The 115,343-nt window shown below is 28.8% G+C and carries 104 protein-coding genes (2 of these 104 running past the window's edge); 10 read left to right on the top strand and 94 right to left on the bottom strand.

Translation table 11 applies throughout. From position 1 onward, the window contains the following. Both ACZJV1_RS07450 and ACZJV1_RS07445 read left to right on the top strand, forming a co-directional pair. On the top strand, window positions 1-1,187 hold the 3' portion of the coding sequence (locus ACZJV1_RS07450; RefSeq protein ID WP_463651888.1) for a cation:proton antiporter. The gene continues 1 nt to the left of window position 1, outside the view; 1,187 of the gene's 1,188 nt are visible here — the last part of the coding sequence; its start codon straddles the left edge of the window (only 2 of its three bases are visible, at window positions 1-2); the stop codon is at window positions 1,185-1,187. Between the two features lie 328 nt (window positions 1,188-1,515). After that, window positions 1,516-3,873 carry a family 10 glycosylhydrolase gene (locus ACZJV1_RS07445; RefSeq protein WP_463651887.1) on the top strand — a complete coding sequence of 786 codons (2,358 nt, stop codon included), beginning with the start codon at window positions 1,516-1,518 and terminating at the stop codon, window positions 3,871-3,873. A 109-nt stretch (window positions 3,874-3,982) separates the two neighbouring features. Here the strand turns inward: ACZJV1_RS07445 and ACZJV1_RS07440 are convergent, their stop codons facing one another. The 24 genes from ACZJV1_RS07440 to ACZJV1_RS07325 form a co-directional block, all read right to left on the bottom strand. Further along, window positions 3,983-4,996: a sensor histidine kinase gene (locus tag ACZJV1_RS07440; RefSeq protein WP_460287727.1), complete on the bottom strand. Its 1,014-nt coding sequence runs from the start codon at window positions 4,994-4,996 to the stop codon at window positions 3,983-3,985. Beyond that, window positions 4,993-5,664: a response regulator transcription factor gene (locus tag ACZJV1_RS07435; protein WP_460287728.1), complete on the bottom strand. Its 672-nt coding sequence runs from the start codon at window positions 5,662-5,664 to the stop codon at window positions 4,993-4,995. Before ACZJV1_RS07435 ends, ACZJV1_RS07440 begins: the two co-directional genes overlap by 4 nt. A 149-nt stretch (window positions 5,665-5,813) precedes the next feature. Next, entirely contained in the window at window positions 5,814-7,805 is a 1,992-nt protein-coding gene (locus ACZJV1_RS07430; protein WP_460287730.1) for an ABC transporter permease, read from the bottom strand. Next, window positions 7,795-8,562, bottom strand: a complete 768-nt coding sequence (locus ACZJV1_RS07425; protein ID WP_463651886.1) for an ABC transporter ATP-binding protein — start codon at window positions 8,560-8,562, stop codon at window positions 7,795-7,797. The genes ACZJV1_RS07430 and ACZJV1_RS07425 overlap by 11 nt, the downstream gene beginning before the upstream one ends. A 200-nt stretch (window positions 8,563-8,762) precedes the next feature. Continuing rightward, window positions 8,763-9,779: a lysylphosphatidylglycerol synthase domain-containing protein gene (locus ACZJV1_RS07420; protein WP_411170587.1), complete on the bottom strand. Its 1,017-nt coding sequence runs from the start codon at window positions 9,777-9,779 to the stop codon at window positions 8,763-8,765. A 480-nt stretch (window positions 9,780-10,259) separates the two neighbouring features. Then, on the bottom strand, window positions 10,260-12,785 hold the full coding sequence (gene mprF, locus ACZJV1_RS07415; RefSeq protein ID WP_460287732.1) for a bifunctional lysylphosphatidylglycerol flippase/synthetase MprF: 2,526 nt from the start codon (window positions 12,783-12,785) through the stop codon (window positions 10,260-10,262). A gap of 459 nt (window positions 12,786-13,244) precedes the next feature. Then, a complete protein-coding gene (gene xdh / locus ACZJV1_RS07410; protein ID WP_463651885.1) occupies window positions 13,245-15,806 on the bottom strand; it encodes a selenium-dependent xanthine dehydrogenase in 2,562 nt (853 codons plus the stop codon). Window positions 15,807-15,880: 74 nt separating this feature from the next. After that, a complete protein-coding gene (locus ACZJV1_RS07405; RefSeq protein WP_463651884.1) occupies window positions 15,881-17,617 on the bottom strand; it encodes a hypothetical protein in 1,737 nt (578 codons plus the stop codon). Window positions 17,618-17,715: 98 nt separating this feature from the next. Continuing rightward, complete coding sequence (ssnA, locus tag ACZJV1_RS07400; RefSeq protein WP_463651883.1) at window positions 17,716-19,044, bottom strand: putative aminohydrolase SsnA; 1,329 nt, start codon at window positions 19,042-19,044, stop codon at window positions 17,716-17,718. Between the two features lie 307 nt (window positions 19,045-19,351). After that, window positions 19,352-20,005, bottom strand: a complete 654-nt coding sequence (locus ACZJV1_RS07395; protein WP_463651882.1) for an HAD family hydrolase — start codon at window positions 20,003-20,005, stop codon at window positions 19,352-19,354. Between the two features lie 106 nt (window positions 20,006-20,111). Next, complete coding sequence (locus ACZJV1_RS07390) at window positions 20,112-21,395, bottom strand: sigma-54 interaction domain-containing protein (protein ID WP_411170581.1); 1,284 nt, start codon at window positions 21,393-21,395, stop codon at window positions 20,112-20,114. A 156-nt stretch (window positions 21,396-21,551) separates the two neighbouring features. Then, window positions 21,552-22,772 carry a YgeY family selenium metabolism-linked hydrolase gene (locus ACZJV1_RS07385; protein ID WP_463651881.1) on the bottom strand — a complete coding sequence of 407 codons (1,221 nt, stop codon included), beginning with the start codon at window positions 22,770-22,772 and terminating at the stop codon, window positions 21,552-21,554. 312 nt (window positions 22,773-23,084) lie between these two features. Next, a complete protein-coding gene (locus ACZJV1_RS07380) occupies window positions 23,085-23,663 on the bottom strand; it encodes an NTP transferase domain-containing protein (protein ID WP_463651880.1) in 579 nt (192 codons plus the stop codon). Between the two features lie 80 nt (window positions 23,664-23,743). Next, on the bottom strand, window positions 23,744-25,105 hold the full coding sequence (locus tag ACZJV1_RS07375; RefSeq protein ID WP_463651879.1) for an 8-oxoguanine deaminase: 1,362 nt from the start codon (window positions 25,103-25,105) through the stop codon (window positions 23,744-23,746). Between the two features lie 68 nt (window positions 25,106-25,173). Beyond that, a complete protein-coding gene (gene xdhC, locus ACZJV1_RS07370; RefSeq protein ID WP_411170577.1) occupies window positions 25,174-25,647 on the bottom strand; it encodes a xanthine dehydrogenase subunit XdhC in 474 nt (157 codons plus the stop codon). Further along, window positions 25,640-26,521 (bottom strand): xanthine dehydrogenase FAD-binding subunit XdhB, encoded by an 882-nt coding sequence (gene xdhB / locus ACZJV1_RS07365; protein ID WP_463651878.1) that lies wholly within the window; start codon window positions 26,519-26,521, stop codon window positions 25,640-25,642. The genes xdhC and xdhB overlap by 8 nt, the downstream gene beginning before the upstream one ends. A 12-nt stretch (window positions 26,522-26,533) precedes the next feature. Next, window positions 26,534-28,825 carry a xanthine dehydrogenase molybdenum-binding subunit XdhA gene (gene xdhA / locus ACZJV1_RS07360; RefSeq protein WP_463651877.1) on the bottom strand — a complete coding sequence of 764 codons (2,292 nt, stop codon included), beginning with the start codon at window positions 28,823-28,825 and terminating at the stop codon, window positions 26,534-26,536. A gap of 197 nt (window positions 28,826-29,022) precedes the next feature. Then, complete coding sequence (locus tag ACZJV1_RS07355; RefSeq protein WP_463651876.1) at window positions 29,023-30,783, bottom strand: sigma 54-interacting transcriptional regulator; 1,761 nt, start codon at window positions 30,781-30,783, stop codon at window positions 29,023-29,025. A 203-nt stretch (window positions 30,784-30,986) separates the two neighbouring features. Continuing rightward, on the bottom strand, window positions 30,987-32,342 hold the full coding sequence (locus ACZJV1_RS07350) for a uracil-xanthine permease family protein (RefSeq protein WP_411170573.1): 1,356 nt from the start codon (window positions 32,340-32,342) through the stop codon (window positions 30,987-30,989). Window positions 32,343-32,671: 329 nt separating this feature from the next. Next, window positions 32,672-34,027 (bottom strand): uracil-xanthine permease family protein, encoded by a 1,356-nt coding sequence (locus tag ACZJV1_RS07345; RefSeq protein ID WP_463651874.1) that lies wholly within the window; start codon window positions 34,025-34,027, stop codon window positions 32,672-32,674. A 423-nt stretch (window positions 34,028-34,450) separates the two neighbouring features. Further along, the gene (locus tag ACZJV1_RS07340; RefSeq protein ID WP_463651873.1) at window positions 34,451-34,795 is read right to left on the bottom strand and encodes a hypothetical protein; all 345 of its coding nucleotides are present in this window, start codon (window positions 34,793-34,795) and stop codon (window positions 34,451-34,453) included. 29 nt (window positions 34,796-34,824) lie between these two features. Then, complete coding sequence (locus tag ACZJV1_RS07335) at window positions 34,825-35,049, bottom strand: hypothetical protein (protein ID WP_463651872.1); 225 nt, start codon at window positions 35,047-35,049, stop codon at window positions 34,825-34,827. Between the two features lie 492 nt (window positions 35,050-35,541). Beyond that, entirely contained in the window at window positions 35,542-35,955 is a 414-nt protein-coding gene (locus ACZJV1_RS07330) for a hypothetical protein (RefSeq protein ID WP_463651871.1), read from the bottom strand. Window positions 35,956-35,976: 21 nt separating this feature from the next. Continuing rightward, window positions 35,977-36,315 (bottom strand): arsenate reductase family protein, encoded by a 339-nt coding sequence (locus ACZJV1_RS07325; RefSeq protein WP_411170568.1) that lies wholly within the window; start codon window positions 36,313-36,315, stop codon window positions 35,977-35,979. 381 nt (window positions 36,316-36,696) lie between these two features. Here ACZJV1_RS07325 and ACZJV1_RS07320 point away from each other — a divergent pair, with 381 nt between their 5' ends. Beyond that, window positions 36,697-37,704, top strand: coding sequence for a hypothetical protein (locus ACZJV1_RS07320; protein WP_463651870.1), 1,008 nt, complete (start codon window positions 36,697-36,699; stop codon window positions 37,702-37,704). Window positions 37,705-37,759: 55 nt separating this feature from the next. Here ACZJV1_RS07320 and ACZJV1_RS07315 read toward each other — a convergent pair whose 3' ends face one another. The 3 genes from ACZJV1_RS07315 to ACZJV1_RS07305 form a co-directional block, all read right to left on the bottom strand. Next, the gene (locus ACZJV1_RS07315) at window positions 37,760-38,488 is read right to left on the bottom strand and encodes a flagellar motor protein MotB (RefSeq protein ID WP_463651869.1); all 729 of its coding nucleotides are present in this window, start codon (window positions 38,486-38,488) and stop codon (window positions 37,760-37,762) included. Between the two features lies 1 nt (window position 38,489). Further along, on the bottom strand, window positions 38,490-39,272 hold the full coding sequence (locus ACZJV1_RS07310) for a flagellar motor protein (protein ID WP_463651868.1): 783 nt from the start codon (window positions 39,270-39,272) through the stop codon (window positions 38,490-38,492). A gap of 169 nt (window positions 39,273-39,441) precedes the next feature. Then, window positions 39,442-40,650 (bottom strand): DUF6398 domain-containing protein, encoded by a 1,209-nt coding sequence (locus ACZJV1_RS07305; protein ID WP_463651867.1) that lies wholly within the window; start codon window positions 40,648-40,650, stop codon window positions 39,442-39,444. Between the two features lie 238 nt (window positions 40,651-40,888). On the opposite strand from ACZJV1_RS07305, the gene ACZJV1_RS07300 reads away from it, so the two are divergent. Both ACZJV1_RS07300 and ACZJV1_RS07295 read left to right on the top strand, forming a co-directional pair. Beyond that, window positions 40,889-41,524 (top strand): GerMN domain-containing protein, encoded by a 636-nt coding sequence (locus tag ACZJV1_RS07300; protein ID WP_463651866.1) that lies wholly within the window; start codon window positions 40,889-40,891, stop codon window positions 41,522-41,524. 37 nt (window positions 41,525-41,561) lie between these two features. Then, window positions 41,562-41,741, top strand: a complete 180-nt coding sequence (locus tag ACZJV1_RS07295; protein ID WP_463651865.1) for a hypothetical protein — start codon at window positions 41,562-41,564, stop codon at window positions 41,739-41,741. A gap of 66 nt (window positions 41,742-41,807) precedes the next feature. Here the strand turns inward: ACZJV1_RS07295 and ACZJV1_RS07290 are convergent, their stop codons facing one another. From ACZJV1_RS07290 to purB, 3 genes are all read right to left on the bottom strand, one after another. Further along, window positions 41,808-43,100 carry a hypothetical protein gene (locus tag ACZJV1_RS07290; protein ID WP_463651864.1) on the bottom strand — a complete coding sequence of 431 codons (1,293 nt, stop codon included), beginning with the start codon at window positions 43,098-43,100 and terminating at the stop codon, window positions 41,808-41,810. Window positions 43,101-43,259: 159 nt separating this feature from the next. Continuing rightward, on the bottom strand, window positions 43,260-43,427 hold the full coding sequence (locus ACZJV1_RS07285) for a DnaJ-like cysteine-rich domain-containing protein (protein WP_411170560.1): 168 nt from the start codon (window positions 43,425-43,427) through the stop codon (window positions 43,260-43,262). A 151-nt stretch (window positions 43,428-43,578) separates the two neighbouring features. After that, a complete protein-coding gene (purB, locus tag ACZJV1_RS07280; RefSeq protein WP_463651863.1) occupies window positions 43,579-45,009 on the bottom strand; it encodes an adenylosuccinate lyase in 1,431 nt (476 codons plus the stop codon). Between the two features lie 158 nt (window positions 45,010-45,167). Here purB and ACZJV1_RS07275 point away from each other — a divergent pair, with 158 nt between their 5' ends. Then, complete coding sequence (locus tag ACZJV1_RS07275; protein WP_463651862.1) at window positions 45,168-45,386, top strand: DUF378 domain-containing protein; 219 nt, start codon at window positions 45,168-45,170, stop codon at window positions 45,384-45,386. A 58-nt stretch (window positions 45,387-45,444) separates the two neighbouring features. On the opposite strand, the gene ACZJV1_RS07270 is transcribed toward ACZJV1_RS07275, so the two are convergent. From ACZJV1_RS07270 to ACZJV1_RS07090, 37 genes are all read right to left on the bottom strand, one after another. Further along, entirely contained in the window at window positions 45,445-45,705 is a 261-nt protein-coding gene (locus ACZJV1_RS07270) for an HPr family phosphocarrier protein (protein ID WP_411170557.1), read from the bottom strand. Between the two features lie 190 nt (window positions 45,706-45,895). After that, a complete protein-coding gene (locus ACZJV1_RS07265) occupies window positions 45,896-46,156 on the bottom strand; it encodes a stage V sporulation protein S (protein ID WP_016206312.1) in 261 nt (86 codons plus the stop codon). A 183-nt stretch (window positions 46,157-46,339) separates the two neighbouring features. Continuing rightward, window positions 46,340-47,884 carry a ribonuclease Y gene (gene rny, locus ACZJV1_RS07260; protein ID WP_460287760.1) on the bottom strand — a complete coding sequence of 515 codons (1,545 nt, stop codon included), beginning with the start codon at window positions 47,882-47,884 and terminating at the stop codon, window positions 46,340-46,342. A 316-nt stretch (window positions 47,885-48,200) separates the two neighbouring features. Further along, complete coding sequence (recA, locus tag ACZJV1_RS07255) at window positions 48,201-49,241, bottom strand: recombinase RecA (RefSeq protein ID WP_463651861.1); 1,041 nt, start codon at window positions 49,239-49,241, stop codon at window positions 48,201-48,203. A gap of 177 nt (window positions 49,242-49,418) precedes the next feature. Continuing rightward, complete coding sequence (gene pgsA, locus ACZJV1_RS07250) at window positions 49,419-50,009, bottom strand: CDP-diacylglycerol--glycerol-3-phosphate 3-phosphatidyltransferase (RefSeq protein WP_460287765.1); 591 nt, start codon at window positions 50,007-50,009, stop codon at window positions 49,419-49,421. Beyond that, the gene (gene rimO / locus ACZJV1_RS07245) at window positions 49,993-51,330 is read right to left on the bottom strand and encodes a 30S ribosomal protein S12 methylthiotransferase RimO (RefSeq protein WP_463651860.1); all 1,338 of its coding nucleotides are present in this window, start codon (window positions 51,328-51,330) and stop codon (window positions 49,993-49,995) included. The genes pgsA and rimO overlap by 17 nt, the downstream gene beginning before the upstream one ends. An 85-nt stretch (window positions 51,331-51,415) precedes the next feature. Then, window positions 51,416-53,821 (bottom strand): FtsK/SpoIIIE family DNA translocase, encoded by a 2,406-nt coding sequence (locus tag ACZJV1_RS07240; RefSeq protein WP_463651859.1) that lies wholly within the window; start codon window positions 53,819-53,821, stop codon window positions 51,416-51,418. A 167-nt stretch (window positions 53,822-53,988) separates the two neighbouring features. Further along, window positions 53,989-54,738, bottom strand: coding sequence for a ClpP family protease (locus ACZJV1_RS07235; RefSeq protein ID WP_411170552.1), 750 nt, complete (start codon window positions 54,736-54,738; stop codon window positions 53,989-53,991). A 46-nt stretch (window positions 54,739-54,784) separates the two neighbouring features. Beyond that, on the bottom strand, window positions 54,785-55,987 hold the full coding sequence (gene dapG / locus ACZJV1_RS07230) for an aspartate kinase (RefSeq protein WP_460287768.1): 1,203 nt from the start codon (window positions 55,985-55,987) through the stop codon (window positions 54,785-54,787). A 17-nt stretch (window positions 55,988-56,004) separates the two neighbouring features. After that, on the bottom strand, window positions 56,005-56,331 hold the full coding sequence (locus tag ACZJV1_RS07225) for a YlmC/YmxH family sporulation protein (protein ID WP_411170550.1): 327 nt from the start codon (window positions 56,329-56,331) through the stop codon (window positions 56,005-56,007). Window positions 56,332-56,407: 76 nt separating this feature from the next. Next, window positions 56,408-57,715, bottom strand: coding sequence for a M16 family metallopeptidase (locus ACZJV1_RS07220; RefSeq protein ID WP_460287770.1), 1,308 nt, complete (start codon window positions 57,713-57,715; stop codon window positions 56,408-56,410). 151 nt (window positions 57,716-57,866) lie between these two features. Further along, the gene (locus tag ACZJV1_RS07215; protein WP_463651858.1) at window positions 57,867-59,981 is read right to left on the bottom strand and encodes a polyribonucleotide nucleotidyltransferase; all 2,115 of its coding nucleotides are present in this window, start codon (window positions 59,979-59,981) and stop codon (window positions 57,867-57,869) included. Between the two features lie 80 nt (window positions 59,982-60,061). After that, on the bottom strand, window positions 60,062-60,325 hold the full coding sequence (gene rpsO, locus ACZJV1_RS07210) for a 30S ribosomal protein S15 (protein ID WP_411170547.1): 264 nt from the start codon (window positions 60,323-60,325) through the stop codon (window positions 60,062-60,064). Between the two features lie 129 nt (window positions 60,326-60,454). Further along, entirely contained in the window at window positions 60,455-61,378 is a 924-nt protein-coding gene (locus ACZJV1_RS07205) for a bifunctional riboflavin kinase/FAD synthetase (RefSeq protein ID WP_463651857.1), read from the bottom strand. A gap of 11 nt (window positions 61,379-61,389) precedes the next feature. Beyond that, a complete protein-coding gene (truB, locus tag ACZJV1_RS07200) occupies window positions 61,390-62,268 on the bottom strand; it encodes a tRNA pseudouridine(55) synthase TruB (RefSeq protein ID WP_463651856.1) in 879 nt (292 codons plus the stop codon). Beyond that, a complete protein-coding gene (locus ACZJV1_RS07195) occupies window positions 62,268-63,245 on the bottom strand; it encodes a DHH family phosphoesterase (protein WP_463651855.1) in 978 nt (325 codons plus the stop codon). The genes truB and ACZJV1_RS07195 overlap by 1 nt, the downstream gene beginning before the upstream one ends. After that, window positions 63,246-63,596 (bottom strand): 30S ribosome-binding factor RbfA, encoded by a 351-nt coding sequence (gene rbfA, locus ACZJV1_RS07190; protein WP_411170543.1) that lies wholly within the window; start codon window positions 63,594-63,596, stop codon window positions 63,246-63,248. A gap of 18 nt (window positions 63,597-63,614) precedes the next feature. Further along, window positions 63,615-65,660 (bottom strand): translation initiation factor IF-2, encoded by a 2,046-nt coding sequence (gene infB / locus ACZJV1_RS07185; RefSeq protein WP_463651854.1) that lies wholly within the window; start codon window positions 65,658-65,660, stop codon window positions 63,615-63,617. A gap of 15 nt (window positions 65,661-65,675) precedes the next feature. Continuing rightward, window positions 65,676-65,990, bottom strand: coding sequence for a ribosomal L7Ae/L30e/S12e/Gadd45 family protein (locus tag ACZJV1_RS07180; protein ID WP_411170541.1), 315 nt, complete (start codon window positions 65,988-65,990; stop codon window positions 65,676-65,678). After that, the gene (rnpM, locus tag ACZJV1_RS07175) at window positions 65,983-66,249 is read right to left on the bottom strand and encodes an RNase P modulator RnpM (protein ID WP_463651853.1); all 267 of its coding nucleotides are present in this window, start codon (window positions 66,247-66,249) and stop codon (window positions 65,983-65,985) included. The genes ACZJV1_RS07180 and rnpM overlap by 8 nt, the downstream gene beginning before the upstream one ends. A gap of 12 nt (window positions 66,250-66,261) precedes the next feature. Beyond that, window positions 66,262-67,341, bottom strand: coding sequence for a transcription termination factor NusA (gene nusA, locus ACZJV1_RS07170; protein ID WP_411170539.1), 1,080 nt, complete (start codon window positions 67,339-67,341; stop codon window positions 66,262-66,264). Between the two features lie 16 nt (window positions 67,342-67,357). After that, window positions 67,358-67,819 (bottom strand): ribosome maturation factor RimP, encoded by a 462-nt coding sequence (gene rimP, locus ACZJV1_RS07165; RefSeq protein WP_460287779.1) that lies wholly within the window; start codon window positions 67,817-67,819, stop codon window positions 67,358-67,360. Between the two features lie 260 nt (window positions 67,820-68,079). After that, window positions 68,080-72,408 (bottom strand): PolC-type DNA polymerase III, encoded by a 4,329-nt coding sequence (locus tag ACZJV1_RS07160; RefSeq protein ID WP_463651852.1) that lies wholly within the window; start codon window positions 72,406-72,408, stop codon window positions 68,080-68,082. Between the two features lie 165 nt (window positions 72,409-72,573). Beyond that, window positions 72,574-73,623 carry a flavodoxin-dependent (E)-4-hydroxy-3-methylbut-2-enyl-diphosphate synthase gene (gene ispG / locus ACZJV1_RS07155; protein ID WP_463651851.1) on the bottom strand — a complete coding sequence of 350 codons (1,050 nt, stop codon included), beginning with the start codon at window positions 73,621-73,623 and terminating at the stop codon, window positions 72,574-72,576. A gap of 13 nt (window positions 73,624-73,636) precedes the next feature. Next, window positions 73,637-74,656, bottom strand: a complete 1,020-nt coding sequence (gene rseP, locus ACZJV1_RS07150; protein WP_463651850.1) for an RIP metalloprotease RseP — start codon at window positions 74,654-74,656, stop codon at window positions 73,637-73,639. An 11-nt stretch (window positions 74,657-74,667) separates the two neighbouring features. Beyond that, window positions 74,668-75,828 carry a 1-deoxy-D-xylulose-5-phosphate reductoisomerase gene (gene dxr, locus ACZJV1_RS07145; RefSeq protein WP_463651849.1) on the bottom strand — a complete coding sequence of 387 codons (1,161 nt, stop codon included), beginning with the start codon at window positions 75,826-75,828 and terminating at the stop codon, window positions 74,668-74,670. A 22-nt stretch (window positions 75,829-75,850) separates the two neighbouring features. Further along, a complete protein-coding gene (locus ACZJV1_RS07140; RefSeq protein WP_463651848.1) occupies window positions 75,851-76,807 on the bottom strand; it encodes an AI-2E family transporter in 957 nt (318 codons plus the stop codon). Between the two features lie 164 nt (window positions 76,808-76,971). Next, the gene (locus tag ACZJV1_RS07135; RefSeq protein ID WP_463651847.1) at window positions 76,972-77,766 is read right to left on the bottom strand and encodes a phosphatidate cytidylyltransferase; all 795 of its coding nucleotides are present in this window, start codon (window positions 77,764-77,766) and stop codon (window positions 76,972-76,974) included. Window positions 77,767-77,782: 16 nt separating this feature from the next. Continuing rightward, on the bottom strand, window positions 77,783-78,544 hold the full coding sequence (locus ACZJV1_RS07130) for an isoprenyl transferase (RefSeq protein ID WP_460287790.1): 762 nt from the start codon (window positions 78,542-78,544) through the stop codon (window positions 77,783-77,785). Between the two features lie 58 nt (window positions 78,545-78,602). Then, on the bottom strand, window positions 78,603-79,160 hold the full coding sequence (frr, locus tag ACZJV1_RS07125) for a ribosome recycling factor (RefSeq protein WP_411170530.1): 558 nt from the start codon (window positions 79,158-79,160) through the stop codon (window positions 78,603-78,605). 9 nt (window positions 79,161-79,169) lie between these two features. Next, on the bottom strand, window positions 79,170-79,886 hold the full coding sequence (gene pyrH / locus ACZJV1_RS07120) for a UMP kinase (protein WP_411170529.1): 717 nt from the start codon (window positions 79,884-79,886) through the stop codon (window positions 79,170-79,172). Between the two features lie 69 nt (window positions 79,887-79,955). Further along, window positions 79,956-80,867, bottom strand: a complete 912-nt coding sequence (tsf, locus tag ACZJV1_RS07115; RefSeq protein ID WP_460287794.1) for a translation elongation factor Ts — start codon at window positions 80,865-80,867, stop codon at window positions 79,956-79,958. A gap of 84 nt (window positions 80,868-80,951) precedes the next feature. Next, complete coding sequence (rpsB, locus tag ACZJV1_RS07110; protein ID WP_411170527.1) at window positions 80,952-81,653, bottom strand: 30S ribosomal protein S2; 702 nt, start codon at window positions 81,651-81,653, stop codon at window positions 80,952-80,954. 351 nt (window positions 81,654-82,004) lie between these two features. Further along, complete coding sequence (codY, locus tag ACZJV1_RS07105; RefSeq protein WP_411170526.1) at window positions 82,005-82,781, bottom strand: GTP-sensing pleiotropic transcriptional regulator CodY; 777 nt, start codon at window positions 82,779-82,781, stop codon at window positions 82,005-82,007. Window positions 82,782-82,980: 199 nt separating this feature from the next. After that, window positions 82,981-85,071, bottom strand: a complete 2,091-nt coding sequence (gene topA / locus ACZJV1_RS07100) for a type I DNA topoisomerase (RefSeq protein WP_463651846.1) — start codon at window positions 85,069-85,071, stop codon at window positions 82,981-82,983. Window positions 85,072-85,116: 45 nt separating this feature from the next. Continuing rightward, on the bottom strand, window positions 85,117-86,154 hold the full coding sequence (dprA, locus tag ACZJV1_RS07095; RefSeq protein ID WP_463651844.1) for a DNA-processing protein DprA: 1,038 nt from the start codon (window positions 86,152-86,154) through the stop codon (window positions 85,117-85,119). A gap of 16 nt (window positions 86,155-86,170) precedes the next feature. Further along, the gene (locus ACZJV1_RS07090; protein WP_463651843.1) at window positions 86,171-87,694 is read right to left on the bottom strand and encodes a YifB family Mg chelatase-like AAA ATPase; all 1,524 of its coding nucleotides are present in this window, start codon (window positions 87,692-87,694) and stop codon (window positions 86,171-86,173) included. Window positions 87,695-87,846: 152 nt separating this feature from the next. On the opposite strand from ACZJV1_RS07090, the gene ACZJV1_RS07085 reads away from it, so the two are divergent. Continuing rightward, entirely contained in the window at window positions 87,847-88,218 is a 372-nt protein-coding gene (locus tag ACZJV1_RS07085) for a YraN family protein (protein WP_460287801.1), read from the top strand. Here the strand turns inward: ACZJV1_RS07085 and ACZJV1_RS07080 are convergent. The 19 genes from ACZJV1_RS07080 to pta form a co-directional block, all read right to left on the bottom strand. Next, a complete protein-coding gene (locus tag ACZJV1_RS07080; protein ID WP_463651842.1) occupies window positions 88,205-89,032 on the bottom strand; it encodes a ribonuclease HII in 828 nt (275 codons plus the stop codon). The genes ACZJV1_RS07085 and ACZJV1_RS07080 overlap by 14 nt on opposite strands. 4 nt (window positions 89,033-89,036) lie before the next feature. Continuing rightward, the gene (gene ylqF / locus ACZJV1_RS07075) at window positions 89,037-89,906 is read right to left on the bottom strand and encodes a ribosome biogenesis GTPase YlqF (protein WP_460287804.1); all 870 of its coding nucleotides are present in this window, start codon (window positions 89,904-89,906) and stop codon (window positions 89,037-89,039) included. Window positions 89,907-90,088: 182 nt separating this feature from the next. Beyond that, entirely contained in the window at window positions 90,089-90,439 is a 351-nt protein-coding gene (rplS, locus tag ACZJV1_RS07070; RefSeq protein ID WP_411170519.1) for a 50S ribosomal protein L19, read from the bottom strand. A 114-nt stretch (window positions 90,440-90,553) separates the two neighbouring features. Next, a complete protein-coding gene (gene trmD, locus ACZJV1_RS07065) occupies window positions 90,554-91,267 on the bottom strand; it encodes a tRNA (guanosine(37)-N1)-methyltransferase TrmD (protein ID WP_460287806.1) in 714 nt (237 codons plus the stop codon). Continuing rightward, complete coding sequence (rimM, locus tag ACZJV1_RS07060) at window positions 91,257-91,754, bottom strand: ribosome maturation factor RimM (RefSeq protein ID WP_411170517.1); 498 nt, start codon at window positions 91,752-91,754, stop codon at window positions 91,257-91,259. Before rimM ends, trmD begins: the two co-directional genes overlap by 11 nt. A 232-nt stretch (window positions 91,755-91,986) precedes the next feature. Further along, a complete protein-coding gene (locus ACZJV1_RS07055) occupies window positions 91,987-92,226 on the bottom strand; it encodes a KH domain-containing protein (RefSeq protein ID WP_411170516.1) in 240 nt (79 codons plus the stop codon). A gap of 44 nt (window positions 92,227-92,270) precedes the next feature. Next, window positions 92,271-92,516, bottom strand: a complete 246-nt coding sequence (gene rpsP, locus ACZJV1_RS07050; RefSeq protein WP_008678375.1) for a 30S ribosomal protein S16 — start codon at window positions 92,514-92,516, stop codon at window positions 92,271-92,273. A 34-nt stretch (window positions 92,517-92,550) separates the two neighbouring features. Then, complete coding sequence (gene ffh / locus ACZJV1_RS07045; RefSeq protein ID WP_460287808.1) at window positions 92,551-93,903, bottom strand: signal recognition particle protein; 1,353 nt, start codon at window positions 93,901-93,903, stop codon at window positions 92,551-92,553. A 19-nt stretch (window positions 93,904-93,922) separates the two neighbouring features. After that, window positions 93,923-94,252 (bottom strand): putative DNA-binding protein, encoded by a 330-nt coding sequence (locus ACZJV1_RS07040; protein WP_411170514.1) that lies wholly within the window; start codon window positions 94,250-94,252, stop codon window positions 93,923-93,925. A 183-nt stretch (window positions 94,253-94,435) separates the two neighbouring features. Beyond that, on the bottom strand, window positions 94,436-95,347 hold the full coding sequence (ftsY, locus tag ACZJV1_RS07035) for a signal recognition particle-docking protein FtsY (RefSeq protein WP_411170513.1): 912 nt from the start codon (window positions 95,345-95,347) through the stop codon (window positions 94,436-94,438). A gap of 10 nt (window positions 95,348-95,357) precedes the next feature. Continuing rightward, window positions 95,358-98,921 (bottom strand): chromosome segregation protein SMC, encoded by a 3,564-nt coding sequence (gene smc, locus ACZJV1_RS07030; protein WP_463651841.1) that lies wholly within the window; start codon window positions 98,919-98,921, stop codon window positions 95,358-95,360. A gap of 189 nt (window positions 98,922-99,110) precedes the next feature. Next, window positions 99,111-100,145 carry an elongator complex protein 3 gene (locus ACZJV1_RS07025; protein ID WP_463651840.1) on the bottom strand — a complete coding sequence of 345 codons (1,035 nt, stop codon included), beginning with the start codon at window positions 100,143-100,145 and terminating at the stop codon, window positions 99,111-99,113. Beyond that, on the bottom strand, window positions 100,138-100,836 hold the full coding sequence (rnc, locus tag ACZJV1_RS07020; protein ID WP_460287812.1) for a ribonuclease III: 699 nt from the start codon (window positions 100,834-100,836) through the stop codon (window positions 100,138-100,140). The genes ACZJV1_RS07025 and rnc overlap by 8 nt, the downstream gene beginning before the upstream one ends. 130 nt (window positions 100,837-100,966) lie before the next feature. Further along, on the bottom strand, window positions 100,967-101,197 hold the full coding sequence (acpP, locus tag ACZJV1_RS07015) for an acyl carrier protein (RefSeq protein WP_322545591.1): 231 nt from the start codon (window positions 101,195-101,197) through the stop codon (window positions 100,967-100,969). Between the two features lie 76 nt (window positions 101,198-101,273). Further along, the gene (gene plsX, locus ACZJV1_RS07010; protein ID WP_460287813.1) at window positions 101,274-102,275 is read right to left on the bottom strand and encodes a phosphate acyltransferase PlsX; all 1,002 of its coding nucleotides are present in this window, start codon (window positions 102,273-102,275) and stop codon (window positions 101,274-101,276) included. Between the two features lie 57 nt (window positions 102,276-102,332). Further along, window positions 102,333-102,518 (bottom strand): 50S ribosomal protein L32, encoded by a 186-nt coding sequence (rpmF, locus tag ACZJV1_RS07005; protein ID WP_008678357.1) that lies wholly within the window; start codon window positions 102,516-102,518, stop codon window positions 102,333-102,335. Window positions 102,519-102,520: 2 nt separating this feature from the next. Beyond that, on the bottom strand, window positions 102,521-103,030 hold the full coding sequence (locus tag ACZJV1_RS07000; RefSeq protein ID WP_460287814.1) for a YceD family protein: 510 nt from the start codon (window positions 103,028-103,030) through the stop codon (window positions 102,521-102,523). 195 nt (window positions 103,031-103,225) lie between these two features. Next, window positions 103,226-104,425, bottom strand: a complete 1,200-nt coding sequence (locus ACZJV1_RS06995; RefSeq protein ID WP_460287815.1) for an acetate kinase — start codon at window positions 104,423-104,425, stop codon at window positions 103,226-103,228. Window positions 104,426-104,451: 26 nt separating this feature from the next. After that, window positions 104,452-105,453, bottom strand: coding sequence for a phosphate acetyltransferase (gene pta / locus ACZJV1_RS06990; RefSeq protein WP_460287816.1), 1,002 nt, complete (start codon window positions 105,451-105,453; stop codon window positions 104,452-104,454). 225 nt (window positions 105,454-105,678) lie between these two features. Between pta and ACZJV1_RS06985 the strand changes: the two genes are divergently transcribed. Next, window positions 105,679-106,884 carry a nucleotidyltransferase gene (locus ACZJV1_RS06985; RefSeq protein WP_463651839.1) on the top strand — a complete coding sequence of 402 codons (1,206 nt, stop codon included), beginning with the start codon at window positions 105,679-105,681 and terminating at the stop codon, window positions 106,882-106,884. A gap of 47 nt (window positions 106,885-106,931) precedes the next feature. Then, entirely contained in the window at window positions 106,932-108,119 is a 1,188-nt protein-coding gene (ylbJ, locus tag ACZJV1_RS06980) for a sporulation integral membrane protein YlbJ (RefSeq protein WP_460287819.1), read from the top strand. Here ylbJ and ACZJV1_RS06975 read toward each other — a convergent pair. From ACZJV1_RS06975 to ACZJV1_RS06950, 6 genes are all read right to left on the bottom strand, one after another. After that, the gene (locus tag ACZJV1_RS06975) at window positions 108,105-108,641 is read right to left on the bottom strand and encodes an ATPase (protein WP_322458768.1); all 537 of its coding nucleotides are present in this window, start codon (window positions 108,639-108,641) and stop codon (window positions 108,105-108,107) included. The genes ylbJ and ACZJV1_RS06975 overlap by 15 nt on opposite strands. Window positions 108,642-108,663: 22 nt before the next feature. Beyond that, window positions 108,664-109,140 (bottom strand): pantetheine-phosphate adenylyltransferase, encoded by a 477-nt coding sequence (gene coaD, locus ACZJV1_RS06970; protein WP_460288190.1) that lies wholly within the window; start codon window positions 109,138-109,140, stop codon window positions 108,664-108,666. 17 nt (window positions 109,141-109,157) lie between these two features. Then, window positions 109,158-109,712: a 16S rRNA (guanine(966)-N(2))-methyltransferase RsmD gene (gene rsmD / locus ACZJV1_RS06965; RefSeq protein ID WP_463651838.1), complete on the bottom strand. Its 555-nt coding sequence runs from the start codon at window positions 109,710-109,712 to the stop codon at window positions 109,158-109,160. 64 nt (window positions 109,713-109,776) lie between these two features. Further along, window positions 109,777-111,807 carry an ATP-dependent DNA helicase RecG gene (gene recG / locus ACZJV1_RS06960; RefSeq protein ID WP_460287821.1) on the bottom strand — a complete coding sequence of 677 codons (2,031 nt, stop codon included), beginning with the start codon at window positions 111,805-111,807 and terminating at the stop codon, window positions 109,777-109,779. Between the two features lie 84 nt (window positions 111,808-111,891). Next, window positions 111,892-113,526, bottom strand: a complete 1,635-nt coding sequence (locus ACZJV1_RS06955) for a DAK2 domain-containing protein (protein WP_463651837.1) — start codon at window positions 113,524-113,526, stop codon at window positions 111,892-111,894. An 11-nt stretch (window positions 113,527-113,537) separates the two neighbouring features. Further along, window positions 113,538-113,885 carry an Asp23/Gls24 family envelope stress response protein gene (locus tag ACZJV1_RS06950; RefSeq protein WP_411170500.1) on the bottom strand — a complete coding sequence of 116 codons (348 nt, stop codon included), beginning with the start codon at window positions 113,883-113,885 and terminating at the stop codon, window positions 113,538-113,540. 239 nt (window positions 113,886-114,124) lie between these two features. On the opposite strand from ACZJV1_RS06950, the gene rpmB reads away from it, so the two are divergent. After that, entirely contained in the window at window positions 114,125-114,316 is a 192-nt protein-coding gene (gene rpmB / locus ACZJV1_RS06945; RefSeq protein ID WP_008678335.1) for a 50S ribosomal protein L28, read from the top strand. A gap of 252 nt (window positions 114,317-114,568) precedes the next feature. On the opposite strand, the gene ACZJV1_RS06940 is transcribed toward rpmB, so the two are convergent. Beyond that, a complete protein-coding gene (locus ACZJV1_RS06940; protein ID WP_463651836.1) occupies window positions 114,569-115,204 on the bottom strand; it encodes a thiamine diphosphokinase in 636 nt (211 codons plus the stop codon). A gap of 1 nt (window position 115,205) precedes the next feature. Further along, on the bottom strand, window positions 115,206-115,343 hold the final stretch of the coding sequence (gene rpe, locus ACZJV1_RS06935) for a ribulose-phosphate 3-epimerase (protein ID WP_460287824.1). 510 nt of this gene lie beyond the right edge of the window; 138 of the gene's 648 nt are visible here — the last part of the coding sequence; the start codon falls outside the window, past its right edge; its stop codon occupies window positions 115,206-115,208.

Genomic DNA, 115,343 nt, shown 5'->3' with positions numbered 1-115,343 from the left:
TGTTAACTAGTTTAGCTCTTATTATTTTATCTGGTATATTTATGGGTTCTATTTTTTCTAAATTAAAATTGCCAAGTCTTGTAGGTATGATATTGACAGGAATTATATTAGGACCTCATATGCTTAATTTAATAGATGGAAGTATTTTAGGAATTTCATCTGAACTTCGACAGATAGCTCTTGTAATAATTTTAACTCGTGCAGGTCTAGCATTAGATATTAAAGATTTAAAAAAGGTTGGTAGACCTGCTATTTTAATGTGCTTCGTTCCTGCTACCTTTGAAATACTGGGATTTATATTGCTTGGACCTAAACTTTTAGGATTATCTTCACTTGACTCTGCAATAATGGGCACTGTTATTGCTGCTGTTTCTCCAGCTGTTATAGTTCCTAGGATGCTAAAACTTATGAATGAAGGTTATGGAGTTAAAAAAAGTATTCCTCAATTGATTTTAGCTGGAGCCTCTGTAGATGATATATTTGTAATAGTGTTATTCACTTCATTTACAGGCATTGCTACAGGTAGTAGTAGCTTTTCTTATATGTCTTTATTAGAAATTCCAATTTCTATAGTACTTGGAATAATATTAGGCATTATGGGTGGCTTAGCTCTTGTCTACCTATTTAAAGAGATTCATATGCGCGACTCTATTAAAATTCTTATAATATTAAGTGTATCGTTTTTATTTATAACTATTGAAAACTTATTAAAGAACGTTATTCCTATTTCTGGATTACTTGCTATTATGAGCCTTGGCGCAACTATATTAAAAACTTACCCTAAATTAGCTACTAGGATATCTCTTAAATATTCAAAGCTTTGGGTTGCTGCCGAAATATTTTTGTTTGTTTTAGTTGGAGCAACTGTAAATATTAAGTATGCATTAAATTCCGGGATAGTAGCTATTCTGTTAATCTTAGGCTCATTATTATTTAGAATGATTGGGGTTTTAATTTGTTTAATTAATACTGAATTAACTTTTAAAGAAAGAATATTTTCCGTTATAGCATATATGCCAAAAGCTACAGTTCAAGCTGCTATTGGTGCCCTACCACTTTCAATGGGTCTGGCCTCTGGTGAGATTATACTAACAGTTGCAGTGCTTTCTATAATAATCACTGCTCCACTAGGTGCATTTTTAATTGATAGAAACTATAAAAAATTATTAATTACTTCAGAAAAATAAATTCTATAGATTCTAAAAAAACTATATAATAACCAAGTAATTTAAAAAGCTAAGTCTAAATTAAATTTTCAGGCTTAGCTTTTATTATGGAATTCTTTCTATATTGACTTTGGCAAACATATGCTATATTAAGTTATTTATTTTTAAAATTAAAGATGATTTTTTTATTTTCCTAAGTTATAAGAGCTTTTTTACTTCCCATTTTTGAAAATATATTTCAATTTTTAAAAAATATGTTGAAATATTAAATCTTATAGGTTACAATAGGAATAACATGTAAACATTTCCATGTTATATATTTACATTTTATTTATTAGGAGGGGTATTGATGAATAAGAAAAAGACTTTAGCTTTGCTTTTACTTGCTAGCATAACTAGTCAAACACTAATTTCAACTAAGGCATTCGCTTTAGAAAATGAATCACCACTATTTAACTTTAAGGAGTACAATTTCCAAACTGGAGAAATTACTTATGATGAGACTAAACCTGTTTCTCTTTATAAGGATGGACCTCAAGTCACTATTCCAAATGAATTTGTAAATCCAAAAGAGCAATTTAGAACAGCTTGGCTTTCAACTGTAGTTAATATTGATGTTAATCCAATTAATCTTGATGCAAACCTTTCTGCTGAAGAAGAGTTTAAAAATCAATTTACATCTTATTTAGATAAGTTTGAAGAGTTAAACTTTAATGCAGTTACATTCCAAGTAAGTCCAATGCTTGATGCTTGGTATCCATCAGATATTGCACCTTGGTCTCAATATCTTCATAAAGGTGGAAGTAGCTACACATATCAGGGTAAAGATCCTGGATTTAATGGATTTGATCCTTTAGAATGGATGGTTTCAGAAACTCATAAAAGAGGTATGGAATTCCATGCTTGGTTTAACCCATATAGAGTTACTAATAATACTCTTGATACAAGACCTGCTACTGAAAAGTTAAATGAGCTTGCAGAAAACAACTTTGCAAGATTGCATTCAGATTTAGTTTATGAATTCCAAAATAAACTATTTTTAGATCCTGGTAAACCTGAAGTTATTGATTATGTTGTTGCTAGAGTTAATGAAGTTGCAACTAAGTATGACGTAGATGCTATTCACTTTGATGATTACTTTTATCCATATAAGTACACTGAAAATAAAAAAGACATATATTTCTATGAACAAGACATCGATAAACAAACCTTTATAGATAATAATAGAGGCTTTGGAGAATATAATGTTGAAAATGCTGCTAAATGGAGAGAAGATAATATAAGTCTTCTTATAGAAGCTATTAAAAATGAAATAGATACAATAAATACAGCTAATGATAGGTCAATACAATTTGGCGTTTCTCCATTTGGTATTTGGGGACATGCTGAGGTTTATCCAGATGGATCTAATACTCCAACTGGTTCAACTTCAAGTCTTAGAGACCAATTTGCTAATACTAGAAAATGGGTTCAAGATGGATTAGTAGATTATTTAACACCGCAAATATACTGGGCATTTAATACTCCTGCTGCTCCATATGGTGAACTATTAAAGTGGTGGGATGCTCAATTTGAAGGAGTTAACAATTCTCATCTTTATATTGGACATCCAAACTATAAATATATAGATGCTTCTTGGGATGCTAACTTTAAAAATCCATATGAAATAGCTAATCAATTAAGATTTAATCAAAAATTTAAAAATGTTAAAGGTAGTGGTTTCTTCTCTTATAATAAGCTATTACCTCAAACTGTTAGTGGAGCTGGAGATAAATATGATGTATTAAATCATGCAAATGCTATTTTAAAGAAGGATTACTTTAATCTGCCATCTAATGTACCAGGTAAGCCTTGGTTAGATAAAGTAGCAACTGTACCTGTGTCAGCTGCTAAGTATGAAATAAATGAAAATCAAATTAAAATTAGTTGGAATGATACTAATACTGATAGCAAATTCTACTGCGTATATAGACAAGAAGGTAATTTAGATTCAGTTGATATAACTAATCCAGCTAATTTAATTAGCCGTTTTGGAGTTGAAGCCGGAAAAGAATTTGTTGATAAAAATATAGATGCTAACAAGACATATACTTATGCTGTTACTGTAATAGATAATGCTTCAGTAGAAAACGAATCTAAAGTATTTAATAAAGAAATTTTAGATAAAGAAGCTGCTGCACTTCCTGTTATTGAAGCAATTAATAAGATTCCTTCATTAGATAAATTGACATTAGAAGATGAAGCTATTGTTGTTTCAGCTAGGACTTTAGTTAAAGCTTTAAATAATGACTCTTATGTTACTAACCTAGATATTTTAGTTGCTGCTGAAAATAGAATAGCAGAGCTTAAAGCTGGGAAGGTTAAGGAAGATGAACAAAAAGCTAAAGAAAATACTGCTATTGATGCAATAGACAAGCTTCCTGCTTTAGAAAATATAACTTTAAAGAATGAAGAAGCTATAAAGGCTGCTAGAGAATTAGTTACTATTGCAAACAATGACTCAGCTATAACTAATTTAGACAAACTTGTAAAAGCTGAAGCAAAAATTAAAGAATTAAAAGAAAATAAAAATGAAAATAATGAAAATGAACAAGGTAAGAATGAACAAGGTAAACTTCCTACTACTGGTGGAAGAAATTCATCACTTTTATTGAGCTTTGCTTCAATTCTAACTATAGCTGGAGCTGCTTTATTTAAGAAAAAATAGCCTATAAATAAAATATTTAAAATAAAAAGCACCCTAGTAAGAATTAAGTAATATACTATTCTTACTAGGGTAACTTTATTTTAGTTTTATATTTAATGGTTACTCTATTCTATCTAAACATGGTGAATTTACCTAAAGGAAATACTATTTCTACTTTTGTTCCTTCATTTTTTTTAGAATCTAATTTAAGTCCCAATCCTAATTTATCACAAAGGCTTTTACATAAATATAATCCTATTCCTGTTGACTTACCAAAAAGCCTTCCATTTTCCCCTGTAAATCCCTTTTCAAATACTCTATCTACGTCTCTTTCATTAATTCCTACTCCATTATCTTCTATAATTAATGAATTGCTATTTTCATTTGATTTTGAATATACTTTTACTTTTCCATTTCCCTTTTCACTATACTTAATAGCATTTCCAATTAGTTGATTAATAATAAAGCTTACCCATTTTATATCACTAAATATCATTAAGTCTATTTCACTGAGCTCTAATTTTATTCTTTTATTTATAAAATCTCTAGAATTATTTCTTATTGAAATTTTAACTGCCTCTGATAAATTAAACTCTTTAATTATATAATCTTTACTAACATCTTCACTCTTAGAATAATATAATACTTGTTCTATAAAGCCTTCTATTTTCTTTATTTCATAAGATACTTTTGAAGCAATTTCGCTCTCATTATTTTCTAATATTAACTTTGTTGAAGCAATTGGGGTTTTAATTTCATGAACCCATGTTTCTATATATTCTCTATACTCTATTTGTTTATTTTTAAAGTATTTAACATTTTCATTCATATTTTTATTTGTTTCTTTTAATACATCATAAACTATTTTGCCTTCTAAAAAATTTGGCTCTTCAATCACTTCTGGTAAAAGATATTTTTTATCTAGCTTTTCTGATATAGAAATCATATCATTATAAAATTTATTCTGTTTAAAATATTCAACTAAAATATTAGCTATTAAGGGTAATATCCATGTTGAGAAAATCAATACAGTCAACCATATATTTCTATTTGCAACTATTAAAGTTATTGCTACAAGTATAAATAAAAAAATATTTATTATTATTATAGCTTTTCTTTCCTTTATATACTCTAATATACTCATGGCATTATGTACCCTAATCCTCTTCTTGTCTCTATAATATTATCTAGTCCTATTTCTTCTATCTTCTTTCTTAATCTAGTTACATTTACTGATAATGTATTATCATCTAAAAATAAATCAGATTGCCAAAGAGCATCCATTAAAGCATCTCTAGAAACTATTTTCCCCCTATTTTTTATTAGATGAGCTAAAATTTTAAGCTCATTTTTAGTAAGCTCTACGGTTTTAGTTTCATATGTAATGCTTCCATTTGCCAAATTTAACTTTAAATCTCCATAAGATATAACTTCTTCATTACTATTTTTTCCATAACTTCTTTTTAGTAAAGCAGAAACCCTAGCAACTAATATTTCTGTATTATATGGTTTTGTTATAAAGTCATCTGCTCCCAAATTCATACTCATAAGCTCATCAACTTGACTATCTCTACTTGTAACTATAATTATAGGCACATCTGACTTCTTTCTTACTTCTCTACAAATATAGTAACCATCATAAAGTGGAAGGTTTATATCTAATAATATTAAATTTGCATTACTATTATTTATATGCTCTATAATATTTTCAAAGGAATCGGGTGCTTCTACTTCATATCCATACCTTTCTAAATACGTCTTTAATTCTTCTCTTATAGATTCTGAATCTTCAACTATAACGATTTTATACATTTTTCACCTCTACATAAATCAAATTTATCATTAAAATATAATTTGCAATTATAAATTTTATATCAAAATTAATTATATTTATTATTATATACTAAAATTTATAATTTAGCATCTAAATAAAGTAGCAGCCCCATTAGACTGCTACTTTATTATTTAACTATATTTTTATATCCTGTATATGTTGCGTAGAAATATCCCGCATAAACTCCTACTAATGTAAATAATGTAATAAATGATGATGCACCTATACTTGGTTGATTAAATAGTTCAATAAAGTCATTTATAACACTAATTCCAACTATTGAATGAACTATTGCTAAAACTAATGGAACCATAAAGTATATAAGAGTTTGTTTAAATATAGTTTTATTTATCATCTTTTTAGAAGCACCTATTCTTTTTAATGATTTATATCTATCTTTGCTATCAGCTGCTTCTGATAATTGTTGTAATGATAACACTGCAGCACTAGAAATTAAGAATACTATTCCTAAATATATTGTAATAAATACTACTATAGTTGTCATTCCTTTACTTGAATCATATATTTGATCTCTTGTGTATCCTATAACAAAACCTGTCTCAGCATCTGAATATTCTCCATCCATAAAGTTTTTAAATATCTTTGCGTATTTTTCTTCATATTTTTCTGGATAATTAACATTAAATCTTGATGTTGAAAGTTTTAATTCTCCACTAAAGTTATCCGGTACTATAACTGTAAATATATTAGTAGAAATTTGATCTGTGTAAAGTGATTCTGTTATTATGTCAGGACTAGCTATTTTATACTCTTTACTACTTAGCTTAATTGTCTTATCACTTTTAACTAACTCATTTATTTCTTTAATTTTATTTGCAAATGATGAAGATATTAAAACTTCATCTTCCTTTAAACTTTTTTCTTCTTTTCCTTTTAAATTCATTACTTTATTATAATCTGATATTTTTATTGCATTAATATAATTGTCGCCAAATCCACTCATTGGTTTTGAACCTTTGCTATACTTTCCTAGAACATCTTCTAATTTATCATTTAAGTAGTATTCATTATATTCTACATATTTTTCTTCATCTGTAAATGTTATATTTAATTCATCAAAAACTTCTTTTATACTTTTCACTTTTGATTCTTCATCTACATACATTGCTCCTGATGCTGAGAATGGTGTTGAGTCTTCTAAACCACTTTCTAAAGCATTTTTAAAACTAAGCCCTGTTGAAAGAGTTGTTATTGTTAAAAATAGCATTAATGAAATTACTGTCATAGATACAAAGTTAGTATTTATTTTGCTGCTTATTTGTCTTAAAACAAATATATTAAGTTCTTTAAAGTAAGTTTTTTTGCTTCTTTGTACTAAAGATATACTAAATCCACCTAAGCTTATAAAAAATAATAAAGTTCCTACTATTCCTAATATTAAAGACATAACAAACTTAATATCCTCTGGTCTTAATCCTGCTTTTATTACTAAATAATATGCAGCTGATAATATTAAAATTGAAACTATAAAAATTATAATATTTACAATCGGATTTTTAAGTTTTACATTTTCACTTTTTCTTGAAGCTGTTAGCATATCAATTAATTTATATTTTGAAACTACAATAGTATTAAATATCATAACTAATAAAAATATTATTCCAAAGTAAATTGTACTTTTAATAATTGCTTCAAATGATATAACAAACTTATATTCTCCCATAGCTACCTCAAATAATTTAGCTGTAAACACTGATAGTCCTTGAGAAAATACAATACCTACTATTAGCCCTGCCACTAAAGATGCAGCACCTATTATTAAAGTTTCACCAAGTAATATCTTAGAAATTTTATTTTTTCCCATTCCTAATGTCATATAAATTCCCAGCTCTTTTTTACGCTTTTTAATTAAAAAGTTATTTGCGTATATTATTAAGCTTCCAAGAATAAATGATACAAATATTGATACCACTCCTAAGGCTTTACTCAACCCTGCTATTGTTTCTGATTGACTGCTATTCATTTCAAATAATACTTTTTGAGATTCTATAGAATTAAAACTATAAAATATACAAACTGCAAATGTTAATGTTAAGAAATATATTGCGTAATCTTTTAAACTCTTTTTTACGTTGTTAAATGCTATCTTAGAATACATCGCCTGCATCACCTCCTAAAAGAGTAACTACTTCTATAATTCTATTGAAGAATTCTTTTCTAGAATTCCCTCCCCTTACAAGTTCGTTAAATATCTTTCCATCTTTGATAAATAAGATTCTATGTGCATAACTTGCTGTAAAGGCATCATGAGTAACCATTAATATTGTCGCTTCTAATTCTTTATTAAGAGTTTCAAAAGAATCTAAAAGTAATCTTGATGATTTAGAATCTAAAGCTCCTGTAGGTTCATCTGCTAATATTAATGATGGGTTAGTAACAATTGCTCTTGCCGACGCTACTCTCTGCTTTTGTCCTCCTGATATTTGGTAAGGATATTTACTTAATACTTGTGTAATACCAAGGTTATCTGCAACACCCTTAATAAGTCCATCAATTTTATTGTGACTTCTACCTTGAATAGTCAATGCTAATGCTATATTTTCATAAGCAGTTAGCGTATCTAAAAGATTAAAATCTTGGAATATAAAGCCTAATTCATCTCTTCTAAATTTTTCAAGTTCTTTTGATTTTAATTTTGTAATATCTTTATCATTTATTATTATATTTCCTGTTGTTACAGTATCTATTGTTGAAATACAATTAAGTAACGTTGTTTTCCCACTACCTGATGGTCCCATTATTCCAACGAACTCACCTTTTTCAACTTTAAAGCTAATATTGTCTATAGCCTTAGTTACATTTTCTTTATTACCATAATATTTTTCGATTTTTTCTACACTTAAAATGTTTTTCATATTTCTCCTCCAATAATGTACTATATGTTTTATTTAATATTTATTATTTCTGTTTACAAATATAGTTTAACCTACGATTAAGTAATTACATATTTATCTAACTTTCATTAACCTTTCATTTTTGTAAGATAAGTATAATTAAGTAAAAAAAACAAACCTTCTTAATTAAAGGTTTGCCGTATATTTATTATAATAACTTTTTAAACTTCTTTACTTTTATTAGAGCTACTTATCTTATTTTGACTATATAATTTTATTTTATTAATAAGTTTTTTAACAATAATCTTAAATACATCAATATAATTTTTATTTATTTTCTTTTTAGTTTCATATACTAAAAGTACTATTCCAACAGTTAATGGTATAATATAATAACTTACCCTATATAAAACTAAAGCTAGTAATGCTTCTTCTTTATTTATTCCTAATGCTCCTACCCCTAAAATAAATGAAAGATCAAAACCTCCAAGCCCTCCAGGCATCATGCTTACAATCCCTATAGCTGAGGACACTACATATATTGGAAATATTCTTGATATTGTTAACTTAGTTCCTAGCAATTTAAGAATACTATATAATAATAAAGCCATTGCTGTCCATTCTAAAATTGAAATTATCATTATTTTAATAGTCTTTATAGCATTTTCACGTTTATCTTTATTTACATATCTATATAAATTATATATTAGAAGAATTGGTGCGTAAAGCCCTGCTAAAAATATACCTAATTTCACTAATTCCATTTTTTTTAAATCATCTATGTTTAATACTGAATAAATAAAGCAAAGTAGTGAGAATCCAGTAAAATTTAATAATACTACCTTTGAAACCTCTTTTACCAAAGCTGCTTTATCTTTAATATAAGGTGAATAAAAATAGCTTTTAAGAGCTATTGCAGCTGCACCTCCAAAGCCTATTATACTTGAAATTGAACTTGCAATCCAAGAAGACTTATAAAGACTTTTATTGTCTAATGATATATTGCATGTGTCTTTAATTATAAAATCATATAACGATAATGGTAAATATGATAGTATTCCCAAAATTATAATAATACTTAAGCTTATAAATGAAAGCTTGTCTCTATAAGAGTAAAATGTATTTATATCAAAATCTGAAAATAATCTTTTAAACTGAATAAGTATAATCATTGATATACCAAGCATAAAAATTACTTTCATCCATACTTTTACTTTGTCTTCAACCTTAACTAACATATAAATTCTCCCTGCTAAATTAATTTATATAATAAAAAATATTTACCCAACCTTTATCAGTATATATTAATAACAATATAAATTCAAAAGTTTTTATATCATTTATATATAAATTAAGGAAAATTATTTTATTTACTACTATTTAAATAATTAATATGTTTATTTCTAGTCTATTAATTATAAATTAAATTTCTCTTCATCATATCCTGCAAATAATACTAATGCTACAACAGTTAATACATCTTTAATTTTTTTCATAAAAATCATCTCCTTGCTTAACTTTATATATTTATTATATTGTTTATCTATACTTTATAGTATTTATGTATATTACTTTAAACTTTCATTTATGTAATGTAACACTAAAAATTTTTATAAAAAATCACCTTCCTAAGTGAATGATAAAATAGTTTTTATCTAAATTACTTAAAAAGGTGATTTTAATTACAAAATTTAATTTTATTTTATAAACTACAAACTCTAACTTGCTTTAACTTTTCTATGACATAAATATATTATCTGAATCATAGTAAATGGTAATGAGCTTTTTTTTCTATATGCCAAATATTTTGGTACCCATTGTTTTGTATATTTTTCTTTAAAGCTTCTTAATCCTGTAAAGGAATAAAACGATTGTCCATGAATGCATATTTGAGCTGCAATCTTCTCACTTATAAAGGAGTATTTTGATGTCCCTACATTAGCTAATGGAGCCATTCCAATATCAAAATTCTTATAATCATTCTCTTTACCATAAGCTATAAGATTTATCATAAGGAAATCCATTGTACCAATTATTGCATCATTTGAATACCTCATTAAATCTATAGAAAAACTTCTTTCCGAATCATACATAGGCATTAAATTAGCAAAACACTTAATTTTTCCATTTTCATCTTTAACTACTGCCATTTTATCTAATGATAAATATTCTTCATTAAAAAAGCCAATTGAAAAACCCTTTTCGTATCTCTCTCCAAGCCATTCATTAGAAACTTCTCTTAACTCAGCTATAAAATCCTTGTTAAAGGGTGGCTCTATAATCTCAAAGGTATATCCAGCTCTTTCTATTTTATTATAAGTTGCTCTTAACCCTCTTGTCTTTTTCCCTGATACAGAAAAATTGGATAAGTCTACAATACCTTCTTGTCCTAGCTTCATAAATTCATAACCATATTCATGAAGCATAGGTATCATTTCTTTATCTACCTGATAAAATATAGGAGTGTATCCGTATCTATCTGCTAAATCATAAAATTCTTCTATTGCACTTAATATACTATTTCTATCTCCTATTGGATTTCCTAAAACAACTAATTTATCTGATTGTTTTTGATATTGAATAAGAACTGTATTGTCTTCATTAATGAATACATATTTATCTTTTAAATATATTAAATGTGTTAATGGATTACCTTTATAATTACTTAAAATATTTTTTATTTTATCTTTATTATCTTCAAAGGTTTCAAATGGATATCTATTTCTTTTATTAATTAAATAAATTACCCCTATGAATATTATTGAAATTATAAATCCTATTATGCTACTAATAAATAAGTAATTATAACTATTTTCTACCATTTCTTTAGTGTAAGCACTAAATTTATGCAACCTATTAGAAAATCTAGGAAAATACATTATTAGATATACTAATAAAAATCCAAATAATGCAATTGAATCCTTAAGTAGTTTTTCCCATGAAAATACAAAACTTTTCCTATAAAAGTTATGTCTACTTAAAAACAAGAAAATTATCACAAAGGTCAAAAATCCAGTTTGCCAATAACGATATACTCCAATTATTGAGCCTGTCCAAGCAATTGATACTAAAACCATAACAATTTTAAAAGTTTGCTTTGATTTATATAAAAGCATAGTTGAAATTGCAATAAGTAAAAATCCCATAACTATTTCCATAGTAATAGATAAATTATTTATTGGTTCTCTCATTACATACATCCTTCTAAAAGTAGACTTCATATGCGGCATTACTCTAAATAATAAAATCATTACTCCAGTTAAAAATATTAAAATTGATGATACTGTATATGAAAGATTAGTTAAAATTGAAGTAAATATATTATTATATTTTTTATCTATTCCCTTTTTCATTTCATTTATAAATAAGATTAATCCTATAAATAAAGGTACCATATAATAGCTTACTCTATACAAAACTAGAGCTAATAATGCTTCTTCCTTTGGAACACCTAAAGCCCCTACTCCTAAAATAAATGATAAATCAAATGTTCCAAGACCTCCTGGAACCATGCTTATTATTCCTATTGCACATGCAACTACATATATAGGGAATATTTGAGATAATCTTAATTCAGTTCCTAATAAAGTTAATATTCCAAATATTAAAATTACTGATGTTATCCACTCTAGTATAGATGTGCACATTATTTTAATTGTTTTAATTGCATCTTTACGTTTCTCTATATTTCTATATCTAAATAAATTATAAATTAAAAGACTTGGCGTATAAAATGAAGCTATTATTATTGCTAATTGAACTAATTGAAAATCTCTTAATTTTGAAATATTAAAAATAGAATAAACAAAACATACCATAGAAAATCCAGTAAAATTTAATGCTACAACTTTAGATACTTCTTTCACTAATTTGCTTTTATCCTTTATGTATGGTGAATAAAAGTAACTCTTCAAAGCTATTGCTGAGGTGCCTCCAAAACCTACAATACTTGAAATAGAACTTGCAATCCAAGAAAATCTATAAAGACTCTTATTATCTAAATCTATTTCACAAGTATCTTTTATGATTAAATCGTATAATGATAAAGGAAAATAAGATACAATTCCTAATATCCCAATAATCACCAAACTAAATATAGATAGCTTATCCTTATAAAAGTAAAATACACTGGCATTAAAGTCTAAAAATAGTTTCTTAAACTCCATAAATATTATTGTAAAAATAGCTAATATAAAAGCTACTTTTATTAACATTTTTAGTTTCTTCTCGAGTTTTAATTTCATATAAATTCTCCCTACAAACTTATTTTATACTTTTAAAATAATTAAATTAATAATGATACGCTTATAAGTATATATTAATCAACTAACTAATTTCAAAAGAAAACTTAATATTTATGTTTATTTTAAGGTTATCTTAAGATTATTTTAATATATCATTATTTCTTTTAATCTTTTATTTATATTTAATAATTCTCTCTATTATAGATTGAATTTTTCTTCATTATATCCTGCAAATAATACTAATGCTACTACTGATAAAACATCCTTAACTTTTTTCAAAATAATCATCTCCTCATTTACTTTATCTTATGTTTCTATTATAGTATCTCTTAATAATTTATGATATTTATTTACCTTACTTAATCCTTTCATTTTTGTAATATAAATATTTTTTATTTTAAAAGTATATAAAATAAAAAACAGCATTAATAATCTAATGCTGTTTTTATATAATTATATTTAAACTTTTTTTAATTTTTTATAAAAAGTATTTTGTAATGGTAATTTAGTTCTAAATTCTCCATCTAGCTTAAAGTAAGCTCCTTGCATAGCTGGTGCTGCTGGAACAACAACAATTTCTCCAACGCCCTTTGCTCCATAAGCTAAACTAGCTTTATTTTTTTCAACTAATATAGTTTCAATTTCTGGAATCCCTGTTGATCTAAATAATCCTAGTGTACCAAACTTAGCTAAAGGAACTCCATCTTTTAATGGATAGTCTTCTGTTAATGCATAACCAAGTCCCATAACTACTCCACCTTCTATTTGTCCTTCTACTGCTACAGGATTAACAGCTCTTCCAATATCATGAGCAGCTATAACTTTAATTACTTTTCCATTATCATCTAAAACTACTACTTGAGTTGCATATCCATAAGCAACATGGCTTACAGGATTAGGCTTTGTACTTCCCATTGGATCTGTATCTGAAACATATTCTCCATAAAACTCTTGACCTTCAAGATCTTCTAGTGATTTACTTTTTAATGCCTCTTTTAACTTTAAAGATGCTACTCTTGTTGCTTCTCCTGTAAATACAGTTTGCCTTGAAGCTGTTGTAGTTCCTGAATTTGGAGTTGTAAAGGTATCTGGATTATCTACTGAAACATTTTCTGGATTTATTCCTGTAGTCTCACATAAAATTTGTGTTGCTATAGTTCCGAGCCCTTGTCCTATACAAGCTGCAGAAGTTCTAATAACTGCTTTACTATCTTTAATCACTATTCTACATCTACCTGTATCTGGAATACCAACTCCTAACCCTGCATTTTTAAAAGCACAAGCTATTCCAACATGCTCATTATTTTCGTAAGCATCCTTCACTGCTTCTAAAGTTTCTACTAAAGCAGTTCCTTCATCAGCAATTTGTCCGTTTGGTAATACTTGTCCTGGTCTAATTGCATTTCTATATCTAAACTCCCATGGAGAAAGTCCTACCATGTCTGCAAGCTTATTTATATTACATTCATTTGCAAAAGCTGATTGAGTAACCCCAAACCCTCTAAATGCTCCTGCTGGTGGATTATTAGTATATACTGCTATACCTTCAATTTCTATATTTTGATAATTATAAGGTCCAGCTGCATGAGTACATGCTCTTTGTAGTACAGGTCCACCTAATGATGCATAAGCACCTGTATCTGATATTATTCTTCCTTTCATTCCTGTTAGAATTCCATTTTCATCACAAGCTGTAGTAAATTCCATTTCCATAGCATGTCTCTTTGGATGAATAATTAAGCTTTCTTTTCTACTTAAAGCAACTTTAACTGGCTTCTTTGTGAAGTAAGTCAAAAGTGCAGCATGGTGTTGAACACTCATATCTTCCTTTCCACCAAAGCCTCCACCCACAAGCATACTTTTAATTCTTAGCTTGCTTGGGTCTAGATTTAAAAGCTTTCCTATTTCACGAAGCTCATCATAAACTCCTTGACCACCTGTATAAACTGTTAAAACTTCATCTTCATAATTTGCAACTGCACATTCTGGTTCTAAAAATGCATGCTCTGTTGGAGGAGTACTATACCTTTCAGTCACAACATACTTGGAGTTTTTTATAGCCTCATCTGCATCTCCTCTTTTTAAATATTGCCTACTTAATATATTCCCACTTGAATGAACTTTTGGAGCATCATCTTTCATACCTATTTCAGGACTTGTTACAGGTGGAAGTTCTTCATAGTCTACTTCTATAAGAGTTAATGCTTCTTTTAATATTTTCTTATTCTTAGCTGCTACTAAGGCAACTGCATCTCCTAAGTATCTAGTTTCTTCTCCGATATCTATCATTGCTGGCCAATCTTGAACTAAATGTCCAATAAATCTATCTCCAGGAATATCCTTTGCTGTTATTACTGCATAAACGCCTTCTAAAGCTTTTGCTTTTGATGTATCTATATTTTTAACTAAAGCTCTTGGATATTTTGCTCTTAAAGCTGAACCATAAAGCATTCCATCAAAATGTAAATCATCTGCGTATTTACCTATTCCTAATGTTTTAATCTCGGCATCAATTCTAGGTAAATTTTCTCCAACTAATCCTTTACAATAAACCTTAGGTACCTCTTCATTATTTCTTAAAAGCTCTGCAACTAAATTAATTGCTTTTATGATTTTTACATATCCTGTACATCTACATATATTACCTTTAAGTGAATTTTTTATTTCATCTTCAGTAGGATTTAAATTTTTATCAAGTAATCCCTTTGCACTTATAACCATTCCTGGAATACAGAATCCACATTGGACTGCTCCACATTTACCAAAGGCATAAGCAAAAGCATCTCTTTCTTTTTCACTAATTCCTTCAACTGTAATTACTTCTTTATTTTCAAGTCTACTTAATTTTTGAATACATGCTCTTTGTGCTACCCCATCTACTAGGACCATACAAGCACCACAAGCACCCTCTGCACAACCATTTTTTACAGATGTTAATTGTGCTATATCTCTTAAATAATCAAGAAGACTCATATCCTCATCTACTGTTATACTTCTGCCATTGAGCTTGAAACTATACATTTAATCTGCTCCTTCCAATTATCAAATTGATAATTCCAATACTTTATTGATAAATCATCTTTTGGATATCTTATTTATACATATTTTTTTAATTCTTCTTCCTTTAAAACATCTATTTTGTCAATATAATAAGGATAATCTTTCAAAATTGTTTCAACAGTAATTTCTAATTTACTCTTATCTTCTTTTGAATTAACTACATAGATAAATTCTTTTCCATCTTCTCTTAATAAGAATTTATCTTCTCCAATTCTTAATAATCCAGTATTCTTTGAATTCTTATACTCTTCTAAATCTTGATAAATAGTTGTTTTCTTAAGGTATGGGAATCCACCCTTTGGACAGAACATATGACAGTTACCACATTCATTACACATATTTTCAACGTGAGCTATTTGATAATTAGCTGAAAGTTCTTCAACAGCCACCTTCATATTGGCTCTATTTGGACATACATCAACGCAAATTCCACAGCTCTTTAAGCAATCAAAAGTCTCTAGTTTATCTTCTAGAACCTTGCCGTTGCCTTTATTCTTGTAATTAGTATCATTCTTTGCCTTATTAGCTAATTCATTTAAAGCTTCAAGATTTAATCCTTTAGGCGCATGTCCTGCTTTTTTCATTTCACTTAATACAGCATTATTATTTGTATATCCCTTTGGTTGTAAATATAATGTTGCTATAGTAATAGGTGCAATTCCAGTATTAAATACATCTAATGCATTGTTTTTATCTATTCCACCTGATATAGATATGTTTATGTCATTAAACTCACTAGCAATATTTTTAGCAACATTTATCGCTATTGGGTAAAGTGGTTTTCCAGACATATACATAGCATCCCCTGGCATAATATTTCTAGTATTAACTACAGGTAATGTATTTGTTAACTTAACTGCGAATGTTACATTATTTTCTTTAGCTGTTTGTAATAGCTTAGTTATTATTTCTTTAGCCACGTCAAACTGTAAGTCATGCTCAAAGTCTTCTCTTTTTAATTCTATGTCATTGTAACCTAAATTATCTAAAATTTGTCTTACAGCATCATATCCTAATAATGTAGAATTACATTTTAATAATGTATTTATTTTCTTATTAGATATTAAATGAGTTGCTATGTCTAAAATTTCACTTGCTTTACATCCATGCATTGTAGAAAGTGTAATTATATTTGTAACCTTTGAGGTAATCTTATCTATATCTTCTAGTTTAAATCTTTTAAATTTATTTATATTTTTCTTTAATACTTCTATGCACTCTTTAAATGCTTTTGTATCTTTTGAATCTTTAAGGTCATCAATAAAGTCAGAAATCTTCTTTGATTGAATTCCTTTAAGGTCATATCCTACACTTATATTAAGTATAAAATCTTTTACATCTGATAATCCAAGTTCAACACCTACAACCTGTAATAATACTGAGGCTTTAATGTACTCATCTCTTGCTTCCTCAACTGTTAACTCTGTAGACCATTCTACATTGTATCCTACATTTTTAACATCAATACAAGGCCTTGCTATCATTTCTTGCATTTCTTTTCCATCTACTATTTGAACAGTCTTAGGTTCAAAATATCTGCATCCTGTTAGATAAGCTGCTAAAAAGTTTTGAGTTAATTGTGTATGAGGACCAGCTGCAGGACCTACTGGGAATCTTAAGTATTCTCCACAAAAATTCATTTCTATACTATTATCAATATCTCTATAAAAATCTTTTTCTTCTATTCCGAATATTTTTCCTTTTGTATAATAATCTTTAAGCGTTAGCTCAAGAATTTTTTCAAAAGACATTACTTTCATTACATCACTCATGGTTGTTCCACCTTTCTTAAAACAAATTTAATATGAATTCATATTGCTATAAATTTTCACTATAAATAAAAAATTTTAAAATATATAATTAAGGACTATTACATTTGATCCCATAATTTTTGTGCTATTTTTCTTGAATTTGCAAATATTTTTTCTTCATCTATATTTACTAATTCTCTATTTTTCATCACAACTTTTCCATTAATTATAGTTGTTAAGACAGATCTACCTGTAAATCCAAAAAGCATGTGACCATTTATATTATTTGCATTCATTGGAGTCAAAGGATTGTAATCAACTATAATCACATCTCCATAAGCACCTTCCTTTAATATCTCAAGTTCCCTCTTAAAGAATCTATTTGCTATATTTCTATTATTTTCAAATAATAATTTAAATGTTTCATTAAAAGCTACACTTGGATTACATCTATTATGTCTTTGTATTATAGGGAAGACCTTCATTGATTCAAACATATCGCTAGTATATCCATCTGTTCCCATCCCTATATTTATTCCTTTATTAACCATTTCTAGTACTGGAGAGCATCCAACTGCATTTCCCATATTAGATTCTGGATTGTTAACTACATTTGTATTAGTATATTTTAGTAAATCCATTTCTCTATTATTTATATGAACACAATGAACGGCTAAAGTTTTTTCTCCTAATATATTAAAATCATAAAGTCTTTCAATTACTCTCTTCCCACCATTCTTTAAAGCCTCATGTAAATCAGATATTCCTTCTGCCGCATGAATATGAAATCCTGAGTTTAGTCCTTGTATTTCCTTTGCACACTTTTCTAAAGTTTTATCACTTAAAGTAAAGGAAGCATGAAGTCCAAATAAACCTTTTATTAAATCATCCTCTTCTTTATTTGCATATTTTATAAAGTTTACGTTTTCATTTATACCTTCATCAGTTATATTAAATCCATCTCTATCTGATACTTCATAACATAAAGATGTTCTAATACCAAGCTCTTTAGCCACATCCCCTATAGTAAATAGACTATCAGTTATGCTCATAGGACTTGCATGATGATCAAAAACAGTAGTAACACCATTCTTAATACAATCAATATATGTTGTATATGCACTATATTTTGTATCCTCAAGTGTTAGTTTTTTATCTAGCTTCCACCAAAGTCTTTCTAATATTTCATTAAAATTTTGTGCTGGATCTTCCTTTGCATCCATTCCTCTTGCAAAAGCACTATAAATATGATGATGTGTGTTAATAAGCCCTGGCATTATTACTTTGCCTTTAGCATCAATAAATTCAAAATCCTTATATTTAATTTTTAAGCTTTCAAAATCTCCAACTTCAACTATTACCTTATCTTTTATAGCAACAGCTCCATTATTTATAATGAGGTTATTAATATCCTGAGTTATAACTATACCATTACCTATTAAAATCATTTATTTTCCCTCCAGTATAATATAATCAAAATTATATAAAGCATTATTCATGCCAAAATTGTAATAATTGAATTATTATATTCTATTTTTTTCTACTTAGTTATATAAAAGTATTAGTGATGATTAAAATTTTTATTTTAAATCAATATGCTTTTATAGAGTGACTTTAAAATTAATAAAATTTAAATTTATTATCAATTTAGTAAATGTAATTATCATTTTAAGAATAAAAATAGCCTCTGAAATTTATACTATTAAAGCATAATTTTCAGAGGCATTTTAAATTTCCAGTAACTTCAAACCAATTCTATAATACCAAATCTCTTAATTCACTAACACTTGATAAATAGTAATTCGAGTTATCTTTCATGAAATCAATTATTTCCGGTATTAAATGTGACCATCCTGCACTAGCAAAATCAACATCACAACTTTTCGCCATATCTAATCCTGGTTTTAAATCATCAACAACTAAGATATCTTTACTACTTAAATTAAGGATCCTCATAACTTCTTCAATCGGATATGGGTTTGGTTTTCTCTTATCCACTTCAAGATCCCAACCAAATATTTTATCTGGTACTATACCACAATTAATCATATAATCTCTTTTAATTTGTTCACTTTCTGAATGTGAGGCAACACAAATTATTCCACCTGCATTTTTAAAATCTTTTATTAACTCTGCGAAGCCAGGATAAAACTCTGGAATTTTTGACTTCGTATAGCTAGTCCATACTTTATATTGATATTCCTGCTCTTCTTTATTAAATTTCAAAATATCTTTGCATAGTTCTGAAAATCCTGGGCTAAAACAATTTGAAACAAAGTCTTCAAGTGTTAATATCTCTGTATTTGGCCTTAATACTTTAAGTGCCTCTACAAATGATGGATAATGTATATTAGGTGTACTCATTGTAACTGTATCATCATGATCTAAAATTAAGCATTTGTATTTCATTTATAAAACCTTCCTTAACATAGTTTATCTATATATGATTTTATATAAAATTCTACTATATTTAGTTTATATTTTAAATAAAATAAGTATTTTATTTTATATTAAATTAACTTTTTCTATATAAAGTAGCTAGTCCTATTCCAAGCTTCTTTGCAGCTTTAGATTTTCCTTTAGTATCATGTCCATATTTTTCTAATGCATAATTTATATATCTCTTTTCTAGCTCCTCTAATGTTATAAAATCTCCATCTATAATATTATCCAAAGTACTTTCTTCATGAGAGCTATAATATTCTAAAATGTAATCAGGTAATATACTACAAGTTATTCTGTTATCATCATCTACAAGATTTATCATAAACTCTACTGCATTTTGTAATTCTCTTATATTACCTTGCCATGGATAATTTTTAAGTTTTTCTATAACATCGTCTTCTATATCTATTTTTTCTAAATTATACGTTGTACAGTATTTATCTATAAAACTTAATACCAATTGTCTTATATCCTCTTTTCTCTCTGAAAGATTAGGTACTTCTATTGGTATTACATTTATTCTATAATAAAGATCTTCTCTAAATTTCTTTTCTTTTATCATTTCTTTTATATCTTTATTAGTTGCAGCTATAACTCTTATATCTAAGTTTATCATTTTATTTGAGCCTATTTTAGAAAATTTTCTTTCTTGAAGAACTCTAAGTAATTTTACTTGAAGAGAAAGAGGCATATCTCCAATTTCATCTAAAAATATTATTCCTCCATTTGCAAGCTCAAACTTTCCAACTCTACCATTATTATTTGCTCCACTAAAAGCACCTTTGGAATATCCAAATAACTCACTTTCAAGAAGTGCTTCTGGTATAGCAGCACAATTTATAGCAATAAAAGGTTTATTTCTTCTATTACTTTGTGAATGTATAGCTCTTGCTACTACCTCTTTTCCTGTTCCACTTTCCCCTGTTATAAGTATAGATGAAGTTGAATTAGCTATTTTAATAATCTTTCTTTTTATATTTTTCATAGCTTCAGACTCTCCAATTACGGATTCTAATTTTATTTCTCCCCAAGCATTACTTTCTGTTATATTATTACACTTATTCTTTTTGCATATCTTATTTAATATAACTATGCTTTTATAATTATAAGAGTCTAGATTAGTTTCTAAAAATTCCCCTATTCCATCATATTCAATACCCTTTGCCTTTAATCCTATTGTATTTTTATCTGCATCCTCTGATGTGGATATTTCTACCTTTTCTAAATCAATACTTTCAATACTTAAGGCTTTTCTTACGTAATTGTTTGCATAAATTACTTTGTTGTTAGAATTTAAAATTATAATTCCATCACTTATTCGACTAGCTATGTCCTTAATAAACTTTTCTTCCATGCTATCACCTTTTGTTTTATATTATTGATTATAATCCTCTCATATATTATCTTACCATTTTTTCCTTACCCTTACAATTATTATAATGATAAAAAAGTGAAGGTAAGAAAAGTATAAAAAAAGAAGCTTTAGAAATTCTAATACTTCTTTTTTCCTTTATTTATTTTTTATTTTATTTATATATATTGTAGGAATTAATGCATACATAGCAGCTGATTTTACTATTTCACTTTTCCATGTTCTTTCATTCGGAGCATGAGCTTGATCTTCATGCCCTGGCCCAAAACCTATACATGGAATTCCGTATCTTCCCATTATAGATACTCCATTAGTTGAAAAGGTCCACTTATCTACTATAGGCTCTACATTAAATAGGTTTCTATAAGCCTCTATAAAAGTTTGGCAAACCTCATGCTCTTCTGGAATAACCCATGTTGGAAAGTATGAATCTGTTTTATATGAAAGTCCAGTATAAGATTCTTTATCATAATTATATATTGACACATCTGCCTTTGCTTTCTTTACTGAAGGTAAATTTTTAATTTGATTTATTGCAAATTCATAGCTCTCACCATCTGTTAACCTTCTATCTACTGAAATGCTACATCCATCTGCTACTGCACATCTTGAAGGAGATGAGTAAAATATTTCTGATACTGTTAATGTTCCTTTTCCTAAAAAGTCATTATCCATTAGCTCTTTATCTAAATCTTTTAATTCATTTAATATAGGAGCCATCTTAAATATAGCGTTTTCTCCTCTTTCTGGTGCAGATCCATGGCAACTTATTCCACTAGCGCTAACCCTTATTTCTACCCTTCCTCTATGACCTCTATATATATTACAAGAAGTTGGTTCTGTAATAACTACAAACTCAGGTCTTATATTATCCTCATTAATTATATATTGCCAGCATAAGCCATCACAATCTTCTTCTTGTATAGTACATGTTACTAATAAAGTATAATCATCTTCTAAATTTAGTTCCTTTATTATTTTCCCAGCATATACCATAGCAGCTATTCCACCACCTTGATCACTGGATCCTCTTCCTATGATTATTTCTTCATCTTCGTCGCCTTCATAAGGATTATAATTCCAAAGACTAGGATCTCCCACACCAACAGTATCTACATGTCCATCTAATGCAATTAAATGACTTCCTCTTCCTATATAAGCCAATATGTTTCCCATGGGATCTATCTCTACTTTATCAAAACCTACCTTTTCCATTTCTTTTTTTATTCTTAATATCTTAAGCTCCTCATTGCAACTTTCACAAGGTATGGCTATTATTTCTCTTAAAAAGTTACTCATATCATCTTTATACTTTTCTGCACACTTTACAATTTCTTCATAGATATATTTATAATCCATATTGGACCCCTCCATTTTAATTTATGTACTATATATATAACTAAATTTATATTCAGCATAATTTGTGCCAAATCTATATTTAAATCTTTATTTATAGGTTAATTTTCAAAATAACGTTTTTAATCTTATATACTTTTATATTAATTAATTTTTTAAGAGCTAAATCTATGGAATAAAATTGCTATTTAAGCAGTGTCTTTAAAATATAAGATAAAAAATTCTATATATTTATAATAATTATAAATAATCCCTATTATAAGAAATAAAGCAGTTATCAAAATAATAATTTATATCATTTTGATAACTGTTTCTTTATTTTTTTATAACTTCAATAAACTCCTTATAATCCTCTATAGTATCTATGTCCTGTAAGAATAAGCAATTATCTATATCTACATATTTTACTAGATCTTTATTATTCCTAATTACTTCTTTTCCTCCAACATCTCCTTCTAAATTTTCTAAGTTCTGTTTTAAGCTTTTAGGAAAAATTACAGGACTTCCTATTTTATCAATAAATCTAGGAATTATTATATTTTCTTTATACAAATTAGAAGCATCTATTAATTTATTTATGGATTCTGTATCTATAAATGGCTGATCTCCACAAAAAAACATAAAGTTATAATCTAAATTTGCTTCTTTTAATCCTAGCTTTATGGATTGACTTTGTCCATAACCTGGAGATTCATTTTTTATAGGCTTTATTCCATAATTAATAGCAAGTTCTATAACTTTTTTATCATTTCCAACTAAAATTATATTTGAAAAATTACTTAACTTTATTGTTTTTATTACTTTTTCAATTATTAATTCTTTACCGATTTTCATTAAAAGCTTATTTTTCCCCATTCTTTTACTGAAACCAGATGCTAAAATTATTGCATTCATTCTTACACCTACTTCCTTATTTTCAAGTAACCGCTTTCATATATAGTTGAAAATTCACAAAATTATACTATTACAATTTATTATATTTTGCTAAATAAAGTTTCTACTGCTTTTCTTGCTTCAAAAGTAGTCTTTTCTTCATCTATGGTAGTAAGTTTACCATCTTTTACGACTATTTTTCCTGCTACTATTGTATAATCAACTGGTGATTTACAACCTACAGTACCTAATATTGATTTTGGATCATATTCAGCCCCTATAAACTCTATTCTATTAGAGTTTATCATAAATAAATCTGCTGCTTTTCCAACTGAAAGTTCACCTATATCTTTTCTTCCAAGAACTCTTGCACTTCCCTTTGTTGCTATTTTTAGTATATCATAACCTGTTGGTGCTTTATTACTCCAATTTAATCTATGAAGTAAATAGCAAACTCTAAGCTCTTCTAAAAGATTAGATCCATCATTGCTTGCACTTCCATCTACAGCTAATCCAACTGGAACATCTAAATTTATCATTTCTGGAATTCTTGCAATACCTGACGATAATTTCATATTTGATATAGGGCAATGCGCTACTCCTGTTTGTGTTTTTGCTAAAACCTTAAGCTCATCATCATTAAAATGAATTCCATGAGCATACCATACATCACTACCGATCCAATCAAGGGTTTCCATATATTCAAGTGGTCTCATATTAAATCTTTCAAGAGTATACCTTTCTTCATCCAATGTTTCTGCTAAATGTGTATGAAGTCTTACGTTATATTTTCTAGCAAGTTTTGCACTTTCCTTCATTAACTCTGCAGTTACATTAAATGGAGCACAAGGTGCTAAGACTACTTGCCTCATAGAAAAATCATTCGCATCATGATATTTTTTTATTACTCTTTCTGAGTCATATAATATCTTATCCATCTTTTGAACAACTGAATCTGGTGGTAAACCTCCATCTTTTTTACTTAAATTCATACTTCCTCTTGAAGCATGAAATCTAATTCCTAAATCTTTAGCTGAATTAAATTGTGCATCTATAAGAGTTTCTTCAGCTTTCTCTGGGAAAAGATAATGATGATCAAAGCAAGTTGTGCAACCATATTTCATTAGTTCTCCCATTCCAACTAAAGCACTATATCTTACAGATTCTGAAACTACTCCCTTCCAAATTTCATACAAAGTAGTTAACCAATCAAAAAGTTCCATATTTTGAACTTGTGGTAAATTTCTAGTGAAGGTTTGGAAAAGATGATGATGACTATTTACAAGTCCTGGATACACATACATATCCTTAGCATCAATTACTTCTTCTGCTTCAAAAATATCATTACCTATATATTTTATAATTCCATCTTCTATATATATATTTACGTTTTCAAAGAGATTATCTTTTTCGTCACAGGTTACTAAAGCTTTAATATTTTTTATAAATAAGGTTTTTTTCATATTGACCCCTCCAAATTTTATAACTTTAATAGTCACAAGCCCTTTTATATTTAACTTTATAGAGTTCTTTAATCTTCTAAAGATTTCTTAGTTGCATTAAATATCTTTTGATATCCTGTGCAACGGCATAAATGTCCTGATATTTCTCTTTTTATCTCTTCATCTGTATATTTTTTTCCACTATTTACAAGAGAAGTAGTTGTAAGAACTAATCCTGGAGTACAAAAACCACATTGTACTGCTCCTTCATCTATATATGCTTTTTGCACCTTTGAAAGTTCTCCATTTCTCTCTAATCCTTCTACAGTTAGTATCTCTTTCCCCTCTGCCCATACAGCCATATATATACATGAATCTATAGGTGTTCCATCAACTAAAACTGTACATGCACCACATTCACCAACAGAGCAACCTCTTTTTACTCCTGTATAGTGTAATCTTTCTCTTAATACTTCTAGCAGTGTTTCTCTTATATCTACTTCTAAAGTATGTTTTTTTCCATTTACTATAAGAGTTATTTTCTTCATAAAGTCGCTACTCATTAACTTCGCCTCCTGCTCTTTTAATAACTTCTAATATTCCTCTCTTAGTTAACTCTTTAATTAGGTGAGTCCTAAAATCCTTAGATCCTCTCCATGAATTTCTTGGTTTTGCATCTAACATAGCTTTTTCTGATATTTTTTCTATATTATCTATGCTTATATCTAAGTTTTTAGAAAAATCTTCAGCTTGTACACATCTTATAGGAGTTGGTGCTGCTACCCCTAAAGCTATTCTCAAATCTTTAAATTTATTCTCTTCTATATGTGCAACTACTGAAACTCCAAGCATTGCAATATCCATTGCCTTTCTATTGCTAAATTTTATATAATTTCCTTTGTAGCCTTTATAATCTTCTTTTTTTATTATTATTTTTGTTAATATTTCATTTGGAAGAATGCTAACTTTACCAGGTCCAAGATAAAAATCTTTTATAGGAACAAGCCTTTCTCCTTTCTTACTCCTTAGTAAAAGAGTTGCATTTAAAGCAAAAAGAGTTGTTGCACTGTCCGCTGAAACTGCTCCATTGCATACATTTCCACCTATAGTCGCCATATTCCTTACTTGAGGTCCCCCCATGGAAACACCTGCTTCAGATAACACATATATATTTTCATTTATTATTTCATTTCTAAATATATCAGTAAATGTTGCCATAGATCCTATTTCTATCTCTTCTTTATCATTTAGTTTTATATCTTTTAGCTCTTCTATGTCTCTTAAGCTTAAAAGTTCCACTCCCTGCATGCTTCCATGATGCAACTTTATTAATACATCTGTTCCACCAGCTATTATTTTTACATTTTCTCTATTCTCTAAAATGTCTAAGGCTCCCTCTATGGTCTTAGGTACATGAATATTCTCTATATCAAACATCTCTATTCCCCCTTATATTAGTCCAACTTCCTTAAATCTTTCAAAAACTGACTGAGGATTCATTGGAATTTTGTTAAAGGCAACTCCAGTTGCATCTAATACTGCATTACGTATTGCTGGTGCTGGAGAAATTGTTGTATTTTCGCCTAGTGATTTTTGACCAAAACCAGCTGCTGGTTCAAATTTCTCTATAAAGGCTGACCCTATATTAGGAGTGTCCATTATTGTTTGTAACTTATAATCAAGCAAATTATTATTTAATGGTTTTCCAGTTTTCTCATCAAATAACATTTGTTCTGATAAAGCATATCCCAATGACATACTAACTCCACCATGAACCTGTCCTTCTGCCAACTTATGGTTCATAATTATACCTGAATCGTGAACATTGTATATTTCTAGAACTTCTATTTGTCCTGTTTTTATATCTACTTCGACCTCTGTAAAAGTAACTCCATAGGCTATTGCATTACTTCTAACATTAACAGATGTATCACTTGTGATAGGGCAGGATTTTATTCTGTCATAATAGGACTCCATAGCAATTTCTTCTAATGAACATACAATTCTACCTAATTCTTTCTCTATTATATTGCAATTTTCAAGGTCTAAAGCCTCTTTTTCTAACCCGCACTTAGAGCTTGCAAAGGTTAAAACCTTATCTCTTACTTCTAATGCAGACTTTTTTACTGCTGCTCCTGAAACAAAAGTTTGTCTAGATGCATAAGAACCTGTATCAAAAGGAGTTACATCAGTATCTTGAGTACTTATAACATGTACCATATCCATAGGCAATCCTAAAGTTTCTGCTACCATTTGACCAAAAACCGTATCACTACCTTGTCCTATTTCAGTTGCTCCGATTTGTAACTGAACTGAACCATCTTGATTCATAACTATTCTTGCTCCTGCTGCCTCTAAAGCAACTGGATGTGTTCCACTAAAGTAGCTAAAGCAAGCCATTCCTATTCCTTTTCTTTTGTCTCCACTTTGATTTTTATATAAGTTTTTCTTTTCATCCCATTTTATTAGCTCTTTTCCTTTTTTAATACATTCAGGCAAAGCAAAAGCTCTTGCTATATTCTTACTAACTGGTTCTACATAGCCTTCACTTATTAAATTATTTAATCTAAATTCTATAGGATCTATATTTAATTCTCTTGCTATATCTTCAACATGGCTTTCTATGGCAAAAAACATTTGAGGTGCACCATATCCTCTCATAGCTCCTGCAACTGGTAGATTTGTATAAACTGTTTTGGGATTATATTTAATTGAATTAAAATCATATAATGGTCTAAATTTTCCTCCTGCACTCATGGTAACTGAATGACCATGTGAAGCATAGGCTCCATTATTAACTAAGTTTTCTATATATATTCCAAGTAATTTTCCTTCTTTTGATACTGCAGTCTTAAATTTTAATTTCATAGCATGTCTAGTTCTTGTATCTATAAAACATTCTTCTCTACTTAATCCATATCTTACTGGTCTTCCATGCACAGCCAAACTCATTGCTACTGTTAGTGGTTCAAGAACTACGTCTTGTTTGTTACCAAATCCACCTCCAATATATGGTTTAATTACTCTTATTTTTCCCCAAGGTATCCCAAAAGCTTGCCCAACTATTCTTCTAACTATATGAGGGATTTGAGTTGATGATACAACAACTATTCTTCCTTCTCCATCAACATAAGCATATGCACTGTGGTTTTCCATTTGACAGTGTTGAACCATGCTAGTTTCAAAGGTGTCTTCAAAAATTTTATCCGCATTCTTAAAGTCTTCTTCTACCCTTCCTGATTCTGATCCCATTTGGCTCAAAATATTATTAGGTATTTCTTCATGTATTGCTGGAGCTCCTTCTTTTATAGCATCTTCCGGCTTTATAATATGAGGTAAAACTTCATATTCAACCTTTATAAGTTTTAAAGCTCTTTCGGCTATTATTTCATCAGTTGCTACAACTGCTGCTACTGCATCACCAACAAACCTTGCCTTATCAGTAAGTATTAACCTATCTTCAATATCTCTATGACTTTCCTCTAAAGACCATGGATGTCCTGCTGTTCCAAACTTAATATTTGGTAAATCCTTATAAGTTATTACAGCTTCTACTCCTTCTAATAATTTAGCCTCTTCAACATCTATACTTTTTATTTTAGCATGTGCATAAGGACTTCTTAGAACTTTTCCAACTAGCATATCTCTTTCAAAAAAATCGTCTACATACTTAGCTTTACCTGTTACTTTAGCAACTGCATCTAATCTATTTACGCTACTCCCTATTACTTTGTAAGTCATTTTACACCTCCACAAATTTTTTGTAATTATTTACATAACTAGAATATATAAAATTTTATTGCTATATATATCCTGTCAATGCTTGCGTATTGTGTTTATTACTTATATTTATTTTATAAAAAGCCAACACCTCTAAATAATTTTATTAGCTTTTTATTTACTAATTTGCTGTAATTTCTTTATGATAAAATTATCTTCTACTTTAATAATTTATACTCTTCTATTTTTCTATATAAAGTTGCTATTCCTATTCCTAATTTTTGTGCTATCTTCTTTTTGTTTTCAGTGGTAGTACCATATAAATCTAGTGCTTTTTTTATTTCTATTTCTTCTAATTCCTTTAATGGTATAATATCCTCTCTATCTATAAATAATTGTGCTTTTTCTACAGATAAAATATTCTTTGGTATAACTTCTTTATCTATTATTCCATCTACACCTATCATATTAACTATAAATTCTATAGTATTTTCCAACTCTCTAACATTTCCTGGCCAAGAATAACTATAAAAAGCTTTTTTTACTTCTTCAGTAATTGTTATAGATTTAAAACTCTTATCTAAAAGATTTGTGTACTTTTCTATAAAAAAGCTTATTAATATCTCTATATCATCTATTCTGTCTCTTAATGCTGGAATTTCAAATGGAATAACATTTAATCTATAATATAAATCTTCTCTAAACTTATTTTCTTTTATAAGTTCCTTTAGATTTTTATTTGTTGCTGCAATTACTCTAACATCTATATCTATTTCTTTATTTGATCCTACTCTTGTTATCTTTCTTTCTTGTAAAACTCTTAAAATCTTTGTTTGAAGATAAATTGGCATATCTCCTATTTCATCTAAAAATATTGTTCCTTTATTAGCAAGCTCAAACTTACCTATTTTCCCCATAGGGTCTGCTCCAGTAAATGCTCCCTTAACGTAACCAAATAATTCGCTTTCTAATAGTGTATCTGGAATTGCTCCACAGTTTATGGCTACAAAAGCCTTAGTTTTTCTATTTCCTTCGTTATGTATAGCTCTAGCAAAAACCTCTTTTCCTGTACCACTTTCCCCTGTAACTAATACTGTAGAAGTTGAAAGTGCTATTTTCTTCACTTTATTCTTTAGCTCTTTCATAATTTTGGTTTGTCCTAATATATTTTCTGTCTTAATAACCTTTTTTATATTAGTATATTCTGAGATATCATCTCTAAAACCTTTATAATCTCTAAAAATAAATATCTTATCAAATTGTTTATCATTTATCCCCATAGAAAAAATATTGCCTATAAATTGAAAGCTTTGATTTCCTATAGAAACTTTGTAAATTTCCATTTGAAATAAACTATCACCAGTTGATTCTATAACTACCTTTGATGCAAAAAAATTATCTACATGCTTTATAAGTTCAACACCTTTTGAATTTATATGAGTAACTTTATCATTTTTATTTAACACCATTACCCCTTGATCCATTTTATCTATTATTAGATTTAAAGATTTTACCACTACATCTTCTCTTTTTCGTTGTATATTTTCATAGGCTGCAGTACTTATAAATTCTGCTATTTGTTCCATAAAAGCTCTATAGTTTTCAAATCTTTCCATTATATGATGTTTTTGTTCTTTACTAAAACAAACTAAGCCTATAACTCCTATTATCCTACCCTGTAATTTTATTGGAGTACTCATTTCAAAAACTTCTTCACACTTTCCTCTTTTTATGCAATTTCTGCAAATGCTATCTTTACCAGGTTCAGTTATAGCTTTAAATTCTCCTGTTTTTAATACTTCTCTATAAGCATATCCTTGCTTCGATATATCTTTATCTATTCTATTTCTATATGCGCCTGTAGCTGCAATTCTTATTAAGTTTTCATCTACTACTTCTACATCTACCATAAGTATTTTTTCTACTATATTGATGTATTTCATTACAGCACCTTGAATTTCTTTCAATATAGATGACATATCTAAACACCTCTTTAAGTTTTATAATATAAGTTAAATATTTTAATATTTTAATATTTTACTTATATATAATTAATAGCAATTCCCATGCCATTAATTACCTTTTTGTAAATTTTATAATTATCATATGCATTTAATTTATAATATATTAAAGGCTATACATAAAGCCTTAATTTATGCTTATGTGTAGCCTTTTTATAATACTATCCTTCTATTTTGCTTCTTTCATTTTCTTCTTCTTCTATAGTTTTCTTTGGTAATATTAAATTTAATAATATTACTGATATAGTTGTTATTACCACCGGTGAAGTTCCAAAAACCATGTTCACCCCACTTGGAAATGCATCTAAAACTCCAGGAACTTGTGTTACTCCCATTCCAAGAGCAACTGAAAGTCCTACAATGCTCATGTTTCTACTTGACAATTCATCTTTAATTATTATCTTAATACCTGTCATTGTAATCATAGCAAACACTATTATAGTTGCTCCTCCTAAGACACTTTGAGGTATTGTTGTAATTAATGCTCCAAATTTAGGTATAAAACCTGCAATTAACATAAATAAAGCCGCTATCATAACTACAAATTTACTAATAACTTTTGTCATTGCAACTATTCCAACGTTTTGACTATAAGTAGCTGTTGGAAGTCCTCCAAAAAGCACACCAAGTACACTGGCTACACCGCTTCCTATGATTCCTCCTGATATCTCAGTATCTTTAGCATCTCTACTAAGTCCTCCTTCTGTTATAGCTGAAAGATCTCCTACAGCTTCTACAGAATTAACTATATATATTACACTAATAGATGCTATAGCTGAAGGTATAAACTTAATTCCAAAATGAAACGGAGTAGGAACTTGAATCCATGCTGCAGTTGAAATTGCTGTAAAATCAACTCTTCCCATAATCATGGAAATTATATAACCTACAATTATCCCTATTAATATTGAAGCTAGTTTAACATATCCTTTTGTAAAATGATTACAAAACAAAACTACAACTAATGTAATTATAGCTATTGCCCAATTAATAGGAGATCCAAAATCACTTACATCTGTTCCTCCAGCCATATATCTTATAGCTGTTGGATATAAAGATAATCCTATAGAAAATACAACAGTACCTGCAACTAGTGGCGGAAATAATTTTCTCATAGGTTTTAAGAAAGCGCCAAATAATATAGCTACAAATCCACCAGCCAGCTGAGCTCCAAATATAGCTTCTATTCCATAGGTTGATCCTATAGCAATTAATGTCGGTACATAAGTAAAGCTTACTCCTATTACCATTGGTAATCCTGATCCTATCTTCCATACAGGATATAATTGCATCAACGTTGCAATTCCTGCAATGAAAAATGAACATTGAACTAAAAGAGTTTTATCACTTAAATCCAATCCAGTTGCCCCTGCAACTATAAGAGCTGGTGTTACATTTCCAACTATCATAGCTAGTAAATGTTGTAATGATAAGGGCATTGCTTTTTTTAGCGAAGGAACTCCATCTAAATCAAAGACTGAAGTACTCCTCTTTTTCCTTTTACTCATTTCTAACATAATAATATATTCCCCCTCATGTAAGATTTATAATTTAATACATCACTCGAGAATATATCATCATTATCAACTGAAGAACTTTCTTCTCATTTTGATAATAACGCTATTCTTTTATATTATTTTTGTATTTCATAACCTTTTAAATTCCTTTTAATATTATTTTTCTTACATAGATATGTTTGAAATTTCTATAATTCAAAAGGATTTTTAAAGCTTGCTTCACTTAAGTTAAAAATAGTAAATACTATAACTTTAAAATATTCTTATATTTATTTATAAACTATTAAAGACTATACATAAAATTTTAGTTCTATATATAGTCTTTTATTTTATATCTCTATTTTGCTTCTTTCTTTATCTTCTTCTTCTATAGTTTGTTTTGGTAGTATTAAATTTAATAGTATTACTGATAAAGTTGTTATTACTACTGGTGAACTTCCAAAAACCATATTAACCCAGCTTGGGAAAGTATCTAAAGCACCTGGAACTTGTGTTATACCCATTCCAAGAGCAACAGAAAGACCTACAACGCTCATATTTCTACTTGAAAGTTCGTCTTTAATAATTACTTTAATTCCTGTCATAGTAATCATAGCAAATACTATTATGGTAGCTCCACCTAAAACACTTTGTGGTATTGTTGTGATTAACGCTCCAAATTTAGGTATAAAACCTGCAATTAGCATGAATACAGCTGCTATCATGATTATAAATTTACTAACAACCTTTGTCATTGCAACTATTCCAACATTTTGGCTATAAGTAGCAGTTGGAAGACCTCCAAAAAATGCACCTATTATACTTGATACTCCATTTGCCATTATTCCTCCTGATAATTCAGTATCCTTAGGTTCTCTATTAAGTCCCCCTTCTGTTGTAGCTGAATAATCTCCTACAGCTTGTACAGAATTAACTATATATATTATAACCATAGATATTATTGCAGAAGGCATAAATTTCATCCCAAAATGCAATGGGGTAGGAACCTGAATCCATCCCGCTTCAGTAATTGCTGTAAAATCAACTTTGCCAATAACTATAGAAAAAATGTATCCTACAACTATCCCTATTAATATTGATGCTAGCTTAACATATCCTTTTGTAAAATGATTACAAATTAAAACTACAACTAATGTAACTATAGCTATAGTCCAATTAATAGGCGATCCAAAATCCTTTGCAGTAGCTCCTCCAGCCATATATTTTATAGCTGTTGGATATAGAGATAACCCTATTGTAAATACAACAGTTCCAGCTACCAAAGGAGGAAATAACTTTCTTAAAGGCTTTATAAATGCTCCAACTAATATAGCTGCAAATCCTCCAATTAACTGTGCTCCAAATATAGCTTCTATTCCATAGGCTGAACCTATAGCTGTTAGTGTTGGCACATATGCAAAGCTTATTCCCATTACTACTGGTAATCCTGAACCTAGCTTCCATACAGGATATAATTGCATTAATGTTGCAATCCCTGCCATAAATAGTGAGCATTGAACTAAAAGAGTCTTATCGCTTAAACTTAACCCAGTTACTCCTGAAACTATAATAGCAGGTGTTACGTTTCCAACTATCATAGCTAATAAATGTTGTAACGATAATGGCATTGCTTTTTTTAATGAAGGTGTTCCATTTACCTCAAAAATAGAAGTGCTCTTAGCTTTTCTTTTACCCATTTCTAACATAATAATATATTCCCCCTCATGTAAACTTATTAATTTAAACTTAATACATCACTCGAGAATATAATAACTATTATCAAAACGAGAATGGATTCTCGGATTGATAATAGACTTATTCTTTTATACCACTTTTGTAACCGTTTAAATTTTTTTGACATTATTTTTTCACATAGCTATATGTTTTAAATTTCTATAACTTAAAAGAGCCTTTAAAGTTTCACTTATTACAAAAGCAATAAGTATGCCAAACTTTAAAAGCCCTTTAAAATTTACTTAATATTCAGTCTTTTCAGCCACTTCTACTATTTTCAATAGATTACATAAAGTATTAAAATGATAATTAAATTAACTTATAAATAGCGAGTTTCCTTACATTTATTTATTAATTTATCTATATCAAATTAATAATTTTTTATCATATTGATATTACCAAATAATTTCATGCTTTATATTAAGCTTAACTAGCAACCTATATATAAAACTAACTACATCCCACATATTATCTATTTCATCTTCACAATCTATTATTAAATATGAATTTTTATCTTCTGTATAGCATTCAACTATTATATCATAACCTTCTTCAACAAAATAATTTTCTAATGCCTGGGCTAGATTATCTCCCTTTTCATATAAATAGTTTTCTCCTAATTTTATCTCTATTACATAATTTAATTTCATTAAATTATATAAATCTAAAGCGTTCTTACAAAACTCAATAAGGATTTTAAATTTTTTTATTATGTACTTTCTTTCAATTCGTTGTCTCAAATTTCCCCTTACCCTCTATCTTAATATATTTAATGTTTAATCTTCTTTTTTAATTTTGTATCTTCTATATAAGATACAATTATAGATAATATCATAAAGAAAATGCCTACATATAATATAGGTCTATTGTCTTCAATCGGACATGCTCCAACAGGTAAATGTTGTCTTGCTTCATATATTTTATAAAAACCATATAAACTTATAACTATTGCTATAGTAATTAGTATGTTTGATAGTTTAATTAAATTCTTCATAATTACTTTTGCCTTTCGTAAAAATATATCTATATTATAGCACATTTATATAATTATATATATTTTTTAATTTATTGAAAATCATATATATAGGTTCTATTAAAGTTTCTACATTTAATATAGTATTTCAATTATTGTAAGTTATATGGTTATAAGATGACTTTAAAGAACCTATATATGTAAAATTTAAAAATATATCTGATTCTAATTCGCTATTAAACTTATATTTTGACTTTTAACTATTAATTTTAATTTAACCGTAGATGATTCGGAATGTTAATTAGAACATATATATATACCATAAAAATTAATTCAAATAAAAGTTTATAACTTAAATCAAAATTATTAGAAATACTATTTTTATATGTAACAATTATATATTTATATTCATATAATTAAAGATAGCTATTAGCTTTATGGCTAATCCATATAAATTCATCTCCTTCATTAATTATATAAAAAAGAATCAAAGCATATAGCATTGATTCTTTTTTATATTTCTCCAAATCTAATATTTATTTTCTTAAATGCAATTTCCTTACTTAAAGTCAGATTTTCCATATCTATTTTAATTTTAAATATATTAGGGCATTTTTCCTCTCTCCATAATTTCATAAACTTAGGAGTCGCAGTTAAACTTGCATAATATTTTTCTTCAAAATCGTCCCAAAACTCAAAAAACTCTAGTTTGCTATCTTTATCTATACATAAGCTTTCCTTATTTATATTGTTTACTAAAGGCACAAAATACCTAAGTGGAACTTGATAATTATACCTTCCTTTTATCTCTTTAGCTTCAATTATAGCTCTCTTTAAAAAAGGATAATTAACTAACTCTTTATCCTTTATCCTTATTTTAAAAATAGGCTCATCATTTTTACCTTTTTGTATTTTAAATTTAATCATTTGTTTCACCCTTAGTTTATTTTATTTCCATGTATCCCAAACTTCTTTTTTATATCCAATAGTAGCCATATTACCATTTCTTACTATTGGAGACTTAAATAGTTTAGGATTTTCTAATAAAATTTCTTCTTTCATTTCACTACTTCTAATTTTATCTAAATTTAAGCCTTTATATTCTTTTGCTAGTTGATTTATTAATTCATTTATGGAAACTTGCTTTTTTACAGAATTTAGCTCTCCCCTACTTAATCCCTTTAAATCTATATCAATGAATTGAAAGCTTATTTTTCTCTCTTTAAAATATCTTTCTGCCTTTTTAGTATCAAAGCATTTTTTTCTTCCAAATATTTGTATATTCATATTCTTCATCTCCTTTTAAACTTCAATCTATTATACCATAAAATTATTTTTTATATAAAATAGGAATAATACATTAATATACTTAATATTATTTTATAGTACTGAATTATTATTTGTATTATTTAAATCCTTGCTTAAAAAGCTTGGTTATAAGGTTTAATAGCAAATATCTATTATCTCACAGCTTTTTAAATTATATCTTGGACATTTTACTATTCTTAATATTTAATTAGCTAGAGAGTAGATTTTCTATACAGCATTAAGAAAGCTACTACATACTTTTTATGCTTTCTTAATGCTGATTTATTTTCCTAAAAACTATCACTTTTTTTATATAATACTCTATATTAATAATTAAGATGAATTTTAAGGGTGATGATTTTGCAGTATCTTATTATAACTTTAAAAATTTTTATTATAGAATATATAATTCTTTTTCTACATGAACTTAGTCACTATGTAGTATCTCTAATTTTAGGTTTTAAGTGCTCTTTTTATTATATGATTCCTTTTACCATATACAGAAAAGATTCTAAAATAAAACTTAAATTAAGACCATCAATACAGAGTGATATAACTAGTAGATTGCATTTTGATTCAATAAAAATTTCTTCTAAATTAGAGTATAATATACTTTTAAAAAGATTAAAAATCTTTCTTTGGATTGGTCCTATATTTGATTTTATAGCTTTTATAGTATTATTTTGTATAGGAGTTACTTATGTAAACCTATCATACTTAGCTTTAATTTCTTTAATTCATCTTTCTATAAGCACAATTAATTTCTTTAATAGTGATGGAAAATATGCAATTGGATCTAAAGAAGATAATAGAATTGCTTTTGATTTAATTAGAAATGCTACTATTTGTGGAAATGCTGAAGTTTCTTGTGAAAGTAAAAGAATTCTTACTGACATTCATATGGAAATTTCTGAAAATATAACTCTAGAAAGCTTTGATGTTAATAATTTATGGGAATTCTTAAACAATATATCTTTCTACACTAATTCCCTATTAAGTTTTTTGAATAAAGATCTTTTAACTATTCATTCGTCTTCCTTTGCTTTTTTTGAAGGCTTAATAAATGATTTTGATAATATAAAAAAATATGATTATAGACAAATACAAAAAACTTCTATTTCTATAACTTATTATTTAATATATAAAAAGCTTAATGATATATCTTTTTATCCTAGTTCATTAATCATGGCTAAGATTTATGATGGGTGTAACTCCATTTATTTTAGAAAACTATTAGATTTATATTTCAAAAATGATTCTGGAAATATAGATTATCTAATTAATGAAGATAATATGCCTATTTCTATATCTTATTGTCAGGGATATAATAAATTACTATTTAATATTATAGAGTTATATAATTTATAGAATTTGTTAAAAGCACTGTAAAATCATAATATTTTACAGTGCTTTTAATTAAATTTTAATTTACCTCTGTTCCATCAAATTTATTATTTAAAATAAGTATATCAACCCTTCTATTTTTTGCTTTTCCTTCTTCTGTATTATTATCAGCAATACTTCTATATTCGCCATAACCTACGGCAGATAATCTATTTGGAGAAATTTCTCCATAATTTATTAAAAATTCAACTACATTAGAGGCCCTAACAGATGAAAGTTGCCAATTTGAATGGAAATCACTATTATTTATAGGTATATTATCTGTATGTCCTTCCACTCTTACATAGTTCTCAATTTTATTTAAAATCTTTGATACAGAAATAAGCTTAGGTTTTAATTCGTCTTTTATATCTGCTTTTCCACTATCGAAAAACACACTATCTGTAAAGCTTATAATAAGACCTCTTTCTTCAATACTAGTTGATACGCTTCCTTCTAACTGTAAATTTTTTACTATATCATTAATTTGATTTTCTATTCCCTTTAATTTTTCTTCTTCTGTTTGAACTAACGGTTTTAACTCACCAGCATTATCACTTGAACTTCCAGAATTCTCCTCACTCCCTAACACCGTTGATCCACCAGTAAAAACTGCTCCCATTGAAGTAGCTAATTGTTTATATTTTGTTTCATTTACAGTTGAAGCTGAATATAGTACCACAAAAAATATCATAAGTAACGTTATAAGATCTGAATATGTAAGTAGCCATCTTTCATGATTTTCTGGTTTTTCTACTCTTTTTTTCATATTATTTTTCCTCACCAGCTTTAAGCTTTTTCAATTCTTCTTCTGTTAAAAAACCTTCTAATTTACTTGTTATAGAACTTGGACTAGCTCCAGCTTGTACAAGTAATAGTGCTTCTATACACATCTCTTTTTCTATTATTTCTTCACTATTTAATATTTTTAGTTTATTAGCTATTGGAAGCCACAATAAATTTGCTGTCCCTATACCATAAAGCGTTGCTATAAATGCTACTGCAATTTTAGGCCCCAAAGTGCTTGGATCATCTAAATTACCCAAAACTTGAACTAGTCCCATTACTGTTCCTATAATCCCCATAGTCGGAGCATATCCTCCTGCTGCTTCAAAAATAGAAATTCCTTGATGATGTCTTTCTGATATTTGCTCTAACATAGTTTCCAATGATCCTTTCATTATTTCTGGATCAATTCCATCTACGATCATTTGTAAGCCCTTTCTTATAAAAGTGTCTATGTTAGGATTGTTTAAATCTACTTCCAAGCTAAGTAATCCATTCTTTCTTGTTTTAATTGCAATCTCCTTAAAAAATTCTACATTTTTTACAATACTATTTTCTCTCTTCTTAAATGCAATTGCGATAACTTTAGGAAATCTTTTTAATATTTTTCCTGGAAAAGCAACTCCAATAGCCCCTATCGTTCCTCCTACAACTATTAATAAAGCTGTAAATTGATATAAAGCCCCTAAGGCTCCTCCTTCTAATATAAATCCTAAAATGATACAAGCAAATGCAAATATTATACTAATTATTATTGTAATGTCCATATTTCACCATCCATATAAATTTATCTACTAAATTATATATTCTTTATTTTCATATATCAATTTCATTTTTTTGTTGTTTTTTATCCATTTGAGTCTATTTTAGTGCATAAAAAAAAACTATTATGCACTAACTAATTTTATCGTTATAATACACAATAGCTTAAAATTTTTATAGATTTTTCTTAACTGCCTTAACCCATTCCTTTGCTCCATGAACTGAATCCCAAGCTGTTTCTGCATTTTTCATATAGTATATTGCATCTTCTTCTGAACCTAGACTTTTTAGTTCTGGTGGATTTTTAGGAATTCTTTTTTGTTTTATAATATAATCTATAACAAATGGATTAGAAGCATTTGCGATTCTTAATGCCCTCTCTGCCTCATCTTTTTTACCAACTTTAAATAAATAAAGTGCCTTTGAAAACTTTGTAGATGGTAAATAATCACCCTTATACTTTTCTAATAACTTCTCTGCTTCCTTATCTAAACTCTCTGAGATGAGCCAAGAAAGCAATATGCCTCTTATTAATAGCCTATCCTCTGGACATAACTCTATTAAATCATTAAATTCTTTTATAGCCTCTAATTTTTCATTTATACTCCAAAGTAAATTTCCAAGTCTATATTTTGCACTATAATAAGGCCTAGTAATTTCTAAATCTAAGAATTTTCCAATATAATCTTTTAGATTTTCTTTTCCTATAACATTCTCAGCAGCTTCTATTCCCTTAATTACTAAAGCTTTTTGTTCTTTTATATTTAATGAGTTATCATATGAAAGTATTATATACGCCTCTGCACAATTTTTACTTATTTCTAATGCTTCTCTAGCTAACTTAACTTTCTTATTATAATTCTTTTGGTTCCATGCTTCATTAGCTAATTTATTAGCTTTTTTTAAGTCTTCATCCTCTTTAACATTAACTTCCATTTTGGAAACACAGACTTCATCTAATGCTAACTTTTTTACAATTTCTTTACTTTCTTCTTTATCTTCTATTTCACCAACTTCACTCTTTAAAGAAGTTAATAACCATTTTTCATCTTCTATATCTATTAATGATCTTACTTCCTTCGATTTTGAAAGCCCTGTACTACTACTTACATTAAATATTTTATATAAATCCCTAGCTTTAATATTAATTTCTGTTTTATTTGTAAATAGTCCATTTTTTAATCCCAAAGCATGTACAATTCCACAAGCCCATGAATTTGCTTTTCCTTTATTTATAGAAGTTGTCTCTAATTTGCATATTTCTTTACATAAGTTCTCTGCAAGAAACAAATATTTTTTATTTAAGCTTTTTTTACAAACCTCTTCAATAGCACTCATTATCTCTAAATATCTTTCATTATTTACCCTAGATGTTTTTTGCATTACTTATTTTCTCCTCTTTCCTTTATGGTATTTGGAATCCCGTAAATTAATTCTCATCTTTAATGATTATTACTTAATTAATAATTTAAGCCAACGTTTTATATTATATTCTATATTAATACTTTTTTCAAATAATAGAATTTTTAGCTATTAGTTATAATTAAAATTTTGTAAATTTGTAACAATTGCCGAATTATGCTATAATATAAGAAAGATAATTTCAAAGGGGGAATTTTGAATGAAAAAGAACATTATAGCTACATTACTATTATTATTTATACCTTTTTCAATAATTTCTTGTACTCCTAAAACTCCAGCTAAAAACGATACAACCTCTAATATTAATGTAAATGAAAATAATTCATCTAAAATTAATGTCAATGAGAATAATTTAGCTGAAAATGATACAATTAATAAAGAGAATAATAATACTCCTCCAGAAATAATAAATGATAATGCTAAAATATATTATTACGATGCTGTTAATGATAAGATAGTTTATATAAATAAAACTATTGAAATAAAAAATAAAGCAGTTGCAACAGCTTTGGTCAATGAGTTAAAAAAGGCTCCTAATGACGAGGTTGCATCATCAATATCTACAGACATTTCACTTATATCAGCTAATGTTGACGAAGATAAGGATTGTATAACATTGAATTTTTCTTCTAACTTTGTAAAAGCTCAAAACCTAGGTGGTGGAGCTGAGTCAAGTACCCTTAATGCTATATGTAATACATTTGGTAATTATTTCAATGTAAAAAACGTTATAATAACATTAGAAGGTGAACCTTATAGCTCAGGTCATATTTTGATGAAAGATGGAGAAGCATTTAAGGTTGATTTAAGCAATACTGTTGAACTAAGTAAATAATATCTAATAAGTAAATACTAACTAAGGAGATTTTAAAATGAGATATGATGAAAGCAAATGTCCTAATTGTGGTAATACAACTAAAGGCGATATAGTTTATAAATGTACTCATTGTTATGATATTTATTGTGAAGCTTGTGCGGAAGATGGTCCTTTAGATACCACTTGTCCTCATTGTGGAGATCTATCTGCTGAAAGACTTTATGACATTAAGTAACTCTATAATAAATATAATACTAAAAATAAGTTTATATCATTAATTTAATGATATAAACTTATTTTTTTATTTATACTCAATTCCTCTTGTATAAAATAGATCATCTGATATAGCTGCAATTCCCTTTATCTTTTTACCTTTTTTTATTCTTTCTTCTTTTATAGGATCTAATGGATATGCATTTCCATTAAACTTTAATACTCTAAAATCCTCTCTCTCATTATCTAGTACTTTTAGTATTAAGTTTCTATATTCATTAGTTTTGTCTTCCGAAATAATTATAGGGCTTGTTGCATTACTTATTTTCGATATTACTTTATACTCATTATTTATTTTATCTAATATAGCTAAAGTTGCCCCTCTTTCAGTACAAAATCTAGGTCCTTCTAAATAAACTAAAACCTGATAACTATCACTATCCTTTAAATTTACTTTATTATATAAATAAGTAACTTTATCTTCTTCTGGATTTAATAAAAATTCTTTCTCTATTGTTCTCTCTATTAAGTTGTCCTTTATAACTTCTGATTCTATAAATTCAACTTTTGAAAAATCTATATACTCTTTTCCACCTATATTACTTAATACTTTTTCCTCACATCTAAGTAATGAATTAGGCCTTTTCTCTCCTAATATAGTAACAAAAGAATTTATTTTTTCAAATTTTGTATCTTTGAAGCTTAAAATGCAATTTAAATTTCCTAAGATATCATTTTCATTTATTCCTATTATCTTTTGTATTGATAAAATATCTATTTTATCATTCCTACTTAAATTTATAGGACTTATTTCAGATACAGGCAAAACCTTTCCAAATATCTCCTTTTTCAACTTTCCATTAGAGTCATAAATGTTATTTAAATAAGCTTTATCTTTTTTACTTATATCTATTAAGTAATTTATATTAGTATTTATATCTACTAAATTAACTTTATAATTATCTTGATATAATACTTGATAAATTTCTCCTCTCTTATAGTAGCCTGTATCAAATATTTTCACTTCTTTATCACTATCTAATGAATACATTTCTCCTATTATATAGCCATTATTCTCTTTATCTTCTATTGTAAATAGTATTTCCTTATTCTTATCAATTTTAAAGTTTTCTAAAGTTATTTTAGGATTATACCCTCTTATTTCTCTTAAGTTTATATCAATCATACTTCCATTTTCTCCGTCAGAAACTATAATTTGCATATTACTATAAACTGCATTCTTCCCCTTTCCCTCTACATTACCTAATAAATAAATAATATCTTCTTCTCTCTTTCCCTTTACGTTACCGATTTTAGTTATTATTACACTCTTTTGATTGGGTACTTCTAATTCAGTTCTTAATAAATCTTTTATATACATTAATATAGCAACCTCTTTTTAATTATTATTACAATACATACTATTACACTATAATAAATTTTGTTATTTTAAATAAAAAAATAAGGTAGGAGTACCCTACCTATAATATAACTTGCAACTAATTGTTAGACATATTTTTTTATTTTCTTTAGGTTTAAATTAAAATGCTCCTTCTCCATCACAAACTGGGCATTTAAAACTACCTTCTCCACTACATGTTACGCATCTTAGATTAGGTGATTTTTCTGTACCACAATCACAGCTTATTCTGCCAGTTCCGCTACAGCTAATACATTCATTCATATAAATATCTTTATTAACCTCCACAGATTCGCCTCCTATTATTAGTTCCATTAATTAATTATTATCTAACAAAATAAATTTATTCAATTTATAAGTAAAAGTTGTTAAATATCTCTAAAACTACTAAAAGTCATACTGTATTATAAAATACATTATGACTTTTAATAATTGTAAATTAAACAGAAATTTCGCTCTTAACTTTTAATGCTTCTTTATTATCATCAATTATAGAATTTATGTAGTTTTCTATAAATTCTACAACTTGACTTGGTGCTCTTCCAACAAACTTAGTAGGATCTATTATATTTAATATTTCACCCTTACTTAACTTAAAGCTATCATCATTTATAATTCTTTCTATTAAATCGTTATCTAAGCCCTCTCCCTTCACTCTTTGAGCTGCTGCCATTGAATGAACTCTTATTTTTTCATGAAGCTCTTGCCTGTCTCCACCTCTTTTTACAGCTTCCATCATTATATTTTCTGTAGCCATAAAAGGAAGTTCATTATTAACATGGCTCTTTATTACTTTTTCATATACTACCATATTTTCAGCAATATTAATATAAAGGTTTAATACTCCATCTAAAGCTAAGAATGCTTCTGCTACTGCAATTCTTTTATTAGCTGAATCATCTAAAGTTCTTTCAAACCATTGTGTTGCAGCTGTTATTGCTGGATTTAATGAATTTACTATAACATATCTTGCTAAAGAACTCATTCTTTCGCTTCTCATTGGATTTCTCTTATACGCCATTGCAGATGATCCTATTTGATTCTTTTCAAATGGTTCCTCAACTTCTTTCATACTTTGTAGTAATCTTAAATCATTACTAAACTTATAAGCACTTTGTGCAACTTCTGATAATCTATTTAATACTATAGAATCTAATTTTCTAGGATATGTTTGACCTGTTACGCCATAGCTCATTTCAAATCCCATCTTTTTAGCTACTATATTGTCTAACTCTTTAACTTTTTCTTCATCATCATTAAACAAAGTCATAAAACTTGCTTGAGTACCAGTAGTTCCCTTGACTCCCCTTAGCTTTAAAGTAGATAATAAGAAATCTATGTTCTCTATATCTAAAACTAAATCTTGCATCCAAAGAGTTGCTCTTTTTCCTACTGTAGTTAATTGTGCAGGTTGAAAATGGGTAAATCCAAGAGTTGGCATATCTTTATATTTCATTGCAAAATTTGATAAATGATTTAATACTGTTACTATCTTTTTCTTTACTAGTAATAGAGCATCTCTCATAATGATTATATCTGTATTATCGCCTACATAACAGCTAGTAGCTCCTAAGTGTATAATTCCCTTTGCATTAGGACATTGTAATCCATAAGCATATACATGACTCATAACATCATGTCTAACTTCTTTTTCTTTTTTTATAGCCTCTTCATAGTTTATATTATATATATTAGCTTTAAGCTCTTCTATTTGCTCTTCACTTATGTTTAACCCTAATTCTCTTTCTCCTTCTGCTAAAGCAACCCATAATTTTCTCCATGTTGAAAATTTCATATCATCTGAAAATATATAACTCATTTCTTTTGATGCATATCTTGAATTTAACGGTGTACTATATAAATCTCTCATCCTTAGATAACCTCCGAATAAATTTTTATTTTTCTGATTTATAATTCGTATTATAACATAATAAAATTATTTTTTCAGCTTTTTTAAATTATTTTCAGTTATATTTTGATTATTTTTTAATATATATATACTGTATTAATTCATAAGGGGGATAAATTATGTGTAAAATTAATTTAATGGATAAAATATCTTTTATATTAGTATTAATTGGTGCTATAAATTGGGGATTTATAGGATTACTAGGTATAAATCTTGTTACTTTATTAGTTGGTGGTTCAGTTTTACTACAAAGAATAATATATATAGCTATATTTGCAGGAGCTATTGATTTAGTTTTTTTGATGTTTAAATGTAATTCCTTAAAACTATTTAATTAACTACATACTATATATTATAAATAGAAAATAAAAAAGTGCCCCTTGGCACTTTTTTATCTTAGTCTTCTAAGCTAGCTATTAAGTTAACAATTTCTTCAACTGCTAAAGCTTCGTCATCTCCACTTGCTAAAACAGTTACTTTTGCTCCTTTAGTAACTCCTAAAGAAAGAACTCCGATTAAACTCTTAACGTTAGCTTTCTTTCCATTAAATTCAATGCTTACATCTGATTTGAAAGATGAAGCCTTCTTTACTAATAAAGTTGCTGGTCTAGCATGTAAACCAGTTCCGTTGTTTACTACAACCTCTTTAGATATCATTAAACACACCTCTTTACATTAAATTTGAAATAGTTATCTATTTAACTATTTCATTATATATGCAAATAAAAAAAATTTCAAGGTTTATAATGGGCTATTTTACTTATTATGAAAAAGAACTACCTTAATGTAGTCCTTTTCTTTATTTTGCCCAAATAAATTCTCTTCCCAATTTAAACTACGGAACTTACTATCTTGGTTGAACGATTAGTTTTATTGCCGTTCTTTCTTCACCATCTATTTCTATATCAGTGAATGCTGGAACACAAACAATATCTTTTCCGCTAGGGGCAACGAAGCCTCTTGCTATAGCAATTGCTTTTACTGCTTGATTTATAGCACCTGCTCCTACTGCTTGAATCTCTACTATATTTTTTTCTTTAATTATGGCAGCTAATGCACCTGCCACTGAATTTGGATTTGATTTTGTTGAAACCTTTAATACTTCCACTTGTCTTTACCTCCTAGATAAAAATCGTTTACAATAAAATTTAAAATATTTACCCTTGCATTATATATATTCTATGACCGTTAGAAAAATCCTTCTTTATTTTGAAATTTTTTTTATATTTCAAAAAATTCTTTCTCTTAATAAAAAATAAGGTACATTTTGCAAAGCAAAATGTACCTTATATTATTTAGCATAATCTACTGCTCTTGTTTCTCTTATAACATTAATTTTAATTTGACCTGGATATTCTAATTGTTCTTCTATACTCTTAGCTAAGCTTCTAGCTAATTCTATAGATCCAGCGTCATCTAAATGATCTGGTTTAACCATAATTCTAATCTCTCTACCAGCCTGAATCGCATATGATTTTTCTACACCTTCGTAAGAATTTGCAATTTCTTCAAGTTTCTCTAAACGCTTAATATACGCTTCTAGAGTTTCTCTTCTAGCACCTGGTCTTGCCGCTGATATAGCATCAGCTGCTTGAACTAATACAGCTTCTAGTGTTAACATTTCAACATCTCCATGATGCGCAGCTATAGCATTATATACAGCTTGTGATTCTCCATACTTCTTAGCTAAATCTCCACCTATTACAGCATGGCGACCTTCTTCTTCTTGTGTTGCTACTTTACCTATATCATGTAGTAAACCTGCTCTTTTAGCTAAGTTTACATCTAAGCCTAGCTCTGCAGCCATAACACCAGCTAAATATGAAACCTCAATAGAATGTTTTAACACATTTTGTCCATAACTAGTTCTATACTTTAGTCTACCAAGTAGTTTAATTATTTCAGGATGAACACCATGAACACCAGTTTCTAATGTTGCTTGTTCTCCTTCTTCTTTAATATCATTTTCAACATCCTTAGTAGCTCTTTCTACCATTTCCTCGATTCTAGCTGGATGAATTCTACCATCCACAATTAACTTTTCTAAAGCTATTTTAGCAATTTCTCTCCTTACCGGATCAAAACTTGATAAAATAACTGCTTCTGGAGTATCATCTATAATTAAATCCACTCCTGTTAATGTTTCAAGAGTTCTGATATTTCTACCTTCTCTCCCTATAATTCTACCCTTCATTTCATCATTTGGAAGGGCAACAACATGTACTGTTGATTCTGATACATGATCTGCGGCACATCTTTGAATAGCAGTTGTTATAATTTCTCTTGCCTTTTTATCTGCTTCTTCCTTAGCCTTTGCCTCTATATCTTTGATCATAATAGCAGTTTCATGAGTTATTTCTCTTCTTACTTCTTCTAAAAGAATTTCTCTTGCTTCTTCAGTAGATAGAGTTGCTATTCTTTCAAGCTCCTCTCTTCTTTTAGAATATAGTTCCTGTACATTTGCTTCCATTTCATCGATTTCTTGTAATCTTTTATTTAGTGCTTCTTCTTTCTTTTCTAAAAGATCACTCTTTTTGTCTTGGGATTCTTCTCTTTGAATAAGCCTTCTTTCAAGTCTTTGAATTTCGTTTCTTCTTTCTCTTGAATCCCTTTCAAGATCATTTCTAAGTCTATGAACTTCTTCCTTAGCCTCTAAAATTGATTCTTTCTTAGTAGCTTCAGCTTCCCTCTTAGCATTTTCTAAAAGGTTTTCTGCTTCTTTTTCTAAGCCTTCTATCTTTGTTTTAGAAGCGCTTTGTATAGCTTTATAAAGTACTAAGCATAATACGGCTAATACTATAATATCAACTATTACCCAAATAAGAATTTTATCCATAACAACACCTCCTCCATTCATATAAACCTATAGTTTAACAGAAAATGTAGTAGGCATCATACTTAATCTAACTGATATTTGAAATATGATAAAACCAGTATTTGTTATTATTTTATCTTAAAATTAAAATTATGTCAAGTTTAGTTACATAAATAAGGAAACAAATTTTAATTGTTTACATAATTATGAAATCTTTGTCTAAGATTATTTTCTGCCAAATATAAATAATAAAGTCGATAATAGTAATTGGAATATTACTATTATCGACTATTATTATTAACATATTTATCTAACTATATTCGAATTATTATTAAATTTATTCTTCTTTGCCATTTTTATTTGTAGAAACCTCTTTCATAACCGGTAAATCATATTTTTCTCTTATCTTATTTTCTATTTCTAATGCTGTTTCAGGATTATCTTTTAAGTATTGTTTTGCATTTTCTCTACCTTGGCCAAGTCTTATATCGCCATAAGAAAACCATGCTCCACTTTTTTGAACTATTCCTTCTTTAACACCTACATCTACAATATTACCAGTTCTTGATATACCTTCATTATACATTATATCAAATTCAGCTTGTTTAAATGGAGGAGCTACTTTATTTTTCATTACCTTAACTCTTGTTCTGTTTCCTACAATCCCTTCACCTTGCTTTATTGAATCAATTCTTCTAACATCAAGTCTAACTGAAGAATAGAACTTTAAAGCTCTTCCACCTGTTGTAGTTTCAGGATTTCCAAACATAACTCCAACCTTTTCTCTTAATTGGTTTATAAATATAGCCACACAGCCTGTTTTTTGGATAGTTCCTGTTAATTTTCTTAAAGCTTGGGACATAAGTCTAGCTTGAAGACCAACGTGAGAATCACCCATTTCACCTTCAATTTCTGCTCTTGGAACTAATGCTGCAACTGAGTCAACTACTATAACATCAATTGCTCCTGAACGAACTAAAGCTTCAGCAATTTCAAGCCCTTGTTCACCTGTATCTGGTTGTGAAACTATAAGATTTTCAGTATCAACCCCTAAATTTCTCGCATAACTTGGATCTAAAGCATGTTCTGCATCTATAAACGCAACAGCTCCACCATTTTTTTGAGCTTCAGCAGCAATATGTAAAGCTACTGTTGTTTTACCTGAACTTTCTGGTCCATATATTTCTATTATTCTGCCCTTAGGAACTCCCCCTATTCCTAAGGCTATATCCAAGTCAAGACAACCTGTTGAAATAGATTCTATATTTAATGAACTATTCTCACCTAGTTTCATTATAGATCCTTTACCAAACTGCTTTTCAATTTGACCCATTGCATTTTCTATAGCTTTTAACTTATCCATATCTATATTTCCCATATAGCACCTTCCTCTCTAAAACGAACATTTGTTCTATAAGTAAATTATAAAGTATTTATTGAATATAGTCAACATCTAATATATATTTTTTTAACATAATATTTTCCATATTAAAAGTTCCAACTATTTTAGATGGAACTTTTATTTTAAATTATACCCAATTTTTTCTATTATAAACTATTTATTAGTATCTATTATCTTTTTATTTTTTTTAAAGTAATCATACCCTGATACTATTGTCATTATTACAGCTAAAAACAATAGATATTTTGGTCCATATTTAATAATTAGCTTAAATGTATCGCTTGCTGATACTAATGACATTAAATATTTTGAAGACCCTATATTTACTTGAATTAATGAAACTATTATAGCTGCTATTTGCGTAACGGTTTTAACCTTTCCCCACATACTTGCAGCAATTACCTTTCCTTCTGATGCAGCAATTGTTCTAAGGCCTGAAACTGCAAACTCTCTTGCAATTATCACTACAGTTGCCCAAGCTGGTACAACTTGAAGTTCAACTAATGAAATTAAAGCAGCTGTAACTAAAAGTTTGTCTGCAAGTGGATCCATAAATTTTCCAAAATTAGTTACTTGATTTCTACTTCTTGCAATATATCCGTCTAATTGATCAGTTAAAGATGCAATTATAAATATAAAAGTAGCTATGAAAGTTCCATATGGAATGTCATTTACCGCAATAAATATTAAAAATAACGGTACTAAAAATATTCTTAACATTGTTAGCTTATTTGCTAAATTCATTACATACCTCTCCTACTAAATCATACTCTAAAGCCTCTTTAATTTCTACCTTAACAAATTCTCCTCTTTCAAGGTTTTTAGTGGTATTAATTAATATAATTCCATCAATTTCTGGCGCCATTTCTGAACTTCTTCCAATAAAATATTTTCCTTTTCTTCCATCTATAATAGTATCATAAACTTTAGATATTTTCAATTCGTTTAACTCTTGAACTACTATTTTTTGGACTAACATAAGTTCTCTTTGTCTTTCTTCTTTTACTTCTTCATCTATCTGATTTTCCATAGCTGCAGCTGGAGTTCCATCTTCTTTTGAATATTTAAAAACCCCAACATTATCGAGCTTATATTCATTTAAAAAATCACAAAGTTCTTTAAAGTCTTCCTCTGTTTCACCAGGGAATCCAACTATAATAGATGTTCTAAGAGTTATCCCAGGAATTCTTTTTCTTAATTTATCTATTATTTTTGTTATTGTTTCTTTATTTGTTCTTCTTGCCATACGCTTTAATATATTATTACTTATATGTTGTATAGGTAAATCTAGATATTTTACAACCTTTGGATTTGTTGCCATTTCTTCAATTAATTCTTCTGTTATTTCTTCTGGGTAGCAATAAAGTAATCTTATCCATTCTATGCCCTTAACTTTTGAAATTTCTCTAATTAATTCATGAAGTTTATTTTCTTTGTAGATATCCACTCCATAATAAGTTAAGTCTTGTGCTATTAAAATAATTTCCTTAACTCCATTTTCAGCAAGAAGATTTACCTCTTTTAATATATTTTCTATATTTCTACTTCTAAACTTCCCTCTTATCTTTGGTATTATACAATAAGTACAACAGTTGTCACAGCCTTCTGCTACTCTTATATAAGCTGTATGTTTATCGGTAGTTAAAAGTCTTATTCCTTCATTTATATTTTCATCACTATAATTTGCTGCAAGTATCCTTCTTTCGCCCTTTATAAAGTCTAATATAAGCTTATGTAGCTTCATATAGTCATTAACACCCATAAGTATATCAATTTCTGGCATAAGATTTAAAAGCTCTTCACCATATCTTTGTGTTAAACATCCTGTTGCTATAAGCATTTTGCATTTATATTTATTTTTATACTCAGCCATTTCTAGTATAGTATCTATAGATTCTTGTTTTGCACTTTCTATAAACCCACATGTATTTACTATTATTATTTCAGCTTCCTTAGGATCATTAGTTATTTCATAAAATTTATTTATTGTTCCTAGTATAAGTTCAGAATCTACTCTGTTTTTATCGCACCCTAAACTTATCATACCAACTTTATACTTTTCCAAAGATACTTCCTCCTACGTTTTCTACATTATTTCTCATTTAGCCTAAACTTATTTTAATGTACAAAAATAATATTTACAAGTTTTTTTAATCTTCAATATTTAATTCTTCTTTTGAAACTAGAACCTGCCTTGGTCTACTTCCATCTTTTTCAGAAATAACACCACGTTCCTCAAGTTCATCCATTATTCTCGAAGCTCTATTAAAGCCTATTCTAAGCTTTCTTTGAAGGAATGATGTAGATGCTTGATTATATTCTATAACAACCTTTATTGCTTCCTCTAAAAGTTCATCACCATCTTCTGAATCTTCACCTCTGCCACCTTCTTTTATTCCATTTTCTATATGCTCAATTATAGATTTTTCATAGTCAGAATTAGATTCTTCATCCTTTATAAAGTTTACAACCTTTTCTACTTCTTCTTCTGATATAAATGCTCCTTGAACTCTAAGAGGTTTATTTTCACCTATTGGACAATATAACATATCCCCTCTTCCAAGAAGCTTTTCAGCTCCAGTAGAATCTAGTATTGTTCGAGAATCAATTCCTGATGAAACTGCAAAGGAAATTCTTGATGGTATATTAGCCTTAATTACACCTGTAATTACATCTACAGAAGGCCTTTGTGTTGCAATTATTAAGTGCATTCCTGCAGCTCTAGCCATTTGAGCTAATCTACATATATAGTCTTCTACATCATTTGGACACGCCATCATTAAATCTGCAAGTTCATCTACAATCATAACTATATATGGTAACTTTTCTTCAATCATCCCTTTTTCATAAAGAGCATTATAGCTTTCTATATTTCTTACAGATGAATCTGCAAATAACTTATATCTTTTATTCATCTCATTAACTGCCCAATTTAAAGCTGCTGCTGCTTTTTTAGGATCTGTTACTACTGGAATTAAAAGATGTGGTATTCCATTATAAACGCTAAGCTCTACCACCTTAGGATCTACCATAAGTAGTTTTACTTCATTCGGACTATATTTATATAATAGACTAACTATAAGTGTATTTATACATACAGATTTACCTGAGCCTGTTGCACCTGCAATTAACATATGAGGCATTGTAGCTAAATCTCCAACTACACATTTTCCTGTAATATCTTTTCCTAATGCAAAAGCTAACTTTTTATTTGAAGTTTCAAACTCTTTAGAGTCTAAAACTTCTCTTAAAAATACTGATGTTTGTTTATTATTAGGAACTTCTATTCCTATTGCCGCTTTTCCAGGTATAGGGGCTTCCATTCTTACGCCACTCGCAGCAAGTCCTAATGCTATATCATCTTGTAAGTTTACTATTTTTGAAACCTTTACTCCAGGACTTGGTTGAATCTCAAATCTAGTTACAGATGGTCCCTTCGTTACTTGAACTACCTTTGCATCTACTCCAAAATCATTAAGTATCCCTTCAAGCTTCCCAGCATTTTCTATAAGTTCCTTTTTATCTTCACTTTTGAGCTTCATTTTGCTATTTATATTTAAAAGTTCTACTGATGGATGCTTGTAAATTTTTTCTTCTTTTTTCTCATCTATTAAACTTTCTTCTATTTCTTTACTAACTACATCTTTAACTGTATTATCTAACTTTTCTTTTTTCTTAGCTCTTTCATCAACCTTTACTTCTTTATTGAAATGATTTTCTGTAATTCTTTCTTCATCAAAAACTTCTACATTAAAAGGATTAATCTTTTTGCTTTCTTTAAATTCTTCACCTGAATTTTCAATAGCATTCTCATCTAATGATGAATTTTTCATAAAATCTAGAATCTTTATTTTATTATTTATTCCAGTTATAAATTCTTCTCTTTCCTTTTCTTCCCTCTTTGGTACAACATCTATTAAAGGAGTATTTTCTTTTTCCTTTACTATATTAACTTCCTTATTCAAAGCTTTTTCCTTTGTTTTAAGCTTTTTACTTTTTTCTTTAAAAAACATAACTATATCGTATAATGTTATATCAAAAAGAAGTACTGTTCCTATAACCCATAAAGCCGAATATAATATATATGAACCAATATAACCAATAAGTCTACTTAAAGGGTAAGATAGCAGATGTCCTAATAACCCACCATGAATACCTTTTATACTTACAATTTCAATCCATGTATTATAAAAACCATCTTTCTTTTCTAATATATGAATACTACCAGTAGAACATCCTAATGTTATAGCTAATATAATAAGAGTTATTCCAAAAAATCTTCTTGTTACTTTGATACTTCCTTTTGAAGCTATACTATGATATCCAAAATAAATTAAATATAACGGAAGTACAAAAGCACTAACCCCTACTAACTTATATATTACCTCCCTTGATAAAATAGATAAGGCACCTGCCCAAGTAGTATAAATTGCTATAGCTAATAAAATTCCTACAGCTATATAAATTATACCTTTAATATCTCCATTTTCTTTTATATCACTTTTTTTATTAGTGTCCTTCTTTTTACTAGTATTTTTTGCCTTAACTCTAGACACATAATCACCTCGCTGTTTTCCCATTTACTGTAAGTTACTCATTTACATAATAATATTATAAACTTTATAGAAAAAAAAGCAATTTAAATAACTACCTATTATTTAAACTGCTTAAATTAATATATTATATTATAAATAAAAACTGTCATTTTCATAAATTTCTATATCTATTCTTCCTTTTCTTCTGTCAATTCCTTTTCTTTTTCTTCTATTAATTTTTTTAATTTACTTAAGGCATCCTTTATTCCCCCTACTTCATCTATAAGCCCACAATCTACAGCTTGTTTTCCTATTAAAATAGTTCCCATGTCATTTAATAATTCATCCGATTTTAACATCATTTCTTTTAATTCATTCTTATCTATTTTTGATGTTCTTACTATAAAGCTATCTATTCTTTCCTGCATTTTTTGGAAATAATTAAATGTTTGAGCTACACCTATAACAAAGCCATTCATTCTTATTGGATGTACAATCATTGTTGCTGAAGGTGTTATAAATGAATAACTAGATGAAGTTGCTAAAGGTACTCCTATTGAATGTCCACCACCAATTACTATTGATACTGTTGGCTTTGAAAGAGAATTTATCATTTCTGAAATAGCCAATCCCGCTTCAACATCTCCTCCAACTGTATTTAATACTATTAATACACCTTTTACATTATCATTTCGCTCCATAGAGATGAGTTGAGGAATTACATGTTCATATTTTGTTGACTTAGATTGAGCTGGTGAAACTTGATGTCCTTCTATTTGTCCTATTATTGGTAATATTTGAATGCTTTCATCTTGCGCTACTTCGTTTGCAGTTCCGAACTCTTTTATTTCTTCTCTTTTTTCTTTAGATTCTCTTAAATCTTCTTCATTTTCTATATCTTTATTTCCATCAGTCGATGAGTAAAAAAAATTATTCATAATAAAATCCTCCTATACAGTATTATTTTGCACAGGAGGATTTATTTTATTCACCTAAGTTAAATGCTTTATGAAGTAAATTTAGTGCTTTGATAATATTCTCTGATTGAATTAAACACCATATAGTCATATTAGAGTCAGCTGTTTGAAGAATTTCTATTGAACCCTCTGCTAGGGTTTTTATTATTTTTGCCATTATTCCAGGGACTCCATTCATTCCAATACCTACTATAGCTATAGTGCTACAGTTTTCTTTTATATTGTAATTTATATTTACTTCTTTAAAGACTTTTTCTAATTTTTCCTTTTTACATGAATCTATGGTAAAAATTTGTTCAGTTGGAAATATATTTATAAGATCTAAGCTTATACTACTTTTTGCTAAAGTTTCTAATAAATATCTATAATTAGTGTTATCTTTATTTTCTTTTAATCTTACTGTTACTTGTATTCTATTATTTAAATGTGTTATTCCTGAGATAACTTTTTTATGATCACTTGTCCCGTAACTGTTTACTAAAGTTCCCTTGCAATCATTCATTGTATTTTTTATAACTATTGGAATATTGGCTCTTCTTGCACACTCAACAGCTCTTGGGTGTATAACTTTTGCCCCCTGATCTGCAAGTTGAAATATTTCATTGTAACTTATTGTGTCTATTAATGCTGCATCTCTTACTATTCTTGGATCAGCAGTCATTATACCATCTACATCTGTATAAATTTCAATTGCTTCTGCATTTAATGACATTCCTAATATACAAGCAGATGTATCACTTCCCCCTCTTCCCAAGGTAGTTAAATATCCTTTTTCAGTTACACCTTGAAAACCTGTAACAACTGGAACTTTACCACTTTCTAAAATGTTTTGTATATTTTCTAGGTTTGTGTAAATTAGTTCAGCTTCGGAAAAGCTATCATTTGTTATAATACCTGCTTGACCTCCAGTAAGTGGAACTGCTTGAATGCCTTCATTTATTAAGACATTACTCATTAATACCGAACTTATTATTTCTCCACAGCACATAAGCATATCTGTTGCTTGTAGGTTATTTCTCTTAAAATTATTATCTAATAATGATAATAAAGTATCTGTAGCATAAGGTTCACCTCTTCTTCCCATAGCAGATACTACTACTACAGGAGAAAAGCCTTTATTTATTGCATTTTTAACCTTAGATACTACTTGATTTCTTCTTTCTTCAGTAGATACAGATGTACCTCCAAATTTTTGTATAATTATTTTCAAGTAATAACCTCCCTAAGTTATGCTCTTGCCCTCCTTATCTTTTCCTTATCAGCTGAAACTACAATAACATTTGCTCCAACTTTAGTTACATAATTCCAAGGAATTTCTACATATTCTCTTCCTCCAAATAAACCCAATTTACTTCCAGCAACAGCAGCAACTACAAATTGTAAATTTCCATCTTCATCAATTATAAAATCTAGAGCTTGTTGAGTATCATATTTTTCTGCTTCTTCTGTATTAAATATTTCAAATCTTTCTAAATCACTAAGAAGCCTATACTTATACTCTCTTTTAGGATCTTCTTCATAATATTCCCCTTTTCTTTTATCGCCTCTTAACATAAGATTCACCTCCATACTATCTTATGTAAATCTTATGCTAATTAGAGATAATTTAGTACATAATATTATGGTAATATTATGTACTTTTTAACCCTTCATTATTAGAGTTATCATAAGCTTTTATATTAGGCTCTATAATATGATTTAACTTTTCCCATTCTATATCTTGACCTACATATGATGAGCTTATTATGCCTGGTTTAAAGCAAGTATCTAATACATATTTTATGTCTTCACTATTTATATTGTTAATTCTTTTTATTACTTCTTCTTGAGTTTTAATCTTATTCTGAAGCAACATGCTTTTTGCATTAGCAAACATTCTAGATGAAGTACTTTCTAATCCTAATATATAACTTGCTTTTATTTTTTCTTTATTAATTTCTAATAAATCTTTTGAAATTCCTTTATCCGCAAACTTTTTAAGCTGCTTATTAATTACATCTAAAGCTTTATCTGCTGATTGCTTACTTACACCTGTATATATATTATTTATTCCTACGCCTAAATATGGTTGACCATATGAATAAATAGTATAGCAAAGACCTAATTCTTCTCTAACATTTTGGAATAATACAGATGATGCTCCTCCTCCAAAAACATTATTTAAAAGGACTAATGCATAAGATTTTTCGTGAGCATATGGTAATCCATTTAAAGTCAAATTTATATGAACTTGTTCTATTTGTTTATTTGTATAGTTACTTTCATTAAGTAAAATAGGTGTCTTGTATTCAGGTACATAGTGTCCTTCACTTTCCCAAGAACCAAAGTTTTCTTCTATCATCTTCATTAACTCTTTTTCATCAAATTTTCCACAAACAGATATTACTGAATTATGCGGTGCATAATGAGATTTAACAAATTTCTTTATCTTATCACTATTAAATGATTTTATATTATCTATACTCCCAAGTATAGGATATGATAATGAATTATCGCCAAATACTGCTTTTGATTGATTATTATCTAAAACATCTTCTGGAGTATCTTCACTCATATTTATTTCCTCAATAACTACTCCTTTTTCTTTTTCTATTTCTTCGTCATCGAATTTAGAATTTAATATCATATCAGCTAGTATTTCTATAGATAAATCTAAATGTGTACTTAAAGCTTTTATATAATAGCAAGTTGCCTCTTTACTTGTATATGCATTAATTTGTCCACCTACATTTTCTATTTGTTGAACTATCTCCTTTGAAGTTCTATTTTCTGTTCCCTTAAAAAACATATGCTCTATAAAATGAGATATACCATTTAGCTCTAAGTCCTCGTTTCTTGAACCATTTTGAACCATCACCCCAACACTTATTGAATTTACATGATCTATATATTCTGTTACAACTCTTAATCCATTTTTTAATGTATATATATTGTACATAGTTCCTCCTCTTTATCTATTTTAAATTTATTCTATATTACTATTATTCTATATTATTTTAGAGTTATGTAATACTAATTATTTATATTTAATTAAAATTTTATCATATAAAGAAAAAAAGGCAATAAATTGCCCTTTACTAACTTTTTTTCTATTCGCTTTTTTCTGTTTCACCTTCTGAATCATCAGTTAATGCATCTTTTCTTGAAAGATTAATTCTTCCTTGATTATCTATTTCAGTTACCTTAACTAATATTTCATCTCCCACAGATACAACATCTTCAACCTTATTTACTCTTGCCTTATCTAATTTTGATATATGGCATAATCCTTCTTTATTTGGAAGAATTTCAACGAAGGCTCCAAATGCAGCTATTTTTGTTACTTTTCCTAAGTAAACTTCTCCAGCTTTAACTTCTTTAGTTAAGCCTTCTATAATAGCTATTGCTTTATTTACGCCATCATGATCTGCTGAAGATACAAATACTGTACCATCTTCTTTAATATCAATTTTAACTCCAGTTTCATCGATAATCTTGTTTATAACTTTTCCACCTGCACCTATAACATCTCTTATCTTTTCTGGATCAATACTTATTATTAAAGTTTTAGGAGCATATGTTGAAACTTCTTTTCTTGATTGTGGAATACATTCACTTATTTTATCTAATATATGAAGTCTAGCTTTTCTAGCTCCCATTATAGCATCTTCTATAACTTTAAAGCTTAAACCTTTTATTTTAGTATCAACTTGTATTGAAGTAATACCCTCTGTAGTTCCTGCAACCTTAAAGTCCATATCAGCAAAGAAGTCTTCTATTCCTTGAATATCTGTTAAAACTTCTTCTTTTGAAAGGTCTTCTGAAGTTATAAGTCCCATTGCTATACCAGCAGCTGGTCTCTTAAGAGGTACACCTGCATCTAAAAGAGCTAACGTACTACCACAAACTGAAGCTTGTGATGTAGAACCATTAGAGCTTAATACTTCTGATACTAATCTAATAGTGTATGGAAATTCTTCTTCTGAAGGTATTAATGGCTCTAAAGCTCTTTCTGCTAAAGCTCCATGTCCTATTTCTCTTCTTCCCGGTCCTCTAAGTGGTCTTACTTCACCCACTGAATAGGCTGGGAAGTTATAATGATGCATGTATCTCTTAGATTCTTCTTCACCTATCCCGTCAATTATTTGAATATCACCTACAGCTCCCAATGTAGCAACTGTCATTACTTGAGTTAATCCTCTTGTAAATAATCCTGTACCATGAGTTCTTGGAAGAATTCCAACCTCACAAGAAATTGGTCTAACCTGATCAAAGGCTCTTTCATCTGGTCTTCTGTGATGATTTAAAAGCATATCTCTTACAACTTCTTTTTGTAAGTTATAGATTATTTCTTTTACATCAGCTAGGTTTTCTGGATACTTTTCTTCAAATTCTGCATAAACCTTTTCATTTACTTCGTCCATTGCAGCATTTCTTTCATCTTTATCCTTTATCCACATAGCTTCTTTAATCATTTCACTAGCATATTCTTTAATAGCATTTTCTAATTCTTCACTTGGCTTATATAGTTCTGGAACCATTTTTTCTTTTCCAAATCTACTCATAGCTTCTTCTTGGAATTTGATTATATCTTGACAACTATCAAATCCAAATTTAATTGCACTAATCATAACATCTTCTGGAATTTCTTGACCGCCAGCTTCAATCATCATAACTCTTTCACTAGTTGCGCAAACAGTTAATTGAAGTTCACTTTCTTCTCTTTCTTTAGATGTTGGGTTTAAAATGAAGTTTCCATCGATTAGACCTACTTGCACAGCTGCAACAGGTGTTGTAAAAGGAATGCTTGATAAACATAATGATAATGACGCTGCATTAATTGCTAGAATTTCTGGTAGGTTATCCTTTTCAACTGATACTACTGTGCAAACAACTTGCACATCATTTCTATATCCCTTTGGAAATAATGGTCTTAAAGGTCTATCAACTGCTCTTCCAAATAATATAGCATTTTCTGAAGGTCTACCTTCCCTCTTAATAAATCCACCTGGAATTTTTCCTACTGAGTATAATCTTTCTTCGTATTCTACGCTTAATGGAAAGAAATCTATACCCTCTCTTGGTTTTTCTGAAGCATTTACATTAGTTAAAATAACTGTGTCTCCATAGCTAATAAATGATGCTATATTTGATAACATCCCAACTTTTCCAAATTCTAATTTAAGCTCTCTACCAGCTATAGTTGTTTTCATTACATTGTTCATTTTGTAACCTCCCTTCGGGCTTATCTCTTATCATTTAAATTTGTTAAAATAATAGAGCGGCTTAAAAACCGCTCTAAAGACTATCTTCTTAAGCCTAATTTTTTGATTATAGCTCTGTATCTTTCGATATCTTGAGCAGCTAAGTAATTTAAAAGACCTCTTCTTTGTCCAACCATCATTAAAAGACCTCTTCTTGAGTGGTGGTCTTTCTTGTGCATCTTTAAATGACCAGTTAAAGAATTAATTCTTTCTGTTAATAAAGCGATTTGCACTTCTGGTGAACCAGTATCTCCTTCATGTCTTCCGTGTTCTTTAATTATTTCTTGCTTTCTTATTGCGTCCATTGTTCGCACCTCCGTAAAATTATCCCCTATATCCAGGAAATGAGCTAGCACCCTCATATCTTAGAATTAGGTTCTTCTTTGCTATTATAACAAATCATATACATATTGTAAATTATAAATTTATATAAATTATATTACTATATCCTTATCTTTTGCAAATTTTTCATCTTTTTTTATTTGTGCAACAAGTTCTTCTAAAGAGTTAAACTTTATTTCACCTCTTATTCTTTCTATAAAATAAATTTTAATCTCCACACCATAGATTTCTTCATTAAAATTTAATATAAAAGTTTCTATAGTTAATTGTTGCCCATTTACTGTAGGATTATTCCCCACAGATGTAATTCCTCTGTAAATTTTATTTTTATATTCTACATTGGTATAATAAACTCCTTTTTGGGGAATTATCATTTTCTCATTAAACTCTAAATTTGCAGTTGGAAATCCTATAGTTCTTCCAAGTTTTTTACCATGAATAACTTTACCTTTAATTAAATATGGCTTAGACAACATCTTAGAAGCTTCTTCTACATTTCCTTCTAAAATAGCTTTTCTTATTCTTGTACTACTTATTACATCATCTTTATACGTATATGGTTCCATTATATACAATTCGTATCCATATTTTGCTTGAAGACTCTCTAACAACTTTACTTCACCTAGATTTTTATATCCAAACTTAAAGTTAAAGCCAACTACAATTCCTTTTACATTATAGTCTAAACAAAGCAATTTTATAAAATTCTCTGCCGACATTGACATAAACTCTTTAGTAAAGCTTCTAAGGACTACTATATCTACATTTTCTTCTTCTAAATACTTAAGTTTTGTTTCTAAATCCATAATTAATTCAGGTGCATTTTCTGGATTTACTAATGTTTTAGGGTGATTCTTATATGTAAACACCATGCTTTTCCCATTTTTTTCTTTAGCTACTTCTACAGTCTTTTTTACGAGAGATAGGTGTCCACAATGAAGTCCATCAAAGCTTCCCAACGCAACATAGTTACCTTTTTCCTTCTTATCCATAATAATATCATCTATTACTATCATATCCTGCTCCCCTAATTAATTAATAATTTTTCTATTTTAAAGCCCTGATGATCGCTTTTTCCAAGTCCAATAAAATTTCCACTTTCATCATAAACTCTATATAGTTTTCCTAATTGAACATTATCTTTAGTAAATCTCTTATCAAAAACTTTAACGCCATTAATTAAAAGCTTTGAAAATCTATTTAAAACTATTAATTTCTTATAGGTATCTAATGCATCTTCTATACTTATAATATAATTCTCTATATTCTCTGAATTTATATTATCTATATTAATGGATTCTTCTTCAGTAAATTTGGATGTCTTGCTTCTTTTTAGCTTTGTCATTGTAGCTCCAACTCCCAAAGCCTCACCTATATCATAACAAAGACTCCTTATGTAGGTCCCTTTAGAACATGTTACCTTCATTTTAATATAGGGATTATTTATTTTAATATCTTCTATTTCATATATTTTAACAAGTCTACCTTCTCTTTCTACTTCTATGCCTTTTCTTGCTAGTTCATAAAGTCTTACCCCATTTTGCTTTATAGCAGAATACATAGGCGGTATTTGAGAATATTCACCTTTAAATAAATAAATAGACTTTAATATTTCTTCCTCTTCTATATTAGAAGGATCTTTTTCATCTATTATATCTCCCTCTAAATCATATGTAGTAGTTTTTATACCAAGCTTAAATTCTACTTCATATACTTTATCTGAATTCATTATATAATCTATAATTTTAGTTCCTTTTCCTATACATACCGGTAAAACTCCACATGCTTCTGGATCTAATGTTCCAGTATGTCCTACTTTACCAGTAGATGCAGCTTTTTTTACAATTCTAACTACATCAAAAGAAGTCATACCAGTATTCTTAAAAATATTAATTACACCGTCCATTACAACAACTCTTTCTCTATTTCTTCTAGAATTTTATCCTTAGCCTCTTCTAATTTTATCCCCTTTAGAGTTATCCCTGCTGCTTTTACATGGCCTCCGCCACCTAATTTTTCTGCAATATTTCTAACATCAAAATTATTCTTTGATCTTAAACTTGCTTTAGAACCATTTTCTATTTCTTTAATTAATACGGCAACTTCAACACCTTTTATTTGTAATCCAAAAGAAATTATATCTGATGTATCTCCTATTTCTACTCCTAACTCTTCCCCATAAGAAATAGGAATTTTAATAAGAGCCACTCTTCTTTCAAACAATAATTCCATATTATTTAGAGCTTTACCTATTAATCTAATCTTCTCAAAACTTTTATTATCAAAAAGATTTTGATGTATGTTTGTATTATTTACACCTATGTTTTTTAATCTTGCTGCAATAGTATGAGTTCTAAAGGTTACATTTGAATGTCTAAAAGCACCTGTATCCGTAACTAATGATGTGTAAAGGCATGTTCCTATTTCCCTTATGTCATCCTTTTCCTCATTAAAATTTAAGCCTAATATTTCTAATAATTCAAATACTATTTCTGCTGTTGCTGCTGCCTCTGTATCTACATAATTTAAATCTCCATACTTATCATTTGAAATATGGTGATCCACATTTAATATACTTCCTTTAAAATTATCTAAGTTTGCAGATATTCTTTCGTAATTTCCACAATCTAGAACTATAACTATAGGAGTGTCTTCAGTTGGAGATGTTAAATTTCCTGTAGCTTCATTTGCAGCAGAAAGAAATTGAAGATTTTCTGATATTATATCCTTTGAAATTAAATAAGCGTCCTTTTTTATACTTCTAAGTCCATTTAATAGTGCAAGTGCACTACCTACCGCATCACCATCTGGTGATACATGGTAGGTAATGCCTATTTTTTTACTATTTAAAATTGCTTTACTTACTTCTTGTAAAGTAGCCATCTATTTTTCTCTAGCCTTTTCTATAAGCTCTTCTATCTTCATACTATAGCTTATAGAGTCATCAAGTTCAAATAGAATTTGAGGAGTATTTCTCAAATTTATTCTTTGACCTATTTCTTTTCTTATATATCCGCTTGCACTTTTTAATGCTGCAAAGGTTTCATTCTTTTCTTCTTCATTATTTCCAAATATACTTACAAATACCTTTGCATATCTTAAATCCTTTGTTACTTTAACTGCTGTAATTGAAACCATAGCCGTCATTCTAGGATCCTTGATTTCATCTCTTATTATAACGCTTATTTCTCTTTTAACTTCTTCGTTTATTCTTCCGCCTCTGTAATTAGCCATTTAAAATCACCTCTTTATTTAAAGCTGTTTTCTTTCAATTGCTTGCATACTAAATGACTCTATTACGTCACCTTCTTTAAGATCATTGAATTTTTCTACGCTTAAACCACATTCATATCCTGTGTTTACTTCCTTAGCATCGTCTTTGAATCTCTTAAGTGAAGCTAAAGTAGATTCAAATATTACTATTCCATCCCTTATTACTCTTACTTCTGAGTTTCTTAACATTTTACCATCTGTAACGTAACATCCTGCAATTGTTCCTACATTAGAAATTTTATAAACTACTCTTACTTCTGATTTACCATTTACAACTTCTTTGTATTCTGGATCAAGCATTCCTATCATTGCTGATTTAACATCTTCTATTGCATCATATATTATTCTATATGTTTTAATTTCAACACCATCTCTATCAGCTATCACTGTTGCATTTGAATCTGGTCTTACGTTAAATCCTATAAGTAATGCATTTGATGCTGTTGCTAGTGTAACATCTGTTTCTGTTATAGCTCCAACACCACCGTGAATTACTCTTACCTTTACATCTTCTGTTGAAAGCTTTTCTAAAGATTGTTTTATAGCTTGAACTGAACCTTGTACGTCAGCCTTAACTATTATTCCAAGCTCTTTAACAGTTCCTTCTTGAATTTGATTATATAAATCTTCAAGAGAAACTCTATTAGCTGAATGGAAGCTTTCATCCTTAATTTTTTGTTTTCTAATTTCAGCCATATTTCTAGCTGTCTTTTCATCTTTAACAACAGTAAATCTATCTCCTGCTGCTGGTACTTCTGAAAGTCCTAGTATTTCTACTGGTATAGAAGGTCCAGCTGATTTAATACTCTTTCCTTTATCATCAAACATAGCTCTAATTCTACCATATGTAGAACCAACTAATATTGAGTCTCCTACATGTAATGTACCATTTTGAACAAGAAGTGTTGCAACTGGTCCTCTACCCTTATCAAGCTGAGCTTCTATAACAGTTCCCTTAGCCTTTCTCTTTGGATCAGCTTTAAATTCTGCCATTTCAGCAGTTAATAGAACCATTTCTAATAACTGTTCTAAGTTATCACCTGTTTTTGCTGATACAGGAACACAAATAGTGTCTCCACCCCAGTCCTCAGCTACTAATTCATATTCTGTTAATTCTTGTTTAACTCTATCTATATTAGCTCCTGGTCTATCTATCTTGTTTATAGCAACTATCATAGGAACTCCAGCTGCTTTACAGTGATTTATAGCTTCTTTTGTTTGAGGCATTATTCCATCATCAGCTGCAACAACTAATATAACTACATCTGTAATTTGAGCTCCTCTAGCTCTCATTGCTGTAAAAGCTTCATGTCCTGGAGTATCCAAGAATGTTAGCCTTTCTCCATTTAAGTTAACAGTATAAGCTCCTATATGTTGAGTTATACCACCTGCTTCATTAGATGTAACATTTGCTTTTCTAATAGCATCTAATAATGAAGTCTTACCATGGTCAACGTGTCCCATAACTGTAACTATCGGTGGTCTCTTCACTAAATTTTCTTCAACCACATCTTCTTCTTCTTCAACTATTTCTAACTCTTCTTTTTCTTCTTTTTTAACAACTAAACATTCGTATTTTTCACATACTTTTTCAGCAGTTTCAAAATCTATCTCTTGGTTTATTGCAGCCATAACACCTGTAAAAATAAGTGTTCTTATAACATCAGTAGTTGGTTTACCAAGTTTTTCTGAAAGTTCCTTTACAGTTATTGTTTCTCCGATTTCAACAACTCCTGATCCGCCTTCTCCAATTGAATCAACTTCTTCTACTTTCTTTTTCTTTCTCTTTTTAGCTTGATTATTAACTTCTTCAGCCAATATTTCTTCGTATTCATCAACTATAGTCTTATCTTCTGAAGATCCATTTTCTCCGATTAATTCTTTAATTAATTCTGCATCTTCATCCTCTATAACACTCATATGATTTTTAACATCTACGCTAAATTCATTCATTAATAATTCTATAAGCTCCTTTGAGCTTATTTGCAGTTCTTTTGCCAATTCATATACTCTGATTTTTGACAATAAAATCACCCCCGGTTAAATTTTAACTTTTTCCCCTTCGTAAAGGGTATAAAGTTTTTTAGCCATATTTTCATCTGTTACAGCTAATATTTTCACTTCTTCTCTTCCAATAGAAGCACCTAATTCTTCCTTAGAAAAGTCTTCTATAAATTGTATATTCTTCAATACACAATGATTTTTAAATTTCTTTTTTGTACTAATTGAAGCATCATTGGAGATTATGAATAAAAAAATAGCTTTTCTATTTCGTTGTTCATCGCACTTACTATACCCTTCAACTAAATTTCCTGATCTTTTAGCTAAACCTAGAAAATTAAAAAATTTATTCATGCTTAATTTCTTCCCTTAATCTATTATATATAACTTCATCTATTGCTATATCCAAGTTTCTTGAAAGCCTCTTTGCTTTAAAAGCTTTCTCTAAGCATTCTATATCTTTACAAATATATGCACCTCTACCTGATTTTTTTCCAGTCAAATCAACTGAAACTTCACCTTCTGGACTTTTCACAACTCTTATAAGCTCTTTTTTAGTTTTCATCTCCATACATCCAGTACACATTCTTAAAGGAACTTTCTTTACTTTCATAAAAATCCTCCCTTATTCTAATACTTCTGATTTTTCTGCTTTTAACGCTTCTGCTTGAGATTTACTCTTTATATCTATCTTCCAGTTAGTTAATTTTGCTGCAAGTCTAACATTTTGACCTTCTTTTCCTATAGCAAGTGATAATTGATTATCATCTACAACTACTTTTGCTGACTTTGATTCTTCATCAGCCACAACTTCTAAAACTTTTGCAGGGCTTAATGAAGCTGCTATAAACTCTTCTGGATTTTTACTCCACTTAATTATATCTATTTTTTCACCTTTAAGTTCATTTACTATATTTTGAACTCTAGTTCCTTTTGGTCCAACACAAGCACCCATTGGATCTACATTTTCATCATTTGAGTAAACTGCAATTTTGCTTCTTGAACCAGCCTCTCTTGATATGCTCTTTATTTCAACAACACCTTCATATATTTCAGGTACTTCTAACTCAAAAAGTCTCTTTACTAATCCTGGATGAGTTCTTGAAACTAAGATTTGTGCTCCTTTTGATCCATTTTTTACTTCTACTACATATAGTTTTATTCTTTCGTTGAATTTATATTCTTCTCCTGGAATTTGTTCGTTTGGTCCAATAGAACCTTCTATTCTTCCAAGGTTTACAAAAGTATTACCTTTGTCTTTTCTTAAAACAGTTCCAGTAATTATATCGTATTCTAGTTCTTTATATTCAGAATATACTATGTTTCTTTCAGCTTCTCTTATTCTTTGAGTTACCACACCCTTAGCAAGTTGTGCTGCGACTCTTCCAAAATTCTTTGGTGTAACTTCTAAATCAACTATATCATCAAGATCATATCTTGGGCTAACTTCCTTAGCTTCTTCTAAACTTATTTCAGTTACATCATCATATACGTCTTCAACTACTACTTTTTGAGCGTACACATGAATTTCCCCTGTTTCTCTATTTATGCTTACTTTTACATTTTGTGCTGAAGTAGTTGGACTAGCATAGTTCTTTTTATAAGCTGCAACTAAAGCATCCTCTATCGTAGTAAAAATTAAATCTTCGCTAATCCCCTTATCTTTAACAATTTCTTTAAGAGCACCTATAAACTCTTGGTTCATTTTAATATCCTCCTTGTTATATTTCCCCTTCTAAATTGGCTGATTTTATTTTATCTTTTGGAATTGTAACTAATTCATCAGATTCAACTGTTACTGATTCATCATTTACTTCCTTTAATATACCTTTTATATTTTTTATTCCATTTAATGATTTCGTGAATCTTAGCATTACTTCTTTTCCTATTTGTCTCTTAAAATGATCATCTGTAAATAATCCTCTATTTAAACCTGGTGATGATACTTCCAAGAAATAAGCTACAGGGATTGGATCCTTTTCATCCATAATATCACTGACTCTTCTTGATAGAGCTTCACAATCTGATAAAGTAATTCCACCACCGTCTTTATCAATATATATTCTTAAATAATATTCTCCATTTTCTTTTACATATTCAATGTGATAAATCTCATAATCTAATTCTTCTGCTACAGGTTTTACTAATTGATTAATTGTTTCTAATAATGCATCAACCTTCATATTAACCCTCCTTTTCTATATTCAGTTTTAAGACTTTAAATATTTACTAGCTAATCTATAAAAAAAGCAACTATTTGTAGTTGCAATTAAATAGAAAGAGCGGGCATTTATCATTCCCACTCCTAACTTCTAGCTATTAGTAAATTACTTCTTTTATTATCCTATCATAATTTCCTAATTAATACAAGGGGTAGTTGGATAAATTATTCAGCACCATGTATTTATTAGTTGCCCTATTTATAAGACTTTTATACTAAAAATTAGAATAATGATAACTGATTTGTTTCTGACATTCCTTCAAGACATCCATGATTACTTAAAGTCTCTATAACAGTCTTTGAAACTTTAGCTCTTATTCTTAAGTCTTCCTTTGATATAAATTCCCCTTGCTTCCTAGCTTCTACTATACTTTTTGCAGCATTTTCTCCAACCCCTTCAAGAGCTCTAATTGGAGGCCTTATTCCCTCTTTTTCTATTGTGAATTTAGTTGCTTCTGATATATATATATCTACTTTTAAGAAATTAAGTTTTCTTGCATAAAGCTCATAAGATAGTTCTAAAACTGTAATTAAACCTTTATCTTTTGCTGTTATTTTATTTCCTAATTCATAAAGCTCATCTAACTTAGCTTTTATTGCTCCAGGTCCCTTACAAATAAGATCAGCATCAAAGTCATCTGCTCTTACAGTAAAATATGTTGCGTAGTAAGCTTCTGGATAATAAACTTTAAAATAGGCAATTCTTACAGCCATCATAACGTAAGCAACTGCATGACCTTTAGGAAACATGTATTTTATTCTTTTACATGATTCTATATACCAATCAGGCACATTATTTTCCCTCATTGTCTTTTCAAAATCCTCTGTTAGTCCCTTACCTTTTCTTACACTTTCCATTATTGTAAAAGCCATTTTAGGTGGTACCCCAGCATACATTAAATAAACCATTATATCATCTCTTGTAGAAATACAATCTTTTAATGTAGTGTATCCTTCTTTTATAAAATACTGTGCATTATTAAGCCAAACATCTGTACCATGTGAAAGTCCAGATATTCTAACTAAATCTGCAAAACTTTTTGGCTGAGTGTCTACAAGCATTCCTCTAACGAATTTTGTACCAAACTCAGGTAAACCATAACTTCCAACTTCACATTCAAGTTCCTCCTTTGTTACACCAAGAGCTTCCGGAGATGTAAATAAGGATATAACCTTTTTATCATTTAATGGTATAGTTTTAGGATCTACTCCTGTTAAATCTTGAAGCATTCTAATCATAGTAGGATCGTCGTGCCCAAGTATATCAAGCTTAAGCAATCTACCTGAAATAGAGTGATAATCAAAATGTGTAGTTGTTACATCTGAAGTTGGATCGTCTGCTGGTCTTTGTATTGGCGTGAAATTGTAAATTTCATTATCACTCGGAACAACCATAATACCACCTGGATGCTGCCCTGTAGTTCTTTTTATTCCTGTACATCCAATAGTCAATCTTTCTATTTCAGCCATGGAAGCTCTTAATCCTATTTCATCTAAATACTTTCTAACATATCCATAAGCCGTTTTTTCAGCAACAGTGCCTATTGTTCCTGCTTTAAATACATACCCTTTACCAAAAAGAACTTCGGTGTACTTATGAATTTCTCCTTGGTTATCCCCTGAAAAATTAAGATCTATATCAGGTTCTTTATCACCTTCAAAACCTAGGAAGGTTTCAAATGGTATATCATGCCCCTCTTTTATATATGTAGTTCCACAATTTGGGCAATCCTTATCTTCTAAATCTGCTCCTGAGCTTACTGATCCATCTAAGAAGAATTCCGATTTTTTGCAATTTGGACAAACATAGTGAGGAGGTAACCCATTAACTTCTGTAATGTTTGACATTGTTGCAACAAATGATGATCCAACAGATCCTCTTGATCCAACCAAGTATCCATCTTCTAGAGATTTAGCAACTAGTTTTTGTGCAATTAAATAAAGTACAGCATATCCATTATTTATTATAGAGTTTAGCTCCTTATCTAACCTTTTTTGAACTACTTCTGGAAGAGGATTCCCATAGATAGAATGAACCTTCTTCATAGTCATTTCTCTTATTTCTTCATCTGCACCTTCTATTTTCGGTGGATATGTTTCATCAGGTATAGGTTTTAATACTTCTATAGAATCTGCAATTTCTCCAGGATTGGTTATTACTACTTCCCTTGAAGCTTCTCCTCCTAAATATGAAAATTCCTTTAACATTTCTTCTGTGGTTTTTAAATATAGCGGAGGCTGATTACTAGAATCAGAAAATCCTTGACCTGCCATTATTATTCTTCTAAAAACTTCATCTTGAGGGTCTAAAAAATGGACATCTCCTGTTGCTACAACAGGTTTGTTTAGTTCTCTACCTAAATTATATATTTTCATATTTAAAGCTCTAAGTTCATCTTCATCTTTTACATTCCCTTTATTTATAAGGAATTCATTATTTGTTATAGGCTGAATTTCTAAATAATCATAAAAATTCATAATATCTTTTAATTCTTCATCACTCTTACCATCTAAGACGGCTCTATACACTTCACCAGCTTCACAAGCTGACCCTATAAGAAGTCCATCTCTCATCTCCATAAGTTTACTTTTTCTTGTTCTAGGATGCTTTTGGAAATTATCTATATGAGCTTCTGATACAAGCTTATATAAGTTTTTCATTCCAACTTGAGTTTTAGCAAATATTATTACATGATGAGCTTTTTCTTTTTTAATATCCATCTTTTCAAGGAATTCTTTATTTAAATCATGCAAACTATTCATATTTAATTCTTCTATCATTTTTTTAATAGATATTAAGAAGATTTCTGCAGTAGCTTTTGCATCATCTACTGCTCTATGATGGTTTTCAAGAGACACGCCTAGATGTTTAGCTACTAAATTTAATTTAACTCTTTTTAATTCCGGATATAAAAACCTTGCAAGGGGTACTGTATCTACTATAGTAGAATTAAATTCTAAACCTAAGTCAGTACAATTTTTCTTTATAAATCCTGTATCAAAAGCAGAATTATGAGCAACTACTACTGAACCCTTTATAAATTCCATAAACTTTGGAAGAACTACTTCTATAGAATCTGCATCCTTAACCATTTCATCCGTTATTCCTGTAAGTTCTGTTATCTTATATGGAATTCTGCATTTTGGGTATATAAACTCACTAAAAGTATCTATTACTTCTCTTCCCTTTATTTTTACAGCACCTATTTCTATAATCTTATCATTTTTAGCTGAAAAACCTGTAGTTTCTATATCAAATACTACATAAGTATCATTAAAATCTTGGCCCTTTTCATTTAAAGCTATAGGTATTCCATCATTTACTAAGTATCCTTCTACTCCATATAAAACCTTGATTTTATTTTTCTTTGCTGCCATTTGTGCATCTGGAAAAGCTTGCACTACTCCATGGTCTGTAATTGCAATTGCTTTATGGCCCCATTTTGCTGCTCTCTCTATTATTTTACTTGCTGATGCAACTCCATCCATAGCACTCATAGTCGTATGGCAATGAAGCTCAACTCTTTTTTCTTCAGCTCCATCCATTCTTTCTATTTTACTCATCTTTAAGATATCTCTACCCATTATTACTACTTCTCTTGCATAGGTGTCATAAATAGCCTCTCCTCTTACTTTACAGTAAAGACCTTTTTTTACCTTCTCTAAAACTTCTTCTGTTTCTTGGGGCTTTAAGAAACACTTCACAGTTATAGAGCTTGTATAATCTGTTATAAAAAATGTTAATATAATTTTTCCAGTTTTCGTTTCTACTATATCTGTTTTAAATACTTCACCAATTACAGCAACTATTCCTGAGGTTTCATCTATATCTTTAATTGGAATAGCTTCTTGGCTTATACTTCTTCCTAAGATACTATTTTCACTTTTAGGCTCTCTTTTAAATTCTCTCTTTTCATAAGTTTTCTTAGGTTTATTAGCTGTCTTTTCCTCTTTCTGTTTATTTGAATCTTCAATTGAAATATTTCTTCCACTAAAAATTTCTTTTAAGACTTCTTTTTCCTGTTCAAGCTTCTGACTATAATTACTCTCTATTTCCAAATCAGAATCATATTCTAAAACTACCTTAGCTTTTATACCAAATATATTTTCTATATTAAGTGAAATTTGCTTAGGGATATCTTTAACATTTAAGTGTTCATTTATTTTCTCATATCCACTTTTTATAGTTATAGTATATTCCTTTATTGTCTTCACTCCTTTTATTAAAACAGCCTTAGATAAAGGAACTCTTTTCATAATATCTTCTATAACTTCAAGCCAATGCTTTTCTAATATCTCTTCAAGTGTTAAGGTGGATATATCTCTGTAAAATAACACTTTTATATCTATTTCAATTCCTAAAGTCTTTTTTATAGCTCTTTTCACATCTTCTTCTTCTTGGTTATTTAATCCATCTTTTCCTCGTAAGACCACTTTAAGAAGATTGCTTTTCCTTAAAAATTGAAACTTTACTATATTTATTTCTTTATCTTCTAATGATTCATTTTTATTTATTTCTCTTTTTATAAGTTGTAAAGCATCTTCGCCCAAATAAACACCACCTTTATAATTGACTATTAAGGCATCCTCTAATATTTTAATGTAAGTTTATTTACATAGTCCTAATTTAACGAAAGAATTGACAATGTCAAATAATCAATTTAGGCTAGATTTTCTAAACTTAATTAATCATTATTCATTGTCAATTATTTTTAATTACATATTTTCTATTTCTTTCATTAATTCATCTATTAAATTTTCTTCTTTTACTTTTTTAATAATTATGCCCTTTTTGAAGATTAAGCCTTCGCCTCTTCCACCCGCAATTCCAATATCAGCTTCTCTTGCTTCTCCTGGTCCATTAACTGCACATCCCATTACTGCAACCTTTATATTCTTATTTATACTCTCTAGCTTTTTCTCAACTTCTTGTGCTATCTTTATAAGGTTTATTTGAGTTCTTCCACAAGTTGGACAAGAAATAAATTGTAGTCCACTTTCTTTTAATTTTAAAGCCTTTAATATTTCTTTTGCTACTTTTATTTCTTCAATTGGATCACTTGTTAATGATACCCTTACAGTGTCCCCTATTCCTTCCGCTAGAAGAGTTCCAAGTCCTATACTTGATTTTATAGTTCCTCTAAAAGGAGTACCTGATTCTGTAACTCCTAAATGTAAAGGATAATTGCAAGATTCACTCATAAGTCTATAAGCTTCTATCATCATAACTACATCAGAAGATTTTATTGATACTACTATATCATAAAAGTCTAATTCTTCTAATATTTTTACATGTCTTAAAGCTGATTCAACTAATCCCTTAGCAGTAGGCTTCCCATCTCTCTCTAAAATATCTTTTTCTAAAGAGCCTGAATTTACACCTATTCTAATAGGGATACTTTTACTTTTTGCTGCTTCTGCAACTATTTTTACTTTCTCAGTGCTACCTATATTACCTGGATTAATTCTTAAGGCTGAAACCCCATTTTCAATAGCTGCTAAAGCTAATTTATAATCAAAATGTATATCTGCAACTACAGGTATTGGGGATTCAGCACATATTCCTTTTAAGGCCTCTGCTGCTTTCATATCAGGAACTGCACATCTAATTATGTCACATCCTGCTTTATATAAATCATTTATTTGATTTAATGTTGCTTCAACATCTCTTGTATCTGTATTTGTCATTGATTGTATTGAAACTGGAGCATCTCCTCCTACATAACAACTTCCAACTTTTACTTTTCTTGTTTCTTTTCTTTTCATTTTTCTTCCTCTCCTAAAATTGTATTGGGAATAATATGTCTTTTATCGTAACTAGTATCATAAGTCCAAAAAGTAACATTAATCCAACATAATTTACTGCCCCTACCAATTTATCTGGAACTTTTCTTCTTGTAATTAGCTCAATTAACAATATTACTGTCCATCCACCATCTAATGCTGGAAATGGCAACATATTAAACACTGCTAAGTTTATGCTTATGAATGCTACAAAATACATAAGATTCCATATTCCATTTTTTGCAGCTTGACTTGACATTCTAATTATAGATACAGGTCCCCCTACATCTGTTTTAAAATTTACCTTTCCCGTAATCATCATTTTAAGGCCCTTATAGGTTTGATTAACTACTGCTACTGTCTCCTTAAAACTTTGTTTAAAACTTTGCATAATACCTGGGTTTTCTACTGTTTCAAAGCCAAATCCTATTGCATATCTTTCCCTTCCATTTTCCTCTATAAGTCTAGGAGTAACTACTATATTTTTCTTTTCCCCATTTCTTTCTATTAAAAAGTTTATAGGTTTATCTTTAGCCATATTTATTCCTACAAATAAATCATCAGCAGAAAAAACCCTACTTCCATCAACCTTTAAAAATTTATCTCCCACTTCAAGCCCTGCTTCTAAGGCAGGTGAATTTTCAGTTACTGTTTTTACTTGTGGCAATCTGTATCCAAATTTATTTAAGAAAATTGTAAATATAATTATAGCAAATAAAAAGTTCATAACTGCTCCTGCTATAATTACGCTTATTCTTCTAAGAGGTGACTTCGAAGAAAAGCTTCTTTCATCTTGAACCTCTTCTTCTTCCCCCATCATTTTAACATATCCTCCTATAGGAAACAAACCTATTGAATATTTAGTTTCTTTTCCTTGAGTAGAAAATATTTTAGGACCCATTCCAATTGCAAACTCTTCAACTTTTATACCATTAACTTTAGCCATTATGAAATGACCAAGTTCATGGACTATTATAAGTAAACTAAACCCTAATAACGCATAAATTATATACAATATATTTCCTCCTAACTCCACCTAGCCTTTATATATTCTCTAACTTTATTATCTAACTCAATTACATTCTCTAAAGTTACTTCTTTAGATTTTTCTTCCTTGAAGTACTCTAAAACCTCCTCGATTATTTCTGCTATTTGTAAAAACTTAATTTTTTCTTCTAATAGTAAAGCTACAGCTTCTTCGTTAGCTCCATTTAATATACAAGGTGCTAACCCACCATCTTTTCCAACTTTATAAGCAAGTTTTAAACATTTAAATGTATCTATGTCAGGCTTTTCAAAAGTTAGTGTTCCAATTTCATAAAAATTAAGTCTTTTTGCTATAGCATGTTTTCTTTCTTTTTTATTTAAAGCATATTGAATTGGAAGTTTCATATCTGTTGAACCCAACTGAGCTATAACACTCGCATCATTATATTCAACCATTGAATGAATTATACTTTGTGGATGAACAACTACTTCTATATTTTCATACGGACAGTTAAATAAAAAATGAGCTTCTATAACTTCAAGTCCTTTATTCATAAGAGTTGCTGAATCTATAGATATTTTTTGTCCCATATTCCATTTAGGGTGCTTAAGAGCATCTTTGACAGTGACATTCTTTAGCTCTTCTATATTTTTTCCTCTAAAAGGTCCACCTGATGCTGTTAATATAACTTTACTTACATCTTCTTCATTATACCCATTTAATGATTGGAATATAGCGCTATGTTCTGAATCAACTGGTAAAATTTCCACTCCCATTTCCTTTGCTTTTTTCATAACTAGCTCACCAGCAACAACTAATGTTTCTTTATTGGCTAAAGCTATGTCTTTTTTTGCTTCTATCGCCTTTATAGTTGGTCTTAATCCTATCATTCCTACAACTGAAGTTACAACCATATCTATCTCTTCTAAAGATGCAATTTTTTCAAGACCTTCTATTCCTGAAAATACTTCTATGTTTAAATTATTTTCTAGACAATAGTTCTTAATTGACTTAGCGCTTTCTTCATCCATCATAGCTACGTATTTAGGATTAAATTCATTTATTATTTCTTTAATCTTTTCTACAGATGAATTAGCTGTTACGCCTATAAGCCTTATTTCATTATTTGAACTTCTTATTACCTCTAAAGTTTGAGTACCTATTGAGCCTGTAGCCCCTAAAATTGAAATGTTTTTCATTTTTACCTCCTAGCTTCAGTATTTAACTACTGTAAATCATATCTTTTGCAATTATACTATAAATTGGACCTGAAATAATACCAATAAATCCAAACATTTTTACCCCTATATAAATTGATACTATTACTATTAATGGATGAATCTCTAATTTACTACTTAGAAACTTTGCTTCTAAAATTTCTCTAGTGAATCTTTCTAATAAATATAGTGAAATTAATCCAAATACTAATAAGTACTTCTTCATTATAATATTGTATATTATAATTGGTATAAAAACAATTGTTGTACCAATAAAAGGAAGTATGTCTAAAACTGCACATACACTTCCTAAAAAAATACTATTATGTATTCCAAGCACCTTAAATCCTAATGTTATTATAACTGCACTTAATAATATCAATTTAACTTCTATCTTAAAAACTTCTTTTAAATTTTTAATTTTTTGTGAAAAACTAGCTATTATTTCTTTAGGAAATAAATTTTTTAATAAATTATAAATTTTATTTTTATCTACTAGTATAAAATAATCTATTATATTTGCTAAGAAATATGATACTAACCCATCTCCTGTAATTATAGCGCCCTGCATTATCATATTGCCATTAAAGACTCCACTTATAGTTTGAATCATCTTATTTAAATCAAAATTTAATAGTATCTTGATATTATTAATGAAAGTATCTACTTCTACCATATTATTTCTATAAAGCTTTTGAAAGAATCCTAATATGGCATTTCCAAAATAAAATATCACTATAAATATGGATATATTTACTATAATTAAGCTTAATATTGCAGATATTACTTTAGGTATATTTCCTTTTATAAAGAATTTATATAAAGGTTGTGTTATTAAAATCATCATTATTACTATACAAAAAGGCTGAAAGTAATTTTTTATTAATATAGTTATTAACACTACAATAATAAATGCACTAACTAAATTTATTATTTTACTATAAGTTTTATATAATTCCATAGCATTACTCCTTGTTATTTCATACTATGATTATATTAAGCTTTTTACTAATACATACCCTTTCACCCTTAATTTAGTATAATATAAAATAATTTTATACTTTCCTTAAAAATTAAAAAAGGTAGAGAATTAATCCATCTCTACCTTAATCTATTACTTTATAATTATATTCCTACTATAAAAGTTAGATAATAAAAAACTACTGCCGCATTAAATAATATAGAATCGCATCTATCTAATATTCCGCCATGTCCAGGAATTAGATTGCTATAGTCTTTAATTCCAACATATCTTTTTACTGATGATGCCACTAAATCTCCGAATTGTCCCATTATTCCACATAAAGCCCCTATTAAAAAGAAATGAATAATTGAAACTTGCTGTACATTAGCTCCAATTATTAAACCAAATATTCCACATCCAATTGTACTTCCTAAAAATCCACCTACTGATCCTGCTATTGTTTTCTTCGGACTAACTTCGGGACACAACTTTCTTTTTCCTAAGTATTTTCCCACATAATAAGCTGTAGTATCAGCAAGCACAGATCCTAGGAAAATTAACCATACCAAGTATTGTCCTCCAACCTTACTATTAACCATAGGTATAAAACTAAATAATATCCCTACATATAAAAATCCTAATAAAGTTATTGAAACATCTATAAATGTGTATTTTAAATTTACAACAGGCAGTATTAATAAGATTATTGTTGCTAACACTACAATATACATAATTTCTTCAAAGTTATTTTCTCTTAAATAAAAAACTGCTAAAAGTGCATAACCAATTATAGGAATAGGATTAAATTTCTTTTCCTTTAAAGCCTTATAAAATTCATATAACCCACCTACTGAAAGTACTATTGTAAAAGCCTTAAGCCAAATTCCACCTAGTAAAATAAACAGTATAAATGGTGCTATCATTGCCGCCCCTAAGTATCTACTATTCAACTTCATTTCTCCACCTCAACTACTATACTCCGCCATATCTTCTATCTCTATGTTGATAGTCATATATGGCTTTATGTAAGTGCTCTTCTTTAAAGTCTGGCCAACATACATTAGAATACCAAAATTCTGAATAAGCACATTGCCATAATAGAAAATTACTAATTCTTTGTTCTCCTGAAGGTCTTATTATCAAGTCAGGATCTGGTATATCATTGGTATATAAATGTTCTTCAAAAACTTCTTCTGTTATATCATCTACATTTATTTTCCCCTTCTTAACCTCTTCTGATACCATTTTAACAGCTCTTATTATTTCATCTCTTCCTCCATAATTAAAAGCTATATTTAAGATTACTCCCTTATTATCTTTAGTGATTCTAATTGCTTCATTAATTTCTTTTTGCGCATCAATAGGTAGCTTAGTAATATCTCCTAAAACTCTAATAACCACACCATTTTTATTTAACTCTTCTAACTCACTTCTTAAATATTCAACTAGTAATTTCATCAATGCTGAAACTTCATCATCAGGTCTTTTCCAATTCTCAGTTGAAAATGCATATAAAGTTAAGTATTTTATACCTAGTACATGTGATTCCTTTATAACTCTTCTTATAGTTTCTACACCAGCTTTATGCCCCATAGTTCTTGGAAGTTTTCTTTGTTTAGCCCATCTCCCGTTTCCATCCATGATTATAGCTATATGTTTAGGTATACTTTCATTATCTAAAACTATCTTTTCTTTACTTCTCTTGTTTTTACTAGTTTTAAAAATATCTAACATATTTTTATGTTCCCTCCACCACTTCTAATAAGGAAAAAAACCTGCTAAAGAGCAGGTTTTAAATTGACATAATCTCTTTTTCTTTTGCCACAATTATTACATCTATTTCCTTAACGAAGGAATCTATTATCTTTTGAACTTTTTCTTCTGAATTTTTAAGTTCATCTTCACTGATTTCTCCATCTTTCTTTAATGCTTTTATTTTATCATTAGCTTCTCTTCTTATAGATCTTAAAGCAACTTTTGCTTCTTCCCCTGTTTTCTTAACATTTTTAACAAGATTTTTTCTTGTTTCTTCTGTTAATTCAGGAATAACTAATCTAATTACACTACCGTCATTTGATGGGTTAATTCCTAAATCTGAAGTAAGTATAGCCTTCTCTATTTCTTTCATTAAACTCTTTTCCCATGGAGATATTACTAGTACTCTTGGTTCAGGAGCTGAAATATTAGCTACTTGACTTAATGGACATGGGCTACCATAGTAGTCAACTTGTATTCTATCAAGCATTGTTGGGTTAGCTCTACCCGCTCTCATAGTTGAAAGATCAGATTTTAACACAGATATAGTTTTTTTCATTTTTTCTTCTGCTTTTTGAATAATGTCCTTAATCATAAAAACCTCCTATTTTTTAGATGAAACTAAAGTTCCTATTTTTTCACCAGAAATAGCTCTCTTTATATTTCCTGGTTCTTCTAATCCAAATACTAAGATTGGAATACTATTATCCATACATAAAGAAGTTGCAGTAGAATCCATTACTTGTAATCCTTGTTCTAAAACTTCTATATAAGTAAGTTTATCATATTTTTTAGCATCTGGGTACTTATATGGATCTTTATCGTAAACTCCATCAACCTTTTTAGCTAAAAGTATTACATCTGCTTCAATTTCAGCTGCTCTTAGCGCTGCTGTAGTATCAGTTGAGAAATATGGATTTCCTGTTCCTGCTGCAAAAATTACTACTCTTCCTTTTTCTAAGTGTCTTACAGCTCTTCTTCTTATAAAAGGTTCTGCAATTTCTTTCATTTCAATAGCAGTTTGTACTCTAGTCATAACTCCATTTTGTTCAAGGGAATCTTGAAGAGCTAAAGCATTTATACATGTTGCAAGCATTCCCATATGATCAGCTTGTGATCTATCCATGCCTTCACCACTTCTTCCTCTCCAAATGTTTCCTCCACCAACTACTAAGCCTACTTCTACTCCCATTTCCACTAATGCTTTAACTTCTAATGTGATTCTCTTTACTATATCAAAATCAAATCCAAATCCATTTACTCCAGCTAAAGCTTCACCTGAAACTTTTAGTATTACTCTTTTATATTTACTTTTCTCCATTCTTAGTACCTCCGCATATTATTTGGTTACTTCCTAAAAAAAGAGAACACATATGTGTCCTCCTTTGTATTACTTAGTCATCTTAGCTACTTCTTCAGCGAAGTTATCTTCTGCTTTCGCGATACCTTCTCCTCTTTCGAATCTTACAAACTTATTAATAGTTATAGGAGAACCAACTTCTTTTGATTTTTCTTGAAGGTATTTGCTTATGCTCTTATCTCCATCTTTTACCCATGCTTGATCTAAAAGACATACTTCTTTATAGTATTTTTGAATTCTTCCCATTACCATTTTTTCTACTATGTTTTCTGGTTTTCCTTCATTTAAAGCTTGAACTCTGTAGATTTCTTTTTCTTTTTCTAAAGATTCTTGATCTACATCTTCTCTACTTAAGAATGCTGGATTAGTAGCAGCTACTTGCATACATACATCTTTTGCTACTTCTGTTAAAACAGTAGTATTATCAGCATCACATCCTAATTCAACAACAACACCGATTCTTCCACCACCATGGATATAGCTTTCAACTACACCATTTTCTAAAGTAAATTTAGCAAATCTTCTTACAGTCATGTTTTCACCTAACTTAGCTATTAAAGCTGTAAGCGCTTCTGAAACTGTATTTTCAGCATCAAATTTTTCAGTAACAAACTCTTCTACTGTAGCAACTGAAGTTTTTGAAGCCATTTGAGCTAATCTGTCTGCAAAGCTTACGAATTCTTCGTTAGCAGCAACGAAATCTGTTTCACAGTTTAATTCAACTATACCAGCAGATTTTTTATCTTCTGCTATGTAAGTTTTCACTATTCCTTCCGCAGCAACTCTTCCTGCTTTTTTAGCAGCAGCAGCAAGACCCTTTTCTCTTAATATTTCAATAGCTTTTTCCATATCTCCTTGAGATTCTGTTAAAGCCTTTTTGCAGTCCATCATTCCTGCGCCAGTTTTGTCTCTTAATTCTTTAACTGATTGAGCAGTTATCATAATGTAAATTCCTCCCAACTTAATGTAAACCTTATTATTTAGGTTAAAAGGTAAATGAGAAAACTCACCTACCCTTTAATTTTATTATTCAGCTAATTGTTCGCCTTGTCTTCCTTCGATTATACCATCAGCCATTTTTGCAGTTATTAATTTAACAGCTCTTATAGCATCATCGTTACCTGGAATTACGTAATCAACTTCTTCTGGATCACAGTTAGTATCAACTATACCTACTACTGGTATTCCTAATATCTTAGCTTCTGAAATAGCATTCTTTTCTTTTCTTGGGTCAACTACGAATATAGCTCCTATGTTTGAAGCATCTAAATTCTTAATTCCACCTAAGTTCTTTTCTAATTTTTCCATTTCGCCTTTTAACTTTATAACTTCTTTCTTTGGTAAAACGTCAAATGTTCCGTCTTCTTCCATAGTCTTTAAAGTTTCTAATCTGTTAATTCTAGTTTTGATAGTTTTGAAGTTAGTTAACATACCACCTAACCATCTATTATTAACAAAGTGCATGTTTGATCTTATTGCTTCTTCTTGAATAGCTTCTTGAGCTTGTTTCTTAGTTCCTACAAATAAGATATCTTTTCCTTCTGTTGCAACTTCTTTTATAAAGTTATAAGCTTCGTCTACTTTTTTAACTGTTTTTTGAAGATCTATTATATATATTCCATTTCTTTCTGTGAATATATAAGGAGCCATCTTAGGGTTCCATCTTCTAGTTTGGTGTCCAAAGTGTACACCTGCTTCTAATAATTGTTTCATTGATATAACTGCCATTTTCTTACCTCCTGGTTTTTCCTCCACTATCTTCTTATAAAGTTTCCTTAAAATAAGGCACCATCTTTACAAATCTAATAGTGTGCGTATTTGTTACCTTTGTTAGTATAACATAAGGTTATTACAGTGGCAACATTTTTTTCATCTAAAAATCAATAAATGTAAATTAAAATAATATTTACATTTATATTAAAGATTTATATCTATGCCTTTAAATTTTATAGTTGAAAATAATTTAATTATATATTTTTACATTTATAATTTATAAAATATTAATATAATTTTTCAAACCTTCTTCTATATACTAAAAGCGCCAAATTATTCTAAGTAATTTGACGCTTTTAGTATATGCTAATTTATCTTTTTTAATTCATCTAATAGCTTTTCATTTAATATTTTTATATGTGTTCCCTTCATTCCAAGAGATCTTGATTCTATTACTCCTGCACTTTCAAATTTTCTTAATGCATTTACTATAACACTTCTTGTTATACCAACTTTATCAGCAATTTTTGATGCAACTAGTAATCCTTCACTTCCTTCTAATTCATTAAATATATGTTCAACAGCTTCTAACTCTGAATAAGATAAAGTTCCTATAGCTAATTGAACTACTGCTTTCTTTCTTGCTTCTTCTTCTATTTCTACTTGTTTAGATCTTAATATTTCCATCCCTACTATTGCAGCACTATATTCAGCTAACACTAAATCTTCATCTGTAAACTCTTCTCCAAATCTTGCAAGCATTAAAGTTCCTAGTCTTTCTCTATTACCTATTATAGGAACTATTGTAGTTATTTTATCTTTCATAATACAGCTTCCTTGTCCTTCAAAGACACATAATCCCTTATTATTTAGATTAGCAATACTTTCATGAATATTTAATAAATTATCATTATATTCCTTTGGAAATCTCTTCTCATCTATAACTTGATTTTTCATAATATCACACTCAAAGTTTTTTGAGAATGTATATCCAAGTATTTTACCTTTTCTACTTGTTACATATACATTACATGATAATACTTCACTTAATAATGAACATATGTCTTCAAATGCTACAGGATCTGTACCGGATTTTTGTAGTATTTTATTCAACATTCTTGTCTTATTTAATAATGATGACATCCCATCTTCCTCCTATAAATAAAGCCATTAAATTTTTTGAAAATTTAAAATTGCACAAATTTTCTCAAAATATCTTTATTACTTATTTATACTATCATAAGCCCTACTTATTTTCAACAAATTTTTTGCACTTTTCGACATTATGTATAGAAAATAGGTCATTTTATTAATTTATTAAGATTTAATTGATTTCTATTGTTTATTTTTCATTATTTTCTGTATTTAAATTAATAGTCTTATTACAATTTGAATTTGAACATTGAGCATAATTACCTTTTGTTTTATTATATTTTAACACCATATAAGCTCCACATTCTGGACATTTATCTTTTAAAGGTTCATTCCAGCTTATAAAATCACACTCTGGGTAATTACCACAACCAAAGAACTTCTTTCCTTTTTTACTTTTCTTAGCTAAAATTTTCCCCCCACATTTTGGGCAAGGAGCATCTATTTCTTCTACTATAGGCTTAGCATTCTTACATTCTGGATACCCTGGACATGCTAAAAAATTCCCATACCTTCCATGTTTTATTACCATCATACGACCACATTTATCGCAAGGTACATCACTTACTTTATCTTCTATAACTACTTTAGATACTTCTTTTTCAGCTTTATCTATAGCAATTTTTAATGGTCCAAAGAATTCTCCAACTACTTTTCTCCATTCTTCTTGCCCTTCTTCTATGTGATCGAGGTTTCTTTCCATTTCAGCAGTAAAATCCACATCTACAATTTGTTTAAAATACTCACTTACCATATTATTAACTATAAATCCAAGCTCTGTTGGAATTAAATTTTTCTTCTCTCTCTTTATATAGTCCCTACTTAATATTGTAGTTATTGTTGGTACATAAGTACTTGGCCTTCCTATACCTTTTTCTTCTAGTGACTTTACAAAAGATGCTTCACTATAACGTGCAGGTGGTTGTGTAAAGTGTTGTTTTCCTTCTATATCAACCTTACTTAATTCATCATTTTCTTCTAACTTAGGTAATGAAACATCTTCATTATCCTCTTCTGTTGCATATTCATAAAGCTTCATAAATCCATCAAACTTTATAGTAGATCCACTTGCTTTGAATTTATAATCTCCATTTTTAATTTCTATACTATTAGTATTTAATTCACAAGAAGCCATTTGACTTGCCATAAATCTATTCCAAATAAGAGAATATAATTTATATTGCTCAGATGTTAATGAGTTTTTCGCCATCTCTGGTGTAATTTCAATTATAGATGGTCTTATAGCTTCATGAGCGTCTTGTATATTTTTCTTTCCTTTATAAATCCTTGGAGAACTTGGAGCATACTCTTTTCCGTAAGTAGAATTAATAAATTCTAATGCTTTTCCTTGAGCTTCCTCTGATATTCTAACAGAATCTGTTCTCATATAAGTGATTAATCCTACTGTTCCATATCCTTTAACCTCTACACCTTCATATAAGACTTGAGCTATAGACATCGTTCTTTTAGTCATAAAATTTAACTTCTTTGATGCTTCTTGCTGCAGTGTACTAGTAGTAAAAGGTGGTAATGGATTTTTAAGTTTTGATCCTTTTTTAACCTTAGTAACTATAAATTTATCTTTCTTTAATTCTTCTATTATTTTATTACTTTCTTCTTCAGTATTAATTTCAATTTTCTTATTCTTATAATGAGATAACTTTATAGAAAATTTTTTTCTATCTTTAGTTGCTGTGCAATCAACACTCCAATATTCTTTTGGTTCAAACTTATTAATTTCTTCTTCTCTATCACATATAAGTTTCAATGCGGCTGATTGAACTCTTCCAGCACTTAATCCCCATTTTACATTCTTCCATAAAATTGGGCTAATTTCATAACCAACTAATCTATCTAATATTCTTCTTGCTTGCTGAGCATCTACTAAGTTGGTATTTATTTCTCTTGCTTCTTTTATAGATGATTTTACTGCACTTTTAGTTATCTCATTAAACACTATTCTACATTTTTCATCTTCTGAAATATTTAAAATATTGGCTAAATGCCATGATATTGCTTCACCTTCACGATCAGGGTCCGTTGCAAGATAAACTTTATCAGCTTTTTTTGCTGCTTTTTTAAGTTTAGTTAAAAGTTCGCCCTTGCCTCTTATAGTTATATACTTTGGATCAAAATTATTCTCTATATCAACGCCTAATTTACTTTTTGGCAAATCTCTCACATGTCCCATAGATGCTTCTACTGTATAATTCTTTCCAAGATACTTTCCTATAGTTTTAGCCTTTGCAGGTGATTCTACTATTACAAGATTTTGTCCCATACATAAAACTCCAGTAAATTTTATGGAGTTTACACCCCCTTAAATTTATAATGATTTTGCATAATAATTGCCAGGAAGGCAAATAATTTCATTTCTATTTTGCATTTCAAATAATAACTCAAATAATACCTTTCTGTCAACATTTACAGTTTTTATTATATCATCTAAGTGTTTTGGTTCATCATTTATTACCTTTAACAAACTAATTTTATATTCATTTACTTCCATTTTTCTATCTTTTTCTTTATTTATATCAAAAAAATCATATAAATCATCCATTTCAGTAAAAGGTTTTGCTCCGTCTCTTATTAGTTTGTTACATCCTTCACTATTTCCATTTAGGACTGGGCCTGGAATAGCCATTATCTCTTTTCCTATACTTAACGCAAAGTCTACTGTAATTAAAGATCCACTTTTTTTAGTAGCTTCAATTACTATTAATTTTTCACTTATACCACTTATTATTCTATTTCTTCTAGGAAAATTATAAGGCATAGGCGGAGTTCGCGGTAAAAATTCTGAAATTAATAACCCTTCCTTTATAACTTTTTCGTATAAAAACTTATTACTTTTAGGATAAACAATATCTATTCCACAGCCTAAAACCCCTATGGTTTTTCCTCTAAATTCAATAGCGCTCCTTTGTGCCACAGAGTCTATTCCTGATGCTAGCCCACTAACAACAGTAATATTATTTTCACTTAATTCTTTTCCTATTATTTTAGCTACTTCTACACCGTATTGTGTACATTTTCTTGCTCCAATCACTGCTGCTAACCTCTTATTTAATAAATCAATATTCCCTTTATAAAATAATACATATGGAGGATCTGTAATATACCTTAAGCTTTCTGGGTATTCTTTTGACTTAATTGTAATATATCCTATTCCAAAACTATTTATGTAATTCCTAAACTCATTAATTCTTTCATCTGTATTTAGGTCAATTTTAACTTTTTTGAATTCTTTAATTTCATCTTTATATTTTTTAATTGTAGTTTCATCCCCATATTTTTCTATTAATGAAACTTTCTTTTCATTGGATATATTGGCTAAAATAAACCATAGTTCATCACTGTTCATAAAATCCATCCTTATATTAAATTATTTCTCCCTCTACATTTCTTCTATATCCTAACGCTTCAAAAATATGATGTTCACATACATTTTCAGAGTTTTCTAAATCTGCTATGGTTCTTGAAACCTTTATTATTTTGTCATAACCTCTCATAGTCAAATTAAATTTATCGTAATACATTTTTAATAAATTTTTTGTTCCTTCAGATATATTAAATAGCCTTTCTATATCTTTCCCCTTTACTTCTGAATTATAATTATACCCGCTATTTTTATATCTAAATTTTTGCACTTCTCTAGCTTCTAATACTTTATCCTTTATTTTACTAGAAGTTAACCTATCTCTTCCTTTAGCTATGTCTTCGTATTTTAATCTAGGTACGTAACTTAATAAATCTATCCTATCTAACAGGGCTCTAGATAATCTATTTAAATACCTCTTTCTTTCACCCTCAGAACATGTACATCCATTTTCATCTATTCCTCCTAAATAAAGTCCACATGGACAAGGATTAAAGGCTCCAACTAATAAAAAATTTGATGGCAACTTATATGTTCCATTTATTCTATTGATATTTATAACTTTTTCTTCTAATGGTTCTCTTAAACTCTCTAATACATCCCTTTTAAATTCTAAAATTTCATCTAAGAAAAGCACTCCATTATGAGCTAAAGTAATTTCCCCTGCTTTTACCTCTTTACCTCCACCAGCTAAAGCTATTCTAGTTATTGTGTGATGCGGATTTCTAAAGGGTCTATTAACCCCATTCTCGCCTGAAAAGATTCCTGAAGCACTATAGATTTTTGCGATTTCTATTTCTTCTTTATACGTAAGAGGTGGTAATATAGATGGTAAGGCCTTTGCAAGCATAGTTTTGCCTGAACCTGGGGAACCAAAAAGCAATATATTATGTCTACCAGCAGCTGCTATTTGCATTGCTCTTTTTGATGTATTTTGTCCTATTATATCTGAATAATCTAACAATTCCTTTTTTACACTCTTAATCTCCTTATCAAAAATAAATGGTAATAAATCCTCATTATTAATGAAAGAAATAACCTCTTTTAATGTTTTAAAAGGATAAAAATTACCTATATTAAAGGATCTTAATTCCTTTAAATTATTTAGAGGAAATATAAAATTATTTTTCTTATTACTTTCACCTTCAAAAATTATTGGCAGAATCCCTTTTATTTCTTTTAAATCTCCTCCTAATGAAAGTTCTCCAAAAACTATAAAATCACTTAAATCTTTTTTAGATATTTGATTAGACTCCATTAATATTCCAATAGCTATCGGAAGATCAAGTAATGAACCAATTTTTCTAATATCTGCTGGTGCTAAATTTATAGTTATTCTTCCTAGTGGAAACTCAAATCCACTGTTTATTATTGCTGACCTTACTCTTTCTTTAGATTCCTTTATGGAAACATCAGGAAGACCTACTATATTAAAACTAGGCATCCCTTTATTTATATCTACTTCTACATTTATAAGTATTCCATCAAGTCCATTATGAGTGGCGCTTATTATTTCCATTGACATTATCATCACCTCTTAAACATTATTGACATTATAATTTAATTATTAAACATTAATTTTTAAAAAAATGATTTAAGATATTATTCTTGTCAATATTATAAGATGATGATTATTTAATATTATTTTAAAATAATATAGAATTGTGGTGATATTTTATGAATAGCTATAATAAATGCATAGGTGCATATGGTGAAGACTTAGCTTCATCTTATTTAAAGTCTAAAGGATATTATATATTAAATAGAAACTTTAGAAATAAGCATGGTGAGATTGATTTGATATGCAAGTATAGTGATTTAATTATTTTTGTAGAAGTAAAAAGTAGGTACAATTATTCATACGGAATACCCTCTGAATCTGTTACCTACTCTAAACAAAAACAAATAATTAATTTATGTGAATTTTATATACTTTCTAGAAAATTATTTAACTATAACTGTAGATTTGATGTTATAGAAATATATTTTAATAAAAATAATGAATCTTATTTTTTAAATCATGTAGAAGATGCCTTTAGAGGCTATTAATTGGAAGTATATTTTTTAAAAATGATCTTCTATGTATTTTACATGGTCCAAATTCTTTTAGTCCATCTACGTGCTTATTAGTGCCATATCCAGCATTTTCATCAAAACCATAATAAGGATATTCTTTTGAATATTCCTTCATTAAATTATCTCTATATACCTTTGCTAAAATAGATGCAGCTGCTATTGATGCTGATTTTGCATCTCCTTTAATAACGGATTTATTATGTATATTAATTCCTTTAATTAAATATCCATCTGATAATATAAGCTCCGGTTTTATCTTCATAGATATACATGCTTCTAAAAATATTTTATTATTACAATAAGCTATACCTTTTTCATCAATTTCATTATTTGAACTTTCAGAAATGTAATATGCTAATGCTTTTTCTTTTATTACTTCTGATAAAGATTCTCTTTTCTTTTCTGATAATTTCTTAGAATCATTTAACCAAAGTATCAGTTCATCATCTATTGCATCTAAGTCTAATATTACTGCACATGCTACTATTGGTCCTGCAAGTGGTCCTCTCCCTACTTCATCTACTCCAGCTATATATGAATACTTTCCAAAACCTTTATCAAAATTATACATCGACCTTACTCTTTGGATTTCTTTTTCTTTTTTTTCTTTTTCTTTATAAAGCTTTACCCCTAAAGCTTTAACATTTTTTCTCTTATCTGAAGAAAGTAAATTTATTAAATCCATTAAATAAATATTATCTTTTTCTTCACTTACCTTTATATTATCTATATATGATTTTATATCTTTATAACTTAATTTTTGAATATCATTATTTAATAAATCCATTATTTTATTCCTCTAATCCCTCTTCGTCATCTGGGCGCTCAAGTGAAATATTACCTATTTTTCCTCCTCTAAACTCATCTAGAAGAATTACAGATATTCTATTATAATCTATTTCTCCACCTTTAACTAAGCATCCTCTTTTTCTAGCTATACTATTCAAAGTTTCTAGGGGATCCTCATCTATTTTATCGATCTTATATCTTTCCTTTAAATTTTCTCCATAGAAGCTTTGAAGCCTTTTAACTAAATTATAAGAAAGTTCTTCTATGTCCATTATTTCATCTTTTATAGCTCCTGTAAAAGCTAAATTAAGAGCTGTTTTTTCATCCTCAAATTTAGGCCATAAAACTCCAGGTGTATCTAGCATTTCAATGTCCATTTTAGTTTTTATCCATTGTTTGCTCTTTGTAACACCAGGTCTATCACCTGTCTTTGCTATATTATTTTTAGCCATCTTATTTATAAATGTAGACTTTCCTACATTTGGTATACCAACTACCATAACTCTCATTTGTATTTTCACTAAACCTTTAGATTTAAGTCTATCATGTTTTTCTTTTAATAATAAATCTAATGTTGGCTTAATTTGATTTAATCCTTTTCCTGATAAGCAATTTACTTCTATAACTTTTACATTTTCTGAAGATAAATGATTCATCCACATTTTTGTTACTTTAGCTTCTGATAAGTCACTTTTGTTTAAAAGTATTACTCTTGGCTTTCCTTCGCAAAGCTTATCTATATCAGGATTTGCAGAACTTTTTGGTATTCTAGCATCTCTAATTTCAATAATTGCATCTACTAATTTTAAATTTTCTTTTATTTCTCTTTGAGTTTTTTTCATATGCCCTGGAAACCAATTTATTGTAGCCATATTTAAATTCCTCCATATCTAATTAATTATAAGTGTATTATATCCATTTATATTCTCTATATATCAATAATAAACAAATTAACTTTTAATCACATTTTTAATAACTTCATTTTTCAATAAATATATGATCTAAAATAAAGAAAAAGGGACTTATAAAAGTCCCTTACTTAATCATTAGATAATTATCTAACGTTTAATTCTTTAACTTTAGCAGCCTTACCTACTCTGTCTCTTAAGTAGTATAATTTAGCTCTTCTTACTTTACCTTTTCTTACAACTTCCATTTTATCGATAATTGGAGAGTTCATTGGGAAAGTTCTTTCTACTCCAGTTCCGTAAGCAACTCTTCTTACAGTGAAAGTTTCTCTTAATCCACCATTTTGCTTCTTTATAACTGTTCCTTCAAACATTTGTACTCTTTCTCTTGTACCTTCTTTAATTTTAACGTAAACTTTAACGTTATCTCCTACGCTGAAATTTGGAAGATCGTTTCTCATTTGTTCAGCTTCAATAGCTCTTATTATTTCGTTCATTGTGTAGTCCCTCCTTAATATAATATTTAGACGTTCTTAACAAACAATTGACAGAGGACCGCCCGTACTAACACAAAGGTTATTTTAACATAAGTTCTGTTATATTTCAACAATTTATTTATACTTTTCTAGTATTTTTTTATCTTCTTTTGTAAGAGTTATTTTTCTATATAAATCTTCTCTTCTTTCCTTAGTTATTATTAAAGATTGAGCTCTTCTCCATTTCCTTATATTTTCATGATGACCTGAAAGCAATATCTCTGGTACCCTATCTCCTTCAAACTCCTCTGGTCTTGTGTACTGAGGATATTCTAATAATCCATCTGAAAAGGACTCATCCATATAACTTTCTTCTTTCCCTAAAACTCCACTTTTTAGCCTTAAAATGGAATCTATTACAGGAATAGCAGCCATTTCTCCACCAGTTAATACAAAATCGCCCAAGGAAACTTCTGAGTCTATATATTTATATACTCTTTCATCAATTCCCTCATAATGACCACATATAAATATAAGCTCATCTTCTTTAGATAATTCTTTAGCCATCTCTTGATTAAAGGTTTTTCCTCTAGGTCCTAAGAAAACAACTTTCCCTTTATTAGTTTTTTTACAATGTCTTATAGAGTCTACTAATGGCTGAGGAGTCATAACCATTCCAGCCCCACCACCATATGGGTAATCATCTACCTTTTTATGTTTATTTAAAGTAAACTCCCTTATATTTAAAGCTTCTATTTCTACTATATTTTTTTCCTTAGCTTTTCCTATTATACTATGATTAAATATGTCAAACATTTCAGGAAATAATGTAAGAATACTAATCTTCATCTTGCCATTCTCCTACTGGTTTTATTGTAATTTTTCTATTTTCTATATCTATATCTGTAACTATATCTAAAAGTACAGGAATTAATAATTCTTTAGGCTTTCTTATCCAATATACATCATTATTTTTTGTTTGGATTACATCATAAACTTCTCCTAAAGATTTACCTTCTGTATCATAAACATTGCATCCAACAATATCTGCAATAAAATATGTATCTTCTTCTAAAGGAACTGCATATTCTCTTGGAATTTCCATATACTTATTTTTATATTTTTCAGCTTCTTCTATTGTATCTATTCCTTCTAATTTAACTATTATCCTATCTTTTTGATATTTACATCCTTTTATTTTCTTCTCTATTCCATCTATTAATACAAACTTTAAATCATTATATCTTTTGGGATCATCTGTTAAAGCTATAACTTTAACTTCTCCCTTTAACCCATGAGTGTTTACTATTTTTCCAACTCTTAAAATATCTCTCATTTTAGCACCTCTTTTTTAATTAAATTATTTATATTAAATCATTTATTTAACTTAGTATTTTCCATATATACTAAAGTTAAAACACTAACTTTTAATTTAACATATTTAATATTTCTAATACTTCTACAAACATACATAGAAGCATTAGAAATATTATAATTTAAAAATTCAATTTATTTTATTAAACTATCTTTTTATAGTAATTTTATGTTTAAAAAGAGTTAGGATAATCCTAACTCTTTACATCAATAATTTCTACTACTACTTTTTTCTCTTCTTTCATTGCTGCTGCTTTTACAACAGTTCTGATAGCTTTAGCTATCCTTCCCTGTTTACCTATTACTTTTCCCATATCTGCAGGAGCAACCTTTAGTTCCAGAATAATTGATTGCTCTCCTTGGATTTCATTTACATGAACTTCATTTGGATTATCCACAAGGGATTTAGCTATAATTTCAATTAATTCCTTCATAAACACCTGTAATTAAACTAATTACAGAGTTCACCTCCTAAAAATTACTTATTTAATCCTGCTTGAGCAAAAAGTCTCTTTACTACATCTGTAGGTTGAGCACCATTTTGTACCCATTTAGTAGCTTTTTCTTCATTGATTTTAACTTCAGCTGGTTCAGTTAAAGGATTGTAATATCCTATTTCCTCGATGAATCTACCATCTCTTGGAGCTCTTGAATCAGCAACTACTATTCTATAGAAAGGAGCTTTCTTAGCACCCATTCTTCTTAATCTGATTTTTACTGCCATGTATTTCACCTCCTTTTAAAGTGTATCATTTATATTAACTCATAAAAGGTAATTTACCAAAGAATCCTTTTTTAGATTTCTTTTGAAAGGACTTCATTTGTTTCATTTGCTTTCTCATCATATCAAAGCCCTTAATGAGTTTGTTAACTTCTTGTAATGATGTACCTGAACCTTTAGCAATCCTCTTCTTTCTTGAAGATGATCCTGCTATAAGCTTTGGATTTCTTCTTTCCTTTGGAGTCATTGAAAAAATTATAGCTTTAACTCTGCCTAATTGTTTTTCACCAGCATCAAAATCTATATCTTTCATTTCCTTAGGAATTCCAGGCACCATTTCCATTATTTTGCTTAGAGATCCAAGCTTTTTCATTTGTTCCATAGCTGTTAAATAATCTTCATAAGTGAAGTCATTTTCTAACATCTTTGCACTTAATTCTTTAGCTTCTTTATCATCGAAGGCTTCCTGAGCTTTTTCAATTAATGAAAGAACATCTCCCATTCCTAGTATTCTTGAAGCCATTCTATCTGGATAGAAAACTTCAAAATCGCTCATTTTCTCACCTACACCAATGAATTTAATTGGCTTTTCAGTAATATGTCTAATTGATAAAGCAGCTCCACCTCTTGTATCACCATCAAGCTTAGTTAATATAACACCAGAAACATCTAATGTATTATTGAAGCTTTCAGCAACATTTACGGCATCTTGCCCTGTCATAGAATCTACTACAAGTAGTATTTCTTGAGGTTTTACTTCTTCTTTTATAGATTTTAGTTCATCCATAAGATTTTCATCTATATGAAGTCTACCAGCTGTATCTATTATTATAACATTATTACCATTTTCTCTTCCATGAGCTATACCTGCTTTTGCAATATCAACAGGATTAACTTTATCACCCATTTGAAAAACTGGAATATCTATTTGCTTTCCAACTACCTCTAATTGTTTAATAGCTGCTGGTCTATATATATCACAGGCTACTAAAAGAGGTTTTTTATTTTGTTTTCTAAGTTGTAGTGCAAGCTTTCCAGTCATTGTAGTTTTACCTGCCCCTTGTAGTCCAACCATCATTATTACTGTTGGTCCTACAGAGTTAAAGTTTAACTTACTTTCACTACCACCCATAAGATCCGTAAGTTCATCGTTAACAATTTTTATAACTTGTTGAGCTGGAGTTAAACTTTCTAAAACTTCATTTCCAACACACTTTTCACTGACACTTGAAATAAATTTCTTAACTACTTTAAAGTTAACATCAGCTTCAAGTAACGCAAGCTTTACTTCTCTCATAACTTCTTTTATATCTTTTTCAGTTAGCTTTCCCTTGCCCTTAAGTTTTTTGAAAGCTTCCTGCAATTTATCTGATAAACCTTCAAAAGCCACCTTAAACCCTCCTATGATTTTACAAATCTTTTAATATACTTTTATACTTTTTATAATCCTCTTCAGAAATTGAGTATTTATTTTTTAAATCCTCAAGAAGATTTGTAATTATTTTTTCTTGATTAAAACTTTTCTCAAGTAAATTAAGTTTACTTTCATAGGATAGAAATTGTTTATAGCATCTCTTTATTAAATCATGGATAGCCTGACGACTCGTGTTATTCAATTCAGCAATTTCGGCTAAGGATAAATCCTCATTATAATAAAGCTCCATAATTTTATACTGTTTCTCTGTTAGTAATGGACCATATAAATCCATTAATAATGAAATCTCAACCCTATCTTCCATTTCATCACCTTACCCACAAAAGAGATTTTAACAAAACCATCCCAGGCTGTCAAGTATTTTTACTTAACACTTGTAAAAAATTTAATAATCATGAAAAAAGTTAAGAAAACACCTTATTATTAAAACTATTAAAAAGCCTTTCCTTCACTAATTCCTATTTATTTCGGACTTTTTTATTGTTAATTAAAATAATGCTTCTGCAAATCCTTCAGCATCAAACTCTTGTAAATCTTCTATACTTTCTCCAACTCCTATATACTTAACTGGTATATTTAAAGTATTTTTTATAGAAATTACAACTCCACCTTTTGCTGTTCCATCTAACTTCGTTAAAATTATACCATCTATAGGACAAGCCTCCATAAATTGCTTTGCTTGAACTACTGCATTTTGTCCTGTAGTTGCATCCAAGACTAATAAGGTTTCTTTAGCTGCATTACTAAACTCTTTATCTATTATTCTACCTATTTTAGATAACTCATCCATAAGATTCTTTTTGTTATGAAGCCTTCCAGCAGTATCACAAATTAATAAATCAATATTTCTTGATTTAGCTGCACTTACAGCATCAAAAACTACTGCTGCAGGGTCAGAACCTTCCATATGTTTTACTATATCAACTCCAGCTCTTTGGCTCCATACTTCTAGTTGGTCAATGGCCGCAGCTCTAAATGTATCTGCTGCTGCAAGTAAAACCTTTTTGCCTTCTTTTTTATTCTTAGCCGCAAGTTTTCCTATAGATGTAGTTTTTCCAGCTCCATTTACACCTATTACTAATAATACTTTCTTATTATCAGTTTCTTCTTTTTCTTCGGCTCCATCAAGTAGCATATCCTTTATCACCGCTTTTAAAGCAGGATAAACTTCACTTGGATCATTTATTTTTTCTTTTCTAATTTTTGCTTTTAATCTATCTATAATTTCTATTGTTGTATCCATACCTATATCTGACATAACTAAAATTTCTTCTAGTTCCTCATATAAATCCTCATCTATAGTTATAGCTAATTTTAATGTTTCGTTAATTTTATCCGTTAACGCGTCCTTAGTTTTTGAAAGTCCTGATTTTAAATTATCAAAAAGTTTTCCAAACATTTTTTACCTCCTAATTATCTTTGCTTAAGTCAACTGAAACTACTTTTGATACTCCTTTTTCTTCCATAGTTATTCCATACATAACATCACTTGCTTCCATAGTCCCTTTTCTGTGTGTAATAACTATAAATTGTATATTGTCTGAAAACTGTTTTAAAAACTCTGCATATCTATATACATTTGCATCATCTAAAGCTGCTTCTATTTCATCTAATATACAAAAAGGTGTAGGCTTCATCTTTAATATTGCAAATAGCAATGCTATAGCTGAAAGCACCTTTTCTCCACCAGACATTAAGTTTATATTTTGAAGCTTTTTACCTGGTGGTTGAACATTTATTTCTATATTAGCTGTTAGCTCATCACCTTCACCTAAAATAAGTTCTGCATTTCCACCCTTAAATAAATCTTTAAAAGTTTCATTAAAGTTTTCATTTAGTATTTTGAAGTTTTCTCTAAATAGTTCTTGCATTTTTGTAGTCATTTCATAAATAACTGTCATTAGCTCGTCTTTTGCTTTATTTAAATCTTCTTCTTGTGCTGACATAAATTCATATTTTTCACAAACCTCTTCATATTCAGCTATTGCTGCTAAATTTACTGTTCCTAATGCTGTTATTTGAGTTTTTAATTTAAATATATCATCTTTAATTTTTGAAATATTTTCTACTTCCAATGCAATTTCCATGGCCTCAGCTAAAGTTAAATCTAATTCTTCATTTAATCGTTTATAGTAATTATCTTTTTCACTTTCTATTTTAGCATATACTATTTCTCTCTTATTTAGCTCACCTTCTAGTGTCCTTAATATCTCTATTAATTCTTTTGCTTCTCCATCTCTTATTTTTAACTTATCTTTTAAAGTTATTCTCTTAACTTCATCAACCTTAAATATATCCTCAAGCTCATTTAATCTTTTATTTATTTCATCTATTAAGTTTACTTTTATTTCTATTTGATTTTTTAAATAGTCTATATTACTTTCTTTTTCATTATTTTCTTCTTTAAGCTTTAATATCTTTTCTTCTTTTTCTTTTTCCTCTTTCTCTTTTCTTTTTATTTCAGACTGCTTTCCATAAACTACTTCATCTAGTGTTGCCTTATTTATTTTGAATTGTATAGCTTCATCTTTTATTTTATCAAACTTATCCTTCTTATCTATCAATAATGCTTGAATTCTCAAAATTTCATTTTTATTTAATAAGCTATCTTCTTTTAATTTGTTTAATAAATCTTCTTTATTTTTTATTTCTTCTTTTAGCTTATTTAAATTTTCATTATTTAAATATAATTCCTTTTTAGAAACTTCAAATGAATTTTTAAGCTTTAACCCCTCATTTTCTAGAGCTTTTATTTCACTTTCATATCTTGTTATATCAATAGTTTTTTCATGAACCTCATCACTTTTATTTAAATTGTCCTCATCAATAGTCTTTATTTCTTCTTTAATATTATTTAGTGAATTATATTCTAATGAATATTTTTCTTTATTTTTTAAGATATTTTCTTCTAATTCTTGAAGTTCTCTTCTTCTACCTAAAATACTAGAGTTATTCTTTTTATAAATACTTCCACCTGTAAGGGCTCCTCCTGGACTAATAACTTCTCCATCTAAAGTTACTATTTTAAGTTTATAGTTTCCAAGTTTTGAAATTTTTAATGCAGAATCCATATCTCTTGCAATTATAGTTTTTCCTAAAGAATAATCCATTATTTCTTTAAATTTAGCATCAAAATCAATTAAATCAGATGCTAAGCCTAAAAAACCTGAAAGATTACTAATTTCATTAGAAATATTTAATCTATTTCCCTTAATAATATTTAAAGGTAAAAAGGTAGCTCTACCTAAAGAATTTTTCTTAAGATAATCTATTAATAATTTAGCTACATTCTCGTCTTTAGTTATTATATTTGAAATAGCTCCACCTAATGCTATTTCTATAGCAGTTTCATATTCCTTATTAACAGTAAATATTTCACCTAGAACCTTAGTACCTTTTCCATAGGATATTTGTCCATTATCTATTCTTTCCATAAGTCTTTTTACTGATAACTGATATCCTTCATAACTTTTTTCTAAGTCTCTTAAGGTAGTAAATTTACCTTCTAAAGTACTAATATTTTTAGATATTTCTCTTATAAGCCCCTCTTTTTTTGCAGAAGAACTACTTAAAAGAGAAAGCTTTTTCTTATTTTCTACTATAGTATTTTTTACTTCTTCTCTTATTCTTTTAGATTCCTGTATACTTTTCTTTAATCCCAATATAGTAGCTAAATTAATACTTATATTTCCTTCTATTGTTTTTAAAGCATTTTTTCCATTTAAGCCTAATTCTTCTTTATTTAATATTTCTTTATTCAGTAAAACTATATTATTGTTTGTTTCTGAAGTCTTTCTCAAAAGCTCAAATTCCTCTTCCTTAAGGTTTTGAACTTCTTTTTCTAAATCTTGAATCTCTTTATTTAAGTGATAAACTTCTTTTTCTAATCTTTTAATATCATTTTCTTTTTGAACTTGTTCTTTTATTTTTTCTTCAAGTTCCTTACCCAACTGATTTTTTTCTTCTAAAGAAATTTTCAAGCTATTTTCTAAAGAATCTTTTTCTAAAGAATCTTTATTTATTATTTCCTCTAAATTTTTAATTCTCTCTTTAAATATCTCTATATTCTTTAGACTTTGGTTTAACTCTTCCTTTTTACTGTAATATTCACTTTTTTCTTTGTTATTCTTGTTTTCTAACTCTTCAATTTTACTTTCTAAAACTAAAAGTTCTTCTTTATCCTTATGTAATTTATTTCTTTTAGTTTCTATATCCTTTTTTCTTTCATTTATATCTTTACTTACATCATTAATTTCATCTTCTATTTTTTTTATATTGTTAACTAATATAGAAACTTCTTTTATTCTTAATTCTTCTGCTAAAGTCTTATATTTTAGAGCTTTTTCTCTTTCAATTTTTAATGGTTCAATTCTTTCTTCATAGGTAGAAATTATATCTCTTATTCTAATTAAATTATTTTCAGTATTAGATAATTTTTTTTCAGCTTCTTCTTTTCTGGATTTAAATTTAACTATACCAGCAGCTTCCTCTAATAATGCTCTTCTATCTTCTGCCTTACCACTTAGTATGGCTTCTATTTTACCTTGTCCAATAAGTGAATACCCTTCTTTACCTATACCTGTATCCATAAATAGACTATTTATGTCTTTTAATCTACATTTTTGATTATTTATTAAATATTCTGTTTCACCTGATCTAAATATTCTTCTTGTAATAGTAACTTCTGAATAATCAGTATCTAATGAGCTATCTGAGTTATCTAATGTAAGTGAAACCTGGGCTAGTCCAACTGGTTTCCTATACTGGGTCCCAGCAAAAATAACATCTTCCATTTTTCCCCCTCTAAGGGTTTTTACACTTTGCTCTCCAAGAACCCATCTTACTGAGTCAGATATATTACTTTTCCCACTACCATTTGGCCCTACTACTGCTGTTACTCCTTTTTTAAATTTTAATTGGGTTTTATCCGCAAAAGATTTAAAACCTCTTATCTCTAGGGATTTTAAAAACATAGATACACTCCTTACCTATATCAATGATACTAATAGACTCATTGAAAACATGATAGCTAAAATTATAGTAATTACATATATCATTTTTTGTCTTGTTTTTTTCTTCATAATTACCACTCCTATTCTTATTTAAGTTTATAGTAAAGATAGTGAAATATCAATAATAAGGTAGGCAAAATCTTGCCTACCTTATATACTAACTTTTTCTATTCTTTTTAGTACAATAACATTAACGCTTCCTCTGCTGATCTTATCCTTGGTAGTTACTAGTATTTTTCCTTTATGATTATCTTTTAAATTATTAAAATAAAGTTTTTTATTCGCATAAAGCTTACTTAGATCCTTTGAGTTTATTTCAATTATTATATCTTCATCACAATTTATAACTGATTTTATTTTATCACAAATTAAGCTTCCCTCTACAAGTTCCCTAAATGCTGGATGAAAAGGTCCATCTATTATATCTTTTCCCCAAGTTATGGTTTCAGTTGGTTGAAGACCAATTCTAATTATGTTAACCTTAGCACTATTATACAACATATATAACTCTTTAGATATTTCAACAGCTTCTTCTAATGAATAAGGCTTATATTGACCTCTCTCATACATATCTGCCATAGGTGTATCTTTAATTACTAGTGAAGGATATATTCTACATATATCTGGTTCCATTTCTATAGATTTTTTCACTGTTTCAATATCTTTTTCAAAAGTATCACCTGGAAGTCCTGGCATTATCTGATGACCTAATGTAATTCCATATTCTTTTATAAGATTAGATGCTTTTTCTACATCTTCTGCACTATGACCTCTTCCTGATAACCTTAATACTTCATCATCTAAAGATTGAACTCCAAGTTCAATTACATCTACTTTATAATCCTTCAAGTAGTCTAATATATATCTATTTATTGCATCAGGTCTTGTTGACATCCTTATTTTATCTATATAGCCTTTTTCTTTATATTCTTTTGCAACTGCTAATAATTCTTTTTGTTTATTTACATCTATAGCTGTAAATGTACCACCAAAAAATGAAATTTCAACAATTGCATTTTTATAATCTATAGTTTTAAGATAATCATCAACTGTATCTTTTACATCTTTATCAGTAACCTCTTCTTGAACAACCTTCGCTATTCTATCCTGATTACAAAATACACACTGATGAGGACATCCTTGATGAGATATAAATATAGGTATAATATAATGCTTTTTACTCATTTAATTCCTCCAAAACTCTTAAAGCTTCTTTTGCTGCATTTTGCTCTGATTCTTTTTTACTATAACCTTCTCCATTCCCAAATTCTTTATCCTCTATTATAACTGACGTGAAAAACTTTCTTCTATGTGGAGGTCCTTCATACTTTAGTAGTTCATAAACTATTGAAACTTCACCTGATTTTTGCATTTCTTCTTGAAGCTTAGTTTTATAATCTAAAACTATATCATTATTTATTGCTTTATCAATTATATCTTTAAAATACCCTATTATAAAATCTTTAGCAAACTCAAGTCCCTTATCTAGATAAATTGCTGCTAATAAAGCTTCAACAGCATCTGCTATTATAGATACTCTTTCCCTTCCTCCTGTTAACTCCTCGCCTCTACTTATTCTTATAAAAAATCCTAGATTTAACTTTTTACCAATTTCATAAAGTGAATTTTCGCAAACTATTAAACTTCTTATTTTTGTTAATTCACCTTCACTCTTGCTTTTATAATTTAAAAATAAATATTCAGTAATACATAATTGAAGAATAGAATCTCCTAAAAATTCAAATCTTTCATTATACTCCTGATCCTTATGTTGATTTGCATAGGAGCTATGAGTCAATGCAGTCTTTAAAAGCTTTGGCTCATTAAATGTTAAACCTATACTCTCCTCAACCTCTTTTATATTAAACTTCGCCATTTTATACACTCCTTGAAGTTTATTCTTCAACTTGCTTTCCAAGAAATTCTTTTTAATAGAGCAAATTCAAGAATAAACCAAATTCTCTGTAAATATTAAATATAAAATCCCGCATTAAAGCGGGATTACATTACTCTTCAACATGACTCTTTAAATACTTAACTACATCTCCAACAGTTTTAAAATTTTCTGCTTCTTCATCTGGAATTTCTGTATCTAACTCATCTTCTAAAGCCATCATAAGTTCAACTAAATCTAATGAATCTGCATTTAAATCGTCAACGAATGAAGAGTCCATTGTTATATCATCTTCGTTAATGCTTAATTTTTCAGCAATTATTTCTCTAACTTTTTCAAACATTTAATTCACCTCCTACATACATCATTTAGATAATATTATATATTATTTATCTAGTCAATATGCATATTGGCATAAATTATATATTATTTTGAAGTTCTGATTTTATTTTTTCTAATACACCCTTATCATAAAAAGTTTTAGTTTGCCTTATAGCATTTTTGAAAGCTTTTCCATCAGAGCTTCCATGTGCTTTTATACAAATACCTTCAACGCCTAAAAATGGTGCTCCACCATATTCTTTATAGTCAAACTTTACTTTTAATGATTTAAATACAGGTTTTAAAAGACCAGCACCTATCTTACTCATTATTCCTGATGATAAAATTTCTTCTTTTATCATTTTTAACAATGTGGATGCTACTCCTTCATACATTTTTAACAATGTATTTCCTACAAACCCGTCACAAACTAAAACATTTACATCACCTTTTGATGTATCCCTTGGTTCTACATTTCCAACAAAATTTAAATTCTTCTCTTCTTTTAATAGCTTATGAACACTTTTAGTTAATTCATTACCTTTTTCTTCTTCTGCTCCTATGTTAACTAGGCCTATAGAAGGATTCTCATTACCTATTACCCCTTGATAATATACTTTTCCCATCTTAGCAAATTGTACTAAGTAATTAGGCTTACAATCAACGTTTGCTCCAGCATCAACTATCATGAAGCTACCATTTTTACCTGGCATAATTGGAGCTAAAGCCGGTCTTTCCACACCTTTTATTCTTCCAACTATAAGTGTGCATCCAGCTAAGAATGCACCTGTACTCCCACCTGATATAACAGCATCACATTCTTTATCTTTAACAAGCTTCAATGCTTTACATATGCTTGAATCCTTTTTCTTCTTTAAAGCCATTACAGGATGCTCATTTGGAGAAATAACCTCTCTTGCATCAACTATATTAACTAGCTTTTCATCATATTGGTATTTCTTAAGCTCTTCTTCTATTTGCTCTTTAGGACCTGTTATATAGTATTCTATTCCTTCGTATTCCTTTAAAGCTTGAATAAGGCCTTCTACTACGGCTTTAGGTGCATTATCCCCACCCATACCATCTATAGCTATCTTCATAATACCATTTCGCCCCTTTTCTTTATATATAAAGAAAAGAAAGTCATTAGACTTTCTTTATTCTTCTACTGAAGCAACTACTTCTTTACCTTTATAGAATCCACAATTCTTGCAAACTCTGTGAGCTAGCTTCATTTCGTGACATTGTGGACACTCAACTATTCCAGGTAAGCTCGCCTTAAAAGTTTGAGCTCTTCTTGAATTTCTCTTTGCTCTATATGTTTTTCTAGCAGGATTTCCCATTACTACACCTCCTTATTTCCAAACAACTCTTGTAACTTTGCCAGTCTTAAGTCTACATCATTTGTCTCACATTGACAAGAACCTTCATTAAGATTTTTACCGCATTGGTAGCAAAGTCCATTACAGTCATCTGTGCAAAGTCTCTTAATAGGTAAGGTTGAAATACTAATACTTTCAACTATTTCAGCAATATCTAATGTATCGCTATCTACAAAAATAATCTCTTCATTATCTTGAAGTTCCTTATTATTTGTAAACCTTTCTTCTATATCAATATCTATTGGATAGATAAAGGTCTCTAGGCATCTTGAACAATTAAGTTTCAATTTTGTCTTTATGGAAGCTCTTAGAGTTAAAACATCTCCAACAGAGGTAACATTTCCAACTACATTTACAGCTTCTACAGCTTCAATTTTTTCTCCATCAAAATAAAGTGGAGCTAATTCATATGTTATATTGATTTCTTTTTTTCTTTTATTTAATGAAATTAAGTCTGAAAATTGTATAATCATATGTATTTGCTCTAGACTATGTCCTCATATCCTTTAGGATACATTATACACATTATGTGTATAGCTTGAGCAAAGCTTCATTTCACTCCTTAGATAAATATTTGCCGAATAAACACAATTTATTATATAAAGTGCACCATTAAAAGTCAAGCAATTTATTGTAAATTACCCAACTAATAATTATGCACCTTAAATCTATTTGCTTATTAATTCAACAGTATCTCTTGCTATTACTAATTCTTCGTTAGTTGGTATAACAAAAGCTTTTACCTTACAACCTTCTTTTGATATTTCTCTTACCTTTCCTCTAACGTTATTTCTTTCAGTATCTACTTCTACACCTAAGAACTCTAGCCCCTTTAAAATTGCCTCTCTAGTTTCTGGACCATTTTCTCCAACTCCAGCTGTAAATACTATAGCATCAACACCACCCATAATAGCAGCATATGATCCAATTGTAGCTCTTACTTTATATTCAAATATAGAAAGTGCTAACTTTGCTCTATGAACGCCTTCTTTAAATGCAGCATCTTCTATATCTCTAAAGTCGGAACTAATTCCTGATATTCCAAGAACACCTGATTTTTTATTTAGCAAATCATTAGCTTCATCAATAGATAAACCTTCTTCTTTCATTAAGAAAGTAACTATAGCTGGATCTATATTCCCACTTCTTGTTCCCATTGCAACACCTTCAAGTGGAGTAAAGCCCATTGATGTATCTATAGAAACCCCATTCTTAATAGCACATAAACTTGCACCATTTCCTAAGTGACATGTAACTATTTTTAATTCTTTTATGTCTTTACCCATAACTTCTGCAACTTTTTGTGATACATATCTATGTGAAGTACCATGGAATCCATATTTTCTTATTCCGTGTTTTTTATATAATTCATATGGTAGTGCATATAAATATGCCTCTTCTGGCATAGTTGAATGGAATGCATTGTCAAAAACTGCTACCATCGGAATATTCGACATTAATTCTTCGCAAGCTTCTATACCAATTACGTGTGCTGGATTGTGAAGTGGAGCTAATTTAAAGCATTCTCTTATGTAATCTTTAACTCCTGCATCTATAACTACTGAACTCTTATACTTTTCTCCTCCATGAACAACTCTATGTCCAACTGCTGTTATTTCATCCATTGATGAAATAACTCCGTTTTCTCTATCTACTAAAGCATCTAAAACTAGCTTTATAGCAACTTTATGATCTTCCATAGGTTGTTTAACTATATATTTATCTCTGCCTTCAACCTTTTGAGTTAAAACTGATCCTTCAATTCCTATTCTCTCTACTAATCCTTGAGCTAATGATTCTTCAGTAGTCATATCTATTAATTGATATTTAAGTGATGAGCTACCGCAATTAATTACTAAAACTTTCATTTTCTCTTACTCCTTCCTAATAATTATTATTTTTGAGCTTGTGCTTGAACTGCTGTTAATGCAACAACATTAACTATATCATCAGAGCTACATCCTCTTGATAAATCATTTATTGGCTTTGCAAATCCTTGACACATAGGTCCAATGGCTTCTGCATTAGCAAATCTTTGAACTAATTTATATCCTATATTTCCACTTTGTAAATCTGGGAATACAAGAACATTAGCCTTTCCTGCAACACTGCTATTTGGAGCTTTTTGAGATGCTACTTTTTCAACTATAGCTGCATCTAATTGTAATTCTCCATCTATTAATAAATCTGGTCTTAATTCCTTTGCAAGCTCTGTAGCTTTTCTAACCTTATCTACCATTTCATGATCTGCACTTCCCATAGTTGAGAATGAAAGCATAGCCACTTTTGGTTCTATTTTACAAAGTTTTTTAGCAGTATCTGCTGTTGCTATAGCTATTGCTGCTAATTGTTCATAAGTCGGATTTGGATTAACTGCACAGTCTGAGAATAGAAGCATTCCTTCTTCTCCATACTTTGAACCAGGTACCATCATTATAAAGAAGCTTGATACAACTGATACTCCTGGTGCAGTCTTTATTATTTGTAATCCTGGTCTTAGTAAATCTCCGGTTGTATGTACTGCTCCTGAAACCATTCCTTCTGCATCGTTTAATTTAACCATCATAGTTCCAAAATATAATGGATCTCTTACTATTTTATCAGCTTTTTCTAAAGTCATTCCCTTATTTTTTCTTAATTCATAAAACTCATTAACATAAGCTTGTAATCTTTCTGAAGTGTTAGGATCAACTATCTCTACCCCTTCTAAATTTACCCCTAATTCACTAGCTTTTTCTTTAATTTTACTGTTATCTCCAACTAAAATTGGATATGCTAAACCAAGCTCTTGTATTCTTTGAGCTGCTACTAAAGTTCTTTCCTCATCCCCTTCTGGAAGAACTATCTTTTTTCTGTCAGCCTTAGCTGCATCCCATAATTTATTCATAAGTTCCATAATTATTTCTCCTTTCAAAAAGATACTAACTCATCTTCATATACTAATATACTCCTAAATAACTATAGTTTTCAACATAAAAATATCCGAAAGATTTAATTCTTTATATTATAAATATTCAGAATTTTTCTCATTATATAAATAACCTACATATTATACTTTAATCTTTCTATAAAATCTTATTATGATATAATATTTTTATATTTCCCATTAAGGAGTGTATTTATGAATATAACAGGAATAATAACAGAATATAACCCTTTCCACAACGGTCATCTTTATCACTTAAATTCTGCAATAAAAGAAACAAACGCTGATGGAATAGTATGCATAATGAGTGGTAATTTTGTTCAAAGAGGTGAACCAGCATTAATTGATAAATGGAAACGAGCAGAAATGGCTATTTTAAATGGAGTTGATTTAGTTTTAGAATTGCCTACATTTTACGCTTTATCTTCTGCAGAATTTTTTGCAAAGGGCTCAATATCTATTCTTGACTCAATTGGAGTAATCAATAACATATTTTTTGGTAGCGAATGTGGTAATATAGATATTTTAACTAAAATTGCAAAAACTTTAGTTTCTGAATCTAAAGAGCTACAAGATGAAATAAAGGAAAACTTAAAGACTGGAATTACTTATGCAAAAGCTAGAGAAATATCTCTTATAAAAATTTTAAATGATAAATCAATGGAAGAAGTTTTGTCAAGCTCTAATAATATTTTAGCAATAGAATATATAAAATCCTTACTTAAATTAAATAGTGCTATTTCTCCTCTTACATTAAAACGAGAAGGCTCAAATTATAACGATAAAAAGTTAACTGACAAATATGCTTCTGCAACTAGTATAAGAGAGAGTTTTAAAAATAATTTATCTCTAGGGGACCTAAAAAATTATTTACCAAGTAAATCATTAGATATATTATCTTCTCTAAAAGAAAACTCCTACCCTTTTGTTTTCGAAAAAGATATGTATCCGTACATTAAATATAAACTCCTTGCTAATTGTATAAATTTTAACAATCTTTTTGAAATAAGAGAAGGATTAGAAAATAAATTTTTAAAAGAAATTTATTATAGTAATTCTTACGAAGATTTAATACTTAAAATAAAAAGTAAAAGATATACTTACACTAAAATATCTAGATTAATGGCTCAAATATTTTTATCTTTAGATGAGTTTTCCTATGATGATTTAATAGATGAAAATACCCTTTATGCTAGAGTATTAGGATTTAATAGTACTGGAAGATCCATATTAAAAGAAATGAAAAAGAAATCTAGTATTCCAATAATAACTAAGGTACCAAGGAACATATCTAATCCCCTATTAAAATTAGATATTCAAGCTACCAAGGCTTATTCTTTGTTAAATAGCTCCCTTAATCCATTAAGTGATTATTTGCAATTACCCATAATAAAAGATTAATATTAAAAAGTCATAGGCATATAAATACTATATAGGAGGTAAATTTTATGTTTAGTATTTTTATTTTATGGCTTTTTATTTTTTTTCTTGTGGCATTATTATTAAAGCTATTAGATGTAAAAAAAAATTATATTATATGTTTTGCGATTACCATCTTTATAATTATATTTGTAATTAATTTAGAAGTTAGTATATCAGCAGCAATTAGTGGAGCTAAGTTAGTGGTTGTTGCAATACTCCCAACCATATTTCCATTTAGTGTCATATGTAATTTGTTAATTTATTATGATGGAATAACTCTTTACTCGAAGATATTAGGACCTTTAATTTGCAAGCCACTAGGCCTTTCAAAAAGTTGTTCTTTCCCTTTAGCTGCAAGTTTTATATGTGGTTATCCATTAGGAGCAAAATATTCTTCTGATATATATGATCTTGGATATATACATAAAAGTGAATACGAAAGACTATTAAATATAGCATCTAATGCTGGCCCTATATTTATACTAGGATCTGTCTCAGCTTCTATGCTTTATGACGTAAAACTTGGTTATATCCTATTAATAGCTAATTACTTATCTATAGTAGCTGTAGGTTTTTTAACAAGAAAGAGCTCTAAAAATATAACATACCTAAAAAAAATGGAAAGCACTTATAAAGAAAATCCTTTTGGAACTAATTTAAAAAATGCAATTGAAAGTGCAATTTCTACCACTATAAATGTAGGAGCCTTTGTTATAATATTTTCAGTATTTATAAGCATAATAAAAAGCAACACTTATATAAGTACTGCTTTTGAAAACTTAGAAAACTTAATAAAATTACCTAATGGAATCTTATATAACCTTTTTTTAGGTAGTATTGAATTTACAAACGGTTGTAAATTAATTTCTACTTCTAATATCTCCATGAGCTTAAAACTAAGTATGATGAGCTTTATTTTATCATTTTCAAGCTTATCAGTAATTGCTCAAGTAAGTTCTATTGTAAGTAAAAATAATCCTAACATGAAAAAATATATTTTTTATAAATTTATTCAAGGAATAATAAGTTTTATAATAACTTTTATTTCAAGTAATATAATCCCACTTTCTACTACTACATCAAATATTACTAATAATAAAATATATAATATTTTTTCATTTTATAAACTTTTTATTCCTTTTATAATATTCCTTTTACTAACACTTTTAATATCTATGTTATTAAAACATGTTAGTATATTACATTCCTCTTAACTCAGAAATATTTTCTTTAATTTTTGATCCAGTTTTACTTAGATCTTCATCAATTTCTTTTGCTACTAACTCGAAGGATTTTTGCATATTTTCAATTAATAGGTTTCTTTTTTCTTCAATTTCCCTATCTAATTGAGCCAAAATTTCTGTTGAATACTCTCTTGATCCAATTCTAATTGCCTTGGCATCTCTTTGAGCTAGGGCAATTATTTCATTTGCTCGAATTTTAGCTTCCTTAACTATATCATGATTTTCGATATTTTGCTTCATTATTTCCATTGTTTCTCTTTTTACAGTTTCGTACTCCTTTTGAGCATCTCCAAGTATTCTATCTTTTTCTGTCATCACCCATTGTGCTTTTTTTAATTGATCTGGTAGATAATTTATAACTTGATCTATTACTTCTAAAAATTCTTTTTTATCAACTACACTTTTCCCTGTTATAGGCACTTTAGGTGCTGTTTCTATTAATTCTTCTAAATACTCTAAAAGTTCTATAATATTAACTTCAATCTTCTCCATCCCTCTTCCCCCTTGGTAAAAATTATCTAAACTTATCCTTAACTTCTAAAATTAATTCTTCAGGTACAAGCCCTTTAATGTTTCCACTAAACTTCGCTACTTGCTTTACTGAAGATGAGCTTACATAAGAATATGCTGAAGAAGTCATCATAAATACAGTTTCAATATCTGGATCAAGCTTAGAATTCATAAGTGCCATTTGAAACTCATATTCAAAGTCAGATACCGTTCTAAGCCCCTTTAAAATAACTTTTGAATTATGCATTCTTGCAAAATCTACTAATAATCCATCGAAACTTAATACTTCTACATTTTTTAAATTCTTCGTAACCCTCTTAATTAACTCAACTCTTTCTTCAATATTAAATAAACATTTTTTATCCACATTGACTAAAACTGCAACTATAAGCTTATCATAAATTTTGGCTCCTCTAGTTATAATATCTAAATGTCCATTTGTAATAGGATCAAAGCTCCCAGGATAAACTGCTATATTCATGTTTTTCACCTTTTTATTTACTCCTCATATTTATAAAAACATACTGTTGTATTACCATATTTTCTACTTTGTAATAATTTAATATCTTTATATCCATGATATATATCTTCTATAGAATCTATCTTTGTTACTATTATTCCATTATCTTTGAGCATATTATGTTCTTTTACTATTTTTAATGCTTCTGGAATCATCTCCTTGCAATAAGGCGGGTCTATAAATATAATATCAAAACTTATTCCATTTTTACTTAACATTTTTAAAGCTTCGTATGAATCCATATTTAATGGAGTACAAAAGTTTTCAAATTTTAAATTTTCGATATTTTGTTTTAATAAAGGAAATGTTGAACTACTTTTATCTATTAGATAAACTTCTTTCGCACCTCTACTTGCTGCTTCTAAACCAAGGCTTCCTGTCCCTGCAAAAACATCTACAGCAATTGCTTCTGGTATGTATCCTTGAATTATACTAAACATAGCTTCTTTTACTCTATCTAAAGTTGGTCTCGTTTCCATAGTTGCAGGAGGTATTAAATTTCTTCCTCTTGCTTTTCCTGCTATTATTCTCATTTAGTTTCCTCCTTAGGTACTATCATTTCAATTTTATCATAATATTTCTTTATATACAATTTTTTTAATTAAAACAAATATATCGACTCCATCTTTCAATAGAATTTGATATTTCATTACATAATTTTAAATGTTCCATTTCTTTTGAACTAACTAATATATTGGCTTCATACCTTGCACACTTTAATATATCTATATCTTCATATATATCTGAAAGGACTAACCCTATATCCCCACTTTGTTTTAATCCAAACATTTCTCCTGCTCCCCTAAGCTTTAAATCCTGCTCAGATATGTAAAAACCATCTGTCGATTCTGTCATTATTTCCATTCTCTTTTTTGTTCTTTCATTTTTTGCCTTACCTATAAGAACACAATAAGACTCGTATTCTCCTCTACCTACTCTTCCCCTTAATTGATGAAGCTGAGCTAATCCAAATCTCTCTGAGTTTTCTATTATCATCATAGAAGCATTTGGAACATTTACCCCAACCTCAATAACAGTTGTGGAAATTATAACATTTATCTTATTTTCTTTAAATAATCCTATTCTCTCATCTTTTTCCTTCGGCTTCATTTTACCATGTAATATTTCAACACCTATATTCTTAAATACTCCATTTTTTAGCTCTTCATAAAGTTTTTCTACAGAATTTAGCTCCATCTTTTCATCATCTTCTATTAATGGACATACTATATACACTTGCCTTCCCTTTTTTATTTCATCTAAAGCTAAATTATAGGCTAACATTCTATCATTTTCTGAATAAAACCTTGTATCTATCTTTTTTCTTCCTGGTGGCAACTGGTCAATTATTGAAACATCTAAGTCTGAATACATATATAAGGCTAATGTTCTAGGTATAGGAGTTGCTGTCATAACTAAAACATCAGGTCTCCTCCCCTTATTTATAAGTTTATTTCTTTGTTCTACTCCAAATCTATGCTGCTCATCTGTAACAACGAGACCTAAATTAGTAAAGTCCACATCTTCTTGAATTAAGGCATGTGTTCCTATAACTATAATCGGCTCTCCTGTTGCTATTCTTTCTTTGATTCTTCGTTTCTCTTTTAAACTGGTACTTCCTGTTAACAATTCAATTTCTACGTTAAAACCTTTTAAAATTTTTGATGTTTCAGCATAATGTTGATTTGCTAAAATTTCTGTTGGTACCATAAGAGAAGCTTGATAACCATTTTTAATTACATTGAACATTGCTATTATAGCTACTATGGTTTTACCACTTCCAACATCTCCTTGAACTAGTCTATTCATTGAATATTTACTTTTTTGATCTCTTAAAATTTCTCTAACAACCTTAGTTTGAGCATCTGTTAAACTAAATGGAAGCATTTCTTTTAATGTAGATAATTCATTATGCCAATAAAATGAAATACCGTCATTGCTTCTTAGCTTACTTTTAAGTAATAAAAGTTTCATTGAATAAGTAAATAGTTCTTGAAACTTTAATCTTACTATTGCTTTTTCTAATTCTCCTTTACCTTTTGGAAAATGTATTTCTCTTATAGCTTTATCTAATTCTATCATTTTATATTTATATAATATTTCTTTAGGCAAATTATCAGTTATCAAAACCTTATCTAATATTTGATTTATTAGCTTTGTTATTATTTTATCTGTTAAATCACTCTTCAATGGATATTTGGGTATTATTTCACTTTTTTTAGCATCACTACATCCAATCATTGGATTTATTACTTCTAATGAATTACCTACTCTTTTAAATTTCCCTACTAAATCGTAAGGTTCATTTAATTTATAAGAATTCTTTATATACCTTTGATTAAACCATTTTCCAATAACTATATGTCCTTTGTAATCAAATTTTATTGTAGTTATTATCTTTCCAGTTTTAGTTTTAACATCTCTATCATATCCTATTACCCTACAAGTTAAAATTTGCTTTTCTTCACCATCTATTTCGTTAAAATCTATATCCCCTTTAATAAATTCATAATCCCTTGGAAAATATAAAAGTAAATCATATATTGTAAAAATCCCACATTTATTAAGCTTTTCAGTAAGCTTTGGTCCTACTCCTTTAAGAGCAGATATTTCCATTGATATATTCATTTGCTCACCTCAAAATTTTATTCATAAATATTAAAGCACAAGTCTCTACTTATGTAAATAAAGTAGTAACTTGTGCTTTTATAATTATTCCACTGACATTAAGAAATAGTAAAGCGGTTGTGCTCCTCTATAACATTGAACATCTAAATTTTCATATTTATCTTCAATTTTCTCTACAAATTCTTCTGCTTCTTCTTCAGTTACATCTGCTCCATAGAAAATTGTTATAAGCTCACTTTCTTCATCTATCATATCTGAAAGTATTTCTTCTGCAACATCACAATATAATGTTCCAACTTTCTTTATTTTCCCTTCAATTAGTCCAAGCATATTACCTTCTTTTATTTCTATGCCATCCATTTCTGTGTCTCTAACTGCATAAGTTACAGAACCTGTCTTAACCATTTCTATTGCATTTTTAAGATTTTCTAAATTTTCATCTACTTCTGCTTCTGGATTAAACATAGTTATGCATGTTATTCCCTGTGGAATTGTAGTTGTTGGTATTACCCTAACATCCTTATCTGATATTTCAGCTGCTTGATTAGCTGACATTAGTATATTTTTGTTATTTGGTAAAATAAATATATGCTCTGCATTTAACTTTGAAATACACTCCATTATATCTTGAGTTGAAGGATTCATTGTCTGACCACCTTCAATTACATATTCAACACCTAAATCTTTAAATATATTAGTTATACCTTCTCCCATAGCTACTGATACAAAAGCATATTTTACTTCTTCGCTTTCTTCTGTAGCTGCTTCTCCTTGATTATATTCTTCTTTAGTTAAAAGAACTTCTCTATGTTCTTCTCTCATATTATCTATTTTTATTTTAGATAATTCCCCTAATTGAACAGCTTTTGCTAAAACAGAACCTGGATCATTTGTATGAATATGTACCTTTATTACATCCTCATATCCCACTACTATAGTTGAATCACCCATTTTTTCTATATCTGCTCTAAAATTATTTGCTTTATCTGCATCTGCTAAAATTATAAATTCAGTACAATATCCAAATTTAATATCTATGTCTTCTGTTCCTTGAGCACCTTGCATTTTAGCTTCAGCTGGTTTAATATCTTTTATTTCTGCCTTTATGTCATTTTTCAAGGCATCATACATACCTTTAAGAATTATATAAAGCCCCATTCCGCCTGAATCTACAACCTTTGCTTTTTTTAAAGCTGGTAATAATTCTGGAGTTTTATCTAGCATTACTTTAGATTCTGTTACAATTACATCCATAAAGCTAACTATATCTTTTACATCTGTATCAATAGCTGCATCAGCTGCTGCTCTAATAACAGAAAGAATCGTTCCTTCTGTAGGTCTCATAACAGCTTTGTAAGCCGCATTACTACCTTCCTTAAAAGCTATTGCAAGTTCCACAGTATTTACTTCTGTCTTTCCTTCTAAGCCTTTAGAAATACCTCTTAATATTTGAGAAAGAATTACTCCTGAATTTCCTCTTGCTCCCATTAAAGCTCCTTTAGCTAGCTTTTTAGAAGTTTCACCTATTGATTCAGAATTTAATCCTTCTATTTCCTTAACTGCAGCTTTAAATGTTGCTGACATATTTGTTCCTGTATCTCCATCTGGAACTGGGAACACATTTAAAGCATTAACGTATTCGCTTTCTTCTAACAATTTATTGCTAGCATTAACAACCATGTTATAAAAATCATGGCCATTTATTTTCTGATATTTCATCTTTTTACCTCCTAGACTCTAACTGCTTGAACATTTACTGTAACAGATGAAACTTTTAATCCAGTAAAGTTTTCCACACTATAACGTACCTTTTGTATTATGTTATTTGCAATTACAGAAATCTTTGTTCCATATTCAACCATAACATATAATTCTATAACTAATTTATCTTCATTAAATTTTAGTTTAACACCCTTACTTAAATTTTCTATTCTCATTAATTCCCATAAGCCTTCAGTGGCATTTTTAGAAACCATACCAACTACTCCATAACATTCCATAGTTGAAAGACCAACTATCTTAGCAAGTACCTCCTCAGAGTAATGTATATTTCCAAATTCGTTTGAATATCCTACCATATAGAATCCTCCTTATAAATATCCTTATACTATATTTTATATTAGTTACATTTATTATTCAAGTAAATATTACACCGCTTATTATATGGAGTTAGCTATTATTATATAAATATTTCTATAATTAAAAAGTTTTTTCTTTTTTTTCTCATTTTCTCTTGCTTTTCTCACACTTACTATGTTAAAATTTAATCTGTCCTATTGAAGAGAAATTATCTTCAAAAATAAGGAGGTGTTTTCAAGTGGCAAGAAGATGCGAAGTTTGTAATAAAGGGGTTGTATCTGGAACTCAATACTCCCACTCACATCGTCAATCAAAGAGAACTTGGGCTCCTAACATAAAGAGAGTAAAGGCTTTAGTTAACGGAACACCAAAAACAGTTCATGTATGTACAAGATGCCTTAGATCTGGTAAGGTTCAAAGAGCAATATAAGTTCAAATAAAAAATGCAATTGAATTAACAATTGCATTTTTTATTTTATAAAGAATTTGTTCCGTATTAAGCTTTTTATTTTTCCTATGTAAGCTTATTTTTTTCTTTTAAAAAATCTTATAAAATTTGAAATAAATTTTGGTAACTTTATAGCTATTATTTTCATAAGTTCTCCCTCCAATAAAAAATCACTCACCTATTTATTTACATTATATGCAAATAAATAAAATGAGTGATTAATTTTTTTATATTTTAATCTCTTGTATAAAGAACCATTAAAATTCCACCATCAAATGTTACCTTAATATCTTTACCAACAAATTCATTGGAGGTTGTCAATCCATCTCCTAAAGATAAATCATAATTGAAAAGTTCATATTTAGCTCCACTTACAGTAAGACTTTTAACAATTTCTGAATATGCATGAAAGGATACTATATCTCCTTTACTTCCTTTTAATAAAATATTTTTATCTGTTAGAAACATTTTATTATTATCATCAACTATTTCAACATAGACTTCTTTTTTTAACCCCTTAAGCATAAGACCAATATTACTTAAAGAGTGATCATATCTTGTTCCTGTTACACCTAAAAGTAATATTTTCTTTGCTCCTTTTTCAATAGCTAATTCAAAAGCAATTTCAGTATCTGTAAAATCTTTTTCTTTCTTAAATGTTATTTTTTCTACTCCTGAAGCTTCCATAGAGTTTATTACATCTATATTTGCCGAATCAAAATCACCTAATATATAATCTGGAGAAATACTATATTCATACAGAATTTCACAACCCTTATCAGCACCTATTATAATATCAGCACCCTTAACTGCTTCTAATAGTATGTCTTTAGATGGTGACTTTCCTCCCGATATTATTACAGCTTTCATTTTATTCTCCTCTTAGAGCTTTTATATTTTCTTTTAAATTTCCATCGCCAAAAATAGCTGAACCTGCAACTAAAACATTCGCTCCTGCATCTACTATAACTTTAGCATTTGTTTTATCTACTCCTCCATCTACTTCTAT

This window comes from Clostridium sp. LS3, assembly GCF_055330225.1.
This window is presented reverse-complemented; position numbering and strand designations above follow the sequence as displayed.

Coding starts and splice junctions, on each gene's coding strand:
- ACZJV1_RS07445 (WP_463651887.1), top strand. CDS start 1,516: ATGAATAAGAAAAAGACTTTAGCTTTGCTTTTACTTGCTAGCATAACT.
- ACZJV1_RS07440 (WP_460287727.1), bottom strand. CDS start 4,996: ATGAGTATATTAGAGTATATAAAGGAAAGAAAAGCTATAATAATAATA.
- ACZJV1_RS07435 (WP_460287728.1), bottom strand. CDS start 5,664: ATGTATAAAATCGTTATAGTTGAAGATTCAGAATCTATAAGAGAAGAA.
- ACZJV1_RS07430 (WP_460287730.1), bottom strand. CDS start 7,805: ATGTATTCTAAGATAGCATTTAACAACGTAAAAAAGAGTTTAAAAGAT.
- ACZJV1_RS07425 (WP_463651886.1), bottom strand. CDS start 8,562: ATGAAAAACATTTTAAGTGTAGAAAAAATCGAAAAATATTATGGTAAT.
- ACZJV1_RS07420 (WP_411170587.1), bottom strand. CDS start 9,779: ATGTTAGTTAAGGTTGAAGACAAAGTAAAAGTATGGATGAAAGTAATT.
- mprF (WP_460287732.1), bottom strand. CDS start 12,785: ATGAAATTAAAACTCGAGAAGAAACTAAAAATGTTAATAAAAGTAGCT.
- xdh (WP_463651885.1), bottom strand. CDS start 15,806: ATGTATAGTTTCAAGCTCAATGGCAGAAGTATAACAGTAGATGAGGAT.
- ACZJV1_RS07405 (WP_463651884.1), bottom strand. CDS start 17,617: ATGAGTGATGTAATGAAAGTAATGTCTTTTGAAAAAATTCTTGAGCTA.
- ssnA (WP_463651883.1), bottom strand. CDS start 19,044: ATGATTTTAATAGGTAATGGTATAGTTATAACTCAGGATATTAATAAC.
- ACZJV1_RS07395 (WP_463651882.1), bottom strand. CDS start 20,005: ATGAAATACAAATGCTTAATTTTAGATCATGATGATACAGTTACAATG.
- ACZJV1_RS07390 (WP_411170581.1), bottom strand. CDS start 21,395: ATGGAAGAAAAGTTTATTAAGGACATAGCTAGTCGAATAAGTGATGGA.
- ACZJV1_RS07385 (WP_463651881.1), bottom strand. CDS start 22,772: ATGGATTATAAATATATCTATGAAGAAATTGTAAAGTGTGCAGAAAAG.
- ACZJV1_RS07380 (WP_463651880.1), bottom strand. CDS start 23,663: ATGAATGCAATAATTTTAGCATCTGGTTTCAGTAAAAGAATGGGGAAA.
- ACZJV1_RS07375 (WP_463651879.1), bottom strand. CDS start 25,105: ATGAAAAAAACCTTATTTATAAAAAATATTAAAGCTTTAGTAACCTGT.
- xdhC (WP_411170577.1), bottom strand. CDS start 25,647: ATGAGTAGCGACTTTATGAAGAAAATAACTCTTATAGTAAATGGAAAA.
- xdhB (WP_463651878.1), bottom strand. CDS start 26,521: ATGTTTGATATAGAGAATATTCATGTACCTAAGACCATAGAGGGAGCC.
- xdhA (WP_463651877.1), bottom strand. CDS start 28,825: ATGACTTACAAAGTAATAGGGAGTAGCGTAAATAGATTAGATGCAGTT.
- ACZJV1_RS07355 (WP_463651876.1), bottom strand. CDS start 30,783: ATGTCATCTATATTGAAAGAAATTCAAGGTGCTGTAATGAAATACATC.
- ACZJV1_RS07350 (WP_411170573.1), bottom strand. CDS start 32,342: ATGTTAGAAATGAGTAAAAGGAAAAAGAGGAGTACTTCAGTCTTTGAT.
- ACZJV1_RS07345 (WP_463651874.1), bottom strand. CDS start 34,027: ATGTTAGAAATGGGTAAAAGAAAAGCTAAGAGCACTTCTATTTTTGAG.
- ACZJV1_RS07335 (WP_463651872.1), bottom strand. CDS start 35,049: ATGAAGAATTTAATTAAACTATCAAACATACTAATTACTATAGCAATA.
- ACZJV1_RS07330 (WP_463651871.1), bottom strand. CDS start 35,955: ATGATTAAATTTAAAATACAAAAAGGTAAAAATGATGAGCCTATTTTT.
- ACZJV1_RS07325 (WP_411170568.1), bottom strand. CDS start 36,315: ATGAATATACAAATATTTGGAAGAAAAAAATGCTTTGATACTAAAAAG.
- ACZJV1_RS07315 (WP_463651869.1), bottom strand. CDS start 38,488: ATGAAAAAAAGAGTAGAAAAACCAGAAAATCATGAAAGATGGCTACTT.
- ACZJV1_RS07310 (WP_463651868.1), bottom strand. CDS start 39,272: ATGGACATTACAATAATAATTAGTATAATATTTGCATTTGCTTGTATC.
- ACZJV1_RS07305 (WP_463651867.1), bottom strand. CDS start 40,650: ATGCAAAAAACATCTAGGGTAAATAATGAAAGATATTTAGAGATAATG.
- ACZJV1_RS07300 (WP_463651866.1), top strand. CDS start 40,889: ATGAAAAAGAACATTATAGCTACATTACTATTATTATTTATACCTTTT.
- ACZJV1_RS07295 (WP_463651865.1), top strand. CDS start 41,562: ATGAGATATGATGAAAGCAAATGTCCTAATTGTGGTAATACAACTAAA.
- ACZJV1_RS07290 (WP_463651864.1), bottom strand. CDS start 43,100: ATGTATATAAAAGATTTATTAAGAACTGAATTAGAAGTACCCAATCAA.
- purB (WP_463651863.1), bottom strand. CDS start 45,009: ATGAGAGATTTATATAGTACACCGTTAAATTCAAGATATGCATCAAAA.
- ACZJV1_RS07275 (WP_463651862.1), top strand. CDS start 45,168: ATGTGTAAAATTAATTTAATGGATAAAATATCTTTTATATTAGTATTA.
- ACZJV1_RS07270 (WP_411170557.1), bottom strand. CDS start 45,705: ATGATATCTAAAGAGGTTGTAGTAAACAACGGAACTGGTTTACATGCT.
- rny (WP_460287760.1), bottom strand. CDS start 47,884: ATGGATAAAATTCTTATTTGGGTAATAGTTGATATTATAGTATTAGCC.
- recA (WP_463651861.1), bottom strand. CDS start 49,241: ATGGGAAATATAGATATGGATAAGTTAAAAGCTATAGAAAATGCAATG.
- pgsA (WP_460287765.1), bottom strand. CDS start 50,009: ATGAATTTAGCAAATAAGCTAACAATGTTAAGAATATTTTTAGTACCG.
- ACZJV1_RS07235 (WP_411170552.1), bottom strand. CDS start 54,738: ATGAATAATTTTTTTTACTCATCGACTGATGGAAATAAAGATATAGAA.
- ACZJV1_RS07225 (WP_411170550.1), bottom strand. CDS start 56,331: ATGTTAAGAGGCGATAAAAGAAAAGGGGAATATTATGAAGAAGATCCT.
- ACZJV1_RS07220 (WP_460287770.1), bottom strand. CDS start 57,715: ATGTACAATATATATACATTAAAAAATGGATTAAGAGTTGTAACAGAA.
- ACZJV1_RS07215 (WP_463651858.1), bottom strand. CDS start 59,981: ATGAACAATGTAATGAAAACAACTATAGCTGGTAGAGAGCTTAAATTA.
- rpsO (WP_411170547.1), bottom strand. CDS start 60,325: ATGGACGCAATAAGAAAGCAAGAAATAATTAAAGAACACGGAAGACAT.
- ACZJV1_RS07205 (WP_463651857.1), bottom strand. CDS start 61,378: ATGATAGTAATAGATGATATTATTATGGATAAGAAGGAAAAAGGTAAC.
- truB (WP_463651856.1), bottom strand. CDS start 62,268: ATGGACGGTGTAATTAATATTTTTAAGAATACTGGTATGACTTCTTTT.
- ACZJV1_RS07195 (WP_463651855.1), bottom strand. CDS start 63,245: ATGGCTACTTTACAAGAAGTAAGTAAAGCAATTTTAAATAGTAAAAAA.
- rbfA (WP_411170543.1), bottom strand. CDS start 63,596: ATGGCTAATTACAGAGGCGGAAGAATAAACGAAGAAGTTAAAAGAGAA.
- ACZJV1_RS07180 (WP_411170541.1), bottom strand. CDS start 65,990: ATGAATAAATTTTTTAATTTTCTAGGTTTAGCTAAAAGATCAGGAAAT.
- rnpM (WP_463651853.1), bottom strand. CDS start 66,249: ATGAAAGTAAAGAAAGTTCCTTTAAGAATGTGTACTGGATGTATGGAG.
- nusA (WP_411170539.1), bottom strand. CDS start 67,341: ATGAACCAAGAGTTTATAGGTGCTCTTAAAGAAATTGTTAAAGATAAG.
- rimP (WP_460287779.1), bottom strand. CDS start 67,819: ATGAAGGTTGATGCATTATTAGAAACAATTAATCAATTAGTAAAACCT.
- ispG (WP_463651851.1), bottom strand. CDS start 73,623: ATGAAAAGAAAAGAAACAAGAAAAGTAAAAGTTGGAAGTTGTTATGTA.
- dxr (WP_463651849.1), bottom strand. CDS start 75,828: ATGAAAAACATTTCAATTTTAGGGGCTACAGGCTCAATAGGTACTCAA.
- ACZJV1_RS07140 (WP_463651848.1), bottom strand. CDS start 76,807: ATGGAATTATATAAAACTTATAGTAAAATAATAAATTTAGTTAGTGCA.
- ACZJV1_RS07135 (WP_463651847.1), bottom strand. CDS start 77,766: ATGAAGTTGAATAGTAGATACTTAGGGGCGGCAATGATAGCACCATTT.
- ACZJV1_RS07130 (WP_460287790.1), bottom strand. CDS start 78,544: ATGTTAGATATTTTTAAAACTAGTAAAAACAAGAGAAGTAAAGAAAAG.
- frr (WP_411170530.1), bottom strand. CDS start 79,160: ATGATTAAGGACATTATTCAAAAAGCAGAAGAAAAAATGAAAAAAACT.
- pyrH (WP_411170529.1), bottom strand. CDS start 79,886: ATGGAGAAAAGTAAATATAAAAGAGTAATACTAAAAGTTTCAGGTGAA.
- tsf (WP_460287794.1), bottom strand. CDS start 80,867: ATGATAACTGCTCAATCAGTTAAAGAATTAAGAGACAAAACTGGCGCA.
- rpsB (WP_411170527.1), bottom strand. CDS start 81,653: ATGGCAGTTATATCAATGAAACAATTATTAGAAGCAGGTGTACACTTT.
- codY (WP_411170526.1), bottom strand. CDS start 82,781: ATGTCATCATTATTAAATAAGACAAGAATGTTGAATAAAATACTACAA.
- topA (WP_463651846.1), bottom strand. CDS start 85,071: ATGGGACAAAATCTTGTAATAGTAGAATCACCTGCAAAGGCTAAAACT.
- dprA (WP_463651844.1), bottom strand. CDS start 86,154: ATGAACAGTGATGAACTATGGTTTATTTTAGCCAATATATCCAATGAA.
- ACZJV1_RS07090 (WP_463651843.1), bottom strand. CDS start 87,694: ATGTCAATGGAAATAATAAGCGCCACTCATAATGGACTTGATGGAATA.
- ACZJV1_RS07085 (WP_460287801.1), top strand. CDS start 87,847: ATGAATAGCTATAATAAATGCATAGGTGCATATGGTGAAGACTTAGCT.
- ACZJV1_RS07080 (WP_463651842.1), bottom strand. CDS start 89,032: ATGGATTTATTAAATAATGATATTCAAAAATTAAGTTATAAAGATATA.
- ylqF (WP_460287804.1), bottom strand. CDS start 89,906: ATGGCTACAATAAATTGGTTTCCAGGGCATATGAAAAAAACTCAAAGA.
- rplS (WP_411170519.1), bottom strand. CDS start 90,439: ATGAACGAAATAATAAGAGCTATTGAAGCTGAACAAATGAGAAACGAT.
- trmD (WP_460287806.1), bottom strand. CDS start 91,267: ATGAAGATTAGTATTCTTACATTATTTCCTGAAATGTTTGACATATTT.
- rimM (WP_411170517.1), bottom strand. CDS start 91,754: ATGAGAGATATTTTAAGAGTTGGAAAAATAGTAAACACTCATGGGTTA.
- ACZJV1_RS07055 (WP_411170516.1), bottom strand. CDS start 92,226: ATGAAGGAATTAATTGAAATTATAGCTAAATCCCTTGTGGATAATCCA.
- rpsP (WP_008678375.1), bottom strand. CDS start 92,516: ATGGCAGTAAAAATCAGATTAAGAAGAATGGGTGCTAAGAAAGCTCCT.
- ACZJV1_RS07040 (WP_411170514.1), bottom strand. CDS start 94,252: ATGGAAGATAGGGTTGAGATTTCATTATTAATGGATTTATATGGTCCA.
- ftsY (WP_411170513.1), bottom strand. CDS start 95,347: ATGTTTGGAAAACTTTTTGATAATTTAAAATCAGGACTTTCAAAAACT.
- smc (WP_463651841.1), bottom strand. CDS start 98,921: ATGTTTTTAAAATCCCTAGAGATAAGAGGTTTTAAATCTTTTGCGGAT.
- ACZJV1_RS07025 (WP_463651840.1), bottom strand. CDS start 100,145: ATGAGTAAAAAGCATTATATTATACCTATATTTATATCTCATCAAGGA.
- rnc (WP_460287812.1), bottom strand. CDS start 100,836: ATGGCGAAGTTTAATATAAAAGAGGTTGAGGAGAGTATAGGTTTAACA.
- acpP (WP_322545591.1), bottom strand. CDS start 101,197: ATGTTTGAAAAAGTTAGAGAAATAATTGCTGAAAAATTAAGCATTAAC.
- plsX (WP_460287813.1), bottom strand. CDS start 102,275: ATGAAGATAGCTATAGATGGTATGGGTGGGGATAATGCACCTAAAGCC.
- rpmF (WP_008678357.1), bottom strand. CDS start 102,518: ATGGGAAATCCTGCTAGAAAAACATATAGAGCAAAGAGAAATTCAAGA.
- ACZJV1_RS07000 (WP_460287814.1), bottom strand. CDS start 103,030: ATGATTATACAATTTTCAGACTTAATTTCATTAAATAAAAGAAAAAAA.
- ACZJV1_RS06995 (WP_460287815.1), bottom strand. CDS start 104,425: ATGAAAGTTTTAGTAATTAATTGCGGTAGCTCATCACTTAAATATCAA.
- pta (WP_460287816.1), bottom strand. CDS start 105,453: ATGGAACTTATGAATAAATTATGGGATGCAGCTAAGGCTGACAGAAAA.
- ACZJV1_RS06985 (WP_463651839.1), top strand. CDS start 105,679: ATGAATATAACAGGAATAATAACAGAATATAACCCTTTCCACAACGGT.
- ylbJ (WP_460287819.1), top strand. CDS start 106,932: ATGTTTAGTATTTTTATTTTATGGCTTTTTATTTTTTTTCTTGTGGCA.
- ACZJV1_RS06975 (WP_322458768.1), bottom strand. CDS start 108,641: ATGGAGAAGATTGAAGTTAATATTATAGAACTTTTAGAGTATTTAGAA.
- coaD (WP_460288190.1), bottom strand. CDS start 109,140: ATGAATATAGCAGTTTATCCTGGGAGCTTTGATCCTATTACAAATGGA.
- rsmD (WP_463651838.1), bottom strand. CDS start 109,712: ATGAGAATAATAGCAGGAAAAGCAAGAGGAAGAAATTTAATACCTCCT.
- recG (WP_460287821.1), bottom strand. CDS start 111,807: ATGAATATATCAATGGAAATATCTGCTCTTAAAGGAGTAGGACCAAAG.
- ACZJV1_RS06955 (WP_463651837.1), bottom strand. CDS start 113,526: ATGAAATATCAGAAAATAAATGGCCATGATTTTTATAACATGGTTGTT.
- ACZJV1_RS06950 (WP_411170500.1), bottom strand. CDS start 113,885: ATGGTAGGATATTCAAACGAATTTGGAAATATACATTACTCTGAGGAG.
- ACZJV1_RS06940 (WP_463651836.1), bottom strand. CDS start 115,204: ATGAAAGCTGTAATAATATCGGGAGGAAAGTCACCATCTAAAGACATA.